The 115,343-nt window shown below is 39.4% G+C and carries 81 protein-coding genes and 1 tRNA gene (2 of these 82 only partly in view); 16 read left to right on the top strand and 66 right to left on the bottom strand.

The genetic code is table 11. The annotated features are described in order from the left end of the window. The 21 genes from HT99x_RS03790 to HT99x_RS03690 form a co-directional block, all read right to left on the bottom strand. Positions 1-6,514, bottom strand: partial view of an ankyrin repeat domain-containing protein gene (locus HT99x_RS03790; protein WP_139016569.1) — the 5' portion only. 1,847 nt of this gene lie to the left of the window's left edge; the window shows 6,514 of its 8,361 coding nt (coding positions 1-6,514); its start codon is at positions 6,512-6,514; its stop codon lies off the left edge, out of view. Between the two features lie 161 nt (positions 6,515-6,675). Then, positions 6,676-8,616, bottom strand: coding sequence for a leucine-rich repeat domain-containing protein (locus HT99x_RS03785; protein ID WP_075065599.1), 1,941 nt, complete (start codon positions 8,614-8,616; stop codon positions 6,676-6,678). Positions 8,617-8,652: 36 nt separating this feature from the next. Continuing rightward, entirely contained in the window at positions 8,653-9,822 is a 1,170-nt protein-coding gene (locus HT99x_RS03780) for a J domain-containing protein (protein WP_075065600.1), read from the bottom strand. Between the two features lie 658 nt (positions 9,823-10,480). Then, the gene (locus HT99x_RS03775; protein WP_075065601.1) at positions 10,481-11,266 is read right to left on the bottom strand and encodes an SDR family oxidoreductase; all 786 of its coding nucleotides are present in this window, start codon (positions 11,264-11,266) and stop codon (positions 10,481-10,483) included. Between the two features lie 136 nt (positions 11,267-11,402). Continuing rightward, positions 11,403-14,345, bottom strand: coding sequence for a Dot/Icm T4SS effector Wip (wip, locus tag HT99x_RS03770; RefSeq protein ID WP_075065602.1), 2,943 nt, complete (start codon positions 14,343-14,345; stop codon positions 11,403-11,405). 318 nt (positions 14,346-14,663) lie between these two features. Beyond that, entirely contained in the window at positions 14,664-15,755 is a 1,092-nt protein-coding gene (locus tag HT99x_RS03765) for a RhoGAP domain-containing protein (protein WP_075065603.1), read from the bottom strand. Between the two features lie 254 nt (positions 15,756-16,009). Next, positions 16,010-16,759, bottom strand: a complete 750-nt coding sequence (locus tag HT99x_RS03760) for an endonuclease (protein WP_083482816.1) — start codon at positions 16,757-16,759, stop codon at positions 16,010-16,012. A 138-nt stretch (positions 16,760-16,897) separates the two neighbouring features. Continuing rightward, positions 16,898-17,845 carry a phosphotransferase gene (locus HT99x_RS03755; RefSeq protein ID WP_075065605.1) on the bottom strand — a complete coding sequence of 316 codons (948 nt, stop codon included), beginning with the start codon at positions 17,843-17,845 and terminating at the stop codon, positions 16,898-16,900. Position 17,846: 1 nt separating this feature from the next. Next, positions 17,847-18,662, bottom strand: a complete 816-nt coding sequence (locus HT99x_RS03750; RefSeq protein WP_075065606.1) for a methyltransferase domain-containing protein — start codon at positions 18,660-18,662, stop codon at positions 17,847-17,849. A gap of 40 nt (positions 18,663-18,702) precedes the next feature. Beyond that, entirely contained in the window at positions 18,703-19,224 is a 522-nt protein-coding gene (locus HT99x_RS03745) for a hypothetical protein (RefSeq protein WP_075065607.1), read from the bottom strand. Between the two features lie 80 nt (positions 19,225-19,304). After that, positions 19,305-21,152: a hypothetical protein gene (locus HT99x_RS03740; protein WP_075065608.1), complete on the bottom strand. Its 1,848-nt coding sequence runs from the start codon at positions 21,150-21,152 to the stop codon at positions 19,305-19,307. 198 nt (positions 21,153-21,350) lie between these two features. After that, positions 21,351-21,935 (bottom strand): outer membrane protein, encoded by a 585-nt coding sequence (locus tag HT99x_RS03735; protein WP_075065609.1) that lies wholly within the window; start codon positions 21,933-21,935, stop codon positions 21,351-21,353. A gap of 427 nt (positions 21,936-22,362) precedes the next feature. Further along, positions 22,363-22,647, bottom strand: coding sequence for a hypothetical protein (locus HT99x_RS03730; RefSeq protein WP_075065611.1), 285 nt, complete (start codon positions 22,645-22,647; stop codon positions 22,363-22,365). Positions 22,648-22,664: 17 nt separating this feature from the next. Next, on the bottom strand, positions 22,665-22,913 hold the full coding sequence (locus HT99x_RS03725; RefSeq protein ID WP_075065612.1) for a hypothetical protein: 249 nt from the start codon (positions 22,911-22,913) through the stop codon (positions 22,665-22,667). A gap of 48 nt (positions 22,914-22,961) precedes the next feature. Then, positions 22,962-23,657, bottom strand: a complete 696-nt coding sequence (locus HT99x_RS03720) for a hypothetical protein (protein WP_075065613.1) — start codon at positions 23,655-23,657, stop codon at positions 22,962-22,964. A 25-nt stretch (positions 23,658-23,682) separates the two neighbouring features. Beyond that, positions 23,683-29,373 (bottom strand): ankyrin repeat domain-containing protein, encoded by a 5,691-nt coding sequence (locus tag HT99x_RS03715; RefSeq protein ID WP_075065614.1) that lies wholly within the window; start codon positions 29,371-29,373, stop codon positions 23,683-23,685. Positions 29,374-29,680: 307 nt separating this feature from the next. Continuing rightward, positions 29,681-33,535: an ankyrin repeat domain-containing protein gene (locus HT99x_RS03710; RefSeq protein ID WP_139016570.1), complete on the bottom strand. Its 3,855-nt coding sequence runs from the start codon at positions 33,533-33,535 to the stop codon at positions 29,681-29,683. A gap of 204 nt (positions 33,536-33,739) precedes the next feature. Next, entirely contained in the window at positions 33,740-34,504 is a 765-nt protein-coding gene (locus HT99x_RS03705; protein ID WP_075065616.1) for an amino acid ABC transporter ATP-binding protein, read from the bottom strand. Beyond that, on the bottom strand, positions 34,491-35,495 hold the full coding sequence (locus tag HT99x_RS03700; protein WP_200957101.1) for an ABC transporter permease subunit: 1,005 nt from the start codon (positions 35,493-35,495) through the stop codon (positions 34,491-34,493). Before HT99x_RS03700 ends, HT99x_RS03705 begins: the two co-directional genes overlap by 14 nt. After that, positions 35,480-36,607 (bottom strand): ABC transporter permease subunit, encoded by a 1,128-nt coding sequence (locus tag HT99x_RS03695; protein WP_075065617.1) that lies wholly within the window; start codon positions 36,605-36,607, stop codon positions 35,480-35,482. The genes HT99x_RS03700 and HT99x_RS03695 overlap by 16 nt, the downstream gene beginning before the upstream one ends. Beyond that, the gene (locus HT99x_RS03690; protein ID WP_102134631.1) at positions 36,588-37,583 is read right to left on the bottom strand and encodes a transporter substrate-binding domain-containing protein; all 996 of its coding nucleotides are present in this window, start codon (positions 37,581-37,583) and stop codon (positions 36,588-36,590) included. Before HT99x_RS03690 ends, HT99x_RS03695 begins: the two co-directional genes overlap by 20 nt. A 222-nt stretch (positions 37,584-37,805) precedes the next feature. On the opposite strand from HT99x_RS03690, the gene HT99x_RS03685 reads away from it, so the two are divergent. Genes HT99x_RS03685 through HT99x_RS03675 form a run of 3 tightly spaced genes read left to right on the top strand, consistent with a single transcriptional unit; the run spans position 37,806 to position 39,100 of the window. Continuing rightward, positions 37,806-38,060 (top strand): AbrB/MazE/SpoVT family DNA-binding domain-containing protein, encoded by a 255-nt coding sequence (locus HT99x_RS03685; protein WP_075065618.1) that lies wholly within the window; start codon positions 37,806-37,808, stop codon positions 38,058-38,060. 16 nt (positions 38,061-38,076) lie between these two features. After that, positions 38,077-38,418, top strand: a complete 342-nt coding sequence (locus tag HT99x_RS03680; RefSeq protein WP_075065619.1) for a type II toxin-antitoxin system PemK/MazF family toxin — start codon at positions 38,077-38,079, stop codon at positions 38,416-38,418. A 16-nt stretch (positions 38,419-38,434) separates the two neighbouring features. After that, the gene (locus HT99x_RS03675; RefSeq protein ID WP_075065620.1) at positions 38,435-39,100 is read left to right on the top strand and encodes a M15 family metallopeptidase; all 666 of its coding nucleotides are present in this window, start codon (positions 38,435-38,437) and stop codon (positions 39,098-39,100) included. Here HT99x_RS03675 and HT99x_RS03670 read toward each other — a convergent pair. Next, positions 39,097-41,850 (bottom strand): ankyrin repeat domain-containing protein, encoded by a 2,754-nt coding sequence (locus tag HT99x_RS03670; protein WP_075065621.1) that lies wholly within the window; start codon positions 41,848-41,850, stop codon positions 39,097-39,099. The two genes, HT99x_RS03675 and HT99x_RS03670, sit on opposite strands and share 4 nt — an antisense overlap. Before the next feature lie 390 nt (positions 41,851-42,240). On the opposite strand from HT99x_RS03670, the gene HT99x_RS03665 reads away from it, so the two are divergent. Beyond that, positions 42,241-47,094 (top strand): DUF5801 repeats-in-toxin domain-containing protein, encoded by a 4,854-nt coding sequence (locus HT99x_RS03665; protein WP_259565415.1) that lies wholly within the window; start codon positions 42,241-42,243, stop codon positions 47,092-47,094. Positions 47,095-47,101: 7 nt separating this feature from the next. Here the strand turns inward: HT99x_RS03665 and HT99x_RS03660 are convergent, their stop codons facing one another. Continuing rightward, positions 47,102-48,295, bottom strand: coding sequence for a protein kinase domain-containing protein (locus tag HT99x_RS03660; RefSeq protein WP_075065623.1), 1,194 nt, complete (start codon positions 48,293-48,295; stop codon positions 47,102-47,104). A gap of 149 nt (positions 48,296-48,444) precedes the next feature. Here HT99x_RS03660 and HT99x_RS03655 point away from each other — a divergent pair, with 149 nt between their 5' ends. Further along, positions 48,445-49,014, top strand: a complete 570-nt coding sequence (locus HT99x_RS03655; protein ID WP_075065624.1) for a TetR family transcriptional regulator — start codon at positions 48,445-48,447, stop codon at positions 49,012-49,014. A 38-nt stretch (positions 49,015-49,052) separates the two neighbouring features. Here the strand turns inward: HT99x_RS03655 and HT99x_RS03650 are convergent, their stop codons facing one another. Then, positions 49,053-50,573, bottom strand: a complete 1,521-nt coding sequence (locus tag HT99x_RS03650; RefSeq protein WP_075065625.1) for an Npt1/Npt2 family nucleotide transporter — start codon at positions 50,571-50,573, stop codon at positions 49,053-49,055. A gap of 161 nt (positions 50,574-50,734) precedes the next feature. On the opposite strand from HT99x_RS03650, the gene HT99x_RS03645 reads away from it, so the two are divergent. Together HT99x_RS03645 and HT99x_RS03640 are read left to right on the top strand one after the other, a co-directional pair. Then, positions 50,735-51,001, top strand: a complete 267-nt coding sequence (locus tag HT99x_RS03645; protein WP_075065626.1) for a hypothetical protein — start codon at positions 50,735-50,737, stop codon at positions 50,999-51,001. 16 nt (positions 51,002-51,017) lie between these two features. Next, complete coding sequence (locus HT99x_RS03640) at positions 51,018-51,296, top strand: hypothetical protein (protein WP_075065627.1); 279 nt, start codon at positions 51,018-51,020, stop codon at positions 51,294-51,296. A 41-nt stretch (positions 51,297-51,337) separates the two neighbouring features. On the opposite strand, the gene HT99x_RS03635 is transcribed toward HT99x_RS03640, so the two are convergent. After that, a complete protein-coding gene (locus HT99x_RS03635; RefSeq protein WP_158003360.1) occupies positions 51,338-52,633 on the bottom strand; it encodes an OprO/OprP family phosphate-selective porin in 1,296 nt (431 codons plus the stop codon). Between the two features lie 175 nt (positions 52,634-52,808). Beyond that, positions 52,809-53,888, bottom strand: coding sequence for a calcium/proton exchanger (gene cax, locus HT99x_RS03630; protein WP_075065629.1), 1,080 nt, complete (start codon positions 53,886-53,888; stop codon positions 52,809-52,811). Positions 53,889-53,965: 77 nt separating this feature from the next. Between cax and HT99x_RS15945 the strand changes: the two genes are divergently transcribed. Together HT99x_RS15945 and HT99x_RS03620 are read left to right on the top strand one after the other, a co-directional pair. Beyond that, complete coding sequence (locus HT99x_RS15945) at positions 53,966-54,379, top strand: DUF3302 domain-containing protein (protein WP_075065826.1); 414 nt, start codon at positions 53,966-53,968, stop codon at positions 54,377-54,379. Further along, positions 54,379-55,338, top strand: a complete 960-nt coding sequence (locus HT99x_RS03620) for an HlyD family secretion protein (RefSeq protein ID WP_075065630.1) — start codon at positions 54,379-54,381, stop codon at positions 55,336-55,338. The genes HT99x_RS15945 and HT99x_RS03620 overlap by 1 nt, the downstream gene beginning before the upstream one ends. A gap of 252 nt (positions 55,339-55,590) precedes the next feature. Here the strand turns inward: HT99x_RS03620 and HT99x_RS03615 are convergent, their stop codons facing one another. The 18 genes from HT99x_RS03615 to tpiA all read right to left on the bottom strand — a co-directional run bounded on the left by HT99x_RS03615 (position 55,591) and on the right by tpiA (position 72,476). Then, positions 55,591-56,598, bottom strand: coding sequence for a hypothetical protein (locus HT99x_RS03615; RefSeq protein ID WP_075065631.1), 1,008 nt, complete (start codon positions 56,596-56,598; stop codon positions 55,591-55,593). A 123-nt stretch (positions 56,599-56,721) separates the two neighbouring features. Beyond that, a complete protein-coding gene (nuoN, locus tag HT99x_RS03610) occupies positions 56,722-58,158 on the bottom strand; it encodes an NADH-quinone oxidoreductase subunit NuoN (RefSeq protein WP_200957103.1) in 1,437 nt (478 codons plus the stop codon). 32 nt (positions 58,159-58,190) lie between these two features. Then, on the bottom strand, positions 58,191-59,753 hold the full coding sequence (locus tag HT99x_RS03605) for an NADH-quinone oxidoreductase subunit M (protein ID WP_075065632.1): 1,563 nt from the start codon (positions 59,751-59,753) through the stop codon (positions 58,191-58,193). Between the two features lie 9 nt (positions 59,754-59,762). After that, positions 59,763-61,739 (bottom strand): NADH-quinone oxidoreductase subunit L, encoded by a 1,977-nt coding sequence (nuoL, locus tag HT99x_RS03600; protein WP_235528420.1) that lies wholly within the window; start codon positions 61,737-61,739, stop codon positions 59,763-59,765. Positions 61,740-61,742: 3 nt separating this feature from the next. After that, complete coding sequence (gene nuoK / locus HT99x_RS03595) at positions 61,743-62,048, bottom strand: NADH-quinone oxidoreductase subunit NuoK (RefSeq protein WP_075065633.1); 306 nt, start codon at positions 62,046-62,048, stop codon at positions 61,743-61,745. Next, positions 62,045-62,662 carry an NADH-quinone oxidoreductase subunit J gene (locus tag HT99x_RS03590; protein ID WP_075065634.1) on the bottom strand — a complete coding sequence of 206 codons (618 nt, stop codon included), beginning with the start codon at positions 62,660-62,662 and terminating at the stop codon, positions 62,045-62,047. The genes nuoK and HT99x_RS03590 overlap by 4 nt, the downstream gene beginning before the upstream one ends. 15 nt (positions 62,663-62,677) lie before the next feature. After that, complete coding sequence (nuoI, locus tag HT99x_RS03585; RefSeq protein WP_075065635.1) at positions 62,678-63,169, bottom strand: NADH-quinone oxidoreductase subunit NuoI; 492 nt, start codon at positions 63,167-63,169, stop codon at positions 62,678-62,680. A 10-nt stretch (positions 63,170-63,179) separates the two neighbouring features. Further along, positions 63,180-64,205 carry an NADH-quinone oxidoreductase subunit NuoH gene (gene nuoH, locus HT99x_RS03580; protein ID WP_075065829.1) on the bottom strand — a complete coding sequence of 342 codons (1,026 nt, stop codon included), beginning with the start codon at positions 64,203-64,205 and terminating at the stop codon, positions 63,180-63,182. Positions 64,206-64,209: 4 nt separating this feature from the next. Continuing rightward, positions 64,210-66,600 carry an NADH-quinone oxidoreductase subunit NuoG gene (nuoG, locus tag HT99x_RS03575; protein ID WP_075065636.1) on the bottom strand — a complete coding sequence of 797 codons (2,391 nt, stop codon included), beginning with the start codon at positions 66,598-66,600 and terminating at the stop codon, positions 64,210-64,212. Positions 66,601-66,609: 9 nt separating this feature from the next. Next, positions 66,610-67,887, bottom strand: a complete 1,278-nt coding sequence (nuoF, locus tag HT99x_RS03570; RefSeq protein ID WP_075065637.1) for an NADH-quinone oxidoreductase subunit NuoF — start codon at positions 67,885-67,887, stop codon at positions 66,610-66,612. A 3-nt stretch (positions 67,888-67,890) separates the two neighbouring features. After that, positions 67,891-68,400 (bottom strand): NADH-quinone oxidoreductase subunit NuoE, encoded by a 510-nt coding sequence (nuoE, locus tag HT99x_RS03565; protein ID WP_075065638.1) that lies wholly within the window; start codon positions 68,398-68,400, stop codon positions 67,891-67,893. Continuing rightward, positions 68,400-69,653: an NADH-quinone oxidoreductase subunit D gene (locus HT99x_RS03560; protein WP_075065639.1), complete on the bottom strand. Its 1,254-nt coding sequence runs from the start codon at positions 69,651-69,653 to the stop codon at positions 68,400-68,402. The genes nuoE and HT99x_RS03560 overlap by 1 nt, the downstream gene beginning before the upstream one ends. Then, positions 69,646-70,338, bottom strand: a complete 693-nt coding sequence (locus HT99x_RS03555; protein ID WP_075065640.1) for an NADH-quinone oxidoreductase subunit C — start codon at positions 70,336-70,338, stop codon at positions 69,646-69,648. Before HT99x_RS03555 ends, HT99x_RS03560 begins: the two co-directional genes overlap by 8 nt. Continuing rightward, on the bottom strand, positions 70,335-70,820 hold the full coding sequence (locus tag HT99x_RS03550; RefSeq protein ID WP_075065641.1) for an NADH-quinone oxidoreductase subunit NuoB: 486 nt from the start codon (positions 70,818-70,820) through the stop codon (positions 70,335-70,337). The genes HT99x_RS03555 and HT99x_RS03550 overlap by 4 nt, the downstream gene beginning before the upstream one ends. Next, entirely contained in the window at positions 70,811-71,167 is a 357-nt protein-coding gene (locus tag HT99x_RS03545; protein ID WP_075065642.1) for an NADH-quinone oxidoreductase subunit A, read from the bottom strand. Before HT99x_RS03545 ends, HT99x_RS03550 begins: the two co-directional genes overlap by 10 nt. 118 nt (positions 71,168-71,285) lie before the next feature. Further along, positions 71,286-71,370 (bottom strand) — tRNA-Leu (locus HT99x_RS03540). 33 nt (positions 71,371-71,403) lie between these two features. Next, a complete protein-coding gene (secG, locus tag HT99x_RS03535; protein ID WP_445971430.1) occupies positions 71,404-71,652 on the bottom strand; it encodes a preprotein translocase subunit SecG in 249 nt (82 codons plus the stop codon). Between the two features lie 65 nt (positions 71,653-71,717). Then, the gene (tpiA, locus tag HT99x_RS03530) at positions 71,718-72,476 is read right to left on the bottom strand and encodes a triose-phosphate isomerase (RefSeq protein ID WP_075065644.1); all 759 of its coding nucleotides are present in this window, start codon (positions 72,474-72,476) and stop codon (positions 71,718-71,720) included. Positions 72,477-72,757: 281 nt separating this feature from the next. On the opposite strand from tpiA, the gene HT99x_RS03525 reads away from it, so the two are divergent. From HT99x_RS03525 to HT99x_RS03515, 3 genes are all read left to right on the top strand, one after another. After that, a complete protein-coding gene (locus tag HT99x_RS03525; RefSeq protein ID WP_075065645.1) occupies positions 72,758-76,417 on the top strand; it encodes a hypothetical protein in 3,660 nt (1,219 codons plus the stop codon). A gap of 89 nt (positions 76,418-76,506) precedes the next feature. Next, positions 76,507-78,555 (top strand): fused MFS/spermidine synthase, encoded by a 2,049-nt coding sequence (locus tag HT99x_RS03520; RefSeq protein ID WP_075065646.1) that lies wholly within the window; start codon positions 76,507-76,509, stop codon positions 78,553-78,555. Positions 78,556-79,095: 540 nt separating this feature from the next. Then, the gene (locus HT99x_RS03515) at positions 79,096-79,416 is read left to right on the top strand and encodes a hypothetical protein (protein ID WP_075065647.1); all 321 of its coding nucleotides are present in this window, start codon (positions 79,096-79,098) and stop codon (positions 79,414-79,416) included. 11 nt (positions 79,417-79,427) lie between these two features. On the opposite strand, the gene HT99x_RS03510 is transcribed toward HT99x_RS03515, so the two are convergent. The 5 genes from HT99x_RS03510 to HT99x_RS03490 form a co-directional block, all read right to left on the bottom strand. Continuing rightward, positions 79,428-79,718: a hypothetical protein gene (locus HT99x_RS03510; RefSeq protein WP_075065648.1), complete on the bottom strand. Its 291-nt coding sequence runs from the start codon at positions 79,716-79,718 to the stop codon at positions 79,428-79,430. Next, entirely contained in the window at positions 79,718-81,070 is a 1,353-nt protein-coding gene (gene glmM, locus HT99x_RS03505; protein ID WP_075065649.1) for a phosphoglucosamine mutase, read from the bottom strand. The genes HT99x_RS03510 and glmM overlap by 1 nt, the downstream gene beginning before the upstream one ends. After that, on the bottom strand, positions 81,054-81,860 hold the full coding sequence (gene folP / locus HT99x_RS03500) for a dihydropteroate synthase (RefSeq protein WP_075065650.1): 807 nt from the start codon (positions 81,858-81,860) through the stop codon (positions 81,054-81,056). Before folP ends, glmM begins: the two co-directional genes overlap by 17 nt. Positions 81,861-81,912: 52 nt before the next feature. Beyond that, complete coding sequence (gene ftsH, locus HT99x_RS03495; RefSeq protein WP_075065651.1) at positions 81,913-83,856, bottom strand: ATP-dependent zinc metalloprotease FtsH; 1,944 nt, start codon at positions 83,854-83,856, stop codon at positions 81,913-81,915. A gap of 151 nt (positions 83,857-84,007) precedes the next feature. Further along, complete coding sequence (locus tag HT99x_RS03490; RefSeq protein WP_075065652.1) at positions 84,008-84,637, bottom strand: SAM-dependent methyltransferase; 630 nt, start codon at positions 84,635-84,637, stop codon at positions 84,008-84,010. A gap of 74 nt (positions 84,638-84,711) precedes the next feature. Here HT99x_RS03490 and HT99x_RS03485 point away from each other — a divergent pair, with 74 nt between their 5' ends. The 3 genes from HT99x_RS03485 (at position 84,712) to HT99x_RS03475 (ending at position 89,390) form a co-directional block, all read left to right on the top strand. Beyond that, entirely contained in the window at positions 84,712-84,981 is a 270-nt protein-coding gene (locus tag HT99x_RS03485; RefSeq protein WP_075065653.1) for a YhbY family RNA-binding protein, read from the top strand. Between the two features lie 89 nt (positions 84,982-85,070). Further along, on the top strand, positions 85,071-86,234 hold the full coding sequence (locus HT99x_RS03480) for an efflux RND transporter periplasmic adaptor subunit (protein ID WP_075065654.1): 1,164 nt from the start codon (positions 85,071-85,073) through the stop codon (positions 86,232-86,234). A 6-nt stretch (positions 86,235-86,240) separates the two neighbouring features. Further along, positions 86,241-89,390, top strand: coding sequence for a multidrug efflux RND transporter permease subunit (locus HT99x_RS03475; protein ID WP_075065655.1), 3,150 nt, complete (start codon positions 86,241-86,243; stop codon positions 89,388-89,390). Positions 89,391-89,432: 42 nt separating this feature from the next. Here the strand turns inward: HT99x_RS03475 and HT99x_RS03470 are convergent, their stop codons facing one another. The 8 genes from HT99x_RS03470 to HT99x_RS03435 form a co-directional block, all read right to left on the bottom strand. Next, positions 89,433-90,506, bottom strand: coding sequence for a leucine-rich repeat domain-containing protein (locus HT99x_RS03470; protein ID WP_075065656.1), 1,074 nt, complete (start codon positions 90,504-90,506; stop codon positions 89,433-89,435). Between the two features lie 166 nt (positions 90,507-90,672). Further along, positions 90,673-91,737: a leucine-rich repeat domain-containing protein gene (locus HT99x_RS03465; RefSeq protein WP_075065657.1), complete on the bottom strand. Its 1,065-nt coding sequence runs from the start codon at positions 91,735-91,737 to the stop codon at positions 90,673-90,675. Between the two features lie 34 nt (positions 91,738-91,771). Continuing rightward, a complete protein-coding gene (locus HT99x_RS03460; protein WP_075065658.1) occupies positions 91,772-92,698 on the bottom strand; it encodes a leucine-rich repeat domain-containing protein in 927 nt (308 codons plus the stop codon). 181 nt (positions 92,699-92,879) lie between these two features. Then, positions 92,880-93,359 carry a transcription elongation factor GreA gene (gene greA / locus HT99x_RS03455; protein ID WP_075065659.1) on the bottom strand — a complete coding sequence of 160 codons (480 nt, stop codon included), beginning with the start codon at positions 93,357-93,359 and terminating at the stop codon, positions 92,880-92,882. Continuing rightward, entirely contained in the window at positions 93,356-96,580 is a 3,225-nt protein-coding gene (gene carB, locus HT99x_RS03450) for a carbamoyl-phosphate synthase large subunit (RefSeq protein ID WP_075065660.1), read from the bottom strand. The genes greA and carB overlap by 4 nt, the downstream gene beginning before the upstream one ends. A gap of 3 nt (positions 96,581-96,583) precedes the next feature. After that, positions 96,584-97,762, bottom strand: coding sequence for a glutamine-hydrolyzing carbamoyl-phosphate synthase small subunit (gene carA / locus HT99x_RS03445; protein WP_075065661.1), 1,179 nt, complete (start codon positions 97,760-97,762; stop codon positions 96,584-96,586). A gap of 164 nt (positions 97,763-97,926) precedes the next feature. Beyond that, entirely contained in the window at positions 97,927-99,522 is a 1,596-nt protein-coding gene (locus HT99x_RS03440; RefSeq protein WP_075065662.1) for a hypothetical protein, read from the bottom strand. Positions 99,523-99,611: 89 nt separating this feature from the next. Next, positions 99,612-100,253 (bottom strand): hypothetical protein, encoded by a 642-nt coding sequence (locus HT99x_RS03435; RefSeq protein WP_075065663.1) that lies wholly within the window; start codon positions 100,251-100,253, stop codon positions 99,612-99,614. A gap of 272 nt (positions 100,254-100,525) precedes the next feature. On the opposite strand from HT99x_RS03435, the gene HT99x_RS03430 reads away from it, so the two are divergent. Next, on the top strand, positions 100,526-101,587 hold the full coding sequence (locus HT99x_RS03430; RefSeq protein WP_075065830.1) for a patatin-like phospholipase family protein: 1,062 nt from the start codon (positions 100,526-100,528) through the stop codon (positions 101,585-101,587). 62 nt (positions 101,588-101,649) lie between these two features. Here the strand turns inward: HT99x_RS03430 and HT99x_RS03425 are convergent, their stop codons facing one another. From HT99x_RS03425 to grpE, 9 genes are all read right to left on the bottom strand, one after another. Further along, on the bottom strand, positions 101,650-101,913 hold the full coding sequence (locus HT99x_RS03425; RefSeq protein ID WP_075065665.1) for a hypothetical protein: 264 nt from the start codon (positions 101,911-101,913) through the stop codon (positions 101,650-101,652). A gap of 187 nt (positions 101,914-102,100) precedes the next feature. Beyond that, complete coding sequence (locus HT99x_RS03420; RefSeq protein ID WP_075065666.1) at positions 102,101-106,912, bottom strand: tRNA nucleotidyltransferase/poly(A) polymerase family protein; 4,812 nt, start codon at positions 106,910-106,912, stop codon at positions 102,101-102,103. A 289-nt stretch (positions 106,913-107,201) separates the two neighbouring features. Continuing rightward, positions 107,202-107,468, bottom strand: a complete 267-nt coding sequence (locus HT99x_RS03415) for a hypothetical protein (RefSeq protein ID WP_075065667.1) — start codon at positions 107,466-107,468, stop codon at positions 107,202-107,204. Positions 107,469-107,600: 132 nt separating this feature from the next. Beyond that, positions 107,601-109,970 carry a DUF6600 domain-containing protein gene (locus HT99x_RS03410; RefSeq protein ID WP_075065668.1) on the bottom strand — a complete coding sequence of 790 codons (2,370 nt, stop codon included), beginning with the start codon at positions 109,968-109,970 and terminating at the stop codon, positions 107,601-107,603. A gap of 96 nt (positions 109,971-110,066) precedes the next feature. Next, the gene (locus tag HT99x_RS03405) at positions 110,067-110,486 is read right to left on the bottom strand and encodes a secondary thiamine-phosphate synthase enzyme YjbQ (RefSeq protein WP_075065669.1); all 420 of its coding nucleotides are present in this window, start codon (positions 110,484-110,486) and stop codon (positions 110,067-110,069) included. Next, complete coding sequence (gene dapB / locus HT99x_RS03400; RefSeq protein WP_075065670.1) at positions 110,483-111,292, bottom strand: 4-hydroxy-tetrahydrodipicolinate reductase; 810 nt, start codon at positions 111,290-111,292, stop codon at positions 110,483-110,485. Before dapB ends, HT99x_RS03405 begins: the two co-directional genes overlap by 4 nt. A 250-nt stretch (positions 111,293-111,542) precedes the next feature. Then, on the bottom strand, positions 111,543-112,658 hold the full coding sequence (gene dnaJ, locus HT99x_RS03395; protein ID WP_075065671.1) for a molecular chaperone DnaJ: 1,116 nt from the start codon (positions 112,656-112,658) through the stop codon (positions 111,543-111,545). Between the two features lie 102 nt (positions 112,659-112,760). After that, positions 112,761-114,719 carry a molecular chaperone DnaK gene (dnaK, locus tag HT99x_RS03390; protein WP_075065672.1) on the bottom strand — a complete coding sequence of 653 codons (1,959 nt, stop codon included), beginning with the start codon at positions 114,717-114,719 and terminating at the stop codon, positions 112,761-112,763. An 83-nt stretch (positions 114,720-114,802) separates the two neighbouring features. Continuing rightward, positions 114,803-115,343, bottom strand: partial view of a nucleotide exchange factor GrpE gene (gene grpE, locus HT99x_RS03385; protein ID WP_075065673.1) — the 3' portion only. 62 nt of this gene lie beyond the right edge of the window; only the last 541 of its 603 coding nucleotides appear in the window; its start codon lies off the right edge, out of view; the stop codon is at positions 114,803-114,805.

Here is a 115,343-nt window from a genome sequence, read left to right as displayed (position 1 = left end):
CCGTTGTTCTTTCACTCTCCCTATCGCTTCGATAATGACCACTCACCGTAACCGCAGTGCTAACCGTTCCACCTTTGGAATGGCTCGTTAGCGTTTTGGTATGCTGTGACGTTGAAAAGCTCATCTCTTCTGCTACAACCTTTCCGCCTTTTTCCCCCTCGATTAATAAATCTCCTTTTATATGATCACCCGCATCAATTTCAGCCGTATTTCGCGCATGCAATTTAGCCAAGGAAGTTTCAGTAACATGCTCTACCCGGGTCCCTTTGCTTGCGCTGACACTGAGATCTTTAGGGTTAGCTAAATTAATTCCTATACTATGTTTGGTTGTTTTACTCGCACTAGAAGAGGTATTGGTCGCTTTTGTTGCATTGATTCCTTCAAGGAGAAAAATACGTAAATCTTCAGCGTCAACCATCGCACCATCCAATAAATGCAGCTCATTACCAGATAGCCTAAAAGTTCCGCCAACAAAGAGTTCGGTTGAAATCGTTTGTGTTTTCTGAGTTTCTTGTATTGTCTTCGAAGAGTGTATGCTAAATCTAGGGTTAAAGTGACGTTTAGCATCACCATCAACATACGTTAAACCCATCTGATCGGTGAAAGTCCCGACAAAATCAGCCGGGGAATCACCATATTCCGCACAAGCATAAGCAACCAGCGCAGAAATATTCCATGCATTACGAGCCGTATTTAACAATGGCTTAGGTATTTCGGTAATACTTTTTGCATGGAGCAAATTCTCTAGTTCTTGCTGATCCCATCCGCAAGCACCCATAATCCCAGCAAATATTGCCTTGGCATTATGGCTTTTCAGAACTGAAACCAAATCACTTCCCGGGGATGTTATTGAGAATTCTCGGGTAATTGTCGTATTATCATACGTTTGTTGTAAGCCACTCAACGTGGTTTTATAGGCGACAATATCTGCACTACCAATAGCACCTTGCACTGCACCCAGGGAGAAATCTTGGCACCGTATAATGAGCTCGCCACCGGTAAAAATAAAACTGCTATAAACAATCTTTTCTTCAGTAGAAGATTTTACCGATTTTGTGCGAAAGAGTGAGCTATTTTTATAGGCATAAGCGCTATGTTTATCGAGCGTTATACCATCAATTGATACTTCATCTTTTGCTGCTAACGTTGTACTACCCGCTGAACTTATCACGACATTGGCTAAATGAATGCTACCTTCAGGCGCAGCAACAACTAAGTTTCCGCTATTAGAAGAAAGATCGTTTTGAACAGGAACATATCCGATTTCATGTTCATGCATCACACCGTTAACTTTACCATGCTTTTTCAAGCTAAAGATTTGATCAATTTCGTATCGCTGTGATTTTTCTGACCAAAGCAATCCCCCTTGCGGTACTAAGTAACCAAATTCATCGCCCCAAAATGATAATCCGCCAACATGCATGGTGCCAGAACCAATAAAGATGTTTTGCCCTGTGCTACTGACTTCAGCATTACGCCATACAGGTTTGATGTACCAATTCTGTCCTGCATCATGCAAAATGCCTGTTGGATTTTCACCATGTTGGGTTAAGATTGCCTCTTGGACGCTATTAGCAAAATAAACGTGGTTCCCCTCTAAACCCGATTTGAATGTTCCACCAAGCTGCGTAAAATTACCCACATATCCTTGATGCCCTAAAGCAGACACAGTACCAGAATTCTCTACGACACTGATTGTTGGGCAGGCTTGCAATTCAGGATTATGCTTAGAGTAAGTGAAATATTCCGTTGTATACGCAAGCTGGGCGTCGTTTTGTAGAGAATCGACATTCCATGAAAGAATGCCATCTGAATGGATATATCCTTGATTCACCATACTGTCAGCTTGCAATAACCCATCCGTTTTTAAATCCAAAACACTCGTTGCACCCAGTCCTTGAATTTGTCGAACATCAAAAAGTGCTAAACTGGAAAAAGTGGTTAGATCGGCTGAAAATTCAAATTTATCGCCGATAAAATAAAGTGCACTATCATAAGCATTGTGCGTACCCACCGAGGACAATTTTGCCCCAGGCGCATCTAATATGAGGGTGGCACTACTTTGCATTTTGGGCAGTTGCCAAATGGGAATTAGCTTGTCGCTATGCTCTAAATGGAGTTGTAAAATGTTAGAGAAATCCGGGCTAATCTCAAATAAAGACTCTTGCAATAACTGGTGTTCTTTTAAGGTTACGTCTAAGACTTGAGTTTTATTAAAAGCATCCTTATCGATGGCATAACTCTCAGCCCTTAAAGCAACCACCCCAAGGCTATCTTCTTCATCTTTGCGCCATGAAACTTTATCAGCACTAGAACCGTCAACATTCTGGGTTTTAACCATTTCTGCTTGAACAGTCCCTTCTTTACTGATTTCAGAGGCTTCAAAATTCACCCGCTTAGAAACAAGCTTTCCGCCTTTTGTGTTGGTGACCAACTTCTCAGAAATCAGCCGTATTTTTTCAACACCAAGAATCGTTCCGGCATTCAGTACTTGCTTGCCTTTACCTTCAAAATGGACTTCTTCACCAACAATAATCCCTTCATTTTTTGCTAGCAAATCGCAAAGTAACTTAACGTCTTTTTTAGAAATAATGCGTCCGCTTTGATGATTTTTGATTATACGACTTGCAGTGGTATTGATCCTTCTCAAAGCTTTTATTTCACCAAAATTTTCAATTAACCCGATGCAAGTAAGATAAATTGCTTCTCCCGCATCAATGGTACCGGATTCAAAATTAGTAAAATGCGTATTAATGGTTGCTGCAATTTTTTGGCTTAAGATCGCTCCTTCTTGAGTGCGATTAGGAATATCGCTGCCATACAGCCCTATTGATCGTGTTGCTTTTATCGATCCATTATTTGTACCATTATTGCTAACATTCAGGCCGATATCACCAGTGACTTCTATAATGCCTTCATTATGAAGAGCACCGGCAAATATACCAAGATAACCGTTCGCAGCGTATTCACCATTTAACGCTTTTTGAACCTCAAATAATGACTTTAAAAGCGTGATCGAGACATCATCCTTAGACGCAGTTGATGGAAGTGATTCTACATTTTTTTCTGTGATTTCATCGATATCAAGTGTAAGCACTTGTTTTGGATGTTCAGGGATTACGTGCTTATATTGTTCAACATCAGCATTAATTTTTTCAATGGTATCTTCACTTGTTAGCTGCCGCGCTGGTTCAACGACAGAAGCCTCTGTCACGATTGGCGTCATATCAGTAAGAGGTTCTTCAACCAGTAATATTGCAACTTCCTGCTCAACCTCTGAGCCCATTTGAAGAACATCTTTTGGTTCATCAGCTTTGTTTAAGAATGCACGAGTTCTGTCTGAGCTTAAAATAACCATTAAGCTATTTAATGCCTCATTAACGACGGCATGCGTGCTTAATCTATCTTCTTGAAAATCCTTAAACAACGTTTGCCAATGCTTCATCCTGAACAAGAATCTTGCACCTACTTGCAAATCATTTTGAAATTCAGGCTCAATGACACCTGCTCGTTGTGCAGCATGTAATGCACCATACACAATAGATTGCAGATACTGATCGGAGTTATGCCCTTGATTTAAGATAAAATGAATGATATCGATCGGCTTTACCGCTAAATTAGAACCTAATAGCTCTGAAGGTGCCAACTTATAAAGCGCTTCACGAAAAATGGCTTCGCTGACTGCACCCAGATGCGCTTGTGCTCTTTCGAGTGCATCTTCGTCTTCCTCATACCATGCCTGATACGCAGCAATGGATGCATCAGCAATTCTGAGGGCATAACGAGAGCCATTAATGATTTTCGCAGCAGTTTGTAACCATTCTGCACTTTCAGCAGAGAGGAGGCCGCCAGAATAAACACTAACGGCTCTTGTTAAGGTCTCAATAAGCTCTAAACTTTTATAAATGAATTCTTCTTCAGAATATAAAGCGCCATAAAATTGATATGAAAGATTAACCAGTAATGTGGCCTTTTCGTCACTAGAACTCATAAATCCTATAGAAGGTACGATATTATCTAAAATAAGGCTTACCAGCTCTATATTTTGGATCTCTTCTCCGTTTATACCTCTATTGAGTAATTCGCCACCTCGATACAGTGTTTTGCCTAACAATAAATAACCACGCAAAGCAATCGCATTAGGCGCAGGGATGTAAGAGCACAATTCTAATAAATTCACCCCAGCATGCAAACCGTTTAAAACCCAATCAACAGGAGAGAGTGTTGTTTTTTGCCCGGTTAATAAAAATCCCGCTTGATTTACTTGTGGTGCATGAAAGCGACAATGTAAGCCTTTTACCATTGCACCAATATTATTAGTAATAATCACATTCGATTTTAAACTGACTTGATCACCAATAAGCGCACCTAAATTATTAATTCGTGCTTCGCCATACAGTTTCAATGATCCTTGCTGAATAACAATAACACTGTTGCGCGCCAACTGAATGCTTAGTGCTTTAACGTTGCCCTGATGCCCAGCAATCAATTGTCCAAAATGATTAAATGTTCCTTTGGCTTCAAACGAAAACATTTTTGAAGCCACAGTTTGACCATGTAAGTTCAATGTTTTTGATTGAACTTCAAGCTTTTCAGTCACGAAATTCGCTGATTGCTTAAATTCATTTTTAGCATCGACTTCAACCTCTTTAAAAGAGAGCATCCCCTCTAAAACGACATCTTCAGCCGCAAGTTTTAAAGAAGCCCCATTTAAAAATTTACACTGCTTTGCTGTAATAATTTTTTTTGCGTTAACACGGCATTGCTTAATACATGCCAACGATTCAGCAGCAAAATTAGCATAGGTTGAGAAATTGACACGGGCATTAGGCAAATTTGCAAAGGTTAAATTAATATCTCCATTGACTGACAGCACACACACCATATCAGGTTGCTGTGGATTATTAGGATTCATTAAAATAACATGGCAAGAATCACTTTGACGAATAATCTTCCATTTACCCAAATCGTGAATAGAAGCTGTATTTGCCCAAGGAGAAATAATGTCTTGATGGTTCTGATGGCAAAGAGCATTCAACTCGCTGATGACTAACTCTATCCCTTTACGTGTTTTTTTAAGGTTTAGATCGTAATTGAATTCTATAGCGTGTGGAGAGGCATTCAATCCTTGGCGAATGTGTTTGATTTTAGTTTCAGTAAGATTCTTTTTAACACCCAGCTTTTTAAGTTTCGCTGCTATCTCTTTGCGCTGATAAATAAGGGCAACATCTAGCCCGCTTCGCTTTAGGTTGTTGTTGAGATGAGGATTAACGCCTTGGGACAGCAAAGATTGTAAGGCTTTTATGTCACCTTTAGTAATAGCGTTAAAAAAATCGATTTCTTCTGCTCGTTTTGCGCCAGGGAATTTCTTCAAAAATTGATATAATTCTTTATCTTCTTTCAAACAAGCATAGTACAGTGGTGTGTAACCATTCAGATCAACAACATCAATTGCTGTAGCACAGTCATAGCAACGATTAAGCAGCTCATCATCACCCGAGACAACCGCACTATGAAGCACGGTTTGGCCTTGTTCGTTGATAAATAAAGCCGTATTTGCACCTTTATCTTTTAAAAGCGTTGCCATTTCACTATTGTCAAGCATAATCGCCAATCCCCACGGCGATAAATTATTGGCATTTAAGCAATCTATATTATTTTTTTGCGTTTCAAGTAAAAATGTTAGTAATTGATTTAAATTATTTCTAACAGCAATATGCCAAATGCTCTCTAAATGTGCATTATATTTTGGTTCTTTAGTTTTCTCGCGTGAAAGTAATTTGATGCACTCTTTTTCATAACCCGCTTCCGCTAGTTCATGAAGAACCGTATTACCTTTTTCGTTGTAGACATGGGTATAATGTGGTTTATCAAGAAGCTTTTGCACCTGCGTTCGAGCATGCATACTCTCAAACAAATTTGCTGTTGTGAGTATTTTCGTTTTAAGTGTTCTATTAGGAAACGAATTGATATAGCTTTTGAATTGACTGATGCTTAAAATTTGTGACCCTATCCAAACGCGCCCTTTTTCCAAAACAACATCAATATCAGCAAGTGGGGCATTAGTGACAATAAGATCGGGTACTAAACGCAATTCATCGAGATCATCAATCTTCAGCTCATCAATATTATCAACTAAATATTGCCAAAATTGAGAATGATAACGTTGTTGATAATAATCGTAGAAACTCAGTGCTTTGGGGCATCCAGGAACCGGTGAGCGTAACGTTAAGTTGATCTTTGATAAAACCTTGAAGGATTCAATGCCTTGCTCAAGCAAATAAGAGAGTATGCAATTTTCAACGAGGTTATTTTTTTTATCAAATTGAGCAAAATGTTCTTGCTTTAATGCAGACTCAAGCACCATCTGCTTTTTTTGCAAACAATCTTGTTGCTCTTGGGCATTATCTAAAGCAGAGAGGATTTTTTTCTTAAACGCGGCATCGGCATAGTCAAGAAAATGCTTCTGCCGCCTATCTTTTTCAAGAAAGGCATCCTTGCCAACTTTGGGCAAGGATTTTAAAATTTTCTGCCATTTCTTCTCTTTCGCCAACTCAAGTAAAGAAACTTTCTTCTCTTTTACTTCTTTTTTTTTTGCAATGGGTTTTTTTCTTTAGCTCTACTCATTACGACTTCTTCCCTGCTTTATATTCAATTTTATTACTAATTATGCTGCTATACTCTAAATCGAGTGGTTTTTTGATTAGGTGGCGTTTTCTTATTCAATTGAGGATTCCTAGATAATGAATAAGCAGACAAGTTTTTTTCTATTTCAGCTCGTAAACTTGCATTTTTTGCAGCATTAAATTGGGGCAATACCTTAGGCTGCGATGGTGTTACCACAACAGGAACTTTTGTATCTTGTGTGTCTACTTTTTTGAGAGCAGGAAGTGCTAATATTTTTGCTTTAGGACTTCTTGACTCTGGTTTACGTGGCGCACTTCGCTTTGTTTTTTCAGACGTTTTAATTTCATTTTTTTCTTTTCTTGATGAAACACGACGCTGCTGCTTCGGTTTTTTCACTTCTCTGATATTATCAATAAGCTCACTCTCAACGTCATCATTTGCATCCCCTGCTCGTACTTTTCTATATAGTGCATGAAGATTCTTTGAATAATAAGCAATCAACTCTCTCTGTGTGATAGCAATAGACATTCCTTCCTTTATGCCTAAATGCTGTGTTCTTGCATCTTGGATAGTTTCAATAATTTGTTGAATGGTATTTACGCTAAAAGCAGTTTTACTCAAATATTTTGCTGCTGTCGAGGGTAATTTTTTATGCTCCATTTTGTAGTTAATAAGATGAAGAGCCCATGGCGTCTCATCTAATTTATCATCAGTACAGCCTTTAAAAGCAGCGTCACGCTTTCTCAATATCCTTGCGGCATTTAACACTGTGTCATGGTCACTATGCATTTCTTCTAAAGAAACCGCTTTTTCTAAGCCTTGCCCTTTGACAGAATCAGCGATGCTTCTATAGGTAACACCTTTGTTACGTTGTATATCTAACGATTGAAGCAAAGCAGATTTTCGCAATACATTTCCAATGGCTTGAGCATGTGCTGCCTGCAATCCGGTATTACTAAGCTTCAGCTTTCTTAAGCTAGACATTTTAGAAGGTGTTTGTCTTAAAAATTCAGCCATTGGCGCTTCAGTGCCTGGGATGGGTTTTTCTCTTTCATTTAAATGACTAGCCAATGATGGGTTATTTGATAAAACTAATTTTTGCAGATTTAAATGCTGAACTATCGCCAAAAGATGCGGCAAGCAAGCATGCGTTAACTTATTTCCTTGCAAACTTAATTTTTTTAAATTTTGAAAAGAGTCATTTTCATCAACTATACATTTCTTGAGAAATTCAACGCCCTCATCGGTCAAAGCATTGCTTCCTAAAATTAAGCTTTCAGTATTAAACGCCCCTAACCCTGCTGCCAATAATTCGTCAAGTTTTCTGTCAGTTAAAGAAGCATCACTGATATCAATTTTTCTTAGAGTAAAATTTGCACCTCTAGAAACCTTTCTCTGTAACACAGCCATTAATGAAGAGAGCTTCTTTCTATCCATTTTCACTGGAATAATGGCTTCATCATCTTTTAATGTTTTTTTGTTTTCTTGAACTAGATCGTTTGTGCCTCGTTCTTTTTTTCTTTCTTTGGAGTCCTTTGTCTTCAATTCAGACGAATGCTTATAATTGAACACGAAATCACAAATATCGCCATTTTTTGCTTTATCTATAACATCAATTTTTGCTTCCACTAATTCTTTTGTATGAGTATTAATTTTTTCAAAAGTAATTCTATTCTCGTCAATTAAGCTCAACCCCCCGTTAAAATAACGTACAAGCGCCATTGCACCAAACGCACCAATTGCAGAGACACCCAACACAGGTATGAGTGTGGTAGAGAAAAAAAACATACCCGTAGCAGTTCCAGCGCTAGCTCCTATGGCGGTGCCACCAATTATTTTAGACAATCTTCGAGCTTTTCCTTCAAAAGGTTTTTTAAGATCAATCTTAGCTTCAAGTGCTTTTATTTGCTTTTCGATTGATGCTACTTCTTGCTTAGGTGTTAATGTAACCGCTTTTTTGGACCAAAAACCTGTAATCATACTTAACATTGAAAAAGTTCTCTCTATGATTTGTTATATTGTCTATCAACGACCTAAATACTTCTTGCGTGTTGCTGGTTTACTATAAAATTCGTAAGCGGCAATGGTTCTTTGTGTTTTATTTTTAGCATTTTCTTTTTTATTACGATCAGGGTGATATTTAAACATTTTGAGATGATAAGCCCTTTTGATCTCTTTCTCTGGGCAAACTTTATCTTCCAAGCTCAATGCAACTAAAGGATAGACGCCATGCATTTCTTTAAATTTTTCTTTAGCTTCCCATTCTTCAAATAATTGTTTAGATGAACGCTTAGCACTAGTCTCCAATTTGGGCATTTCAATACCCTCTTTTCTCAAGAGGGCTTTAACCCCTGTTCTTCCATCTGCATCAGCAAGCAACATCAGCTTTTCGCCTTGATGATGAGAAGCTAAAAACGCTTTCCTTCTTTCTTTAGGAATTAAATTTAAAACATAGGCAAAAGAATCATCTACCCTTACTTTAGGAGAAATAGCCAATAAACACATTAAAGCCGTTTGTCCTTTTTTGTTAATTTTTGTTAAATATGAAAAGGCTTTCTCTTGCGGACAATGTTTCATAAAAGCTCGCATCTCTGAATAGCTTGCAGCAGAACTTAACTGCACCATTGCAGGTGTATCACCATCTCTATCTAAATTGTTCATCAATTTAAATCTATCCTGCCCAGGTAATGTGAGCATCACATTCTCAATTGTTTTACTATTTTTAAGCACAAGACTAAAAACAAAATCGTCTCCTAAATGTTTAACTTGTTGTATCAACCATAATCTTTTTTCAGGCCTTACAGCTTCTAACAAAATTTTCAAATAACCAGGCTGATTTCGACTAACGATAAGTGCTCGACTGATAGGCGACTGATTAATGACATTTTCTGATAATAAATATTTGTGAACAGCTTCTTCAGATGCAGATGCTGTTCTTAAAATTGTTCGTAATTTCTCTTTATTTTTTTCTCTTATCGCTGTATGCACTGAATTTGTTCCAAATTCATCTGGCTTTTCATGCACCAACCACCCACCGATAGGCAGGTATTTAGCGATTACCAAAAAGGTATCAATTGACATGCTATTCACAAAAAGGGATTTAAAACCATTATTAATCGTGGTAATGCCTCTTGAAACAGCAGAGGCAAGCCAGTTTATGGGTCTTCTGATAGCGCTAAATAACTGATTCAGCATTTTTTTCTACCTAAATGATGGATACAATGAATATGATTGAAAAGATTAAATTGGGAGATTAGTTGAGAGATGGAAAGCAAACTAGAAACTTCCTTATTAAGCTTATTCAACCTTGAAAAAAGTGAAGGCGGATTATATAACCTTAAAAGGAGAATTCAAAGAAATTACATTTTTATGGACCAGAAAAATGGGTGTGCATACAACTATTTTGAGAATGATGTATTTTCGAACATTCTTCTTTTTTAAGCGAATATTCTAGAATTGCAAATAGCTGAGCGTAGCGAATCATCTCATTACACACGATTTGTATCAACGATTTACAGAACCTTTACAATAGCCTCGCGGCAGCGAGGAAATTCGCTAGCCCCGGCTGGAAAGCATTTTGCGATAGCAAAATTGCTTGGAATCCGGGGTATAGAATTTTCTTTCCATTCCAACCGGGGCACCGGTGACACAATCATTGTTTCACTGCTTCCGCAGTTCAAATGATAGAGACTACATTACCCCGGGTTCCACTCACTTGCCTTACGGCTCGTTCGTTTTACCCGGGGCTATTAAATACCGCAGCTTCCGCTGCTTATCTTTTTAACTTCTGGCATTTATGTAACAGAGCCCGATGAGTCGCAGGCAGTAGAAGTTAAATAAGACCAAATTAAATTTAATAATACGGCCGTATTGTTCCCCCATCGACATGAATATTATTTGCTGTAATTTCATTTGCCCCGGTCGATTTTAGGAAAAAATAAATGGTTTTAACCACACCTTGAATGCTGGCTAATTTCCTCAAGGGAGTACTAGCTGCTTTTTCTCGTAACACTTCCTCATATTGCTTGGTCATAGTGTCCGCTTCACGTTCAAGTTTTTTAACATAGGTCGGCGTCAATACTTGCCCAGGCGAAACCGTATTAAATCGGAACCCATTTGGCCCTTGCGTATCAGCGAGTGATTTCACACAACCAACCCATGCCATTCTCACTTCATTAAACGCTTCCCAATCAGGATTGGAAATAGCTTGTTTACTCGATGTACCAGAAACCACAATAACTGATTTTAAATCACTTTTTTCCATACAAGGAAATAACTGTTGCAGTAAATAACGTGGGCCCGATACACAATCCTGCATCGCTTTATTGAGCGTATTAAATTGCTCCATGGGCTCAAATGGCATCATCGGCGGTCTGGGTGGCATCAACACCACGCCATCGATACCAAGGCTTTTGGCTTGGGCAATAATTTCTACCATCGTCTCTGGTTTGCCTAAATCGGCAGAAAAATAATCGACTTTGCATTGCGGAAACTGTCTTACGATATTGTCATGTAAGGCTTTTATTTTTTCATTATCACGCGCAGTGATAATCAGATCATGGCCTTTTGTTGCGAGATGAAGGCACAGCTCTTTGCCAATATCTCCAGTTGCGCAAGTCACTAAAAATCGATACGACATCCCTATTCCTTATTATTATCGGTTATTTTAAGTCAATGCCCATATTAAACGCTAGATCAAAGCAAGAATGCAAGATAAGTAAAAGAAAAAGCCCCATGTATGAACAGTGTTACCGTCAATGCATGGGGTGTAAATACTAAATCTTTGGACGCAAAATGCGAGTTGTAGTGCCTTCAGAAACGATAGGTACATTCTTAATGCCTAACCCATATGCACTCCCGGCTGTATTTTCCATTAAACTCACGGTATTGCGCGCAGGATCTGCTGCAAGAACAACCCCAACATGCCCATTAATACCACGGTGACCTCGACCATCTACTGTCGACTTATTCCTCCAAATGATTAAGTCTCCTGCTTTGATATTTTTCATATCACTTACAGTTTGCAAACGACTATCTAAATAATCAAATTCACGTGCATGATTTGAACGCCAATGATCAGAATTGTCGATTTCTTGTCTCGTTAAAGCTGAATGCTCTCCGTCACCTGAAATAATAGGTCCTTGGTTTTGGGTAGATAAGCTTTGCCTTCTTCTCATTTTGAAATCATGGAAGCATGCCAAATCATAGGTGAATAATCGGGGATATTCTTTACCAAATAATTCTTTAAGAACATTGGTAACATAGCCACTACAATCACCCATCATGACTTTATCGCCAGAGTTTAATTTTTCAATTTGAGTTGCTCTTAAAACATAACTGTTTAAAGGGGCATAAAGGTACAGAGTATCCATTCCACGCACAATGTGCATATTTTTAACCGCTTCTTTTTGCGCACTATTTAGCTCTAAGCGATAAGCACCTTTCACATTCCTCATTAAAAAATTTTTCTCATCTCTCGCTAAAGAACAATAGATCAGCGCAGTTTTTAACACTGAAACTTCGCGACTTTTATATTCTTTTAAAGGCTTTGGTAGTCGCCCATCTAATAACTCTGGATGATTTTGGATCATCCTTTTTGCCTTTGTTAAGATTTCATCATCCAATAATCTTTGAACACACCATGTTTTAGGATTTTGACCACTACCAAATAAGCTTCGGTTGCTACATAAAATGGAGACGTCTTCATCAATCATTTTAACCACATCGGTTTCACTTATCCGAGTTGAATCTCTTTTACTATGAATAAAGTCGGTTAGGTAGCGAATATCACTTTGAAAGCCTTTGTCTGCCTCTTCAATCACCTTAAACGCATTTTGAATAATAACGTTCGATGCTTGTTCTCTTCGCAATTGTGCAATTTTTACATGAGACAAACCAAGATCGCGAAATAAACCATCTCCCAAGGGAATATCTAGGCTATTTTGAGCACTTGATGTTTGCGCAACACTTACAGGCAGTGTAGGTTGTGAGGTAGCCGCATGAACACTCTGTTGCGAACTTGATGATTGTCGCTTTGCTTGTAGATAAGCTTTTAACGCCGCAATGGTTTTGGGATTATTTTGGTGGTATGCCTGATTCGATAATAATTGGTACATTTTAGTCGTAAAATGTGCGCCTCGAGTTAAAGCGATTATTGCTCCTTTTTGTAAACCATTTTGAAGACAATGATCCAAATAGGCTTGTGTCAATATTTTATGCGCTTCCGGGAAAGTGGCTTTATAGATCGGGTCACTTACTTTCGCAAACATCACTTTTGTGAAAACAGCCCCTTTTCTCAACGCATTCTGGATTTGTTTATCTTGACCGTTAATAACAGCTTGTAACAGTGTATCTTGCGGGTTGAGGCTTGAACTTGCAACAGGTTTTCTTTTTGATCGTAAATAAGTCCTAAGCGCTTTAATCATTTTAGGGTTATTTTGACGATATGCTTCATTGGATAATAGTTGATACATTTTAACGGTAAAATGGGCACCTTGAGCTAAAGCTTTAATTGCCCCTTTTTGCAAGCCATGTTCAAAGCAATAATCTAGATAAGTTTGGGCCAATCTTGCATGTTCTTCAGGGTAAGTTGCTTTATAATGAGCATCTCCAATTTTATTAAACAGCGTTGATACATCGCTAGTCGCCTTAATGGCAGGCTCTACTTCTATTACAGGCAGGTTGTCTTGGCACAATACGTTATAAATATTCTCATGATGATAGGTTGATTTTCCAAGCATATTATCTACATTGATTATGTTATCATGACTTGGTTCGCTACTATCATGACCATGTATAAAATTAATTTTGTATCCATTGTGTTCAGCTGGCCTATCTAGGCCAACATAATTTCGATTCCAAATCATATGTTCTATGGGAAATTTTTCTTGCTGTTCAAGATCAAAATTCATACCATAGAAACCGTGAGCTAACATAGCTTGCTCAATTAATTCACCCATTCTATTCGTCATAACATAATCATTTGAAAATTTCTGATTAATGCGGTCAATCGTTTCCGCTAATGCATTTGCAGAAGTATCATCGTAAGCAATGCCTAATTTATTGGCAACGAATCGAATATTTTTCAAGCCCACACCAGCATGGGTTGAAATAGAAATTTCGTTATCACTTAAGGCATAATCTATTAATTTCAAATGAGGTTTATAGGCCGAATCAGTCATTTCAAGTACTTCTTCACGGCTGATTAAACCCTTTTCAATTAGCCTTTGCATATTAGACATCGAGACCCCAAAATGCATTAACATTCCGGGATAAAATTGTTCTTGACTTTCATAGGCTGTGACAAAATCAGCATCGTGATTTGAATAATTTATCTCAAAAGGAACATGACTGTCATGCAGCTTTTTAAGTATCTTTAGTGTAAAATAATCATTTTCTCCTCTGTCGCAAACGACATCTCCTACCAAGTTGATAGCTGATTCAGCATTTACTTTCGTTGAAGATAATATTTCATTAAATTTATTTAATTGCGCTTTTGTCAGCTCTTCAGGAGCAGTGTAATAAATTTCAACAAATGCCTCATAATCTGTCTTGGAGATTTTTATCACGCCATGACGCACTAACATATACATCAATTTTAAAGCATTACCATGAAGATCGCCCATGGTGAATTTAGTTCCTCTTTTAGCGACATGAGCACTATCTCTGTCAGGAAATGAATTAATATCAACTTGCGTGTTGTACTGTATATTCGACATCAAAAACCTCTAAAATTTCAAATTATTTCTATTTATTTATTCAACAATAAGTGGCATGTTAGTGACAATGTTGAAAAATAAAAATACATTTGAATTTTATTCAGATAAGCGTGATAAAAAAATGGACAGGTTATTAGCAAAATTGTTTAATCTAAGAACATTTCTTAGTATTTAAAATATAAAGCTGAGAATTATTCTGTCAGCAGAATGATAGCGTGTTGTATTTTTTTCAAATGTTATTGCACTTTTCAATGACGAAAAAAAAGAGGTTTAAAGCATTCTACTCTAAACCTCTTCAAGGGGAATGTTATTCTTCTTTTAGAGTCGTGCTCTTTCTGCCGATGCTGGCTCTTGCATCTTTGCTTGCTCTTCTTGTTCATGTGTTTGCTCAGCATCCTGCTGGTCAAATTGAACTGTAAACACAGGGGCTGCGTTCATCAAAGCTTCATCAGCGCTTCTATCACCCAACATCCCTACTAAGCGATCACAAGATCCCGTAATCAATTTAAAAAGTTCTTCAAATCCAGTCATAATCTTTAAATGACGTTTAGCTTCTACCTTCCAGTTATCAAGTTGTTTTTGAAGTGTTTCAATAGCTTTTTTATACTCTGGTATAATCTCATTTTTTAATTTTTTCTTTTCAGCGCGTGATAATTTTCCTTTCTCTAACATTGATTCATGAACGGCTAAAGCCTTTTGCAACTCCATTTCTTGCATACGTAACGCTTCCATTTTTGGCGCCGCAATTTTCAACATTGCAGTAGCACCTTGATAAGCAGCTTCAGCATCGGCAAGTGTTCTTTGTCTTAATTCTAATACTTCTGGTACGACTTTTGCTAAACCAGCTTCAATCGCTTCTTCAACGGCGGGATTGACTAAATTCATGGTGAAAAAAACGTTCGCATGTAAATCCTTGCCTGCTGGTTCCATGCTAAGACTGTCTTGTATTGCTGGTCCCCAAACAACCGCTAAATTCAAAGGTGTCATACGGTTATATTTTTGCTGGATGGCTGTACGGCGACTAATATCAAGCGCGATATTTAAAATTTGTGCGATTTCTCTATCATTATTGTTTGTGTCTAAACTGTTAATAAAATCTAAAAAAGCACCTTGGCTATTGCCACTTTCTAACTTTTCCACCAATGATTTTACACGCACATCGGTTGCTGGCAATAATTTGACTTGTAATAAAGTATACTTTAGTGCATTCGCAAGATCATAAGCTGAATATTGAGTCCAATCAATTTTTTTATGATTTTGAATATTTTCTACTAAATCGATATGCGTGCGGCCACCTGATGAAATTCTGAAAATACCATCGGTATTTAATAATTCTGGATGTGCTAAGAAATGCGCGTTGATTGATTCAAATACACGTAATGTTTGTTGAATTGGACCTTCAGCTGCCATGATGTTTCCCCGTTGTTAAAATATATTGTCTAATAGTAAGTGAGTTAAATTTATCAATAATCTAAGGGGTTTCACATCGGAAATAGTCTTAGAAAGAGCACTATTAATGATTAGTAGCCTGATAAATAAGGGATTATTTAACATACCGGTATAAAAGAAGAGATGAATAGCAGGTAAAATAGGATGATTGGTTGTCGAATATAAGATTTCCGCAGTCCCCTGCTTCGCTTAAGAAGCTACGCAGGGCAAGCATGCTAAACATACTTCCGTTTAGCGTGATATTGCGAAATATATTCATTATCATTGCCTTGAACCGCCTTTACTTTTTTATTCCACTCAACTTCCCATTGCGAAGGGGGATATTTTTTATTCCAACGTTGATACATTTTTTCTTGAGTATCACTCAGCTTAAAAGCATAAGTATCGGCCATATATAAATGCGCACGCGCAATTAAGCCTTTCGCTTCATCGCGTGGCTCAACAACCCGATATCGGGTATCAATAATAATTTTACAACCATGAAAATTATATTTTTGTTCTTTAGATTCTGGATAAAATTCACCAAAGCGATAATCATTTCTTGCTTGATTGACTTCACCGACTGATGGTACCAAATTGTGAAGATCGGTATACATTTTACGAAATTCTTTGTCACTTTTTTCGCAGCATTTTCGTCCTTTATATTTTTTACCTTCTTTCACTTCACAAATAGGTTCTCGCCAACACTCCCTTTGTTTTCCGAACCATGATGCTGGCACCAAATGTTCCCATTCCACGCGATGTGCTCTTCGTGAATCGCCAGGCGTATAAGAACAGCTTCCATGATCGACATTTAACTGCGAATCAAATTTACAACCACAATAAAGGGTTTCAGGGTAATCTAGCCAGATTAATTTAGCCTGCTTTTTGGCCTCTTGAAAACTTTTAGGATGTTCAGCGGCTAATGGAAAAATCATTAAGAATAGATTAAGAAATAAAAAGATCCTCAAGTGCTTTTTTATCATAGGATGCTCTGCTTATTATTATTGTTATAGGAGATAGCATTGATAATGCTAAAGCATATTAGCAGCTCTGTATAAGCTTGTAACGAGCATCTCTATGTTGCATTAAATACTTCAATATGCAGGATTCACTCTGCCATTTTAAGGTGTTACCTCAACTTTATGCAAGTTCCACCCTGCCATTTTGCCTTGTGCTAATCGTTCAATGCGTTTTAATCTAAAATCGTCACTCGCAGAAGTATTTAAAATATCAGAAAAGTATAAATTCATTCTTTCAAAATAGTATTGCAGAATACAAAATCGACGATAGGTTTTGTCTACTTGAAAGTCAGGTCGCACCGATTGATAGCCCTCAAGGAAACCAGCGACTTCTTCTTTCATCCATAAATCACGCTCTGCCGGTGCCAGTCGCATTTCATCCCAATCAATAATGTAAATATCATCGGGGGTTTTTACTAAAATATTGGTGGCAATATCCCCATGCGTAATGACTAAAGCTTCATGTTTTTTTTGACATTGTTCACCTAATGTTTCAAGCTCAGCGATATAACGTTGATTTTGTGCCTCATGCATTTGTAAAAGTGATTTTAATGCTTGAATAACAGGATCGGTACTTTGTGAATTGAGGGTATTTTCCATTCGCTGCATGAATAAAGCTTTATTAGGAAAGGTAAAGGATTCTATCGGTGCTTTTGCATTGATGCGCGGTGATATTGCATGCACTTTTGCAATATTTTTCCCTAAAGCAAAAGGGCTATAATCAAAGCTTTGTTTCACTTCAATATAATCATAAAGGACAATCAGGGTATCGTCTTGTAATAGATATAAGCAATTCCCACCCCGAATAGGGTAACTTATATTTTCAATACCTTTTTGATACATCTCTTCAACAACAGGCAGGGTAGCCATAATCCCGGGGGCAAGCAATTCATTGTTAATCACTTTACAAAAATAAAGCGACTTATTCTCATCTGTTAATATATAGGTTTTTGCAACGAATTGTTGAGGACCATTGATGCATGCTTTAATACGAATATCATAGAATGCTTCAATATTCGTTAAATAGGTTGGATTGATATCAGCTTGCATTTTAATTCCCTTTCTTTCCAACCACTAAGCAACTTTGATAAAATCCAATACAACCTGCTGGATCAGCAATTAATTTATCGAGTTCTTTTTCTTGTTTTTCCCATTCGCTCAAGGTCATACCATGTGCTAAAGAATACTCTTTAAATCCTTCACGCGAAGCGCCTCCTAAAAGCTGTTTATGCTGTGAAGTATAAAGTAGAGGTTGATATAAGCTGGCATGCGTTACTTCAAATCCTACCGTTTTCATTTGATGAAATAGTTTCATACCAAAGTTGCCATCTCGATCTTCACCTTCTTTATCTAATGGCAGTGGATTTTCTAATCTTTCTCTTCCCCAAGCACTAATTTTAGGATAAGTAAATGCAGCACTGACCACACCCTCTTCTGCAATAAAGATGCCACCGGGTGACAAAAGATTAAAGACTTTTTCAATGATAAGAGTAGGATTGTTCACATGATGCAAAATAAATCGACAATAAACCATATCAAAATTCAAATTCAGTTTATCAATATCATAAGCAGAATGGACTTTAAACGTTAACCATGTTGGCGCAATGTTTTTGGTTAATTCAGTGGTAGCATTAATTTGATTTTCGCTATTATCAATGGCAACGACTTTCCCGTTTTTACCAACCTGGCTTGCAAACCAAACACTCATCGCACCTCGGCCACATCCTATATCTAATACGCGAAAACCTGGTTTTAATCCCGCTGATAGAATATGCTGTTGAGTATTATCATTAAACATAACATCTAATATATCGAGTCCTTCTTGGCCTTTTTTACCAACTTCAAACTCATATTTGTCTTCTCTCATGATTAAAGCTCCTATTCAAAGTAGGATTCAGTCCTTTATTTTATTTAACATCTCTGAATTTTCGCATTGGTTTTATATCATCTAGTTCAGCTTTTAATTGATCTTCGGCTGAAAAATGGGCAGCCTTAACGAAGCTCTGTTTTACTTCTTTATATGGCAACAAGGTGGTTTCTATGTCAAATTCTGATCGAGAAAGAAGTTTGTTTAAATGGGTTAATAATAGGTTGTTAAAAAGTGATTTTAAATCTTGTTCGGTCACTTGTTCTTGCCCTTCTTCTGGCTCAAAGAATAATGGGAGCATAAATCTTAATTCATTGTGATAATAAGGTTTAATAATATCAAGAACAGCATCAGGTACTTTAGCTAAAAACAGTTCTTTATTATTTAATTGATTGATATGATTTAATATGTTTTCTAAATTGGTGTTAGGGGATAAGAGCGCCTCTGTAAATATTTTTTCGATGGCTTGGAGCATTTCTTTATTGAACATCAATGCTTTGTCAGCAGGAATTCTCTGAATACCTTCTCGTATTTTTGCTTTTAACATTATCATGTCAATCATGGGCATCCCTTCATCTGATTATTTAATCAACTTCATTATAACAATTGCACAGCAAGATGCGAAGGGTATTAATAGACAGGTTATAATGTTTTAGAACGTTGCCTTGGCGCTGTTACTTCTATCACAGGTTCAGTGGTTGAGGTTTTTGGCTTCGCTTCAGATGCTCTTCTTGCCTCAGTATGTTGAGTTAAAACATTAGGGTTAGAGAGCGTTAGATGCTCATGGCTTGTAGGTTGTTGCGGTTGACCGCTACTGGTAATTGCTTCCATTCTGGAATGTAAATGTGACGATAATTCCGTTTTCATTTCATTTTCCTTTTCTTTTTTATCTTTCATATGATCATCAATTTTTGTTAGTAATTTAATCGCCTCTGCCCCTTTTTCTTTTTTCATTGCCTTTTCAGTTTTACTCTTTTGATACTTATCCCATAAGGATGAAACCCCATAAACAACGCCAACAGCGGCTGCTGTTAAGGTTAGGATGCCTGCGACAGGCCATAATGCAGGAACACAAATACTAACGGCCAAAGCGAATCCTGCTGCCGCAAATCCAATACTTTTGGCCTTTTTATTTCTGTCCATTTTGGCAAGTTTAACTTCATTTCTTTTGTCAATGGCTTCTAAACTTTTGTTATATAAAGCTTTAGCATCACCAATCATGCTTTGTTTAGGATCTTTGGTAAATAAAGAAGCAAATTTTTCTTTATCCTCTAAATTCTTTTTGCCACCTTCTATTTTTCCCTCAATATCTTTTTTTTGCTTTTCTAGATTTTCAGTTAGGGCCGCCCGTAATTCTGTTATGCCTTGGTTAGGATTTAATGCCTGTGCATCACTTTGATAAGACCGAGATTTTGCCAAATGCGTTGCTGGTTCTTTCTTTTTTTCAAGCTCTGCTTTAATTTCCGCTTCTCTTAAATTTAAATAGGTTTGTTCAGTCTCTTGAGATACGGTGCCACCTTTATAAGGTTCACTGTTATATTTGGTAGGAATATTTTTTTTCTGTTCTCGCACTTCATCGAGCATAGTTTCTAAATTTTGTATTTTTTCATAATGCGATTTTAACGTGGTGTATTTATTGATTTTATCATCAATCAGTTTCATCTTTTCTTCGATGACGGGCTTGTCGCTACTTTTCGCTGTTTTCAATTGTTCAACAAGCTCATTTTTGCTTACTTGATAAAGATCAGCTTTTTCTTGGGTACGTTTGATATTGCCTTCTATCGTCGTGGTAAGATATCTGTCTTTGCTTTGTTCCTTTGCAAGTATATTATGCTTAGCAGATTTTTGGGTTAATTCACTTTGTAATTCTCGTGCCTCTTCTGCCAAGAATGCCAGTACTTGAGGATCTTCTGCCGTTGTTTCTTTGGGTGCTATTTGCGCAAGCATTTTAGCGACATTTTCTTTTTGTGCCTCTAATGATTTAATATTAGCTTTGGTGTTTTCAAGATCATGATAAAGAGCCGTATTCGCTTCAAACGACACATTAGCCTTTTTTAGTTCATCTTCAAGTTGCGCAGATTCTTTTTTCAATTTTCGAACATAAAGCGATTCTTTCAAGAAATCGACAGTGCTTTTCACTAAGCTAGTACCACTCACAATCGCCGCTGCAACCGGTGCTGCGACTACTGACGCACCCAATACCACCGCAGCCGCAATACTCGATGCGGCAATATTGCCAGCGTAAACTATCGATAAGCCAATTCTGCCTAATAAACCATGCTTTTTCTTTTCTTCTTTATCTCGCCAGAGTTTTCGCAGATCATTCGCATTTTCAGCAATGGCAAAAAACTTGAATGCGGTTGTACCAAATGAAACAACCTCTTTCGCTACGCCCATAATTAGGGAGGGATCTTTCACCGCAACACTGGCACCCGCTGAAACATTGGCCCAAGCATCTTTGACAACCTGCGGATCAAATTTATCTGGCATAGTGACCTCACTTAAGTAACTACACGAAAGTAAAGGGTAATTCTTATCCTTTCAATCATATGCCTAATTTAATTTTGGGTAACTATGTCTAAGGTGGGTGTTAGGTGTGAGGTCAAAGAAATATTTTGGATAGTTTATTTGATATTTTGACTGTTTAGAAGATTTTTTGAGTAAACGGGGACATTGTCCCCATTTTGATTAACAGAATTGATATCGTAACCCTAGCATAAATGAACTCGAAGGTATTAATTGGTTAATGACATAATTAACCTTTTGAGCACTATGGGGAATATCAATCATGAGATTGAGGTTAACTTTATTAGTAAGGTTATATCCAAAGCCTAAAGCGACTTTGGCTGTAAATCCCTCATAATCATTTTTAACATTATTGTAAATGGGATTAATGAACGGCGAATCCTGCCAAACATAGGCAGCACCGAATTTGGCAACCAAATCGAAGCGCTGTGTGACAAAGTAATCAATGACAAACAAAGCATCAAGATAAGTGCTCTTATATTTTCGCTCTCGTGGTGAATCATAAAAATATTGACAGGTATAATTAAGGTTTTGAAATAAGTTAAGCCCTGTTTCTAAACCTAAATGTAATCGCTCGGTTGTGTGCCATAAATACCCAGCTGCTAACCTACCAGCAACACCATTATGGTGATCATAGATATCGATACCATATCGACCTATTTGTGCACTCACATAAGGACTAGCATTGAGAGTGAACGTGGAAAACAATGCACTCATAGTGAGTGCTAACTTTGCAACGTGATTCATAGCGATATACTTCCCTTGCTACATAAATTAAGCAGCGGGGATTTTACGCGATATTAGTAACATTGCAAATAATTCGCTCCAATACGTCATTTTGTTTTTAGCAGTTTCGCCGCTGCCGCGGCTCTGGGTGGAGAGCGGATATCATTTCCCCCCATTACGGCTTCGCCTTCATGGGGGGCTAGCGAATTTCCTCGCTGCCGCAGGAAGAAATTATATTCTCCAAAATATACAATAAATACGATATAACCATTTTTGTATATAAGTAGTGTAATAATGAGGAAAGATCTTGAGCAGCGGAAGCTGCGACATTCGCTAGCCCCCCATGCAAGCGCGAGCTGCAAAGCAGCAAGAGCTGGAATGGGGGGTAAATTCACACACCTACCGAAACCGCGGCAGCGGTGACACTCTTATTAATAATTCAAATGAACTAATACCCCGCCTGTGCTCTAATATCATCGAGTGCCGGATCAAGACAAGGGTTGGTGCTAATTACGGCATTTGCAAGACCACCACAATTGGCTGCAACCTGTTGGATTGTCGCAGAAGGTATATTCAAATCAGGATGAGCTCTTCCTAAAAAACCCATATAGCTGTTTAAACATTCCTGTGAAACATTGGGACATTCAAAAGCACTTGAGTAACCTTCATAATAATAAATGCTCTGGCTCGCACCAGCAACCATCGCAATTTCTTTATGATTCATTATTTTCATAATACACCCTTACAATTTTATAAATATGGTTCTAACGCTACCGCAAAAGCATCTACAAAACATTTTCTTACATTAGATATGTCATTTGTTCTACAATTCTGAAAAAGAGCCCTGTCCACTGAGCCCGTAGACATAACTTGAATATAACTGTCTAAGCATGCCTGAGAAACAGAGCATTCGACAGGAAATGTAATGCCAGAGATTTCAGCGGTGGCAGTGCTACCAGCAGAAATCGTTTTCAATTCAAAATTTTCTATTAACTTCATAACTTCCTCGTTAATTTTCTTATTTATATTAATTTCATATTTAATTATCTAAACTTCAAAATCAATCGCCTTTTGTAAATTAGCTCGATCGCGTTTTGCCACATCAGGGTATAGATCTTCGTATCTATTAATAAGATGTAAACAAAAGTCTACAATAACTTTTTTAAAAAGTGTTATATCAATATATTCTACACCTTTTTTATACTCAAAATATAATTCGCCATTAGGAACATCATATGGAAATTCATTATGCCATGAGATCTCTATTTGATTATTTATACATCGCATAAATAAATCAGGTAAAAATGAACCATCTCGATGTCTTAAAATTCCATGATTCTCTATCCATTGATCTCTAGCATCTCGTTCTTCCATATCAACTTGGTTCCAATCTATATTGGCATATCCTGATATATCATCATTAGGTCCCTCAACAAGCTTCGTTTCTTCAATTATATCAATCGAAGTATTTGACTTAGACTTTATCGGAAATGAATCTTCTTTTATATAACAAATTAAGTATTGACAAAATATTTCTACTATTGTTGTAAGATCAGCCGTATAAGTTGCTTCTTGGCCCCATCCCTTAAACTGAAATAAATTCTTTCCATTGACCCAAAAATACATACTTCCATAGGTTAGATAAACTTTAGGATTACCTACAATTTCTGGATCATCTGGATAAGCTTCAAGATATGTTTCATATCCAATTCCAAAAATATTTTTATCACCAAATATATTCATTGCTTTCTCTTTTAAACTATTAATTCTACATTTTTAGCAATTGCCTGCGCCTCTTAGCATCGATTAACTTATCTCTTTCGAATTGCTTAAGAATATTGTCACCAACTTCTGAAATAATACTCTTCGAAATTTCATAGGAATGCCACTTTCCATCATTACTGGTTCTGAATTTAATTATTTTATCATCATAATAATTAAATCTTACATTTTCATTTTTGGGTGAAACATAAGAAGTATCTAATAAAAATTGACCTACCTCTGCATTAGGAATCGGATTGACACTCGCATTATTCCAAAAGGCACCCGGCCCTTTTGCACAAGGTTTATGTTTAGGATAATCATGATCATAGATACCAACCTTACCCTTAATATCATCACGTCGATATATATAATCAAAAATTCGAGTGATCAATAAGGGTGAGGTATATGAGGTGATTTTTTCACCTGGTTGAGTAACTAATGTCTCCGTTTTACTCCCACGTGAGGATACTACTGGGAATGTTGTGGAATCAAGTTCAGATACTGTTTCATTGGGATTTTGCCCTGAATAGGGCTGCAATAATTTATTTAATATAAATAACCTTAAGGCCCAATCTCCTGCAAAACCACTCGGTGTTGGTTTTACCCCTTCATCACTCGCAGTATATTCTGCCATTAATTCATTTAACTGCACTTCAATATTTCTATGAGCTTCTCTAATAACACCTGCCTCTGCAATTGGTGCACTCATTATTCCTGTAGCAAGAGGCGCTGCAGCTTGGGCATCACCTATTCCTAGCAATTTGAGAAGGTTTTTGATTTTGCTATTTTTAGGTGTACTGACTTTTACAGTAGATTGACTCGTTGATTGTTTAGCTAGTAATTGGTCACCAAGCCCGCCTAATGCCGCCAGATTGGGTTTCAAAGGTGATTTTGATAACAAATCTTGGATAACTTCCCTTCTATCCTGACTTTGTTTGCGCGTCTCAGCAGGCTGTCCTTTTTTCTTTGTTTTGACTTTTGCTTCATCTGTTTCTTTGGTTGAATCAAGCAACTTTTCCAATTGCTCTAATAACACCCCTTGAACAAACGGATTATCTAAATCAAGAACCGTTTCACCTTGACTGGTACACGAACTAATAACCGGCACCGCCGTGTTACAACCTTGTGACTTGGATATCGTTTGCGACTGTTGTTTAAGTTCAGGTAATTTGAATTCGGGTCGTAAAACCTTTTCAGCGCCACGTAAGTTATAGACGTTATAGCCTGCAACATTGACACTCACTTGGGTTGCTTGACCTGTTTGTTTGTTTAATTGCAAGCCAACAGAACCCGGTGTTCCTCTTCCACCTTTAAAATCTTTAAAAGGGACCCAGCCAATGGTTTTACCGAAAATTTCATTGATAAACGGTTTTAAAATCCGTTTATAACGGGGAACATGTTTTTTCTTTTGCGAGTCAGTTAGTTTTGCAAGGATGTACTCATACAAGCGACCTTTGGCACGCTTTGAATTTGCTAATTCGTTATAGTAGATTTGATCATAATAGGTTTGTCGTTCAGACTCAATTTGTGCTTTATTACCAAATTTGGGATAAAACGAATATCGATATCGAATAATTTCATCTGCACAATATTTCGCAATCTGCTCTTCATTACCTGCACCATTAATATAAGCATTATCAATGATATTCCGAATAACATTGGCAAGGTTGGTAACATCTAAAAAATTGCCCTTGCATTCTTCAAATAAATTATCCGTCTCATCAGACCAATATTGTGCTCGCTGATTAGCAATGTCGCTATTATAAAATCGAGATTTTTCCCATGCTGCATCGACTTCTTGCTTTAAAGCTGCTCTTGCCTGTGCAGATTTAGAAACATCATATTCAGCAAATTTCAGCTCCATATATTTTTCCTGCCACTGCTCATGATAGGTATACCCTTCAGTTAATTTAAAAAGTTCCTGCTCTTTTTCATAAGCCGTATCAACTAAAGTTTTTTGCTTATCAACCGCATGTTGCCTTTTATCAATAATCGATGCAGACTTCCCCTCATTTTTTGCTTGCTCTAAACTTTCAGTCAATTCTTCTAGTCGCTCTCCAGCCTCACTCCATTCAATGACTTGCAACGCATGTAATCGCTCATTTTTAAAGACCGAATCTTCCATTTGGTTCAATATCCCTTTTTCAAGTACACTGATACCCTGGTGTTGTAACTCATTTAGCTTTAATGGCAGATAGCTAATGACATTGTGTGCGGTTCGTAAAGTAGAAAAAATGGGATTCTCTTTAATGGCAGATAAAACCGAAGGGCTAATATAGGACGTAAGCCGCTCAATAGGATAATTGGCAAGCTTATTTCCCTTCATTGAAATAGAATCAACAGTTGCAACAACCGGAGTTAACCATGAAGCCGCTGATTCTCCGACAACAGCTTGCAAATTATTATGAACGTGATGGCAATAGCGTTCATCTATCTCATAATTGCTCTCTGTTCCTGTTACCCATGACTGAGCTAGTGCATCCGATACTAAATGCAAAAGCGCTCGATCATTTTCATGTGGAATATAATCGGATATCCCATATATACCAGCACTCATTGCACCTGACAGTAAATAATATTCCGGCATTAAACCAATGGAAATGATTTCATTTACTGCAGAAGGCAAAAATTCTTTGCCGGTTTTTGCATCAACGCCTATCATCGGCGCAGTAGAGGCGCCTATTTTGCCAAGCAAAGAAAATAAGGGTCTTTTGATATAATCTTGTCCAAAATACCAACCCACATTTAAAGCACATAATGGCACTGAAACATAAACCAACCCTGCCATTCTTCCAAGTGCAAAACTAACATGCCCCCAACTATAAATTCGATTCTGCTGCACCTGATGAGTATACATTTGCTTCTGATGAAAACGATCGACGCAATAAATTCGCGCACTATTGGCTTTATGAGCGCCTATAGCGGTATAGATCTGCATCGTATCTAACCATGAGTCAGAACGACTTAAACGTATATCTAATGAATCACGATAATGCATTCTGTCTAGATGATATTCAAAGGTTCTGCCAAATTTATCGTGTACAAAGCCGCATTCAGTTAAAAAAGCCATGGCATGCGCTTGAATACGTGTACGCTGTGTGTGCGATAGTGGCTTGTCGCATTTTTGTTGAAGGGCATCAACAGCAAAATCTTCAAATGTTGACTCTAAAAAATGATATTTATCGTTTGCTAAAGCATAATGCAAGGGACTTGTTTCACCGCTCACCTGTAAACAATACTGGCTTGCGATAAAACAGTTTTCTAATTGCTGATCATCTTCATTTTCTATTGCAATACAAGCTTTTTGTGCAAGCAGCATAATCAATTGCCGGATATTTTCTTGACTTACTTTCTTTAAATCGATTGAAGTCTTAAATAAGGTCGGTAGTTGTTCATAATAAGAGATCAGATTGTTAATCAGCGCAGGTTTATTCTGCTCTAAGCATCGCGCTATCACGTTCATTTCCGCTTCACTGAGCTGAAAACTTTCAGCTTTTTCATAGCGCTTTACTTTCGATTGAAAAACGCAATGGAGCAACATTCGCTGTACCGCTAAAACATAATCTGAATTGCTACCAGCACTCATCGATAATGTCAGCGCTTTGGATAAAGCACTGGTTTCTTGATTGTTCAAACCATCTTGCGACAGGATGGCTTGCAACAAAACCATATCTTTGTGTGCTATCGCTACCTGCAATGCATCTTCTGAAAAGGTTAACGGTTGGTAGCAAAGAAACGAATACAGCGATTGCGCAAAATTAAAACAGATGGCGGTATCATATGCTTGTTGCACCAAGTCGATATCACGCCTATCTGCATATTGCAAAATAAGTGACAACATCGCCCTATTATCTTGATAAGCTGCCACTTGTAACACAGTCATCTCTGTCATGAAGGCTGTGAGACCTGTTTTAATGGTTATTTCACGATTAGCTTTAATTCGCCAATCTTTGCCTTGTTTTAACAGTTCTGCAGCACGCTCAATATTATTTTCATAAACCGCTTTATGCAGTGCTGTCCATTGCTTTGGCAAACCATCTACAATGGGGGGTAAATATTTCGATGTGACCTTTGAACTAACCATGTTAACAAATGGAATCCCATTGATTAAGAACTCGCTTAATCCTTGCTGTAAAACTTGGCTAGACGATTCTGTTTTAAACGCACTAAAAGGGGAATATTGTCTTAATGCCGATTTATGTAAATAAATAAGCTCGTCTTTTTCAACTTGATGCCATTGTTCATTTTCAAAGGTCATCGATAAAGTGAATATAGGATTTCTATGTTGATTCTCAACCGCCTTGCCAAACCCTGCGACTAGTTTATCGCTGTCCATGACATAAAATTCTAAGCCAATATTGAGTCGATGACAGAGTGTTTTTAAACTTTGCGCTTGAATATCTTCAAGACCTGCCCCATTCTCTGTGAGCACTTTTCGCAACACGGGACTTAGGATCATAAATTGATCTTGCACCGTGCGATAATGTCTTAATAACATTTTTAACTTAGCCAATAGTTGTTCTTTAGAAAGCGACACATCAAGTTGATAATAGTCTCTAAAGTGATTTAAAAATGCTCGAAACCCTACCGTTTTTAAAAAAGCAGGTTTAGTATTATTTATTACCTCTTCACCAATAATATCGACAACACCGGAAAAGGCACTATTATTTGCCCAATTATTGGCATGTAACACACGATAGTAATCTTCTTGATAGGGTTTGCCATGATTAACAAAGTCGGCTATTTTATCGCGAAAGGCATTTTGTAATAGAATCGTTACTTGATTAGCAATCTCAGGCTGAGCACGCAACCCAATACTCATTTGATGATAATGAGCAAATACTGCCCCTTCTTTTTCTCTGGCTAATTGCCAAGAACTTTCTAGCGAAGCCACCAACTCCCAATGGTTCCCTGTTGCATTTTTAGCAATCACTCTCCCAATTGGCAAAGTCAAGGGAACTGACTTTTCACTTAATTGTTCGTTGGTTAATAAATACCGAAAATCGAAAAGCATACTCGCGCAGAGCAAAGATAATTGAGACTCACTGATATAAACGCACTGAGTCGGATCGCCTTGATATTCACAGTAATGCTGATAGGCCTCATCCCAGTAAGTATTCATTTTGTTTGTTTTATTGAAATGAATGATGTTGGCAATCAATTGCTTGTTAGGAACAAACAGCTCTTCGTGTTCATTTGCTGGATCCCACTCTAATTGCGCTATCCATGATTCCAAATGCTGTTTACTTTTCATCCGGGGATATTCAGATCGATATTCTTGTGCACATCGATTCACAATAACTTGAAAGGATGGTTTTAGATTGTCTTTGTGTTCTTTACTGTTTAATAGCACCCTTTTCAGCGTTAAACGCAACACTGGCCCCAACAAGACTTCCAAATCTACCGGATGCGCATATTTTTCAATTAAATCCGACAGGCAAGCATAAGGGGATTTACCTGGCGTTAATTTGTAGTACTCCGCAAAGGCTTCTTCCAGGTATTGATATCCTTTTGAGCCCTTAAAACGTTTTATTTGCCCCGGCGTTGGTTCATGATTAAATCGAATGGCTTTCATTTTTTCTTCATTGTCACTCAGAAAATCAAGCAAATGAGGAACAAGGAGGTGGACGCCGCAATTGTTATATTGAGTGGAGGTGGAGACGATAATGTGGTTAACTTTCTTACCAGATGCCATAAAATACCCTGCAATCGCTTATGGAAAACCATAAACGTTCCTTGAAAATGAAAAGTGCTAAAAATCTTTGAAAAGTTTTAAAGCTTGGATGTTCTGCTAAATGAACTCATAGCAGTTGATTTTGTAAAGACATGTTGGTTGGGATGCATCGACTACTCCTTCATTCCCTGATGCAAATTGAAGGAACGCATTATAAAAACATGTCTGAAAAATGCAAGTAATTTTCAAGGTATTTTGAGAAAAAAATAGGTGTAGTTCAAAGTTTTATCTGCTTTGAATTATGTCTTCATGGGTGGGCTTTTCATGTTTATTTATGCTCTCTTCGTGTAGAAGGAGCTACAGGTTCGAAGAAGAGAGTTCCTTCCTCCTTTTGCTGTGTTTTTATAGGTTGCTCTAATACTCGTGAAAGCTGTAATGGTTTTTGTCGTTTTGCGGTTCTTCGCAAGCCTCGCAATTCATTAAAAACTTTATCTATCGAAACAGATAATTTTTCTGAATTTTCAAAAACACCTGCAATTTTTTCTTGCAAAATATCAGCTTGTTTTTTGTTTAATCCATTCATTGAGCTTTTAGCACATAGCTGCTTTTTGATGAACTCTTCTTCCTCTTCCGTTATTTTTAAAGCGCTAAACTCATCAAAATTTTGCAGTCGCATTTTTTCAAAGCTTTCTTGCACAATATCAGAAACAGATAAGGCACTCGAAGAAACAATCTCATCTACCAGTGTTAGCGCCATTAAAGCAACTCGTTCAGAATTATTCACCTTAGCCTCTTGAGAAAATATTTGATTAATAATTTCAAACTCTATATATTTTTTTAATTTACTTCCCAATTGTTGCTGTAACATTGGGGGAGGTAAAGCGCTTCCTAATAGGGATTTTATTTGTATTTCGTAAGGATTCTCAATCTCCCGTACTTTCTCTTTTTCTTTCCCTTTCTCACGCTCTTTTACAGGCTTGCTGTCGCTGACCTCTTCAGGTACTTCATTTTCTTTACGCTTGCTTTGTAATCTGTCATAAAATTCTTTGCTACGTCCCTGACCACTTAAATCAGTAAATGCATACTCGATTTCCAGTTTGATTTCTTCGTCAGAAATTTCCTTTTCATCAATCGCTGCTAATTCCTCATCGATAGATTTTAGCATTTGAGAATTTTCAAGCAACAAGGATTTTAAATATGTATTAAATTGATTTCGAATATCCAGTAATGATTGATCAAATTCATTTTTATCAGCTAATACATCTTTAGCATTAGCTTCAGTTAACATAGCTAATGCATAAAATGATTTTTCGTAATTATTTGGAGGAATTGTTTCTAAAAAATGAGTATACCCTCTTATTATAAATGCATTAACATGCTTCAAGATCACGTCACGTCGTGTAGGAGGTAACTGCAGTATAGGATGTCCATCACCCATTCTTGCTATTCTGCCAATTGCTCCTGGAAAGCAGGTTGGACTATCTATTGGGAAATCTTCATGTGCTCTACGCATATCCGCCAGTTGTGAAAGAAAAATATTTTTATCCGGCTCTGCTATAAAGTAATAGGCAACTCGTTTTCTAACAATATCAGATGCATTTGCAATGCTTAAAGCATCTGGCGAAGCTGATTGTGTTGTGAAAATTTGTTGCGTATTCGTGTTGGGAGTTAACAAATTTGGAAAGCGTAAATCATGTGGAGCATCTTGATCATAACCACGCCAGGCAATTTGTGCGCTATTTTCATTAGACACAACAAGTTTGCGCATCTTCGTACTTATTGCTTCATCACCATTTAATAACTGACTTCTGTTTTTATTTATAAATTCAAATAATTTTTGATTATCTTCATTTTTATCAGCGTTACAACTTTCACAAATTGCATCAAGAATATATGCTTTGATCTCTCGCTCAATCGCTTCTACTCGTTGCATGTCATTGTGACCTGGGTATTTTAAAAATGCGTCTTTAAAGGATGGTTCTACCTTGTGTTCAAAATGCCTATTGGCTTGCCTGGTTAATGAATCCTCCATTGACGATTCAGCTTCTTTTCTCCTTGACAAAGAATGGTGAAGTAAAATATCAAATGCGGCCTGGTGTTCAGGTCGTAAAGTTCTCATCAGTTCTTGGTACATTTTTAATTTTAATTCATCAACGTCAGCATCTTCATTTTCTGAAGTGAATCTTTCTAGCTCTTCAACGTCATTATCTAAAATTTTTGTAACTAATTTAAAGCTAATTTCAGCATATTCTGTAATGCCAGTCGTTGTATACATGTCTAATGCAGAAAATGGTGCTAAAATTTGCGGTTTAAGATCTGCTTCTGCCATATCTAAAAGAGCATCAACAATGGCAGGATCTGGCACTTTTGCCGTAGCAGCTTTCATAAAGATTTCAGACTGATTCTGTTTTGGATCTACCCCATTAGTTAATAACCATTCTACAAGATCTCTTTGCCCTTCATCTACCGCAAACAATAATGCAGCATAACCAACACCCCGAGAGAGCTCAAAATGAACGCCTTCAGAAATCAGTGTTTCGATAGCGTTCATTTTTTTCAAATTAACTGCATGCTCAAATATTTTTTGTGGCGACACACCTGCGTTTAATAAATTTTTTATCATTTGTGAAGTTTGATTGTTTTTTTGCCCTTGAATTAAAACATTACGAATAATGGAATCTTCAGAAATTCCATAATCATGCATATAAGTAATAATGTATCTCAATATATTATTATTATAGGATTGTTCTTTAAATGACCTGACTCGACTTGCGCCAATGGCTTCTTTAAATATCTCCCATGTCTCATCATTTGAAAGTCGAATACCATGTTGATGAAGCAATGAAGCTATTTCAAAATTTTTACTCAGTGCAAGACTGATGAATCGATAGGAATTATTTTCACTAATCTGGATGTCTGCTTGCTCAAGCAATATTTTAACACCATTCATATTATTTTTATTTATTAGATCTAATAGCAAGCTAGTACGTTTATCATTGTTCATGTTTGATGCTAATGCTGTGATAAGACGCAATATTGCAGGATTGGGATCGTTTAATTTTTCAAACATACCGATGATTAAAGATGAACTGTCTGATGAGTATCCTTTTAAAATATCTAGAACCTTTTCCAACAAAGCACTTTCATTAGGCATCATTGACAAAAGTAATATCACGCCAGATATATCTTTTTTTGATAATCTGTGTTTTAGTAAATTTTCATATTGTATTGAATCTAAATGACCTCCATGTTGATATAATAAAGTTAGTATAGAGCTGTCATGCGTATTGATGGCCATATCAAGTGCTTGCTTCATAAGTAATGCATCAGGAACCACATCTCCTTTTAGTAGAAAGGAAGCCAGTATATGTTTTCTTTGCACAATACTTTTTTGCAGCAATGTTCTCATCATTGTGCTTGTTAATTTTTCACCTCTTTCGATTAATTGGGTAGCGATATCAAATCGATTCGACGTCAACGCATAGATAAGCGGTTTATGATCAGGTTGTGAAATATCGATTCCTTCGGTGCTTAATAATTTTTGTGTAATGCTGTCTTTACCTTTTAGAATCGCCAATGATAATGCACTTTCTGAGGCTTCAGTAGATTTAGGGTCGACATAATTAACGTTTAAATCTTTTCCGCAATTTAGCAGCAGCATAGTCATGTCATCTTCATCTAGCTGAATGGCAACTTGCAATGGTGTTTTTGCTCGTAAATCCACGGCTGCATTATTTGCAAACGGTAGATCTAACCTTGTCTCCCCCTGAACTAAATCATCGAATGCTGCATAATCACGATCCATGATAGCTTTAGCTAACAAATTCTCTTCGATATAACTATTTACATCTTGTTTTTCAAGCGCATCTACTCGATCGGTTAAAGACATATACCGTTCTAAATAACTAGGTTCTTTTTTACCAAATGAATATTGGAAAAATTGTGACTGATAATCTTCTCGTAATTTTGCAGGTAAAACCAGGCTAAAATTGACAAAAAATTGCTCTACATACAGATCATTCTGGTTAATAGCTAAATTGGCTATTATGCCATAAAGTTTTTTTAACTCTTCATCATCACCATTATTAATATACTTATCGATGTAATTATTAATGATAAGATCAATCAGAATTTTTGATTCATTCTCTTGATTAAAGCGGATGTGTCTTAATAAATCTATCACTTCTTTATAATTTAATTTATTTCTTCGAAGTGACAGTTTTCTAGCAATTTCAGGACTGCCTATTTTGCGATATTGACCTAAAAGTTTTAATAGTTCGGTCATAGGTCACCTTTGAATAAGACCATATGTCCATTATGATATCACAAGGAAAGACAGATAATACGGTGTGTATGCCACCTTCATGGGAGAAATGCTCGTATTAATTTATTCTATATTAGAGTGATGTAAAATTTGCTTTAAAAATTGTCGACTACGCTCTGTTTTAGGATGAGAAAAAAAGTTTTCGGGTGTATTCATTTCAACAATCTCACCTCCCTCCATAAATATGATTTTATCAGCCACTTTTTGTGCAAACCCCATTTCATGAGTAACGCAAAGCATAGTCATGCCTTGTTCGGCTAAATTAATCATTACATCTAGCACTTCTTTGATCATTTCTGGATCTAAAGCACTGGTTGGCTCATCAAATAACATAATTTCAGGCTCCATGCATAAACTTCTGGCAATGGCAGCCCGTTGTTGTTGCCCCCCCGAGAGATCAGCAGGATATTTATTCGCTTGCTCCGGTATTTTAACCAATTCAAGAAAGTGCATGGCTAATGTCGATGCTTGCTTGGGTGAGACTTTTTTGACCCAAATCGGTGCTAATGTTAAATTTTCTAAAATGGTTAAATGATTAAAAAGGTTATAGTTTTGAAAAACCATTCCGACTTTTTTTCTGATTTTAGCTAAGGTTTTTGCATTTTCATCAATTCGAATGCCATCGACTTCGATGCTACCTGCTTGATACGTTTCTAAACCATTGATACAACGAATCAAGGTTGATTTACCGGAACCGGATGGGCCACAAATGACCACTTTTTCTTGGCGCAGCACGGCTAAATCTAGTTTCTTGAGCACTTGAAATTCGCCAAACCATTTTGATAATTGCTGAATATTGACTATATTCGTTTGTTTATCTTCTGCCACGGTTGCTCCCTTCTAAACGATTGCTATACGTTGACATGCCAAAGCAAAAGATCCAATAAACCAGTGCACAAAATAAATAAGCTTCCAACGAAGTACCAAGCCAACGTGGATCCGTGGTTGCGGTTTGTACAATCCCTAAAAAATCATAAATCCCGATAATCAGTACTAACGTAGTATCTTTAAAAAGGGAAATAAAACTATTCATAATCCCAGGGATAGCGGTTCTCAAGGCTTGCGGCAATACGACCAATGTCATGCTTAAACGATAATTCATGCCAAGTGCTACTGCAGCCTCAACTTGCCCATTGGGTACGCTATTTAATCCTGCACGAATCACCTCAGACAAATAAGCAGCTTCAAATAAGGTAATGCCTATAAAGATACAAAATAAATTATCAATCACCACATCTGTCGTGAAAAACAAAGGGAACATTACAGCGGCTAAAAACAAAATGGATACCAACGGCACCCCCCGTATCACTTCAATAAAAGTGACACACAATGGTTTGATAATCACCCATTTTGAATTGCGTCCCAAAGCAAGCAATATGGCCAGTGGAAATGAACAAATCATACTTCCCACGGAAAGAACTATCGTCAAAAATAATCCACCCCACAGTTCAGTGGGCACAACCTTTAATAATCCACCACCATAGAGAAGGTATACGATAAATAAATTGATGAATAAAAATAGGGTAAGACGATAACGTAGCGGTGCTTTGATTTGTGTTAACAGATAAAGTGCGATGGGGATCAAGACTAAAGCGAAGTTCACTCGCCAGCGTTCTGCTTTAGGATAAAATCCATAAATGATTTGATCCCATCTAGCAGAAATTACCGCCCAACACGCTCCACCTGGACGGCAATCAGCTTTTGAGCTCCCCACCCAGGTTGCATTCCATACGGCCCAATCAAAAATGACATAACCCACCACAATAGCCAATGTCATCACAACCAGTCTGGTTGCCCATTTCGTTAAGGAGAATGCCATGCGCTTCTCCTTTCATAGAGTATCATGATCAAGGATAAACAGAGACTAATGAACAGATAAACACCCATGGTCATGGCAATTATTTCAATCGCATGCCCCGTTTGATTCAAAACCGTGCCAGCAAAAACGGAAACCAGATCGGGAAAGGCAATCGCGGCGGCAAGGGATGAGTTTTTAGTGAGATTTAAATATTGATTGGTTAACGGTGGCACAATCACCTTCATCGCTTGCGGTAACATAATTAAACGAAGTGATTGATAGTGCGCAAATCCTAAGGAGCGAGCTGCCTCGTATTGCCCTTTGGAAACAGATTGTATTCCCATACGCACAATTTCCGCAATGTAAGCTGCGGTATAAGTGCTTAATGCCAATACTAATGCCAAAAACTCAGGGATGAGATTCATCCCACCGACAAAATTAAACTTGCCAAGTGTCGGGTATTCCCAAGTCAGTTCAGTGTGGGCGATAGCAAAAAATATGACGGCCAAAGCAAGCCATATCGCTATCGAATAAGACCGCCAAGTTCTTTTGCTGTGTCTTAAGTACAGCGAAATGAGTATGCAAACAACAGAAAGCGTAAAGAGAACGGCGGCATATAAGGTAATAATGGGCCAAGGTAAATAAAGTCCACGATTATTAATATAAATAGATTCAACGATGGTAATGCTATCTTGCGGGAATGGAGCACCTCTTAATACCACAAAATACCAAAAGAATAGCTGCAACAATAAGGGGATATTTCTAATGGTTTCAACAAAACCTTTGCTACAAAGTGCAATGATCTTATTCCTTGAAACACGACCAAACCCCACTATAAAACCAAACAAAGATGCAAAGAAAATCCCTAAAGCAGCGACCAGTAACGTATTTAAAATCCCGACCCAAAATACCTGCCAATAATTATTAATCGTTGCATAGTCAATCAAATGAAAAATAATATCAAAGCCTGCGGTATCGTTTAAAAAAGCAAAACCAATTTTAACCCCACGAGCTGCTAAATTGGCATGAACATTCTGTGCAATATGATTGAAAACCCACACAATTAATGCCACCAATATGAGCTGTGGGATCAATGTTTTGAGATGAGATAGCTTATCTAAAAGGTGGCGCATAAAGTATCCCACCTCGATCCCATAGGGCATTTAAACCTCGTTCAATTTTTAAAGGACTATTCTGACCAATATTCCTTTCAAAAATTTCCCCGTAGTTACCCACTTGAAGAATGACTTGATAAACCCAATCTTCTTTTAAACCAATTTTATTGGCAAAATTGGGCTGCTTTCCTAATATTCGTTCAACTTGAATATTTTTATCATTGAGATATTTTTCTTTAACATTGTTTTGATTAATATTCATTTCTTCAGCATCGATTAGCGCATATAATGTCCAACGCACGATTTCATTCCAATGATCATCACCTTGGCGTACCATGGGGCTAAAAGGCTCTTTTGAAATTTTTTCAGGTAAAATAATGTGCGCCGATGCATCAGAGAGTTTTAATTGTTCCGCTGCTAACCCAGACATATCGGTAGAATAAGCATCACATCGTCCCATCTCATAAGCTGCTAATGTTTCATCCGATTTTTCAAAGGTTAAGACCTGAAACTTTAAACCTTTTGATTTAAAGTAATCGGTTATATTCAGCTCAGTGGTGGTCCCCGCATTGGTACAAATAATGGCACCATCCAGTTCCGCGGCACTATTGATTTTTGAAGATTTTCTGACGATGAATCCTTGGCTATCGTAATAAATAATACCAATAAAATTTAGCCCTAAAGAGGTATCACGCAGATAAGTCCAGGTTGTATTGCGTGAGAGTAAATCGATATCGCCTGATTGTAATGCGGTGAATCGCTGTTTTGCAGAAAGGGGAACAAACTTAACTTTATTGGCATCACCTAAGGTTGCAGCAGCGACTGCTCTGCAAAAATCTACATCTAACCCTTGCCAATGCCCTTGATCATCAACCGTTGAAAATCCCGCCAAGCCTTGGCTGACGCCACAAGTTAAATAGCCCCGCTGCTGGACATGCTGGAGTGTACCACCCTGTACCGTCTTGGGTTGGGCCTGTACCTCAAAAATCAGCATTAAGCACAGCAAGCAGGCTTGTTTTATGATTCCCTTCAATCGATCCTCTCTACAACGTGGCTGGTAATAGATAGTTTGCTAATTTACATGCAAAATGAGAAAAGACCTCTATCAAAGACTATTGTATATAAGCGCTTTTATCTAGCCTTTTGTCTTAAATAGGGTGCATTTAATAAATCCGATGTTATAATAATGTTATAACTTTACTAAGAGAGAAAAGTGATGTCCAGATTACGAATACGTGATATAGGTAACTCCTTAGGAATTATTATTCCTAAGGCTTATTCTGATTCACTGGGCTTAAAATCAGGCAGAGAAGTCACGATTGAAATGAAAGAAGGTGCGCTCATTATAAAGCCTCACAAATATACGCTTGAACAGCTCGTGGCACAAATGAGCCCAGAAAATGAGCATCCAGAAATTTCAACAGGTGAGGAAATGGGCGCTGAAATCGTAGAATATAATACCCGTAAATAAACCAAGGATGTAGTTCATGCCTCCCAAAATGACTCTCAATAGAGGTGATTTAATTATTATCGATTTTGATCCTCAAGCTGGAACCGAAATAACGAAGCGACGACCAGCATTAGTCATCTCTCCTAAAATATATAATGAAAAAGGCTCTAAAATTATTTGTTGCCCAATAACCTCAACGATTAAGCTATCTGATCCTTGGTTAGTTATTCTTCCTAAAGGATTAAAAATTGAAGGTGCTGTTGTTAGTGACCAAATTAAATCTATGGATTGGAAAGTACGAAAAGCAAAAAAAATTGGTATAGCACCTGATGAAATTTTAGATGAAGTTTTAGCAAGAATTGTTACCCTTGTAACTTAATCAATAAGGTAATCTCTTGAGAACAACAATTTCAATCATTTTATTCACTTGCTTCATACCTCTGGTCCAGGCTTATGACGATATTGGCCAGCTTCCCGCTGACAGCATTACCCCTTTATTTTCTATTGAGAAATTAAAACAAGCGATGCTTGCAAGTGAACCTTCATCTTGCCAGCCTCATCTGAAAGATTTAACTGTCGTGAAAGTGAAATATATCGGTTTTGATGAAAAGGAACATTTAGGTTGTATTATTATTCATAAAGAGCTGGCAAACGATATTTTAGATATTTTTAAAACGCTCTATCACAATCGTTTCCCCATTGCCGATATTCATCCCGCCGGGCGTAAACCCAATACAACCATTGCTTATAATTGTCGCGCCGTCAGCAATCAACCTGGCATTTTATCTCAACATAGTTTTGGCCGAGCCATTGATATCAACCCGCTTATTAATCCTTATGTGAATGGTGAACAAGTCCTCCCTAAAGAAGGGAAACCCTATGTTGATAGGCACTGCCACCATAAAGGGTTGATTAATAAAGAAGGACTTGTCTATAAACTCTTTGAAGCGCACGGTTGGGATTGGGGCGGCCATTGGTTAGATGTACAAGATTACCAACATTTTGAAAAACGCGCCAATGGTGAGAAACGAAATCCATTAGGCTATGGTAATCACCATTAAATGCTTCTACGTCTACGTTTTAATTCAATTTCATCGAGCGCAAAACTCGGCATCTCATTTTCGTTTCTTTGTTGATTAAGCCGCAAAGACTGAGCCTCTTGCTCGCATTTTCTTGTAAAGAGTTTCATTATTTCAGGGTTATATTCTGCTAAATCAATCGGCGTTTTATCATGTACATTTTTAAGATTGAGTGATGCTCCATATTTTAACAATGTTTTAACAAGCAACACGTTATCCATTTCAACGGCATAATGTAATACGGTAGTCCCTGGCGCTAATATCCTATTAGGGTTTGCACCTTTTTCTAAAAGTCGTTGAATGATACGAATATCTTTTTGCCAGAATATCGCATACTCCAATGAAGTCGCCTTGTCCAGTTCACTTGGCGTATGAATATCAGCTCCCCATTCAATCCATTGCAAAACACTTTCAGTTGGTACTAATACTTGATTTTTAAGGGCCCAATGAAATAATGTTTCACCCAATATTTTGGTGTTAATATTCATATTCTTTATCATCAACATGTTATGAATCATCGGTTCATTCATTAAATGAGCATGACACATCATATAACCGATAAGAGGTATATCATTCACAGATTCGTTAATGTTAGGTGAATGCGCAATTAAAACTAACAATAAAGCTATTTGTTCTTCAGAAGGGAGCATTGTCTCACAAACTTTTATAATTAACTGATTGACATCAACTGCCCACGAATCCAAGTGATTATTGCAAGCCTCTAACACCGTCTTATTCATATAGGGTGAATGCGCTTTGCCATAGATTTGCAGCAGATCGATGCTGACTCCCGGTGTTGAAAAAATAATATCGATAAAATGTGTTTTATGATACTTGCGTGCCATATCCAATACGGTATCACCATTAACATCACAAGCATTCAAATCAACATATCCATTTGTTATTAATTTTCTAAAATCTTGTACACTATCTACCATCAAAGCAATGTGACACTGCGTTAGTTTATTGGGAGATGATGATTGATAGGCAGCGGCTTCTTCAAGGCTTTGGGGAAACTCGCTTTCGTCAAAGAAAGTATAGGTGTTAAAATTATGTTGCCTTGCGCCAAATACACGAATGTTCATTTCCATTTGATTCGCATTGATAAACAAACTGATATATTTACAGTTTTGAATCAGATCCACAACACGTTCAATGGAATCCGTTGAACTGATTTCATATAGCATATTGGGATCATAATAAGTCATTTCTTTCGCTTTCAGGTAAAACGCCGTTGCGTGTTTTCCTCCACCCAACTCAATTTTTGCTTCAGGCAATCTTGCGATAATCTCAATATATTCTCGCAGTTGCTCTCTCGTAAACATGCGTGTTCTAGCATAAAAATGTTCACTAAATGAAATAGGAGCTTGCCCTATCAATGCATATTGTCTTTTTCTTGAATCTTGCCATGGACATAATCTTCTTACTGAAGAATCTAACCCAGTCGTTTGCATCAAAATAATATGATCAACAAAATAACGAAACATTGCACCCAGTGAAGGATAGTCATCGGCTAATTGAGTAATATTGTCTTTATTATGTAATTCTTCATAACACCCCGACCATGTCGAGATAGCATTTAACATTAAAAAGAAATCTTTGCCTTTACCTTTTTCCTGTAATAACAAAAACAGAAACACCAAGCCATTACATTGCCCTTCTTCATGCAATGTATTGGGATCTTGATTGGTGAGTTTTAAATAATAGCGTAGTTGCTTTATGATATGAAATTGTGAAATTTTAGTCTGCTTGTTGCCTGAAACATTCGCATTAACCCCTAATTCTGATAAAAATGCTTCGTTTTGACAGCCATTTGCAATTTGAACTGGGCTACGCCCCATGTAATCTAATGTTGTTATAAAAGCGTAAAAATCTGGGGCATGAATAATCAACTTCGCTATCTCAGAATTATTCATTTCAGCAGCCGCATGCAATACTGTTCGACCATAATAATCACTATTGACAAAACTTAAGGGTTGTAACAGTAACAACTTTGCAATCTCAGCATAACCCTTTGCAACAGCCACATTTAAAAGACTCTTTCCTTCATGATCTACCAAACTGAGGTTAGCACCTTTTTCAATTAATAGTTTGGCCATTTCAATTCGGCCTAATCCAACCGCATAGGCCATGGGTGTAAAGGTTGTCGTGCCTAAAAAGGCCGATTCAATGTTGCAACCTTTTTCAATTAGATAATAAAAAAAAGGATAATTATTCTCGTGGATGGCAATTAAAAGTGGCGTTTCACCTTTAGCATCGTAACTATCTAAATAAGGTAACCAATCTATATCATGCATAGGCTCTGATTGGATTTTTTCTAACAATAATTCAAAAGGAACCTTGGCACCCACTAACAAAAAATGCTTTTTTGTTTCATCCGTTTTGAATGCAAGATAATCTTGATAAACCTCTTCAAACGCTTGAATAGGATCATCATTAAACTCATAAGAAGATGTCGCATTAATAATTAAACGAATAATTTCTTCATTTTGTGTTTTTTTTGCTAATGACAGAGCTTGGCGTGAATAAGCGCCATCTAGAAGCAATTGTCGAACCAAGGTAATTTCTTCTAATTCTATTGCATATTCTAATAACGTTTTTCCATGGATGTCGGGAAAATTAACATCCGTTTTTTGCAGAATTGTTTCATTCTTAGCTTGCCAAATCGACTCTAATTTTTTTCGATAGGCGATAATAGCCTGTAATTGACCGAATCCGCTTGCAAGGCTCATTGCTCTATACCTCTTTACTCAGAAACTATTGTAAGCCAAGTTGGTTTTGGAGCTAATAGGGAAAAAGCTTAATTTAGATAAACAGAAGCGACTTAGAAAACGTTTCTCTTTGTTTTAACAAACAATATTTGCTCATTATGTTGGCACAATGATAGATAAATGCCCAGATGAATAACATGTTTGTAATTACAACATTTGAAGTTATATTCTATATATAGGATTATTAAAGAATACAAACAGCATTAAATCGGTTTCTGATACTTTACCCCCCTCATTAACCTGACCTATTCAGATTATTGGACCATGGTCCAATTGCACTTTCGTGCAGACATTGCAAACCTATATATAGTTTGCAAAATACAATTATAAAAAATATGAATGGCAGTTATTATGAGCACACAAATAAAAAACCCAACGACAACGCACGATGAAACCAGCAAAAACACGCTACCCACCGCAGCAGAGTCAAACTCAGCAAATACGTGTGACAAATGCAAGGTGATTGCGATTGAACTTACAAAAGACGCGAATAATATTGTGACAGAAAGACAATTATCGTTAGATAACATTCCTCCGTTACCCGCCCAAGTCATCACGATTAATGTTGCTCAGGATTCGCTCAACAAACCCATCACGCTTGAAAATGGTGCTGTGATACAAGTCAATGAGGATGGCTCAGTCATTTTTCATGACAAAGGGGCATATGATTCCTTACAGGTTGGCGAGTCTACTATTGCTCAATTTCAAATTAACGTAATCGATTTTAATGAAAATCTGATTGCTATCAATCTAGAATTAGAACAAATGCCACCTGCCGTTGAAATGATACAAGATGAAGGTTCAATAACAGTCGTTGAGGTACAATACCCCGGTTTAGAAGGTAATGTAGAGTCTCTGCCTCGCGATCTGGGTATTAATTATTCGTTTGAACCATTCACTTCCTATACACCTACTTTAGTTCAACCCGTAAAATTAGATTCGCAACCCATTGCACCTCTTATTATTTTAGATCCGGTATTTGAAAGCAATTTGGGCAACTCTTCGTCAAGCTCTGAGCAATTTACCTCATTTATTCTGGTTGATAGTGATAATTGCCAATCTTGCATAGCAAATTCTCCAAATACTATTACTACCAATATTTTTGCAGAAGGCGCCTCTTTTGGCTTAGATGGTGCAGGTTCCTTCGGTTTGTTACCTTTTATTAGACAAGGGGTAACAATTGATGACATTACTGCTAACCAAGCGGCGATTGGTTTTACGGATCCGGGTGGCATTAGTCATTTTTATCCTGCCCCCTTCCAACAACAAAGCACTTTCTTCCAAGATCCCAATGGTGCATTTCAAACCATCACCACGCCTGAAGGAAATACCTTAACCCTGTATCTAACCAATTACATGGGTCATAGCATGGGGGATTTGGTGTATGAGTTTTCACACAATGTACCCCATATCCCTAACCTACCGGGTTTAAATGTTATTGATACAGTCATCGAATTACAAAACTGTGGCTGCTATTCTGCCAATTGTACACTTGATGCCCAAGTATTTTTCGATCCCTTTATGTATTACATCCAAGATGCCGATGGTGATCTAGCCACTAATTTTATCTTAGCCAGAATTGTCGATGATGTCCCAATGGCTGCTCAACAATTTGCGAACATTAGTGAAGCCGATATTATGGATATTGGCAGCAATGATCAAAACGTCCCTGCAACAATTACGGGATTCTTGATTGATAATTTCACCACCCGATTTGGTGCAGATGGTGGCATTGTCTCGAATGTGACCATTGAAAACGGCACAACGGTTATTTCTCCAGAAAACAACTTGATCACAGTGACAACTCAAGAAGGCAATGTACTTGAAGTTGTACAAACCACAGGACAATATACCTATTATTTAAATCATCCTATCGATAATGACTCTAGTGATAATGCGAGCGATTTTTTTGGCTATGACAATTTTCACTTTGAATTAACTGATTTTGATTTTGATCAAGCCTCGAATGTTTTAACAATCAATATTGCCGATGATACGCCCGTTGTTATCGCAGGTGATATAGTCGATATTACTCTGTCTGTGGATGAATCTAATTTTGCGGTAAATGATAGTGCTAATTTTTCAGGCGCATTTGATATTATCCCTGGTGCCGATCAGGCGGCCAGCATTGTCTATAGCTTAGAATTACCTGGTAGCGATACAGACAGCGGTCTAGTTGATTCAATCACGAATGAAGCCGTGATCATGAATGTCGTCAATGGTATCATTATCGGAAGCTCTGCAACCGGAGGCGAAGTATTCAGAGTCTCGGTGAACGATGCTTCAGGCCTCGTCACGCTCGACCAAAGTCGCGCGGTGATGCATGGTAATCCCAATGATCCTAATGACGTCGTCTCAATACAGAATGATTTAATCTCATTACGCGTGACTGTTACTGACAATGATCAAGATGCCGCAAGTGCCTCTATCTTGCTGGGCGGTGTCATCCAATTTCGTGATGATGCGCCCACTGCCGTTGCTGATGCACAACTCATTGTGAAAGACCCATTACCCGAATATAACCTGACTTTTGTCATCGATAATTCTAATAGTATGAGCGTTGATCTAGGACAAGGATTAACTCGACTGCAGGTTTTACAACAAACCTTAGCGGGAGCAGGCGGTATTTTAGATGCCTATGCCGGAGCAAGTTCTAAGCTCACTATTAGCATCGTTAATTTTTCTGATACGGCCGGTATCTCGAATGAATTTAACAATATTCAAGACGCTAAAGATTACATTAATAATCTTGCTATTCCAGGTAATGGTCATGTTGGCACGGTTTTAGGTTCAGGGGTAGAGGTCGCATTAGCGGATATCATTGCTGATGGCAATAATGCCGCCTTAGCCAATGCGCATGATGTGCTCTATCTCTTAACGGATGGTGCCCCTGCACCGGCCGAATGGGAGCAGGGTACTACCCAAGGAGAAGATCATGCTTTAGTTGATGCAGATGAACTGGCAGATTGGCAAGCGGCATTATTAGCACAAAATGTTGATGCAATCATGGTTAATATCGGTGGCACCAACCAAGCTATTACCAATAATATCGCTCCTTTAGCCAATCCTACTGATAATCCTGCGGTACTTGAAGCAGATGCGAGTTTATCTAATCTCCAAGCTTTGCTTCAAGATCAGCTTACCCTGAGTGTGACTGGTAATCTTTTAACGAATGATTCGCTAAGCGCCGATGCGCCTACCGTTGTGACCCACGTTAGTTTTTCATTGAACAGCGAGGCAGAAGCGCAAGACTATTTAAATAATCATCCTGAATTAATCGGCGCAAGCGTATCTGGATCGGTTGTCACCATTCCCATTTCGGATGGTGCATTTACCACTTCTTTAGGCAATACTCTGTTAGTAGAAGCCAACGGAAATTATACCTATAGCTACATTAATAACGCTTATCCTGAATCTGAGGATTTTACGTATACCATCAAAGATCAAGATCTTGACCCTTCAAGTGCCACTTTCTCTGTCAGTTTAATTTCAGAAGGGCCGACGGCTGTCGCCGATGTTAGAAATATCGAAAAATCAGGATTGCCCGCCTACAATCTCACCTTTATTATCGATGTCTCCGGCAGTATGGGAACGCCTATTGGCAACCTAACTCGACTCGATCTGGTGATAGCAGCTTTGGCAGGGGATGGTGCCCTGTTAGATTCTTACGCGACACATAGTTCTAGTCTGTCGATTACGATCATTCCTTTTGAAACACAAGTCTTACCTAGTATGGACTTTAATAATGTGGCAGATGCGAAAACCTATCTCGAAGGGCTTACAGCCGGTGGTGGTACCAATTTAAGTGGCGCTATTTCAGCGGGATTAGCTGATATTAATAACGATAGTCTATTAAATAGTGCCATTCTTGATCGTGTTTATCTGTTATCAGATGGTGCGCCAAGTCCTGGAGATGAGGTCACAGTGGGTCAACAAACCGATTGGCAATCTGCTCTGTTATCCCAAAATGTCGATGCTATCATGCTCAATATCGGTGGGTTAGATCAAGATGTTACCAACAATTTAGCACCTTTAGCCAATCCCAGTGACAGCCCAGCTGTGATTGAAGTCGCAGCCGATCTGTCAAATCTGCAAGTATTACTTCAAGAAACCGTGTCGGATCCCGTTAGCGTTACCGGTAATATTCTTGTTAATGATATTGTAAGCGCCGACCCACCCAATGTAGTTACGCAAATTAGCTTTGATTTAGCAAGTGCATTAGATGCACAAAATTACATCGCGGCTCACCCTGAATTAGCCGGTGCCAGTGCATCGGGAAGCACTATCCATATTCCTATACCTAATGGAGAATTTATAACCCCCTTAGGTAATACACTGCAAATAGAATCTGACGGAGACTATACTTACAGTTATATTAACAATGTGAATACTGAATCTGAAGTCTTTACCTATACCATTCAAGATAGCGATTTTGACATGTCTAGTACTAATTTTACTATCAATTTAATTCCGCCCGATTCTTTTGCGGCTCCCATTGTATTAGATTTAAATAATGATGGACAAATTGAATTAGTTTCAGCAGCTCAATCACAAATTGAATGGAATATTTCATCTGAAAATGGCACACAAACTATTAAAACCGGCTGGGTTGGTCCGAATGATGGTATCTTAGTTTACGATCAAAACACCAATGGCAAAGTAGATGGTTTAAATGAAATTGAACTCTCAAAATATCATGCTGATGCAGTCACTGATATTGAAGGTCTAAAATTAGCGTTTGATAGTAATCATGATGATAAATTTAATAAACAAGATGATAAATTTAATGACTTTTTAGTGTGGAATGATATCAATCAAGATGGTTCTAGCCAAGGCAATGAACTAAAATCATTAAACGATTATGGTATTATCTCTATTGATTTAACTCAACTGGGTCATTCTGAGATGGTTAATGGGAACATTGTTTTCAGTACACTATCTTATGAAAATGCCTCTGGTAGTGTTTCACTTGCAGGTGATGTTGGTTTACAAATTGCCTCTGTTAGTAGCGTCATTAGTAGCGATGAAGTCGTTGAACCACCCAATCAACTTGAAAATGTATTATCTAACTCTTTAACACAGGCAAGCAGTAACTCAGCTAATCCAACATTAGATTACAATTCCAGCTTTAATGCATCTGAGCATCAGGAAACACTCCAAATGCAACAGGTGCAACAACAGCAACATGAAGCTGCTGGCATATAGTCTAGGATTAAACTCTCATCATTGGCATACTGTTGCATTCAACACTATTTAAAATGTTAATTGCAGCAGGAATAGCTATTCTCATTTTGGGTTCAGCTACCATTAAGCCATCTACTGTTTTTGAAAGCCTTTGAAAAGCATCTTCATAAAACTGAGAATGTTTCCGCAATTTTTTAAACTGCGGAAAACGCAGAAGCTCTAGCATTTTATGTAGAGACACACCTGTTGCATAGGCATCCGTCACAAAGCTATGTTTTGCTTGCGGCAACTCTGGTGCAATATATTTGGTGGTGCCATAATCATCATCTTCATCATCAAAGACATCTTCTACCTTGATCATGCCACTAAAATCAACCAATTTTAAGGCAATGTTTTCATCTTGCTGCACAACCATCATATTTTCAGGTTTTATATCACGATGAATGAAATTGCCATCATGATATTGTTGGATCTCATGACAGAACTGCAAAGCGATATTAAAAATTTGTTCAAAATGTTTTTTTAATTCATTTATATTTCTATTCTTTCGTATTGCATCTTCAAGTTTCATCAAATACTTCGAAAGATCTTCGCCTTGAACTAATTCTGAAGCAATATAGTGTCGATGCAAACCTTGTTCGTCAGTCACCATGCCATACCCGCGCAATCGACCAAATTGCTTAAGCGCTGCAATTTCACGTTGCTGATTACGCATACTTTCCACTTTTAGTACTTCATCCATAGCCTCTTGCGCATAGTGATCGATTTTAAAAGCAACTGTTTCACTATTAAAAGTATCAATGGCATAATTTAGTGTTGCCGTTCCGCCAATAGCGATGGTTTTACCGATAAGGAATTTTTTATCTACAAATTCAATTTCTGGCGTGATATCGACAATGTCTTCAGAGGGAATATCGTCAAGCGCTTCATCATATTGTAACCAAGATTGCAGATAATTTTTCACCCCGCTATAACACTCATTCATCCATTGGAAGAGCGCAATCGGGTTATTCGTTGGACGATCATCAGCATCTCTTGTGCCAATCAATCTACCAATAAAAACCCCTAATCCATAACCCAAATTGGTCCGACGTTGATCCATTTCTGCCATTGCTTGTGCTGCAAGATCGTGAACATGAGTGGATCTTTGATCGTATGCATAATGAATCGCTGGGGTGGTTGGATGCTCAATTGCTATGTAATGTTGATAAGCAGTCAACATGAAAATGATTCTCACTCATAATATTTGAGAGTAAGATACATCTATTAATATAAGACACTCTAGCAAAAATGGATGCCTGGATGTCGATAACCGATATCTGGTCTAGGGAAGTGGACAGAATCGTCCGCTTAATGATAAAATCCCGGCCCATGGAAAATATAACGAAAACAAAGCTTCCCAATCGGGAAGACGCGCTTCGCAACCGCGAAGATATTCTAATTGCGGCTAAAAAAGTATTTTGTATGCAAGGTATCGATGTCCCTCTTGCCACCATCGCTTCAACCGCTGATGTTGGCCGAGCAACACTTTACCGCAACTTCCCTGATCGACATGCTTTACTCACCGCACTGTTAGATAGATATATTGATAAAGTTGAAGAAAAAGCAAAAGCCTTTTCAGAATTTCCTGATGGGTTATTTAAATTATTTAATTCCCATACCGAAACGCTTTGTGAATATGCGCCCCTAGTCGAATATTGGCGAATGATTGATAGAAAAGATCCCGCCATTGTTTTACTTTATATTCGTCTGCGAGAAATCTATAAACCTTTGTTAGAAATGGCTCAAAAGCATCAATTATGTCGTGCAACACTGACGGTTGAAGATATGCTGTTAATCTGCCCAATGCTGGCTGTTTCTTTGTATCAAAGTGATGCTGTTTTACAGGTTAAAATGGCAAAGCATATTTTAAAGATTTTAATGGAAGGTTTAACGCCTTAAAAGGGGCAAGCGAAGCTCACCCCTTTTCCTGAAACACATTATTCATTCCAAGCCTTTTCTCCGCCGGCTTGCACGAATAAAGTATGTAACTTAAATACCGCAACTATCCATATCAGTACAAAAATAATCATCGCAATTGCAGAATACGGCGCAATCACGGCCATAGGACCTATGAATATTAACATCGCTTGTTGTAAGAATGCGCCACCTGCTTTACCCAGACGTCCGCCCACAACATCCACCGCTGCTTTACCTTTCACTTTGGACTCTTCGTCTAACGGTATGTATGTCATTTCTTTGGTTGGGTCAAACAAAGCATATTTTGTGCTCTTGCTCAAAATCACTTGCAACGCACCCATGTAAACAGCAAAGGCCAACGCAGTTGTACCTAAACCGGTTACTAATGCTGCCGCGCTTTTATCAAATATCATAAAATAAAAGAACAAACTACCTGTAACACCTATCACAATCGGTGTCAGCAAAGCAGCAACTTTCCATCCTAACCAGCGCATTAAACCACCACCAATCAAAATGACGGCAACGGTTGATAAACCGGCAATTGTACTGTACATCCCAAAAAATGCTTGTTTATCACTAGGATTTGGCAAGAACAATCCAACTTGGTTTTTCCAAGCAACTTCTACCAAATTAATTGAAATGCCATAGCAAATGACTAACAATGCAATCCAACCTAGATATTTATTATGTAATATAAAATTAATACTGTCCTTCATCCCCATTTTAAGTTTCTTCTTCGTGGGAAGAGACTCACTCGGATCAACTAAAGTAGGATCGGGTATGACATATTTATCTAAATAATAATATAAGAACATCACTACCAGTCCACAGCCCACAACGGTCCAGACCAAATAATTGACCGTTACACCATAACTTGCGATAGGATCTTCTATATTCATTCCTTTTTTCGAGAAATGTGCAGAAACAATACCTGAAAATGCGGTTGCCAAATTAGCTAATAAATAGAAGTGTGCATAAAATCGCTTAGCTTCAGACACTTTTACAATACTATTTGCTAGCTGCCAAAAGAGTAAAGCAGAGACAACACTGCCCCATAATTCAGCGAGAATATAAAAAATAGAGAATGACCAATATTTATACATATTCACAAAGCTTTTAAGCCCCGCAGGGAGGTGAGTAATTAACCAGTCTGCAGATTGATGTGGGTGTAACAGTGTTTGATGAGGATAAAGAACTAAGGCAAACACGGCAAAATAGAGCAGAAAGAAACTGACTGTCACATAGAATAGCGTTTGTCTTTTCAAAAGATTACTCAATTTTGAGTAAATGAAGAAAAAGAGTATCGCTGAAGGTAATACGCCCCATGATTTTAGAAAAACAATCACCTCTGATCCTTCAGTCGCCGTGATGACCAATGTGTCTTTCATGTTTCTTAAAACTGTATAGTTAAACAAGATCAATGAAATCATTAAAGTCATTGGCAGAAATTTCAAATGTTCTCTGCCATAAATGGGCCATAGAAACATTCTTATCTTTGCTAAAGCTGATTTAGGAGGATCTACATGCATATTTTTATTCATCTAATTTGAAGCACCTATAGTTATATCTCGTACCTCAAGAGAATTAATTAAATAAAATTTATATAAACCTATAAGCTATAATCAAAAGCGATTAGCATGAAATCGTTTTACCTGTATATGATGACAATCAAGAAAACACATACAGCTAAGGATATGCATTGATGAACAAGCAAATTATCTTTTTAGCCCTGTTTAGTTTCACTACCTGTTGTTTTGGCGCAGTGTATGAAGTGGACAAGGTATTGGATAACGGTTACTACATTATTAATGGCGTTAGTTGGAAACCGCATACTTCCTGTAGGACTCTGGCACAGGGCGATAAGGTTGATTTTGTTAATGGCAATCCTAATGGTGAATGCGTTACAGCAACCATTATTGATCTCAACTCGAATACAAAGTGTTTGCTTTGGTGTGAAACAAATGATTAATTGAAGAGGCGCGCAGATGAGAGTATTTTACGCTGTTTTGATTTTATTCGGATTAAATATGACCTGTTATGCCAATCAGGAATATAAAATAGAAAAGGTTTTGCATAATGGTGATTATATTATTAATGGCTTACACTGGAAGCCTCAATCCAATTGTGCCGTTTTACGCAAGGGCGATAAAATAAAATTTTTCAACAATAAAGCAAACGGTAAATGCGTTAGCACTACCGTCATGCTTGATAATTCAAAATCAACTTGCAACCTATGGTGCGAAGATCCTCGAAGTGACGGCTAGAACTTGTCGCAAAATGGCCTTTTTGCAACAAGTTCTGGTTTTTACCACACTATTTGAGTTCTCAAGCCGAAAATATCTAAATGGCGATGATTAGGGGCGGGATTGCGGGCATCACCCAACGCTTGTGTGGGATCGATGCTAGCATTGATGTAGTTTGCCATTATCAAAAGATTTTGATTCACATACCAGCTAAGAGATAAAGTCACGTTATTCTCTTTACCGCCATGGATATCTTCATCATTTAAGTTAGCCATACTATATCTTGCAGCAATTTCAAATGCACCATAAGGACATCTAGGTATAATTTGGCCATAAGAGCCATTTTTAATTTTGTATATTCTGCTTTCACCTGTCAGTACATAAGCCGCTTGAGCGTGCCAGCCGTAGAAATGTAAGCCTGGATGAAACCAGCGATGGATATAAGCTTGTAAATATTCAGCACCTACAACTAATGGACCTCGTTGCCCGCTTAATTCAAAAGCAAATTCATCATAATGATCAACCAGCAAACTATTGCCAGAATCAATGGTATTGGGGGTATTGCGTGCTTTTATTTCAGGTCGGCTTGCAAAACGACGTCCGTCGATATTAGGGCCATTATCTCTGAATGATGCATTGGTATTCCCATAAACCCCTGATGCCCCAATCTGAATGACTTTATTGTCTTCATTTATGGGGACATAGAATGCTCTTGCGGTATGAGTCAGTTTATCTGAACGGTGATGAATCAGCGCCGTATCTCTGTTTTGCCCATGCGGAACCGTTGAGGAAGCAAATATAAAGCCATAATGTTTACCCCAGGTCGTGAAATTAAAGCCAATCCCCATACAAGGCCTAAAGGCAATCACGGGCAAGCTTCTTTCCATAAAGGGGATCCATTTGGAACTATTCGCATTTTCTAAGCAAAAGGGAGAAATAATTTGGCCAAAACTCATTTCAATGTCTTTAAACCCAGAGTAGGTAAAAAAGGCATCGTTAATGGTAACTGTACCCGTTTCAAAGCCTAGAACAATGGAATAGGACAAATCTTCGCCAATACCACCATTAAAACTGGTTTCTAATGCACGAATATTGGTTCCACTGGGAAATTCTTGATGTTCATCTTCAAAATCGTCTACGAAAAAAGCGGCATCAATTTTGGCAATTCCATGCAATTTAAACCAATAACGATCATCCTGCGAACGATAAATTTCAAATCCACCGTCTGTTTTTGCCTCGGTTTTGATTTCAGCTTCTGCTTTGGCCTGTGCTTTAGCCTCAGCTTTGGCTTCGGTTTGGACCTCTGCTGTTACTTTTTGATCTGAATCTTTTGTTTCTTTTTTTGCCTCTTCAGCCATTACGCATGAAGAAAACAATAGAATAAAGCCCAAAGAGGAAATTTTTTTCATTTGCATACGGGTATTTGTGATTCTTAGAATAAAGTTGTTGCAGCCTACTAAGTCTTTACTTTAAAGACAACTTTTTTTAGATCACATAGCTAATTGACTACCTTTTGATTGGCGCCTTAGGTCACTATTTGAATAAGTAAAATGCAACCGCCATTATCGAATACACAGTAAGTAACTGTATTCCCTTATACCAAGTCGACTCTCCGATCTCGGTAATTTGGTTTAAAATATAGGAGGCAAGCACCACAACCAATATTTCACCCTTACCAAAAATAAGGTCCATTTTTCCTAGCGGTAACAAAAAGCTTAATATAACCAATAAAGGGGTCACAAAAAGCGCGATTTGTATCCCACTACCAATCGCAATGACTAAGCTTAAATCTAGGCGGTTCTTTAATGCCATCACAATGGCCGTGCTATGCTCTGCCGCATTCCCAACCACAGCCACAATAATAACCCCAACAAAGACTTGAGACATTCCCATCGCCGTTGCCGCCTGCGTGACGGAACCGACGAGAATTTCACTCATCCAAGCAATCAAAGCAGCAGATAAGATTAAAAAGAATATCGAAAGCTTTAAGCTCCATACCGCATGTTTTTCTTCTGTATTTTCGTGATGCACACTTGAAAAGAATGAACGGTGCGTATAAAGCGTAAAAAACATCGATAAAAAATAAACCGTAATCAAAATGACTGAAATAACGACACTCAGTTGATTAACCGTCTCTGCTGTCATCCATTCTTTACCCAAACCAAAAAAAGCAGCCGGAATAATTAAGGCTATGGCTGCAATACTAAAATCAATCGACTGTGATTTAGCCCCTTGTAGATTAAATTTCTGTATCGGATATTTTAAACCACCGGCTAAAAATGAAGCGCCCAATACGAGTAAAACATTACCAATTAAGGAGCCAATCAATGATGCTTTCACAATTTGGATTTGACCTGCATGCAAGGCAACAATACTGATAATTAATTCTGCCGCATTACCAAAGGTTGCATTCAATATGCCCCCCCAAGCCTCTCCAATCCGTGCTGCCAGCCCTTCGGTTGCGCGGCCTAATAACGCTGCAAGTGGAATAATGGCAACACAAGCTGACAAAAAAATAAACGTATGTTTTTCAGGGTAGCCATGCTCTAACAGCACGGCGATAGGAATAAAGGGTAATAACCAATTCAACGTTGGTTTGAGTAAAGATTTCATTTACTTCCCCTTTAGATTGGCAATCTCGAATGAAGATATCGGCTACAATCATTAATATAGCCATGGAAGGCAGAGAAATGCTGGATTATTTTGCACTCATACTGCTTATATTTGTAGCCATCGTGATATTCTACGGAATCATCGCTATTCATGATATTCCTTATGAAATCGCTAAGTCTCGTCAACATCCACAACAAGATGCTATTCATGTGGCAGGTTGGATTAGTTTATTTACGTTACATGTGATATGGCCATTTTTATGGATTTGGGCCACTTTATATCGACCCGATAGAGGGTGGGGATTTGTACAAGAATCGGAAGAAAAAGCGGATATTGAAAAACTACAAGCCCTGATTATTCAAATGCAAACTGAACTCAAAACCATGGCCTCTGAAGATAAGAACCACAAGGCTTCTTTATCCTCTCTTATTGAAACTTTACGTGCCAGAATTGAAGCCATCGAAGCAAAAGGCAATAAGGAAGTGCCCTAATGGATCTCTTATTGATACTCACCTACACCGCCATCTGTATTTTTATTTTTAAAATTTTTCGGATCCCACTCAATAAATGGACCGTTCCTACCGCGGTATTAGGTGGTGTCGTCATTGTCGGTGCGTTGATTTTTGGCATGAATTATAATCATCCTTATTCTGAAATGAGCCTTGAATACTTTGTCACAACGCCTATCATTCCCAATGTAAATGGTCAAGTCATCGAAGTGCCCGTTAAAATCAATGCACCATTAAAAGCGGGTGAAACATTACTTAAAATCGATCCTGAACCTTTTAAACATAAATGTGATTCACTCAAAGCGCAGCTAAAAATGGCTCAATCTGATCTTGATCGCGCGGTTGAATTAGTCGCTAAAAAAGCATTGCCTGAACGAGAACTTGAAGTTGCTCATTCTCGTAAAGATCAACTCACAGCCGATCTTGCTATCGCAAATTATGAATTATCACAAACCACGATTAAAGCACCCAGTGTGGGTTTTGTGACGCAAGTTGCAGTGCGTCCCGGCATGCGCGCTGTCGCGATGCCCCTTCGTCCTTTGATGATTTTTGTTCCGATAGAATCAAAACATTTTATTGGTTGGTTTAGGCAAAATAGCCTGTTGCGCTTAAAACCTGGCGATAAAGCAGAAGTGATTTTTGATGGTATTCCAGGAACCATTTTCACAGGTAATGTCAAATATGTCTTTAATGTATTAGCAGAGGGTCAAATTTCTCCTAATGGCGAGTTGATTGATTCCAAAAAAGCCAAAGATCCGGGGCGTGTTGCTGTGCGAATTGAAATCACCGATCCCGCGTTTGAAAAATATCGTAATGCCTTACCGGGCGGTTCTTACGGGCAAGCTGCAATTTATACGCAACATGCTAAACACTTATCTATCATACGAAAGGTGTTAATCAGAATGGCGGCATGGATGAATTATTTATTTCCGATTCATTAATCAATTTACTCGTAGGCCCGCCCTATTTGCTGCAACCCCACGCTTCGATTGCTTCGCTGTGCAAATCAATCTTACGTGGGGCTATTCTCCTGCGCCCCGATGGAGCTGTTGATGTTTATTTGTTAGCGGCGTAGCCGCGTAGAATATTAGCCCATCCCCCCTCTCTCAAGCCCCGTAGGGGCGCAGGAAAAATTCAAAATGTTTCTGGAGATATCTCAGGGCTTGACCGAGGAAAGTAGGCAGCGGTTCCCTTTAAAACGTCGATTTTTTCCTAGCGAATCGAGATTCTCGCTCACCTTCAAGAATACTATCCCGAGAGAGATCTCGACTTTCCTGTGGATATTCTTCTTGAATGCTAACCTGCATTACACCCCTGGAAAGCTCGCTTAGACTATCCTCTTCAGAAATCGCTCGAGAGCCTGATACCGTCGGTTGATCAGGTTGTAAAAATAAAGGCTTTTGTTTTTTAGTTTGTCTAAATAACAGGGGTACTGATTTACATTTTATAATCTGAATTTCTGGCAATGACTCTTCATGGGCCAGAGATTCTTCGTTCGGTAATATTGAGACTTTGACTGGCAACACTGGCATAGATTGCGTCAATCGAGAAAGTTTTTTCTTATATTCATTTCGTCGGGTTAAGCGTTCTCTGTCAATCGCAGTCAATTGTGCATCGTGATAGTTAAAGTGCTTTTTAGGAATATGTGATAATACTTGGCTTACACTTTCATGCCAATCTGCAACTCCAACGCGTTTATGAAAAAGCACCCAATTTCTTAATTCTATATTAGATAACAAATTAGATTTTACAATTTCATCGAGCAATGTTGCGAATGTATTAGCATAAATATGCGATTGAAAATCCTTGCCAAAAATAGTGGCGAGCAATTCAATCATATTAGGGTGAAATGGTTGAATTTGATACGCCGGGTATTGCACATACAAGATGTAGTTTAAAACTTGATGTGAAAGTTCTTTACGCATTTGTGTGTGTTTATCACAAAACCTGACTAGTTCATCATAAGCAATTCTGGATAGCTTGGCATTGTTAGGAAAAGGAACGCACTTGTACTGAACATCAATAAGATCGCTATAAGCTATTTGCCAATCATCATTCTTATCTTTAATAGCTTTTTTTAAATGCAGTAGAATATCTTCTAATAATGCTAAATCTATTTCATTTTGTTTTAATTTATCATTATTCTGGAAATTTTCTAATTTTTTAATGTAACTTTCAAATGTGGTAACAATCTCGCTCATCGCACACTCCTTTTACGCATTGAAAGAGAGGCTATGACATTGAAGCAGTCATTTGCTGATGTCAATTATGAACATTTTTACAGGAAGTTTTAAAAGGGGCCAGGTATTGACCCCTTTGCAAATTTAAAGACCGGAGGAAAAGATGTTTTGGCAGATCATAAATAAAGGTGCAGGGAATAACCCAAAACCTAAAATGGCTAAACCATTGACTGATAATATGATTCGCATATCAACGCTTGCAACAGGGGCAATCGCATTTTCAGGCTGCTCAAAGTACATGACACGGACAATTTTTAAGTAGTAGTAAGCGCCAATGACCGAGAAAACCACAGCCAGTGCAGCAAGCCAAGTCATTCCTGCATCTACCAAGGCATTTAAGACCATAAATTTGGCATAAAAACCAACCGTTGGTGGAACGCCGGCCAATGAGAAAGCCACCAATAACATCATGAATGCTAACCAAGGATTTTTGCTGGCCAACCCTTTCAAATCTTCTAAGCGCTCAGCTTCATAGCCTTGGCTTAACATAAGCAATATACCAAAGCCGGCAGCCGCCACTAGCGCATAGGTCACAATGTAGTACATTGCTGGACCATAACCAACGATGGGAGCAACCAATAAACCTAAAAATAAAAACCCAACATGCGCAATGGTTGAATAAGCAAAAAGACGCTTAATATTGCTTTGAGCAATTGCAAGGATATTACCAATCGCCAGCGATAATACCGCTAACACCATCAAAATTTGGGTCCACTCTGCTGATAAACCAGGCAATGCATCGTGTAATAATCGATAAGCCATACCAAAAGCGGCAACTTTCGGTGCAGAGCCAACCATTAAGGTCACACTCGTCGGAGCACCTTGATAAACATCGGGAACCCACATATGGAAAGGAACAGCACCTAACTTAAATGCCACACCCACAATGATAAAGATAAGTGCAAATAAGCTAACCTGTAATTGACCACCTTGTGCGCCATGCACCCAGGTCGCAATGTCATTCAGTTGAATGCTTCCCGATAAGCCAAACAACAGTGACATCCCGTAGAGCATTAAACCCGAAGCTAAGGCACCTAAGATGAAATATTTCATCCCGGCTTCAACTGCGTTACGTGAATCCTTTTGCATTGCCACTAAGGCATACAAAGGAAGAGACAGCAATTCCAACCCTAAATAAATCATTAACAAGCTGTTAGCAGAGACTAAAAACATCATGCCTAGCGTACAAAACAATGATAATGAGTGAAATTCACCAAAAGCAATGTTGCGATCACGCGTATAAGCGCGTGAATAAGTGAAAATCAAAAACATCATTATCAAAATGACTAGTTTGCTAATCTGCGCAAAGGGATCAGCAACAAACTGCCCCGAAAATGCCGTTGTGGTTGAGCCGTACACGGTAAAGTGCCAACAAGCCACTGCCGTCACAACAAGTGTCAATTGACTATATAAATAGGTGATAACCCGGTTTTTCTTCGATAAGAATAGATCCAGAATTAATCCAATACACGCCATGCTTGCTAACACAATCTCTGGCATGATGACCCATAAATCTTCCACTTTTAACCTCTTCGTTCAAAGCGTTTATATATTTAATTAAATGCGGTATTTAAATCCGCATAGAGCGCATATTTCGGTTGGCTTATCTGCGCCAATAGCGCTTTCGTCGTTGTTTGCGTTACTTCCACTAAAGGCTCTGGCCAAATACCAAATAACAAAACTAAAAACGCTAACACGGTTAAAACCGTCGCTTCACGTCCGTTTAGATCGGTAAGCTGCGCCACATGTTGATTAGAAACTTCACCAAAAACGACTCTTTTGATCATCCACAACGTGTAAGCTGCGCCCAGTATTAAAGTTAAAGCAGCAAGAAACGCATATAAGGGCTCTGCGTGGAATGCCGCTAAGATAACAAAGAATTCACCCACAAAACCTGAAGTACCCGGTAGCCCTGAATTTGCCATTGCAAACAAAACAAAGAAGCTGGCAAAGAGTGGCATGGTATTGACCACGCCGCCGTAATCGGCGATCTGGCGAGAATGCACACGGTCATATAACACCCCAACGCATAAGAACAACGCGCCAGAAATAAAGCCATGTGAAATCATCTGTACATAAGCGCCATTAATACCCATCGCTGCGGTCGATAAGGCATCTTGATTAAGCAGCGCAAACGAAATGAATATACCGAGTGTTACAAAGCCCATATGTGCAATCGATGAATAAGCAATGAGCTTTTTCATATCTTTTTGCACGATGGCAACTAAACCAATGTAAACCACAGCAACCAATGAAGCGCCAATAATCAACCACTGCCACTCACGGCTAGCATCGGGCACGATGGGTAACATGAAACGTAAGAAGCCATATCCACCCATTTTCAACATGATGGCAGCCAGCACCACCGAACCGCCGGTAGGTGCTTCTACGTGAGCATCCGGTAACCAAGTATGTACAGGCACCATGGGGATTTTCACGGCAAAGGCTAATAAGAAGGCAACTAAGATCCATTTTTGTGATAACAATGGCAGCGATAAATCAGCAAACGCTGAAATCGCAAAGCCAGGCGTTCCGGTGGTTTTGGTTTGCCAGTACAGATAAATCAAAGCAACCAGGAGAAACACCGATCCTAAAAAGGTATATAAGAAGAATTTAATGGTCGCATAAATTCGATTTGGACCACCCCAGATCCCAATGATTAAAAACATCGGTACCAGCATCGCTTCCCAGAACACATAAAATAAAATAGCATCCATAGCAGCAAATACACCGCACATGAGTCCTTGCATCATTAAAAAGGACACCATATAGAGTGCGACTTTTTGTTCAATCACTTCCCATGCAGAAATGATCACCAATGGGGTAAACAAACAGGTCAAGATGATTAAAGGCATGGCAAAGCCATCAACCCCTAAATCGTAGTTGATGTTTAACCAGGGGAACCAAGCTTTATGCTCAACAAATTGAAAACCAACCGCTTGCGCATCAAACCCTTGCCATAAAGGCACACAAAGCCCTAGGCAAACCAGAGAAATCAGTAATGCCATCCAACGAGCCAGTCTTGGATTTTTTTGACCGCCTAAGGCAAATATCAGCAGGCCACCAACAATGGGTAACCAAACTAACGTGCTAAGTAATGGTAAAGCGAATTGCACAGAAGCCCCTTATCCTCTAACCATAAGCCATAAAGTAAGCGCGAGTAATCCGGTAATCATTGCAAATGCATAATGATAAACATAACCGGATTGCAGATGGCGCAATACTTTGGCAGAAAAACCAACTGTCTTAGCTGAACCATTGACGATGAGCCCATCAATCAATTTTTCATCTCCCACATGCCAGAAAAGCCGTCCGATACCACGAGTTCCACCCGCAATGACGGTTTGATTGAAAGCATCAAAACCATATTTGTTAACCAATACGGTATAAAGCGGTGAAAATATCTTGCGGACAGTCTCTGCTAATGATGGCTTCAAAACATAAAACACATAAGCAACCACAACCCCAGCGATAGCAAGATAAAATGGCGTTGCTGTAAAACCATGTAATGCCATGGCAACGGGTCCATGAAATTCTTCTGCTAAGGTTTTCATGACACCATGCTCAGGCAAGACATAAATAACGCCATTGAAGAAATCGCCGAACACGGGGCCCATAAACCAAGCACCAATAACAACCGAAGGAATGGCTAACAAGACCAATGGCAACCAGACCACCATGGGTGATTCATGTAAGTGTGAACGGGTGTGCTCATCCATGCGTTCTTTGGTGTGGAACACTAAGAAAAACATTCTGAAAGAGTACAAAGCCGTCACAAAGACACTGCCTAATATTAACCAGTAAGCAATATTAGCTCCTGGCAAGTTACTCAAATGAACCGCTTCGATAATCGTATCTTTGGAGTAAAAACCCGAAAAGAAGGGGAAGCCAATGAGTGCCAAAGAACCGAGTAACATGGTGATATAAGTAATGGGCATGTATTTACGTAAACCACCCATCTGACGAATATCTTGCTCATGATGCATCGCAATGATGACAGATCCTGCTCCTAAGAACAGCAATGCTTTAAAGAATGCGTGGGTCATTAAGTGGAAAATACCTGCGGCATAAGCGGAAACCCCTAATGCTGTCACCATGTAACCTAATTGTGACAACGTGGAATAAGCAACCACACGTTTAATATCGTTTTGCACAATGCCAACTAAGCCCATTAAGAAGCAAGTTGCAGCACCAATGGTCATGATGAATGCGAGTGCTGTATCGGAGTATTCAAATAGCGGTGACATGCGAGCCACCATAAATACCCCTGCTGTTACCATGGTTGCAGCATGGATGAGTGCAGAAATGGGTGTTGGGCCTTCCATGGAATCTGGCAACCAAACATGAAGCGGCACTTGAGCCGATTTACCCATGGCGCCAATGAATAATAAGATGCCAATCACCGTGAAGGCAGACCATTCATGGCCCGCAATGATTTCAATCATGGGGTTAGCGGCAGCTACGCCGGGCGCTTTTTGGAAGACGGGCAGATAATCCAAGGTACCAAATACCATCAACACTGCCGAAATGCCTAATAAGAAACCAAAGTCACCCACGCGGTTGACTAAGAAAGCTTTCAGGTTCGCGAAAATCGCGGACTCACGTTTAAACCAAAAACCAATCAACAGATAAGACACAAGCCCTACCGCTTCCCAACCAAAAAAGAGCTGAAGGAAATTGTTGGACATGACCAGCATTAACATCGCAAACGTAAAGAGTGAAATGTAGCTAAAGAATCGTTGGTAGCCTGGATCTTCATGCATATAACCAATGGTATAGATATGCACCATCCATGAAACAAACGTGACCACACACATCATTAAAACCGTGAGTGAATCCAGCAAGAAACCGACTTGAAAACGAAGCGGTTCAATCGCTGCCCACGTGTAAAGGGTCATATCCAATTGCATTGGCAGACTTTTGTCTAAGAGCATTTGCTTGGCAATCAGCAGTGAGGTGAAAAAGCTGACCGCTACCGCAATGATGGTGATCGAGTGGGCGCCAGCGCGACCAACAAGTTTTTTACCTAACCCTGCTATGATGGCAGCAAGCAGCGGCGAAAAAACCACAATTAAACATTCAGTTAAAATATGGTGTTGCACAACTTACCCCTTCAGTAGATCCAGCTCTTCAACATTAATTGTTTTGCGACTGCGAAATAGGACAACCAATATCGCCAGCCCAATGGCAGCCTCTGCAGCAGCTACGGTTAAAATAAAGAATACAAAAACTTCCCCTACTTGGTTTCGTAAGAAACTCGAAAAGGCAACAAAGTTGGTATTCACTGCCAACAAAATTAATTCAACACACATCAACAGTAAGATCACATTCTTACGGTTGATGTAAATGCCTGCTACGCCAATGCTAAATAAGATGGCTGCAAAAGTAAGGTATATATTCAAACCAATCATGCTTGAGGTTCTCCCTTAACTACCGGCATTTTAACGATGGTTAAACGCTGTTGTTTGGTAACCTGCGTTTGTAAATTTACTTTTTGCGTTTTGGAATCGCGTGGGCCACGGAAAGTCAGACCAATAGCGGCAATCATGGCAACTAATAAGATGATACCGGCAATTTCAAAGGGCAATAAATAATTGGAATAAAGCAGAGAAGCTAATGCTTTAACGTGGCTATAATCTTTGGCAAATGCTTCTGGCATGGGTATTTGTTCTAAGCCAAAATGTTGCGCGCCCACCACCATGCTCATGACACCTATCATAATCGCGGCAATCAAGAGCCCAATAGGCCAATGTTTCACAAACGGTTGTTTATTATCTGTTTCAACATCAAGCATCATGACAACGAATAGGAATAACACCATCACGGCCCCAACATAAACAAGGACCAACACAATGCTTAAAAATTCTGATTCCAGCAACATCCAAAGACCTGCGGTACAGAAAAAGGTAAACACTAAGAACAACACGGCTTTCACCGGGTTTTTCGAAGCAACAACCATGATAGCGCTAACAATGGCCATCACAGAGAACGCTAAAAATACCAACTGCTGAATTGTAATTGTCATGGTTATAATTTGCCTCTACCGATACGGTGCATCTTCAGCACGATAAGCTGCAATGCGTTCTTCATATTGATCACCAATAGCGAGCAATTTTTGTTTATCTAAAATATTTTCGCCACGTTCTAAAAAGGCGTAATTAGAGAAGTCGGTTTCGACAATCGAATCGACAGGGCAAGATTCTTCACAGAATCCACAATAGATACATTTGAATAAATCAATTTCGTAACGGGTTGTACGACGGGTGCCATCTTCTCGCTCAGCGGAGTCAATGGTAATCGCTAACGCAGGACAGACTGCCTCACATAACTTACAAGCAATGCAGCGCTCTTCTCCATTGGGATAACGCCGCAGAGCATGGATCCCGCGGAATCGAACAGAACGAGGGGTTTCTTCTTCAGGGTATTGAACGGTAATTTTCCGAGCAAATAAATATTTACCCGTGAGCCTTAACCCTGCAAGAAGCTCCCATAGCATAAAACTTTTAAATGTGTGTATCACTTTTCGAAACATACTATGCTCTCTATGTAAACCAAGGACCAACGTGGCCCTTGATGGCCAATGCTTCTACCACAATCCAGAAAAAGGTAACGGGAATGAATATCTTCCAGCCTAAGCGCATGATTTGATCATACCGATACCTTGGGAATGTCGCTCGGAACCACAAATATAAGAAAAGGAAGAATGAGACTTTTAGCCCTAACCAAACAATCCCAGGTACCCACATCAATTTGTCTTGAATGAAAGGTATTCCTTCAAAGGGTGATAACCAGCCCCCCATAAACATCAAAGCAGCAACCACCGAAAGTAAAATCATGTTGGCATACTCTGCTAAGAAGAAAATGGCAAAAGTCATACCGGCATATTCTACGTGGAATCCTGCAACGATTTCTGATTCCCCTTCTGCGACGTCAAATGGGGCACGATTGGTTTCTGCCACAGCAGAGATCCAATAAACAACAAATAGAGGTAGCAAGGGTAACCAATACCAGCTAAGCAATCCGCCTTTTTGTGCATTGACGATATCGCTCAAATTCATACTACCTGCTGCCATCAAGACGCCAACTAAGGCAAATCCCATCGCAATTTCATATGAAACCACTTGTGCAGCAGAGCGAAGTGCACCTAAAAAAGCATATTTTGAATTGGAGGCCCAACCCGCAATGATCACGCCATAAACGCCAAGTGAGGTCATGGCCAATAAAAACAATAGGCCTGCATTAATATTGGCAAGTGACCAACCTTCTGCAAATGGCACAATGGACCAAGCAGCAAGTGAAGGAGCAAAAGCCAAAATTGGCGCAACGATATACAAAAACTTGTTTGATTTCGTTGGCATAATGATTTCTTTGAGCAACAACTTGCCCACATCGGCAAATGGCTGGAATAAGCCAAATGGCCCAACCCGATTAGGTCCAATTCGTACTTGAATATAGCCAATCACCTTACGCTCAAAATAAGTCAGATAGGCCACCGCAAGAATCAATGGCACTATAATCACGACACTTTTCAGCAAAATGGTGATTAAAATGGTTAACCACTCAATGATCATGCTACTGGCCCTCGCACGGCAAGATCTCAATGTTGCCAAGTGTTGTTCCCAAGACGTGTGTTTCAGGAATACCACTTGCAACCCAAGCTGCGCCTAATGGAATTCCTTCATCTAGCTGCAGTGTTAATGGCTGTGAACGTTGGTTATTTTCACTGACGATAATACGTTGACCTTCTCGCAAGTTACGTTGCTTAGCATCACTTGGATGTAATCGAACAAAACGAGAAGATTTTGCATCTTGCGTTTCTTGCAATGCATTGGCTCGACGCGCAACACCATCAACTGCATAAAGCGACGTAAATGCTAATCGCACCAAACCATTAACGGCTTGAGATTGCACAGCTGGATAAGGCATTGCTAATACATTCTCTTCTGGCAATTTTGCCTGGCTGGCTAAGGTATGTAGCTCTTGGCCAATTTCTTCTATGGTTTCATAATTGAAATCAGGCACATGCATTAAGTTACCTAAAACGCGTAAGACCTTCCATGCTGGACGACTTTGCCCCAACGGGGTTGTCGCAGCTTTAAAAGATTGCCACTCTCCCAATGCGTTTATATAGGTACCTGCCATTTCTGATATTGGCGTGACAGGTAAGATAACATCCGCATATTCTCGATAAAGTGGATTATCAAAAGCGCTTAGCACCACAACGGTTTGCGCTTGTTTTAATGCTTTGACAGCAAGGTGCGGCATCGCTAAATCGTATTCAGGTTCACAATTTAACAGGAAGTAGGTTTTACGTGGTTGTTGCAACATTTGCACGGCATCTAAACCTTCACTTACCGCTTTAATGCCAAACGGCAAACGATGAGGCAATGCACCTGCAAGCCAACCACCAGCACTATTGGCACCATTGCTCATTTCACCCCAAGTGCCTTGCACGAGTTGGGCCATTAAACGCGATAACCAGTGAATAGTCGCTGCTTGTGGATGATTGAGTGCAAACTGTCCAAGCAACACACTGACTTTTTGTGTTTCAATTATTGCTTTGGCAGCACGCATAGAAGCTTCATTTGGCGAAATGCGTTCAATTAACGCTTTGACTTCGCTTGGTACCAGCGCTTGCTTATCACTTGCTGCATTGTCATAAACTGCTTTTAATACTTGAAGCAGCGGCTGAATCAGATCGCCTTTCTCACCCTGCCATGCATAGCTAACGGTAAAATGATGATCTGCTTGCCACGCACTGATGGTATAAACCTGGCCGCCATGTAACGTGGCTTTTCGCACACGATGCCCAACGATTGGCTGTTCTTTATGAATATCGCAACCAATTAAAATAATAGATTGTTGCGACTCTAAATCGGCTAATGAAATGCCTAATTGAGGATAACTACCTACCATCGATTGATGACGAAAATCCGTTTGACGTAAACGGTGATCAATATTTTGACACCCTTTGCCACGGAATAATTTTTGTAATAAATAGAATTCTTCAACCGTGCTATTAGGTGAAGCCAATACGCCGATTTGTTCCGCTTCGGTCTTCTGACATTTTTCGGACACAAAACCTAAAGCACTAAGCCAATCGGTTTCTTCCCACTGACCATTTCTTTTGATCAGAGGATTCTCTAAACGATCGGCATGGTTAAGGCCTTCATAGCTGAAACGATCACGATCGGAAAGCCATACTTCATTTAAGGCTTCCTGCTCTCGCGGCAATGTTCTGATGACTTTACTACGCAAGGTATGAAAGAAAAGATTAGAGCCGACACAATCATGCATCGAAATGCTTGGATTCGCTTTTAATTCCCAAGCCCTTGCTTCAAAACGAAATGGTTTTGACGTTAATGCACCAACGGGACATAAATCGATAACGTTTCCTGAGAGTTCAGAATTAACGGTGCTTTGCACGTAGGTGCCAATTTCCATAAATTCGCCACGGCCCGTTGCACCAAGTTCGCGCACACCGGCAACTTCCTCGCCAAATCGCACACAACGTGTGCATTGAATGCAGCGAGTCATCTCCGTGCTAATCAAGGGACCGATATCTTTATCTTTAACCACACGCTTACCTTCTTCATAGCGTGAGGTATCTTTACCGTATTCTAAAGCCACATCTTGCAATTCACATTGACCACCTTGATCGCAAATAGGGCAATCTAAGGGGTGATTAATCAGCAAGAATTCCATCACAGCTTTTTGTGCATCAACCGCACGTGGTGATTTGGTCAACACTTTCATGCCATCAGCAACAGGCGTTGCGCAAGCTGGCAACGGCTTGGGAGCATTGGCAACATCAACCAAACACATACGGCAGTTAGCAGCAATCGATAATTTCTTATGGTAGCAAAAACGCGGAATCGCGATACCAAGCTCATCGGCCGCTTCGATGATCATCTGACCGGGCCGTACCTCAATTTTTTTGCCATCAATTTCGATGAATGCCATCGATCTCTCCTATGCTACCATCGACTTTTTATGTTCGATCATATATTCAAATTCATTGCGATAATGCTTTAAGAAGCTACGAACAGGCATTGCTGCTGCATCCCCTAATGCACAAATGGTGCGTCCCATAATTTTGTCGGCAACATCATCTAACACTGCCAGATCACGCGACGTGCCTTCGCCGTGCATAATGCGATGCAAAATACGCGCTAACCAACCTGTGCCTTCGCGGCAAGGCGTGCATTGGCCACAAGATTCTTCAAAGTAAAATTCAGAAATTCTGGCTAACATTTTTACCATGCAAGTGGTTTCATCCATCACAATGACAGCGCCACTGCCTAACATGGAACCTGCTTTGGAAATGGAGTCATAATCCATATTCACTTGCATCATGATATCGCCAGGTAAAACCGGGACGGAAGAACCACCTGGGATAACGGCTTTTAACTTACGGTTATCTTTCATGCCACCTGCCATCGCTAATAATTCGCTAAATGGCGTCCCTAATGGAATTTCATAATTGCCGGGTTTATTGACATGGCCCGAGACACAAAAGATTTTGCAACCACCGTTATTGGGCAAGCCTAATTCTAAAAACCATTGGCCGCCGTTTTGTAAAATAACCGGTACAGAAGCAAAACTCTCTGTATTATTAATCGTGGTTGGTTTACCAAAAACACCAAAATTGGCTGGGAATGGTGGTTTAAAGCGGGGTTGTCCTTTTTTACCTTCTAAAGACTCCATCAATGCGGTTTCTTCACCACAGATATACGCGCCAGCACCTAAGACGTTGTGTAACTCAAAATCAACGCCAGAGCCTAAGATGTTTTTACCTAAAAAGCCTTGTTCATGGGCTTCTTTGAGTGCTTGTTCAACGCGATCAAAAGGCTCATGGAATTCACCACGAATATAGTTGTACCCGACGGTAGCTCCCATAACGTAGCCTGCAATCGCCATACCTTCGATTAATTGATGTGGATTAAAGCGTAAAATGTCACGATCTTTAAACGTACCGGGTTCACCTTCATCGGAATTACAAACCACATATTTTTGACCGGGCTTACTATGGGGTACAAAGCTCCATTTCAAGCCTGTTGGGAAGCCTGCGCCTCCGCGTCCCCGTAAGACAGAGGTTTTAAGCTCTGCAATAATATTTTCAGGTGGTGTCTTTTCTTTTAAAATTTTCTGCCAGACTTGGTAGCCACCCACACTTAAATACGCTTCTAAAGACCAAGGTTTAGCATGCGATAAAGTACGAAAACAGATTTGGTTCGTTTTGGCTGTCATTGGTTACTCCAACGATGCTAAGATTTTGTCAATTTTTTCAGGCGTTAAATTCTCATGATATTCACGCCCAATCTGCATCATAGGGGCTCCCCCACAAGCGGCTAAGCATTCAACATACTTCAATGTGAATTTACCATCTTGCGTGGTTTCGCCTAATTTAATGCCCAGTTTTGCTTGCAGATATTCCACAATGTCATCGGAACCTTTTAACATGCAAGAAATGTTGGTGCACACGCAAATTTTATGTTTTCCAACCGGTTTGAGTTCAAACATGCTGTAAAAAGTAGCAACTTCATACACGGCAATTTTTGGCATACCTAAGTAAGCAGCAACTGCATCCATTAATTCAACGGTCAGATAACCACCGTTCTCATCTTGCACCATCGTCAAAGCAGCAATCACGCCAGCTTGACGTTGCTCAGGTGGATATTTTTTTAACCACTCATCAATTTGATTGCGGGTTTTTTGTGACAAAGTCGCAGGCGATGCCACTGTTTGCATTATTTCACTCATTAACGATCAATCTCCCCAAATACGATATCTTGGGTTCCGATAATAGCAACGACGTCAGCAATCATGTGTCCTTTTGCCATTTCTTCAATGGAAGCCAAGTGTGGGAATCCTGCAGCACGGACTTTAACTCGGTAAGGTTTGTTCGCACCATCCGAGACTAAATAAACACCAAATTCACCTTTAGGATGCTCAATCGCTGCATAAGCTTCACCAGCAGGAACACAGTAGCCTTCTGTGAATAATTTAAAATGGTGAATAAGCGATTCCATCCCTTCTTTCATTTCTTCACGGCTAGGTGGGATGATTTTATGATCATCAATAATCACCGGGCCCGGATTCGCTCTTAACCATTCAATGCATTGGCGGATAATACGATTTGACTGGCGCATTTCTTCAATACGCACACAGTAACGATCGTAACAATCGCCTTCTTTACCAATGGGAATATCAAAATCAACATTGGCATAAGCCGCGTAAGGTTGTTTTTTGCGAAGATCCCAGGCAATACCGGAACCTCTTAACATGGCTCCACTAAAACCAAGCTGCATAGCACGTTCAGGGGAGACAACGCCGATGCCAACCGTACGCTGTTTCCAAATACGGTTATCGGTTAATAAGGTTTCATAATCATCGACACACTTTGGAAATCTTTCAGTAAAGGCCCAAATGAAATCCAGTAAAGAGCCTTCGCGGTCTTCATTTAATTTCTTAACCGCTTTTTCGGAATGCCACATAGAAGGTTTGTATTTGGGCATTTGATTAGGCAAATCACGATAAACGCCGCCAGGTCGATAATAGGTTGCATGCATTCTGGCGCCACTCACGGCTTCATAGCAATCCATGAGATCTTCACGTTCACGAAACGCATATAAGAATACGGTCATTGCGCCAATATCTAGCGCATGCGCCCCTAACCACATCAGATGGTTTAAAATGCGAGTAATTTCGTCAAACATCGTGCGAATATAAAGCGCACGTGCTGGTGGGGTGACACCTAATAATTTTTCAATAGCAAGAACATAACCATGTTCATTACACATCATTGATACATAATCTAAACGATCCATATAACCGATGCTTTGGTTATAGGGTTTATTTTCTGCCAGCTTCTCGGTGGCACGATGTAACAAACCAACATGCGGATCCGCACGCTGGATCACTTCACCATCTAGTTCCAAAATAAGTCGCAATACACCATGCGCTGCAGGATGCTGCGGACCAAAATTCATTGTGTAGTTTTTAATTTCAGACATGCGCACCCCCTTGTGGGTCTTCACTCTCATCGAAGCTCTTACGAATCACTTTAGGGACCAAGGTGCGTGGAACAATATCAACGGGTTCATAAATAACGCGCTGTTCTTTGGCGTCATAGCGAACTTCAACGTTACCTGATAAAGGAAAATCTTTTCTGAACGGATGACCAATAAAACCATAATCGGTTAACAGACGTCTTAAATCCGGATGACGATTAAACAAAATGCCATACAAATCGAACGCTTCTCGTTCATACCAATTTGCGCCTGCCCAAATACCGACCACAGAATCAATCAGGGGTTTGTCATCGGGCACAAAGGCTTTGACTCGCAAACGATGATTAAGGGCAATAGATAATAAATGATAAACAACGGCAAAACGTGGTTTTTTCCACTGGCTATTGGGTACACTTTGCGAAATAGGACGCACTGCACGTTCAAACCCTTTTGCGGTCGCGCTGGTGGTTTCCCATTCACTCACGCCATAATAAAGGTAATCAACGCCACACAAATCCATTAACATTTCAAAACGGCATTCTGCATGCGTGCGCAGAATCTCACAGACTTTTAAAATATCGGCTGGTTTGACTTCAATGGTCAGTTCGCCGCGATCAAGTGTGATGCTTTCTAATAAGGAACCTAAAACACCAGGGAGTGTTTCTGCTAAGTGGGAAAGGTTGCTCATACTTTTTCCCTTGCAATCGTATTGGTACGACGGATTTTATTTTGCAGCTGTAAAATACCATACAGCAACGCTTCTGCCGTGGGCGGACAGCCTGGGACATAAACATCTACTGGGACAATTCGGTCACAACCGCGTACAACAGAGAACGAATAATGATAATACCCGCCGCCATTCGCACAAGAACCCATGGAAATAACCCAACGGGGTTCAGGCATTTGATCGTAAACTTTTCGTAAAGCGGGAGCCATTTTGTTACAAAGCGTGCCTGCTACAATCATCACATCGCTTTGTCTAGGAGAAGGTCTAAAAACAATGCCGAAACGATCGAGATCGTAACGGGATGCGCCTGCATGCATCATCTCTACGGCACAGCAAGCAAGGCCAAATGTCATTGGCCACATAGAGCCAGTTCTTGCCCAATTAATTAATTTATCTAGCGATGTCGTCACAAAGCCTTGTTTCAGAGCGCCTGCTATTCCCATTCCAGTGCTCCTTTTTTCCATTCGTAGATAAAACCAACTAATAGAAGACCTAAGAAGATCCCCATCGCAATAATCGGTGTCCAGGTGAGATCTTTGAAAATAACAGCCCAGGGAAACAAGAAAGCCACTTCAAGATCAAAAATAATAAAAAGGATAGCAATAAGATAAAAACGCACATCGAATTTTAATCGTGCATTTTCAAATGGCTCAAATCCGCATTCATATTGCGAGAGCTTTTCGTCATTTGGTTTCCTAGGTGAAATGAGTGCCCCAAGAGCAATCAATACTGTGCCTAGACCTAGCGCCAACCCCATAAAGATGAGAACTGGAAGGTAATTTTCTAACACTTTTTAGAATCCTTACCCATGAATAAATTGAGTCCAATGGTAGATGCTACAAGCCTCTGTGAAGAACTACAACAGAGATTTGCCTAAATTCAAACTGTTTCGAGTGTAATCAAAATGATGGTGCCGAAGGCCGGACTCGAACCGGCATGGCTTGCGCCGCTACCCCCTCAAGATAGTGTGTCTACCAATTTCACCACTTCGGCATAGTCTCTCTCCATAAATGGAGAGAGTCTTTATTACTCTGGAATATCTCCTTCTGTGCTGGGCACAGCAGGTGCCGCCTTTTCAGACGGTGCAACAACCGTTGTTGGTCGATGTGTTTTATTAATCCAGAAAGCTAAAAATAAATTTAACACGAAAAAGATCGCTGCTAAGGTGCCTGTTGCACGGCTTAAAAAACCGCCCGAGCCTTGGCTACCAAAAACGGTTTGAGAAGCACCACTGCCAAAAGCAGCTCCCGCTTGTGCCCCTTTGCCTTGTTGCATCAGGATTAACCCAATCAACAGTAGAGCGACGATAACGTGGAATACTAGAACTATCTCATACATAATTATTTATTCGACTCACAAATTGCCAAAAATTCTTCTGCTTGCAACGATGCGCCACCAACTAATGCGCCATCGATATCAGGCATACTAAATAAAGCTGCAGCATTAGATGCTTTAACGCTGCCACCATACAAAATGGGCAATCGTGCTGCAACCGACGAATCATACCCGCCGATAGTCTCTCGAAGCAAGTGATGAACCGCTTGGGCTTGCTCTGGAGTTGCCGTTAAGCCTGTTCCAATAGCCCAAATAGGCTCATAAGCAAGTAAGGCACCTTCAAAAACATCTGCACCATGGTGCGACAGTATAGAATTTAATTGACTAACAACAACCTTGTCTGTTTGCTCTGCAAGTCGTTGTGCATGCGTTTCACCAACGCATAAAATCGGGGTAAGCCCAGCAAGCTTCGCTGCTAGAAATTTTGCAGCGACGTCAGCATCAGTTTCTTTGTTATATTCACGACGCTCAGAATGCCCCACAATCGCATAACGGCACCCTTGCTCTATTAACATGCTGGCAGAAATCTGGCCTGTATATGCACCTGGGGGGTGAGCGCTCACATCTTGGGCGCCTAATTTTATCTGAGACGAAGGCTTTAATATCTGTGCTGCTTGAGATAAATAAATGCTGGGTGGGCACACGACCATTTCAGTAGCAGGTAACTCAACTTGTGATAAGCGATCAAAGAAGGCAGCAACGTGTTGTTGCGAACCGTTCATTTTCCAGTTACCAATGACATATCGTGCGCGATTTGCTTGCATGCTGCTCTGCTATTTTTTTTTGTTAACCCAAAAGCGGGTGAATATTAACTGAGTTACTTAAGCACGTGCAAGTAATTTGATTTTAGGTATTTGGCTATATTCCAAAACGCGTATACCCAAGCGCGCAATAAAAACCCCCTTTCTATTTCCATGGGAATATCACCGTAAATAATCCTCAAGAACCTAGCAACTTTTTTCATTGGAAGCTAACTAATTTATATATGTATTCATATTGCGTGTGGAATACCGAGTACTAGCACATAAAGACAATGGGGTGGGTTATGTCAAAGCTCGATGATAAAATTGAATTAGAAGCCTACTTGGATGATTTACTCTTACACCCTGAAGATCATTTAGAGGATCCCCCCTTAGAAATTGTGGGCGCTTTTATCTATGGGATTCAAACGAGAAATCCTTTTAATGTTAACTTTTCTGATTATTTGCATAACATCTCTCATTCAGAAAAAAAACAAATCCAAGCGATTATTAAATATGCGCATAAAAATTCTACCCTACCCACTACCCCACAACAAAAAGCCAATTTTGCCAAATTAATTAGCGAATTACCTAAAGATAAAGTGGCAAAAGAAAATGAAACAAAGCGACAACAAGAAGATCGTGCTAAGCAAGAGGATGATACCGCATTTCTTGACGGTGCTTTAGATAGATTAGCCGAACTTAAAAAACAAATAGGGGAACAATTACGCAAAAAGAGTCCCAATACCATGACGGTTCAACAACTTGAAAATGATATTCACTCATTGCAAGAACGGGTAGCGAAATTAATTAGCGATCCTAACATTGCTACTAGAAAAAAAGCGTCGCAGCTTGTTAATGATGTTATTGATTCTGTGAACGATACCCAAGCAAAACTCGATATCATTGACCAAAATCGTCAACACTTGCTCACCACCGAAAATATTACAGCGGATGAACTCAATAAAATCAAGTTTAAATTATCAACCAATGTCTATTCCTATAGTCATCTTCCTCAAGTAAGAGCAAAAACAGAAGAAGTCTTGCAACTTATTCGTGATATTCGAAAAGACAAATTAGATCCGAGTAAAATGCAAGATATGCCTATTTATGAAGCACTTAAAATGCATAAACAATGGGATAGTAATGCTGAGTTTGATAGTCCTAAATTTGGCCGTATGTTACCAGAGCACAATACTCAGGGTTTTTATGTAATGCATTTCAAACAAGAATCTGAACAAAAAGAAGAAAAAAATGATATTAAAATGCATATCAGCGTCAACCCACAGCAAACTGTACAAGCGATGGAGATTATAAATAATCTCATTCAATCCGAAAAATATGCAAACTTACTTAGTGAATATAAAGTTGCTGATATTGATCATGTCAATAATACGATGCAAAAAAGTCGTGAAGCTGCGGTTAAAAAATTAACGCAAATTTTAAGTAATGATCCTCATATCGATATCCAAAAAACCATCGATGACCTAAAAGCCGCTTATCCCAATACTGAGAACGTCATCAACCAAGTGCTAAGCCAGATACCAGATGAGAGAAAAGCCGCCATTGAAAATGGGCTTAAAGTCGTTGCTAGCACTGAAATTGGCACAATTATCTCGGGTGAGCGGATTTTAAATGATGCCCTTTTTACGGTTTATTTTAAAAACGATTTTCCACCAGAAGATTTACAAGCATTTTGCAATGATCTAAACATCAAACTTCAAGAACAAAACATACTGGCAGGTAACCTTGCACAAACCGATGTCTGCGTTAACCCTTACTGTGGGGTTACAATTGATCACGTTTTAGATAACACCGGTAAAAAAGTATATCTTGATAGCAATAAACCGGAAGATGTAGAAAAACGTCGAAAAGCCTTAAGCGAAAATCCACTCACGAAAGATTTCATCGAACAACCAGAAATAACAGCGGAACAACAACTATCACTGATGGCAGAACATGTTGATCAAAAAGATGAAAATGGGATGAGTGCTTTGACAGCAAAAGGTTTTTCCGAAATACCCATGAATGAGCGTGTTGCCTTTGCCAGCAAATTACTCGTTGAACGCTTCAATCAAACCAAAAATGTCAACTTGGTTTATCGCAATCCAGATATGTTTACCAAATGGGTCGTGAAAGAAATTTTTAATAACTTAAAATTCCCCATTGATCCTGACATGAAAAAAGAATTTTTTATTCTCGTGGAAAAAGCTGTCGGTTCTCCTGAAAATAACATGGCACCGAACCCGCAAGCAAAAGAACAATTAAGGCAATTTTTTGCCGAACCTCGTTCTGAGATTGTGCAAACGCTTGCACCGTTTTATCATGCTTATATTGATCATGTCAAAAAAGAGTTCTTCGAAAATTACAAGCCTACTAATCTCGATTTACCTAAAGATGAACAAAAACATGAATACGACACATTGCTCAGTCAAAGAATCAATGAAGCAAAAAAACAATTTTTAGGCCATGTTTCGTTTCCTTTTGTCGAATCATTAGTTTTTGAGTTACAAGAAAAAGATGATTTTTCTCCTGCACGCAAAGGACGCTTAGCCACTGGTTTTCGCAACTTACGTTTAGAAGATGGGATGATGGATGAACTACTTGTCGCATTAGAAAAGTCAAGTCAAAATGCCCCTTCTGTCAAATCTGAAACTATTGAAAAAGCTTTCAGCCTTTACGAACAGGGTAAAAAAGCCTTTGTTGACGTAAAAACACATCACCGTGAAATGATGGCACCGATTGAACAAAGAGCGACCGAACTTTATAGGACAGTCAATCGTTTAGCTTCAAGTTATCCTAAAGACAGTGAATTTAAAGCCATATTTGAACGCATTGCGGGCTCAATTGAAAATATTAAAACTGAACTTGATCATAAACTCTTAAGAGGTGAGCATATTACCGACAAAGATGTCGCACAGGTCAATACCCTATTCGATAATATGATGAAATCGGTTAAAGACTCGTTAAATAACACCCATTTAGGTGGCAATTCTTTATTGCATGAAGCGGTAAAAAATAACAACAAAGACTTAGTCGAAACGGCATTAAAAGCAGGAAGCGATCCACGCTTAAAATCAACTCACTATAAACGGGGTATATTCGGTGCGTTAAAAGATGCCTTGAAAGGTAAACCGGGTGACTTTTTTAAAAATCTATTCAATGCACCTCCCCGCTCTGCCATCGAAGTCGCTAAATTATTAGGCCATCATGAATTATTAGAGCCCTTACAAACCAAAGCCCAAGAATTAAAGCAAGCTGAACTTGCCCCCGTTGAACAATCTATCTCCCAATTAGATACGGCTTTGGGCAATCAAACCGAGGTTAAGGTAGAACCAGAAGTTGATCCTTCGCTCTCAAATGCTAATGTCTTTCAATTGCAAAAAACAAAAAGTCATTTTGTTGCAGGCTGGGAAAAACGTTTATCCGACGAAATTACTGCTCTGAATGATAGACTCGTTCCTAGTGATCAAAATAAAATAGCGATGTATGCTTTAAATCAGGTAAAAGATTATATGCTAGCTCACATTGATATGAATCCTACTCAAATTGAAACATTACAAAAAGTGATTCAACGCGTCACCGAACAGGCCAGTATTACGTTTCCTCTTAGTGTCCAACTATTATTAAAAGATTTAGGCGAAGGTAAGATACTTGAAAATAAACCACCTTTACCTACCCAACAAGATAAGAATTTTAATCAAAAATGGGGAGAATATTTAGATAGCCTTATCAAAGAACTCAAATCTGATCCCATAAACCAATATATATTAAAGCAAATTAAAGAACACTTATCTAACCCTACCCCCACTTCTCGTACACCCGATGGATTTAACAAGATGTTAGATAGAGTTGAGAATGAAGGTCGCAATAATTTAAATCAAGACGTTAAAAAAGCGATCGACGGCATGCGAAAGGGTTCTTTACCTGAAGAAGCCCCAAAAGCTCAGCTGAGAAAGTTATAGCGTTTAAACTGCGCTTATGATCACCTCTGGTGACTTAAATAAAGTCTTATAATTAAATAATTCATTCTTGATAAGCAACGGCGATATCAATGCTGCAATGGCTATTTAGTGTCGCCATCTTCCTCAGTGCTTTTCTTTTATTTTTTGTACAACCAGTGCTTGCTAAATATATAGTCCCGCAATTTGGTGGCTCATCATTTGTATGGATAACCAGTTTGCTATTTTTCCAAGTAGCATTATTATTGGGTTATTTTTATGCCTATTTATTAACTAAATTCTTTACAGAAAAAAATCAAGCCATCATCCATTTTATTGTCATATTGATCTCTTTTTATTTTATTCCTATCCATTTAGAACCTCACCTATCTGTTGAGTCTATTTGGCCACCTTTGAGCGTATTAAGCATTTTAACCTCCAGTATTTTACTTCCCTTTATGGTTTTATCTGCTTCAAGCCCTTTATTGCAACATTGGTATTGCACACTCAAACAAACACCTTATCCTTATTTTTATTATTCCATTTCCAATGCAGGCTCCTTGCTCGGATTATTAGGATACCCACTCCTTTTAGAGCCTTTTATTGGTACTCAAAAGCAATCCTTGTTATGTTCGGTTATTTATATATTTTATGCCATTTTATGTGCATTGTGTTTATACCAATTACGTTCCTCTAACACGAAGCCACGTCTGGAAACAGAACAACCTATTTCAACTTCTTTTACGCTATTGGCAAAGTGGCTTATATTGGCTTTTTTAACCAGCGCGCTTTTACTATCGACAACGCAATTTTTAACACAAAATGTAATCAATGTACCTTTAATATGGATTTTACCGCTCGCTGTTTATTTAATCTCATTTATCACGACCTTTGCTACCCCTAAAGGCTATGAACGAGAATTTTGGGTCCCCATTTTTGCGGTATTTATTCTACTCATTTTAAAAAATATTTATCTTTTAACTTTAAATGGCATACAAATTGTTATTTTTTTACTGGGTTTATTCTATAGCGCTTGTATCATTTGTCATGGTGAACTCGTTAGAGCCAAACCTGCACAAAAAAATCTCACCTTGTTTTATCTTTACATTGCCTTAGGAAGTGTCTTGGGCGGGTTGTTCGCAAATGGTCTTTCTTTGTTATTAGATAATTGGTGGAACTTATATCTGCCACTCATCATTATTAACTTGATTATCATTGTTATTAGCTGCCATTTGTATCAACAAAACAAAAAAATCAAAGTTCTAGTGATTAGCATTTTTTGCTTAATCACACTGATTGTATTCTTGCTGGTTATTTGGGCTGATACTTTCCCCAAAGATAAAAAACTGATTCTGCAACATCGCAATTTATATGGATTATTACGCGTCTATGATATGCAAACCGAATCGGGTTTTCCTTATCGAATGTTACTGCATGGCACGGTAATGCATGGCTTAGAATATTTAGAACCTGAAAAACAATTATGGCCAACCACCTATTATGGCCCTAATTCCGGTGCGGGATTAGCAATTCAATATTTGAGTCAAACGCTTGATGAACCATTACAAATAGCGGTTGTCGGGTTAGGAACCGGGGCGATTGCCTCACTGACCAATCCCAAAGATGAAATCACTTTTTATGAAATCGACCCAGACATTGCAAAGATTGCTCGTCAGCATTTTCATTTTTTAAGCAAATCACCTGCTAAGAGCGCTGTAGTATTAGGCGATGCTAGAATTCAAATGGCTAAAGCTTCTCAAGCTGTGCCTCGCCCGCAATACGACATTATTATCATTGATGCTTTCAATGGTGATGCAATCCCCTTTCATCTCATCACAAAAGAAGCCATGATACTTTATTCTGAATTACTTAAACCACAAGGTATTATCGTTTTTCATACTTCGAATAGTTTTATCAATTTGATGCCAATTACTTCTGCATTAGCTCACCATTTGAACTGTAGACATTTTTGGATTGAGAGCCAAGCCAACTTTTTACCCAATATTGTTTATTCAACTTGGGCTATGATTTCATGCAATCCAGGCTTTGCCGATTGGTTACATCGACAACGAGGGTTTACCATCAGCCCACACAACACGGTTAAACCGCTGTTATGGACTGATGATGAGAATAGTATTTTGCCAATATTGCGAATAAAATAATACTAGAAATAAATGACATGTTTTAAAAATCCCTCTGCGCTACGCGCGTCTCCCTTTTACAAAGGGAGATTTTTGGTTGCTTCGCAACCTCCTTGCAAGATGAATACACCGTATTCGGCTCAAAGTATATAATTTAACGTGTTACCTATGCACCGGGTTTGCACCAACAGTTAATCTCCCTTTGTAAAAGGGAGACGCGCGTAGCGCAGAGGGATTTTATCTTAATTTACAAACTATATAATTGTATCTTTCTTCAAGAACTCTAATGAACAGCACTTGCGAAGCAACAACTAATCTCCCTTTGTAAAAGGGAGATTAGCAACTTCCCTATACACCGTAATTGGCTCAAGATCAAAGCAAAACATGAGCCGATTAAGCGCTATAATCGGCCCAAAAAATATCTAGTTTATTAACTAATAAGTTTGCAGCATCCCCTTCTTGCTTGCCCTTTCTACAATTGACCCACACAATTTTTTAAACGGAATGATTGATTACGATAAAGCGTGACTTATACTGAGTTCCAAAATAAGGAGACACCTCATGCTAGCTTGTTTTAGAAGACATAAGCAAAATGATAAAAAGCAATCAACTGACACACTCTGCACGATAATTCACTACAAAAAAGACGAGATACCTCACGCACTTATGATATATGGCGGCCCAGGCGACTCTATTACGCTAACGAATGAAGAATATCTAGCAATCGTAAAGGAAGTCGATGTACCAATGTATGTCGGAGCAAGTTTTGAAGAATTAACAGAAAAAAAAATTTTGACGTCTCCAACTTTTCAAAAAATATTGGAAGAACTTAAAGAAAGAACTCCCCTGCAATCCCCAAGAGCCACTAAACGCAAACCATAATCGTTGCGAATTCAGGAGGAAGGTTTTGGCTTTCTAGGGAGTGGCTTTTTAAAGGCCGGTTCTTTTGATTTTTGAGCTTGAGCTTGCTCAATGGCACGCACAAGCTCTGGTGGTGGTGGCATTGCTTTAGTCGCATAGGTACCTGCCCATAAATAGGCTGGGCAACACATCGGTGCAGCATTGATGTTAACGGCTAAACGTTCTCTTGCTGCCTGCTGCTTTTCTTCATCCGTCATAAAAACTTCTGGATCCAGATCTTGAATCAAAACATCAATTCGTTTTAACAAATCTGCGTCTAACATTAGGTGGTTTCTTTGGCAACTTCAGAAACAATAGCCGCTATTTCTTGAGCAACTCGTTCAATACGTTCCCGGTCTTCACCTTCCACCATCACTCGCACCAATGGCTCTGTACCGGAAGGGCGTAATAAAATACGGCCTTCTGATGCCAGGGCTTTTTGGGCTTTATTGCATGCTTCTTGAACACGTTCATTTTGCACTACTTGCTGACCACTTTGTACAGGGACATTCAATAGGACTTGAGCACATTTAACCATGCCCTTTTTCAATTCATGCAAAGATTGTTCACTTTGACAAATTTGCCCCAACACTTGTAAAGCAGAAATAATGCCATCACCGGTTGTGGTTTTATTTAAGCAAATAATGTGACCTGAACCCTCACCGCCTAAACACCAACCTTGTTGCATTAAAGCGTCCATCACATAGCGATCACCTACTTTCGTTCGGATAAAAGGAATGCTCAGTTCAGCCAAGGCATTTTCTAGCCCCAGATTACTCATCTGAGTTCCAACAACGCCCCCATTTAATTCGCCTCTCACTGCATAGCCACGGGCAATGATATATAAGAGTTCATCGCCATCGACCACTTCGCCTTTATGATCGACAAAAATCACGCGGTCGCCATCACCATCAAAGGCAATCCCTAATTCTGCTTTATTCTCAATAACAGCTTTTTGTAACGATTCGGGTGCGGTTGAACCACATTCTTCATTGATATTAAAACCATCAGGTTGATGATTAATAGTAATGACCTTTGCCCCTAACTCGGTAAAAATATGCGGAGCAATGTGATAGGTTGCACCATTAGCGCAATCCAGAACTAATTTGATACCTTTTAAATCATATTTCTTTAAAAAAGTACTTTTACAAAATTCGATATAACGCGCAGCTGCATCGCTGCGAATTTTCGCTCGACCAATTTGTTGCGCAGACACAGTGGTCATTTCTTTTTCTAAAAAGCTTTCGATTTTACTTTCAATGGAATCAGGTAACTTTTTTCCTTCCGCACTGAAAAATTTAATGCCGTTATCATAATAAGGATTATGCGAAGCACTCACGACGACGCCCACTTGTGCGCCCAAGGAACGCGTTAGATAAGCAATCCCTGGCGTTGGCATCGGTCCCAATAAATACACATCAAGACCTGAGGCAATTAATCCTGCTTCTAATGCAGCAGCCAACATATAACCTGAAATGCGTGTGTCTTTACCAATTAAGACAGTCCCTTTACCATCTTGCGCTAATACTTGACCAACCGCCCAACCCAATTTTAAAGCAAATTCTGCGGTGATGGGGGGAACACCGGTACGGCCACGAATGCCATCGGTACCAAAATATTTACGCTGTTCTGACACTTAAAGTCTCCTTGCAATGGGGTTGGACTGCTTTCATCACCGAAAGTGCATCACGCGTTGCTGCAACATCATGCGTACGAATACAAGCAACACCTTGTAATGAAGCAATGAGCGCAGCACTTAAGCTTGCAGGTAATCGTTGTTCTGGCGCTCTATTTAATAGGGCTCCAAACATACTTTTTCGTGAAAGACCAACCAATAATGGGCAACCTAAGGTCTGAAAAAAAGACAAATTGCCCAGTAACATTAAATTGTGTTCTAAGGTTTTACCAAAACCAAAACCGGGATCAAGCCAAATACGTTGACGCGATAAGCCAGCTTGTTCACAAGCTTGGAGTCGCTCGACAAAAAAAGCGTTGATCTCTTCTAAGATATTTTCATAATGAGGTTTTTGCTGCATCGTTTCTGGCAAACCCTGCATGTGCATTAAGCACACCTTAACCGGATGTTTGCTCACCACTTCTAATGCATTCTCTTGCGTTAATGCTGCGACATCGTTAATGATTGATGCACCTAAGCGAATAGCTTCTTGCATCACAACGGCATGACGGGTATCAACTGAAATTGGCATCGCCGTTTCTTGAATCAGTTTTTCTAACAACGGCAAGACACGATCGCATTCTTCTTGGATACTGACTGGCAAGGCTCCTGGTCTGGTTGACTCGCCGCCGATATCGATAATATCCGCGCCTTCTCGAATGAGTTGTAGTGCATGTTCAAAAGCAGTGGACTGCGCACGATAACGACCCCCATCATAAAATGAATCGGGGGTCACATTGACGATGCCCATGATTTGCGGAAAAGAAAACAATCTAACAGCTCCTTACAACAACAACATCAACCTAGTGTGACTTCGCGGTGTCACTATCATCTAGATTGCGCTTTTCCGTTGTCGAAGATTCATCTTTAGAAGCCGCTGTATCATTCGTCACGGGTGTCGCTGACGGTGGTTCAGAAGAAGAACCACTGGTGGTCCAATCTCGTGGTTCACGAGGTGGGCGCCCAGCCATTAAATCTTCCAGTTGTCCTACATCAATCGTTTCATATTTGATCAAAGCTTCTGCCATGCTATGCAAAATAGCTTGTTTCTCAACCAAGATTTCTTTTGCACGTTCATAGTTTCTATCAATGATTTTACGAATTTCTTCATCAATCACGCTGGCGGTTGTGCTCGCCACTTCTTTACGCGTGTTCATGCTATGACCTAAGAAAACTTCGCCTTCATCTTCATTATAAGTTAAAGGCCCTAAACGCTCTGATAATCCCCACTTGGTGACCATGTTACGCGCAATTTCGGTTGCACGCTTAATATCATTAGAAGCCCCTGTGGTAACGCTATCTGCACCAAAAATAAGTTCTTCGGCAATTCGACCACCAAAGAGACTGGTGATTTGACCTTCTAAACGCTTTTTGGAATAGCTATAGCGATCTTCTTCCGGTAAAAACATGGTAACGCCAAGCGCTTGAGCGCGAGGAATAATGGTCACTTTGTAAACAGGATCATGCTCTGGCACGGTTAAACCAACAATCGCGTGACCTGCTTCATGATAAGCGGTTAAGCGACGTTCTTGCGCATTCATCACCATGCTATGACGTTCAACGCCCATGATAATTTTATCTTTAGCACGTTCCATTTCTTCCATATCAACTAGACGCTTGTTGAATCTAGCTGCAGATAATGCCGCTTCATTGACTAAGTTTGCCAAATCAGCACCTGAAAAGCCGGGCGTACCTCTGGCAATCACTCTAGGCTCAACGTTATCTGAAATAGGTACTTTACGCATATGTACTTTCAAAATTTGTTCACGGCCTCGAACATCAGGTAATCCAACCACCACTTGGCGATCAAAACGACCTGGGCGTAATAATGCTTTATCGAGTACGTCTGGACGGTTGGTTGCAGCAATGACAATCACACCTTCATTGCCTTCAAATCCATCCATCTCAACCAGTAATTGGTTTAATGTTTGTTCACGCTCATCATGACCGCCACCTAAGCCTGCACCACGATGACGACCTACCGCATCAATTTCATCGATGAAGATAATGCAAGGCGCATGCTTCTTCGCTTGATCGAACATATCGCGCACACGGGAAGCGCCCACACCGACAAACATTTCAACGAAATCAGAACCTGAGATAGTGAAAAAGGGTGCTTTTGCTTCACCGGCAATCGCTTTAGCCAGTAATGTTTTACCGGTACCAGGTTGTCCTACCATTAAAACACCTCGAGGAATACGTCCACCTAGGCGTTGGAATTTTTCAGGATCTTTTAAGAATTCAACGAGTTCTTTAACTTCTTCTTTGGCTTCATCAACCCCTGCCACATCGGCAAAAGTGACTTTAACCTGATCTTCACCCAGCAATCTGGCTCGGCTTTTACCGAAGGTCATTGCGCCGCGGCCACCGCCACCTTGCATTTGACGCATAAAGTACATCCAGACCCCGATAAATAAAATGATCGGGAACCAGCTGATGAAAATGCTCATTAATAAACTTTGTTGTTCAGGTGCTTTACCATTCACAACCACTTTGTTTTTAATCAGTTCAGGCAGGATATAATCGTCTTGCAGAGGCATATAGGTAACAAAATTATCATCGTTACGCGTTGCCCCACGAACCGTGCGATTATCGATAGTGACAGACTTCACATCGCCTTGCTTCACTTGGTCAACAAATTGTGAATAAGGGATTTTTGTGACCTGTGCATGTCGTGGCCCAAAGTTGCTGAATACTGACATCAAGATGACAGCAATAATCAGCCACAGTACTAAGTTTTTTACCATGTCATTCAAGCAGAAACCCCTTCCATTATCGGTGGAATGCGTGACGCATCACGAATTTGCCAACGTTTCTCATTTTTTGATTTTAATGCACAGATTAGCACGAATCCAGTTAAGTTAAATATACAACAAAAAATTGTTATGAGAAAACTTGTTACATACTATTATTATAGTAGCCTCGTGCCAAGACATACAGCTCTCGAGATGCAGATCGTGATGCCGCGGGTTTTCGAATGTTAACTTGCTTAAAATGCTTACGAATGATTCGAATGAATTGATCAAAACCTTCGCCTTGAAAGATTTTAAATAGGAGGCCGCCATCGGGCTTGAGATGGTCACGAGCAAATTCCCAAGCAAGCTCGGCTAATTCCATGACACGAGGCTGATCGACGTCAATAATGCCGCTGATATTGGGTGACATATCCGATACAACCCAATCTATCGTTTGCTTTTCAACCAACGCCTCTAAAGCTTCCAGCGTGCTTTGTTCGGTGAAATCCCCTTGTAAAATGGTGACGCCATTGATGGGTTCCATTTCCAGGATATCTAAGGCCACCAGCTTCCCTTTGGCTCCTACCATTTTGGTGAGTACTTGAGACCAACCGCCCGGTGCTGCTCCCAAATCGACAATTTTCATCCCAGGACGAAATAATTTATCGTTTTCTTGTAGTTCTAATAGCTTAAAAGTGGCACGCGAACGATAGCCCATTTGTTGCGCTTTTTTGACATAAGGATCGCTCAGATGTCTATCTATCCAGGATTTGCCGTGTTTAGTACGTGCCATTTTACAAAGACCATTGACTCGGTTAGAATGCTTTAAGTTGTTCTGCATTCTAAAGTAAAAGAAAGATTAAATAAATGTTAAGTCGCCCCTTTCTCAAAACACTTGCCACCAAAGCGCACAGTTTACGTCCTATCGTTATTATTGGCGGTAAAGGATTAACAGAAAAAGTGCATCACGAAATTCACGCTGCCTTGTTAGCTCATGAACTTGTCAAAATTCGTGTGAATGCAACAACTCGTGAAGAACGCCAAGCGATGATTGATGAAATCGTTAGCCAGCATGAAAGTGCCTTGGTTCAACAAATTGGTCATATTTTGGTTATTTATCGCAAGAACACTGATTAAAGTTAACCAACTGCTTTTATATCCAACTTCATTAGCATCTATAATTTAATGGAATAACTTTATTCCATAAATCATAGGGCTACTATCCAATGACAACCCCTTATCGCGGTCGTGCGATTTTTATAACGATAGCTATTGTCTTTTTGCTAGCCATCGGTGGTTTCATTTACTTTAAAAGCAAAACCAGTGCCCCACCCGCCCCTCCTTTACCTGTTGTTACCGTTTCACCTCCCGTTGTAAAAGAAATCACGGAATGGGATGAATACATCGGACGCTTCCAAGCCGTTGATTTAATCGATCTACGCGCAAGAGTCGGCGGTTACTTAGAATCCGTACATTTTACCGATGGCGCCATTGTTCAAAAGGATGATTTGCTTTTTGTGATCGATCCTCGCCCCTATCAAGCGGCATTAAATGAAGCGGAAGCGGCCATTGTTGCAGCCCAAACCAAAGCAGATTATGCCGCCAATGAATTTAAACGCAGTTCTAATCTCGTCAAATCCGGTAGCGTTTCACAAGGGAACTTTGATGAAAAAAGACAACAACAAGAACAAACCATTGCCGATGTGAATGCCGCTAAAGCTGCCGCAGAGCGCGCTCGTCTTGATTTAGAATTTACGCAAGTTAGAGCACCTATCACGGGCAAAATAAGCAACAAGCAAATCAGCGAAGGAAACCTTATCACCGGTGGTAATGCCAATGGCACCCTTTTAGCATCGCTAGTCAGTCTCGACCCGATTTATTTTTATTTCGATGTGGATGAACAAAATTATCTGAAATACGTTAAGTTACAAAATCTGGGTATTAAGGCAAACGATCCTGAACGCAAAACGCCTGTCTATGTCGCCTTAATGGATGAAAAAGAATTTACGCGTAAGGGCTATATGGATTTTTCAGATAATCGTATCGATCAAAACACAGGCACCTTACGTGGACGCGCTGTCTTTGAGAATAAAAATTATATTTTATTACCCGGTTTATTTGGTCGTATACGCATTCCTGGCAGCCGTTCTTATGAAGCGGTGCTATTAAATGATGAAGCGATTATGACCGATCAGGCCATTAAATTTGTTTATATCGTTGATAAAGAAGGAACCGTCAGTAAACGCTCTGTGGTTCTTGGTCCTATTGTTGATGGCATGCGGGTCATTCGTGAAGGACTCAAAGGAGATGAATCTGTCATTATCAAGGGATTACAACGCGTGAGAGATGGTGCGAAAGTTCAAGTAAAATCACCCACGGATAAGGGATAATTTACCATGAAGTTTCCACACTTCTTTATTGACAGACCTATATTTGCAACCGTTGTTTCGATTATCACGATTTTAATTGGTATTGTTTCATTTTATGTATTACCAGTGGCGCAATATCCTGATATTGTTCCACCCACGATTGTGGTACGTGCTTCTTATCCCGGTGCCAATGCTGAAACCATTTCTGCCACTGTCGCAACACCGCTTGAACAAGAAATTAACGGCGTTGAAGACATGCTTTATATGTCATCTCAATCAACCAGTGATGGCAACATGTCACTCACCATTACCTTCAAATTAGGAACCGATTTGAATGTGGCACAAGTTTTGGTGCAAAATCGCGTTGCGATTGCTACAGCCAAACTGCCTGAAGAAGTCAGAAGATTGGGTGTCACCACGCGTAAAAGCTCACCCGACTTAATGATGGTAGTGCATTTATTATCACCCGATAATACTTACGATCAACTCTATATTAGTAACTATGCCATTTTGAAAATCAAAGATGTGCTTGCAAGATTGGACGGGGTTGGTGACATTACCATTTTTGGTGCCAGAGAATATAGCTTACGCGCCTGGTTTGATCCCGATAAACTGGCGACTTATTCTTTAACCGCTAATGAAGTCGTCGATTCTTTAAGAGAGCAAAATGTGCAAGTTTCAGGTGGCACGCTCGGCAACCCACCGACTGACGGTAGCAATGCCTTTCAATACGTGGTGAGCACGCAAGGTCGTTTTGAAAATGTTGAACAATTCGAAAATATCATTGTTAAATCGACCACCGATGGCAAAATCGCTCGTTTAAAAGATGTCGCCAGAGTTGAATTAGGTGCTAAAGAATATGGCACCAATAGTTATATGGATAATAAGCCTGCGGTGGCAATCGCGATTTTCCAACGTCCAGGCACCAATGCACTACAAGCCGCTAAAGATATTCAAACGGCGATGGATGAGCTTAAAAAAGATTTTCCTAAAGGCATAGATTATACCGTTGTGTATAATCCGACTGAATTTATTTCCGAATCGGTTACTGCGGTTATTCATACTTTGCTTGAAGCAACCGCGTTGGTGGTACTGGTTGTATTAATCTTTTTACAATCGTGGCGTACTGCCATTATTCCAATTGCTGCTATCCCTGTATCCTTAATTGGTACGTTTGCCGTGATGTCAGCCTTTGGCTTTTCGATCAATACTTTAACCTTATTTGGCTTAGTGCTTGCAATTGGTATTGTGGTCGATGATGCGATTGTGGTGGTAGAAAACATTGAACGGCATATCGCCAATGGTGAAACACCTAAAGAAGCCGCTCATAAGACCATGGATGAGGTGGGTACGGCATTGGTAGCCATCGCCTTGGTCTTAAGTGCCGTTTTTATTCCCACCGCCTTTATCCCTGGGATCTCAGGACAATTTTATAAACAATTTGCCTTGACCATTGCAACCGCAACGATTTTATCTGCATTTAATTCATTAACCCTAAGCCCTGCCTTAGGTGCCTTATTATTAAAACCGCATGACAAAGAAGCGGTTCATCAACGAAATTTATTTCATCGGGTAACCGATAAATTTGCCGAAAAATTTAATTATTATTTCGACAACATGAGTGAAGGTTACGCAAAAGTCGTACGCGGTGTGGTGAGACGTTCATCATTAGTATTAGTCGTGTATGCCGGTTTAATTGCATTGACCCTTTTTATGGCAAAACATGTTCCTACCGGATTTATCCCCTCCTTAGATCAAGGCTATGCGATTACTGTTATCCAGTTACCCGATGGTGCTGCATTGGGGCGCACTGATCAAGTGGTGAAAAAAGCAAGCCAAATTATTATGGAAACACCTGGCATCATTCACGCGATTGCCTTTGCCGGCTTCTCAGGTGCGACTTTTACTAATGCTTCGAATCAAGCAGCCATTTTTACCCGTTTTGATTCTTACCGTGAGCGTGCCAAACACAATCTGCAAGCACCCAATCTCATTGCGAGCTTACAACAAAGACTCAGTGTCATTGATGATGCCTTTATTATGGTTGTTCCTCCACCTTCTGTTCGGGGTCTTGGTAACTCGGGGGGTTTTCGGATGCAAATCCAAGATACCTCAGGCAATGGGTTTCGCAGTTTATTAAGTTCTACCAATTTACTGGTTGATGAAGCCAGAAAAGACAAAGAGTTAACCGGTATTTACACAACCTTCACGGCCAACACCCCACAAGTGTTTTTAGATATTGACCGAGCCAAAGCTCGGATGCTCAATGTGCCGATTAGTAATATTTTTCAAACCTTGCAGGTATACTTAGGCTCGTCGTATGTTAATGACTTTAATATTTTTGGCCGTGCTTACCAAGTCACCGCCCAAGCCGACATGCCCTTTCGTTTGCAGCCTGAGCACATTACTCGCTTAAAGACGCGTAGCGCTAATGGGGCATTGGTTCCACTGGGTAATCTGATTAAAATAAGAGATATCACCAGCGCCGATTTGGTGCAACGTTACAATATGTATATTTCCATCCCGATTAACGGTAATGCTGCCCCGGGTTACAGCTCTGGTCAAGCATTAGATGAAATGGAAAAGCTAGCAAGAGAAAATTTACCACAAGGAACAGGATTTGCATGGACAGAACTTGCGTATCAACAAAAAATTGCCAGTGGTAATGCGGTTATATTCTTTGTGTTGTCGGTGGTATTTGTTTTTCTTTTACTCGCTGCACAATACGAAAGTTGGAGTTTACCGCTAGCAATTATTTTGATTGTACCCATGTGCGTATTATGTGCTTTAACGGGGATCAATTTGCGTGGCATGGATAATAATATTCTGACCCAAATTGGTTTAGTCGTACTCGTCGGTCTTTCGGCTAAAAATGCGATTTTAATTGTGGAATTTGCTAGACAACAAGAGGTCCAGGGTAAAGGGATTATCGATGCGGTAGTGGAAGCTTGCCGCTTACGTATCCGCCCCATTCTGATGACATCATTCGCCTTTATCTTTGGAGTACTCCCTTTAACACTCGCCGTTGGGGCTGGCGCGGAAATGCGCCAAGCTTTAGGAACGGCCGTTTTTAGCGGTATGTTAGGCGTCACTTTCTTTGGTCTGTTTTTAACACCCGTGTTTTATGTGATGGTGCGATACGCGGTATGTAAATGTACTAAAAAAACCAAACCATGAGATAGAGGTCGAGTCTTGTCTCTTTAACTAATACTTCAGTTTCTATTTATGGCGTTTCATCACAGAAAAGTATTGCCGACCGCTCTTTGATGGCACTGTAGCTATATCTTGATGTGAATCCCTTTCTTTCATTAACCACGGTACTATGGTAGCCTCGAACTTTTCAAGTTCTTCAATAGAAGCAGAAGAAACAAACTCCCTCATTTTATCTTTGTCACACAAGACGCTGTGTATACAAGGACATTTAGATAAATCAAGCTTAACTAAATTGTTATTAGCACAACGCAGTGAAAAAAGAAGAGGGCAATCAAGCTCCAAGGAACTTAGCTCATTATTCTCACAATATAAATGTGCAAGATTTTTACCATTTATTGCTAAAGCTGTTAATTTATTATTAGAACAATTCACTTGGCTAAGGGCTCGACAATTTTCGACATTTAGAGAAGGGAGTGAATTAGATTGGCACTTAAGATATCTCAATTTTGTGCACTGATTTATATTTAATAATTCCAATCTGTTATTATCGCATTCTAAATATTGCAATGACTCGCATTGATTAAGTTCTAATGAACGTACTTTGTTATGGCTTAAATAGAGGCGTTCAAGACGTTTCCAGTAGTCCTGTAAAGCAATTACCTCGAATAATTGTCTTGGAAAACGTGTAATAGAATGCGGATTAATTTCTAAAGTATTTCGAAGCGGCTTGATACAAGATTGAATAATTAACATATTTATATCATCAAGAAGTTTTTCTTTTAATAAATAGCCCGTTTCTGTTGAATCCGACTCTATTTGAGATAATTCTTCGAATAATTCAGCAAGTTCCGTATCACCATCTCTTAAAGGCTCTTCAAAAAGACCGCTTACTAAACTAGGATTGGTGGAATTATATTCATATTCGTCAATCAATTTTGATTTTGATTTTAAAAGAAATTTAATCTCTTCATCTTGCTTTTCTGATTTAATTTGCCAATATCTTCTTATGATGCCTGACCTATTCGTAGTTCGACCTGCTAATCTAAAATTAACCATGTCTCTTGGAGGAAGATAAGCTAGAGCCTCTGCCCAGAGTTCATCATCAATAGACGTTTTTTCATTTAAAGGACCTTGTTGCATTGTGAATTTCTCGCAAAAAATTGAAGAATACATTTTTGACAGGCAACTTACAATACTTTATTAGAACTTAAAAATAAAAATAATGTCGAAATGTTCTAATTATTAATTTTAAAAATTATATTTCAGATATATCTGCCTCTTAAATTCAGCCACCATTGAAAAATGCTTAGCCACCTAATCGGAGATTTTTGCATGCTTTTCCTATTTTTAGTTCTGCCTTAGAAGGCGTTCTTTCAACTTTTAACGGTGTATTCTCATATTGAAAGGATAACATTGCGCTTGTATGTTGAGATTTTTTTATACACTGACTTGCTTTAAATGCTTCTAATATTTTTTCATCATCTATCGTTAGCGAATCAGGACAATTACCAAAATCAAAGGATATAATTTCATTATCGATACATTTTAATGATGAAAAATTAGGAGCATCAAGTTTCAATGTTCGTAAATGATTATGAACACATGAAAGAAATAGTAAATTTCTACACTGACTTGCATCTAATTCTTCTAACAAGTTATTAGAACAATTAAAACTTGCGAGTAATCTTAAGTTAAAAATATCTAAGAAACTGAGAAAATTATTATAGCAAAAAAGAAATTTTAATCTTTCGCAACGACTCACATTTAATTTTTCTAATTGATTATGACTACAATCTAAGTATTTCAATGCTGTGCAACGACTTAGATCTAAGTCACGCACCTGGTTCTGGCATAAATTTATACTATCAAGATTCTGCCAATATTCTTGCAATGCCGGTGTATCAAGCAACTTTTTAGGAACGCGAGTTATTCTATTTTTTGGGATCCCTAAACAATTCAATGATAAATCAATATAAGATTCAATAATTAATATATTGATGTCATTAAGCAGCTTTTCTCTTCTGCCATATTCAGCTTCTGTTGTCGCAGGACCATCTTCAGGTAATGAAGAAAGCAAATTAGCAAATGGTACATTCCTATTATGGAAAACTTCTTCTTTAACACCTTTTGAAGCTTTAGAGGCATATTCAGAAATCAAACCCTCTCTTTGTTTTCTGAAAAATTCAATTTCTTCATATTGTTTTTGCGCTATGCTTGGAAATTTTTTTATATTCCAAAAAATATCTATGATAGTTTGATGATGAGCTGCTTTACATGTTGCTCTAAAATTGGCCATATCCCTTATCGAAAGCTCGGATAAAATATACCCCCATAGTTCATATTGAATCGCTGCGCCAGGACCTTGTTGCATTTAAACTCCTTGTAATGCTACGTTTTAGTTACTTTTAAGGCTTTCTTCTTTGTTTTTCTTTTTCACTAAAACGACGACACGAATCAATAGAGAAAGGCCATTTTCTAGAAGATTTAACAGTTTCTTTCTCTGTCACTGACAAATGCTCTTTCATTTTCAATATCATCGCAGGCGGAATACGAGCCATTCCTTTTAATGATGTTTTAGCATAATCATAAGTAAGATCTTTCAACATGGGATTAAATGTCACATTCAGAGAATCTAACAAATTGCCATTGCACACGAGTTCAACCAGTTCTTTACAAGATTCAAGGACCAACATGTTTAATTGATTATGAGAGCATATGAGTATTTTAAGACGGGTTAAATCTGTGAAATCGATGTTTCTTAAGGAATTATTTTGACAATCAATATGACGAAGATCATGACAGTCATTAATATCTAAAACACTCAATTGATTATTGCTGCATAACAATATTTGCAATGCATCACAATTTCTAAACGTTAAATTGCTTAGATTATTGTCACTGCAATTTATCATGATCAGTTTAGTCCAATAATTTTTGAGCGTTTCTTCTTCGAATATGCTCCATGGGAATCGTGTTAAATTTTGTCTGGAAACAATCAATACTGAACAATTGATATCAATACAGGATTTAATAAGCGCTATGTTAATTGCATCAAGCAAGGCATCTCTTTCCCAAAATTGCTTCGAATTAGAAGCAATAGAATCGATCTCCTTTAATTTCTCTAACAGTTCTGAATATTGAGTCCCAATTTTAGCATTTAATTCTTCTTTGATTGCTTGAAAATGTTGAATTTCAAAATATTGTGATACTGATAAAATCAACATGGTTTCTTTTAAATAATCGTCCATCTTTTTTGCATTTAGACGAGTTAAAATATCTTCCATCAATGGATCTGAAACAATGCTTATATTATCTGCAGGGCCTTGTTGCATGGTTGATACTCCATTCAAAAGTAAAATCGAATGGTATCATCTTGAGATAAGTGGCAAAACAATATTGTTGTTTTATTTGGCTAAGTTCGAATGTTTTTATTGGAATTTCAATCGATGATATTTAAGGAGAGAAAACGCTGCTGTATTCAATCATTTTCAATAAAGCAGCGTTATAATTTTGTTAGGCTAGATAGTGAACCTTGCTGACTTCATACTCTACTTCACCGTTTGGTGTTTGTACCACAACGATGTCTCCTTCACTCTTGCCAATCATGGCACGTGCGATAGGAGAGTTAACCGAGATCATAGCCTGTTTCAGATCCGCTTCATCATCACCAACAATCCTATAGGTAACTTGTTCATCGGTTGTAACGTTAATTAAATCAACCGTTGTACCAAATACCACACGACCATTTTTAGGCAATTTCGTCACATCAATGATTTGAGAATTGGCTAATTTGCTTTCTACCTCAGAGATCCGCCCCTCTAAAAAGGATTGTTGCTCTTTTGCTGCATGGTATTCTGCATTTTCTTTCAAATCACCATGACCCCGAGCTTCACTGATAGCTTCAATAATTCTTGGGCGCTCAACCGTTTTTAATCGGATTAATTCTTCACGTAATTTCTGCGCACCAGCCACAGTCATCGGAATTTTGTTCATCTTTCTTTCACTCTTAAATGTAAATCCTGTATTGGCGCAATGCTATGATTCTTTTGATACGCTAACGCCAACACTTGAGCTTTCGCCCCAGACAAGGTTGTTGAATAACATACTTTGCGTTGAACCGCAGTACGACGGATTGCATTAGAATCGGCCGTTGCTTGCCGACCTTCCGTGGTATTTATAATGAAGTCGATTTTATCATTTTTGATGCTATCTACAATATGAGGCCTACCTTCATTTACCTTACTAATAACTTCACAAGGTAATCCAGCTGCCTTAAGCGCATTAGCGGTTCCTACCGTAGCAAGCAAATTGAATCCCAGATCATGCAACTTTTTAGCAATGTCGACTGCACCGGGTTTATCAGCATCTTTGACGCTAATCAATGCCACACCAGAGTCGGTAATTTGGGGCGCAGCGGTTGCCAATTCGCTTTTAGCATAAGCTTCCGCAAAAGTGTCACCCACTCCCATCACTTCACCAGTTGAGCGCATTTCAGGTCCAAGAATGGGATCAACACCTGGAAACTTTTCAAATGGAAATACACTTTTCTTAACTGCAAAAAAGTCTGCTTGATATTCATTCAATTGCTGCTGCGTGGTTAATGAGATCCCCACCATGCAACGTGCTGCAATTTTAGCGAGCGAACGACCTATCACTTTTGAAACAAAGGGCACGGTACGAGCAGCTCTTGGATTCACTTCTAAGACATAGATCTTTTCATCTTTAATCGCAAATTGCGCATTAATCAAACCAACAACACCTAATTCACGTGCCATTTTTCGCATTTGATCTCGCAGTTGATTTTGGATTGCTTCGCTTAAGCTAAAGGGGGGTAATGAGCAAGCAGAATCGCCCGAATGGACACCGGCTTGTTCAATGTGTTCCATAATGCCACCGATAAGCACTTGTTCGCCATCGCTGATGGCATCTACATCCACCTCGGTCGCATCATCTAAAAAGCGATCTAATAAAATAGGCGATTCTTTGGTGACATAGGTTGCACGCTGCATGTAATCACGCAACTCATCATCGTTATAAACAATTTCCATCGCGCGCCCACCTAACACATAGGAAGGACGAACGATTAATGGATAACCAATGTCACTCGCAATTTTACTCGCTTCTTCATAGGTCGCAGCCATGCCATTGGGCGGCTGTAAAATACCTAAGCGGTTAACCATTTGCTGAAAACGGCCTCTATCTTCCGCTCTATCAATCGCATCTGGCGTAGTGCCAATAATAGGCACACCATTGGCTTCTAATTCTTTCGCTAATTTCAAAGGTGTTTGACCACCAAACTGGACAATGACGCCATATGGCTTTTCTAATTGAACAATTTCTAAGACATCTTCTAAGGTCAGTGGTTCAAAATATAATCTATCGGAAGTATCATAGTCCGTTGAAACCGTTTCAGGGTTACAATTGACCATAATGGTTTCAAAACCTTCTTCCTGCATCGCTTGTGAGGCATGCACACAACAATAGTCAAACTCAATACCTTGACCAATACGGTTAGGACCACCACCTAACACCATAATTTTGCGTTTATCAGTAGGGATTGCTTCACATTCTTCTTCATAAGTGGAATAAAGATAAGCCGTAGAAACTGCAAATTCTGCCGCACAACTATCAACACGCTTGTAAACAGGTCGCACGCCCAGCTCCCAACGTTTTTTACGTAAGGTCTGTTCACTGACGCCAAGCAAAGTGGCTAAACGAATGTCTGAAAATCCTTGACGTTTTAATTGTCTTAAGGTTCTTTTATCTAATTCGCCAAAATTGGTATTGCGAAGCTTATTTTCAGCGGTGATTAAATCTTCAATTTGAGCTAAAAACCAAGGGTCGATCCGCGTGTGTTCTTGTACTTGTGCAAGCGTTAAACCTAAACGAAAAGCATCGCCAATTGCCCACAATCTCTGCCAAGTAGGACGCTGCAAATATTGTCTTACATCTTTAGCATCGGCTTTGGTTAAATCAAAAATTGACTCTAAACCATAAAAACCAATTTCTAACCCACGAATGGCTTTTTGTAATGATTCTTGGAATGTGCGACCAATGGCCATCACTTCGCCAACCGATTTCATTTGGGTTGTCAATAAAGTATCGGCTTGCGGGAATTTCTCAAAATTAAAGCGAGGGATCTTGGTAACAACATAGTCAATCGCAGGCTCAAATGAAGCCGGTGTTAATTTACCGGTCATTTCATTCGCTAATTCATCTAATGTGTAGCCAACCGCTAATTTAGCTGCGATTTTTGCAATCGGAAAACCCGTTGCTTTGGATGCTAGCGCTGATGAGCGCGAAACACGTGGATTCATTTCAATGACATGCAATTCGCCATTCTCGGGATTAACGGCAAATTGAACGTTTGAACCACCTGTTTCAACACCAATCTTACGCAATACCGCAATGGATGCATCTCGCATAAGTTGATATTCTTTATCGGTGAGCGTTTGCGCGGGCGCAACGGTAATCGAGTCGCCTGTGTGAACGCCCATGGGATCAATATTTTCAATGGAACACACAATGATGCAATTGTCTTTTTTATCTCGCACCACTTCCATTTCGTATTCTTTCCAACCAATAATCGATTGCTCAATCAATAATTCATTGGTTGGCGATAAGCTTAAGCCACGCTTACAGATCTCTTCAAACTCTTCCATGTTGTAAGCAATACCACCACCACTTCCTCCTAAGGTGAAGGAAGGACGGATAATGGTAGGAAAGCCAACCTGTGCCTGGGCAGCTTTGGCGCTATCTAAACAGTGGGCAATAGCGGATTTTGGCATTTTCAAGCCAATTTCTTTCATTGCTTCACGAAACCGTTCACGATCTTCTGCTTTGTCAATCGCATCACGGCTCGCGCCAATTAATTCGACATTCCATTTTTTCAGTACATCAAAACGCACTAAATCCAACGCACAATTTAATGCGGTTTGCCCACCCATAGTCGGCAACAACGCATCAGGACGTTCTTTTTCAATAATCTTTGCCACAATTTCCCAACGAATGGGTTCAATGTATATGGCATCTGCCATTTGTGGATCGGTCATGATCGTTGCAGGATTCGAATTCACTAAAATGACCCGATATCCATCATCACGAAGTGCTTTACAGGCTTGCGCACCGGAATAATCAAATTCACAACCCTGACCAATGATAATAGGGCCGGCGCCGATGACTAAAATGCTTTTAATGTCTGTTCTTTTTGGCATATCTCACACTGTTTCTAATTCATTTGCTGTGACTATTGCGTGATGGTTTTGCATCATTGTGACAAATTCTGCAAATAATCCTCTTACATCATTAGGACCCGGTCCCGCTTCTGGATGTCCTTGAAATCCAAATGCTGGCTTCGAACGATGTTTGATGCCCTGAATGGTGCCATCAAATAAAGAACGATGCGTCACTTCAATGCATTCAGGTAACGCATTATCATCGACCGTAAATCCATGATTTTGGCTGGTAATCATCACTTGATTCAGCATTAATGCTTTCACAGGATGATTGCCGCCATGATGGCCAAATTTCATTTTGTGCGTTTTAGCCTGTAATGCCAGCGCCAGTAATTGATGTCCTAAGCAAATACCAAAAATCGGAATATTCTTTTCCAACAAGTGTTGAATGGCAGTAATGGCATAATCACAAGCTTGTGGATCGCCTGGGCCATTGGATAGGAAAACACCGTGTGGCTGTAATGCAAGCACTTCTTGCGCAGGCGTTTTTGCTGGCACGACCGTCACTTTACATCCTGCATCGGTTAAACAACGCAAAATGGTTTTTTTAATCCCAAAATCATAGGCAACCACATGAAATTGTGATTGTTCTGGTGCTTTAGGTTGTAATGCCCATAAACCGCCTTCTTGCCAAACATAAGGCGCTTTGGTTGTCACCTCAATGGCTAAATCAAGGCCGGCTAGCCCAGAAAAGGCACGCGCTTTTTCAATCGCTAAGGTAATACCTTCTTGTGTGATCTTTTCTGCCGTATAAATACAACCCTTTAACGCACCTTGTGTACGCAATACGCGTGTTAAACGACGAGTATCGATATCTGTGATGCCAACAATTTTTTGCTCTTTCATAAAAGCATCAAGGGTCATTTGTTGTCGCCAATTACTTGCCAATAAGGGCAGTTGACGAATAATAAGACCTTTAGCGTGAATAGTATTGGATTCGCAATCATCGGTGTTAATACCAACGTTGCCAATATGGGGATAGGTTAGGGTAATTAATTGACCAGCATAAGAAGGATCGGTAATAATTTCTTGGTATCCAGTCATTGCGGTGTTAAAGACAACTTCACCCACTGCAAATACTTCTGATTGACCTAGATAACCAAAGGCGATTCCTTCAAATAATGAGCCATCTTCAAGTGCAAGAAGCGCGAACTGTGGCACTTCACCTCCCAATGGATTTACCGTTTCATCGACACAAAATAGCGGAATTATAGTGATAATTTCGCGTAATATCAATAGTTAATCGAGAAGATGATTTATAATGGTAACTAAATGGGACCTGAGGCAGGTTTTTATTGATGGGTGATGAAAACAGTGCAGATACATTAAGGTTCAAAATCAACCCTAAATCCTACTCGTGTTTTTGCTTTATAAGGAGGCTCAAGTCCAGCTATGGCATAAGCTTTCTCCATAATTTGTTCTCGTTTTGCTTTTTGTTCAGGCGTATCCAATGGATATTCCCTTTCATCTAAATCAGGTATCATATCTGCAACCAATGCTGCAGCCATTAAACGAATAGCAAAATCATCATCCTTGTCTGCAATAATTTTTAGATGTTTATTACCTGTTGATTCATAAAGCGCCCTTGCTTGTGCCACTAATACAGCAGATACGGCTTCTTTATTTTCTTCATCTAATTGTGTTTTATCAACCATCACTTCTGCTGAATAATGATTAGGACTAATTTTCACTTCTCGGAATAAAATATCAGGCAAATCAGGTTTGTTATGTCGTTTAATATGATATTGATAGTAACTATGATTCATAGATTCAGGACGATGGTGTTCTTCTTCTACTTCTTTGATCCCAAGATTTGCTTTACGTAAATTATCAACAAAGCGTTTATTGAGTTGCGCTCTTGGCTCTTTCTTAAGAGGTTCTTGGACAACCGATAGTCTCTTCACTGTTTTTTCAGGTTCTGGCTCATCCTGCACCATTCTTGCAGAGGGAAGTTCTTTTTTCTTCGATATTTCATTTAAGGTTTGTTGTATTTTTTCTCTTGTTTTGGCAGGAATACCTTCTGCTTTGACAAGATGGCGCATGATATATAAAACGGCTTTTTTATCTTCTTGTAGCGCTTCATTATCTGGATCAGCATCAAGTTCTAATGCCAAAAGCTTCAATTCATGGTTAAAATAATGTGCCATTTTTTCAATGGCGACATTATCCCCTTTTTGAATACCATTTTTGCGTAACATTCTATAATAGCGTTGACATAAAGGACTTTTTACATTGTGTTGACGGTTATAAAGATAATCATTCATCATTAACAATGTTTTTCCAGAAATACCATAGCGTTTCTTTATTTTTGAAGTGAGTTTTTTAGACAGTTCATAATGCTTTTCTTCTTTAAATAATTTACTTGAGATTTTTTTACCAAGCCAACTACCCGCAACTCCTCCTAAAATCCCAAGCCCAATACCCCCACCTAATGCTGCTGTCGTTCCGACAATCGCACCACCAATCGCTCCACCAATGGCTGAGCCAATTCCAGGAAACACAATAGTGCCTAAGACCACACCAATCGCAACACCTGCACCAATACCCGCTACGGTCGTTAAGGTGGTTTTGACACGCTGTTTAGAAAGTAAATCTCTTGCCCCATAATAAAGATCATAAAACAGCTTACTCACACCACGTCTAACATGGCCATGAGACGTCGCATTCTGCATTGTTGAGATGGCAGACACTTTATTGAGTTGTGATAATGCAACCCCAGCATCAACCATTTCCATCACATCTTTTCTTTTTTTTCCATTATCAATGGCATCAGCCACCGGCTCATTCATCCATTCTAAAACATCCGCTATCACTTCTTTATCTTCTTCCTTGTCACTATCTTCTGAAAGCACATCATAGCGACGTGGATATTTGCCCAGTTTTTTATAGTTAAATTTTGGTGGTTTCTTAGTTTTAGCCATGGCAGATCCCTTCTATTTTGTACTTTTTAGACAAAATAGAAGTTGGGAAGATTCCCTGGTTTTAAATATAATTTCAAGATAATTAGTGATTACTCACGTTTAGGTCTGGCATCAGGTGCACCACGAGGCACGTCCCAAGGCTTAGCGCGTCTGGGTTCTTCTTGACTGGAGTTTTTCATGTCATTATCAGGTTCACCAATCATTAATTTATTATTGATATATAACTTAATGCCTTTTTCCTGAAATTTAGCCGCAAATTCAGCACATTTTTCTTGTTCCACTTCGCGAGTAATTGCGTCCCATTTAGGATTGCCAGTTGCATATAATCTTAATTCTTGGCCTGCTGGATGAAAACGTAGTTTTGTTTCTAAGGTTACATCCAATAATTTGGAAAGCACTTCTTTAGCCTCGTCAGGATCCGTGATTTTAGACATATCAACAGAAAAACCAGAACTGTTACTACCATCAGGCTCTTTAGTTGTTGTGACATTGGCTTGAATGGTTGTACCATCTTTTAAAATAAGTAAATCAAATTGAATAACCTCTTTTTCGCCTCCATAGGAAGCTTTGACTTCCTTTTTAGGAATAGTAATCACATTACTCAAATTCATTTTATCTTGATTTTGCTTTAAAAAATCTTCGATCTGCCAAGACTCGGCCCCATTTTTAACACCTTTGTCAGCAAACTCGACTGACCGATTAAGTTCATCTTTCTCAGCTGAAACGGGCATATCATCCTCACATATTTGAGCTTATTTTTTTATTTTTAGCCTTAGCACATTTCAAATGCAATACTTTAATGCGTGTAGCTTCAAATTGTAAGGTAGCTTGGTTATATTGACAGGAAATAATAAGCAAAAGCCTCATCAATACAGTGTTTAAAACCGATAACTTATAAAGCGCTTTTGTTGAGAACCCAATCGACATGTCAAATAAACAAACGAATTCTAAAAAGCCTAAGGCTGGTACCGAGCATAAAAATAATCGCTATTTCAGCCAATATATGGCAAACCCTGAAAAATATAAACGGATTAATTTAGCGATACAAGGCGGTGGGGCACATGGTGCTTTTGCTTGGGGAGTTATTGATCGTCTTTTAGAAGATGGTAATATCCATTTTGAAGGGATCAGTGGAACCAGTGCTGGCTCGATGATGGCAGTTGTTCTTGCCCATGGGTTATTAGTGGGAGGAAGAGAAGGAGCCAGAGAGAGTCTGTATCATTTTTGGCAAGATATTGCTAAATCAGGTGCATTGAATAATCCCTGCAAGCAGTTACCCTGGGAAAAATTTTGGTTTGGTATGAAAATGGATCAATCTGTTTTGTATCATGCCTTTAACAGCTTTACCAATTGGTTCTCGCCATACCAATGGAATGTCAATGATTACAATCCACTCAAAGAAGTGCTTTTAGCTAACGTTGATTTTGCACTCTTACAGCAATGCCCTTTTACCAAATTATTTCTTTCTGCGACCAATGTGCGTACCGGCCAAGTCAAAATATTTAAAACGAATGAAATTACGCCTGAAGCAACTTTAGCATCGGCGTGTTTGCCCAATTTATTTAAAGCAGTCGAAATTGATGGAGAGTATTATTGGGATGGTGGCTATTCGGGAAATCCCTCTCTTTTCCCATTTTTCTATCACGTTGAGAGTAATGATATTGTTATTATCCATGTTAATCCGCTAGAACGTCCTCCACCACCTGAGACACCTGCTGAAATATTTAATCGGATTAATGAGATTTCTTTTAATTCAGCATTACTGCGAGAATTCCGCTCGATTGATTTTATTCATAACTTGATTGATAAAGGATGGATAAAAGACGAATTCAAAGATAGATTCAAATATATCTTGCTGCATTCTATTAGTGCAGACAAAGCGTTAAATGATCTTTCAGTAGCGTCAAAATATTCCAGCGATTGGGATTTTCTGTATTTACTCTATAATCGCGGAAGGGCCAAAACGGATGAATGGCTCAATCGGCATTATGATAAAATCGGCAAGCAATCTTCTCTCAATTTGAATGAAAAACTAGTCAAAAATCATCACACAAAGACAGATTAATCACTCTTTATGGGCTTAGTGAGTCGTTGCATAGATATCCATTCTATGCAACGATGCTTTTATTATTTAAGCCGCGGAGGAGTCGTCTCAGCAGCAACGTTTGGCCCATCTAACTCTGCCATGTCTTGAGCCTGTGCCAACGCTCTTAAGCGCTCTTCCTCGCTTGGAGAGGAAGTAACATAATTGTAGAGCCATCTCAAGCCTTTAAAGGCTTCTGATATAAAAACGGTTCCTACACCGACTGCAACACCACTGGCAACCTCGCCTGCCATTGTACCCTGATTCAATGTTGCTTGCTGAGCGCTTTCATCCGCATCATGTGTCATATCACCACTCTCTTCTATTTATACAAAATTTAAAAGGATGTATTTTACAATTCATTCTTAACATCTTCAAGAAATATAGGTTCAACATACTACTAAAGTAATTTAAATTTCCGTTGAAAACACTCATATTTCCTTAATATATAAAAGGCTGATTTTTAAAATCAACCTTTTTATCTACCTTCTAGGTTTATCTTCTAACAGAACGACCACGAGGTGCCGGTTTAATTACCGGTTTAATTACCGTTTTACTATGACTACTGCTACTCGTCGCCGTTTGATGATGACTACTTGTAGAACAACTGCTGCTACTTGCAAGGACTATCTGTTGTTCATCACAACCGGTAGTCGGTCCCAAAGAGCGAGCTGCTTCTTTTAATTTAGAATAATTTATTAATACGCCACGCGGTGGCGCATTAAATGTCCGATGAAGATTGGAAACGGCTTTTAAGATGGCTTCCCGATTTTTTTGCTCAGGATAGATATTCATAATCAAAGCTTCTGTGTTGGCTAATGCTGAGTCAACATGAGCAAAGGATCCTTCGATACGACTTAACTCATCTGTAAAATGAGGTTGCCCTTCCTTTCTTTGTTGATGCGCACAATAACCAAGTAACCGAAGAAACAGAATTAAAGCGATGACTTGATCAAATCGAGACAATGTCGTTGTCCCACCTTTGGTCTCGTCCGCATAAATCTGAGACAATGTATCACACCAAAACCGATTTACCCCATAATCAAAATTTGCTGTCGTATGATAATAAGCTCTCTCACTTGGATTGGATGAAAACAAACATGGCATAATTTGATGACTGATAAGAATATCATAATTTTCTTTTGCTTGTTCATAGTCTCTCAAAAATAATGCCTTGATGTTATTTGCTCTAATTTCCCAAGGGGCACTAGCAATACCCGAAGACAGCGTCTTCATGAATTTTACATCAAAAGGCGTCAGTATCATATTTAATGAATTAAAACGACGTATCGCCGTCAAAATTTGCATCGGATCTTCTATAAAGCTGACTCGAATATCATCCTTTATCAGATTCAAATGTCTGTCATGAAGTGACGAATAGGCATTCAATGGATCATATAACCGCCGCGTTCTCGGACAATAAAAAATAGCATCCCATTTAAAGGTACGTGTTAACGCTTCTTCTTTAAGGCTTTTTGCATCACTGCAGACGATATCAATCCCAGAATATAAGAGATAAAGATCATTACGCGCAGAGCTCAATTTTCCGTTATAGTTGAATAATTGATACGCTATTTCTCGAGGGCAATTTGTCAGAATTTCAACGTCTTTTGGCATAACTCCCAAAATAGTCGCATGCAGCGCACAGCCATTGATGAAGGCTTTAAATCCAGCAGAATGTAATTGAGAACATATCGCCAAAAGATCTAAAGGAATATTGAAAGCACCAGCACTAACAACCGTGCAACCGTCTGTCTTTAAATAATCTTGAGGATTTTCTTTTGCAATACCATCACGCGCTTTTTTTATAGGCTTCCAACAAGTCGCACCTTCAGAAGCACCTTCTAAATCTACTTCTTGTAAAGGCAGATTTAAAATGCGTTTCAGTGAATTCTCTAGATTCAATGACTCCATTTTCTTAGCAAGTGCTTCTACCGCTGCGTCATTATCTTGCCTACTAAAAATATTACCCGGATCTTGTAGGCCCAAATAAATATCACCTGATAAAACAGGAGCTGCAGATTGCGTACGCATAGACGATGCTCGTAATACTGGCTTCCACTTCTTTGGCTTTACCTTTTTCTCATTCCCTTTAGAACCACTGCTTGCTGCTAAGTGGCTTGAGCTCGATGTTGATGCTTGCTTTTCACCCTGCAGTGTTTTGCGAGCGTGGCTGCCATTTTGTGAAGGCTGGCTTGGTTTGATACTTGAAGCCTGAGCTACTGATGATGATGTCATGGTCTGCCAACTAAAACTAGCGATCTTTTCTAAGCGTTTACCTTTTTTCACACTAGAGCTAGACACTGTTGATGCGGCTAGCTCCTGTGAAGGAGTACTACCACTACTCTTTTGAGATTTCCACTCTCCATCGATTGCGCTTATTTCATCCATTGGCGCGCGGCTAACGTAGCCTTTGGGCATAATGAATGGAGCGTTAAATTGAGCTTTTCTGGTTTGATCTTCCTTGATTTTGCCTTTTTGGGGTTGAGCTCTCTTGGATTGAGTTCCCTTGGGTTGATCTTTTTGGGTTTGCCCTTTTCTGGCTTGGCCTCTTTTTCCTCTGAATGACATTGCATCCAGTTCTCGTTCATCAAAAGGTAAAATCTCTTTGAACGCTTCTTTGAATGCCTTAATCTCTGGGGCATATTTTTGATTTTTTAATTTTTCAACTTTGGGTATCAGATCTTTAACATAAGATTTATACCGTTCAATTGGGTTCAATAATTTTGTTGCCCGATGTTCTGGATGCGTCACTTTCTTCGATAAATTTTCTGCATTACGATAAAGCTGGGTGCATACTTCCCAAAGTGCTGCCAAGGTCATGGTATAATGTGGTGACGTTTCTTTTACGAAATGCGTCAAGACGTAATAGTAAACAGTCGCTCTTGATTCAAGAATAACATTATGCATAAGGGGATTTTGTATTTCCAACGCTTGTAACGTTAGCGGCTGAGTAATATAGGCACCGTATGCTTGCCAAAAGCCCGCCTGATCGGCCTGTAAAGAAATATCATCAGGAAGATGGCTTTGACTTGCTTGTCGTACAAATGCTTCAAACGCTGAACCTAATTGCGGCGTGTAGAGAGAACAAATTAACTGTTGAAGATCGCTAATATAATTAGCAAGTTTTGCTTCATTTTCTGCTGAAAGTGTTACTGAATCATTAAGCAATGATTTTAAAGCATCGTAACAAAATGGGAGTGCTTCTGATGCTTTCGATAAATCGCCATGATGCAATTCACAAAAAACATAATCAGCACAGGCTGTCATTAATTGATAAATAGCATCAAATAATTTGGGTCTAATTTCACGAATACAAGCAGGAGAGACAGCTAACGCTTTATGATCACGCACAGCATTTAACATTTTCTGATAAATCTTAAAGTACTCTTTTATGTGCACGTAATGTTGGCGTGCCATTTCTAGTAAATCATCGCCTTGCTGCGCTTTATTTTCATTTAGCAAAGTAGCAATGCCTCTATTCGCTAACGCTATATTTTTCCACAATTGGTGAATAAAATTTCCGGTATAAAAATGATGCAAGCTAGGGTTCGAGATGACAGACAACACAAAATGAAAAATATTGATGTTTTCTCTACACTTGGTTAAATGTTGAGCGTTTTCTTCTAATTTAAAACGAGCGTGCTGGTACATAAATCGTTGAAATTTATTGTTAAAGTTAGACGGAACAACATCCGGGCAGCTTGGTAATAATGCCAAATTCATATTCTCGTCAATTACGTCTTGCTGAGCCATCTCAGTTAATAATGCTTCATAATAACCTGGCATATAGGCTTCTTCTGCATCTTTACACTGAATCAGCGTTTTAATGATTTCATTCCACTCATTTGTGATGGGTTTAGCCTCCTCAGTATAATCAACCGCAAATAATTTTGCCCATTCTTCGCACATAATGATTGCAGCTTGAATATTTTCTGACGCAAAATCACGATTTTCGTTCAATGTTAGTTCATGTAAGTAGGCAAATGTTTGCTCAATCGCATCCGTTGTGTTTTCATCTGTTCGTTTAACTAACAGTGCATTACAGGCAGAAATTGCTTTAAGACTTTTCGTCATCATTTCTATTTTATTTAATAGAGTACCAGAGGATGGAGCTGACGAAGCAGAAGACGACGAAGATGAAGAAGAGGAAGAAGACGCAAATGGCACAATCCTTGTTTCTTCATCACTAAAGAACGTTGCTGGTTGCGTGATTTTAAATGAAACGGCTAATTCTTTTACTTTGATTTCACATTCGCGCAAATGTTCACTAGATATTAAAGTACTTGTCAATGTCACCTTCGCTTCTACAAGATCATTATCTTCTAGCTTGTTCAAGTCTTCTTCTAAAAACCTATCACCATTTGTTGCAAAGCGCTCTTTAATACTGACAATTTGTTGATTAAACATCTCTATATAAAGGTTAGCTTTTTCTACATTTCCCATCTTGGCATAGATATACCCAAGGGTAATTAAAATCTGTGGATACAAAGCAATTAACTGAGGAAAATTAGATTTGACATTACGAACAAAATCTAATTCAAGATCGTCAACTTGATTGTCTTTGACTTTTTTTAGCAATGCATCAAATTCAGCATGACAGACATCCAATATTGGCAAGAGAAAAGAGCACCACATTAATGTGGTAGAAGGTGCATCCTCAACAACAGGCCTTGTATGACTTGCAATTTGAGAGATGGTTGTCCAAAGATTGATAATCACTCTTTGTTGATGCTTAAATAGCACTTGGTGTTTTTTAATAAGGTAAAAGTGAAAAAAATATCCTATATTGAACTGCTTATTTAAATTATCGAGACAATTTTTTGAGGCTTCACTTGTTATCGCTTTTGCGGCATTATTCAACGCATTTAAGTTATTATAGGTATCTGCATTCGATTGCATCGACAGATTCATTAAAGAACTCAAAAATGAATCCTGTTGCGATAAAACACTTAAGACACTATTTGGTTCATTGCTATCGGTAATAGCGCCTTTGCTTACCCCATTCAATAAAGAAATGAATTGCGAATCAATCTCATCTTGTATTTTTAAGTGATCGTTTCCTATACTTTTCATGCTATCAAGCAAAGATTTTAGATATAACTCATATCGATTATAAAAAACCTCGATGAAATTAGGTTTTTTTTTAAAATAGCTGGCAAGTTTGGCTGCCACTTCTTCTGCGTATTCATTTTCAATGTTTAATTCGTTACATGGTTTCGCCAGAATTTGTGCAATCTCTTCTATTCGAGGAATGTCAGCAGGCCATGAAGAGGATGACGAAGAGGAAGTTCTAGATGAAGGCATGCAGCTACTCCAAAGTTTCAGTTTTTTTTATATCAAAAAATGCTTTCACAAATAAAAATACAAAGATTTTATTGTTTATTAATCGAGTTTTCTAAAGATCCATTTACTGGTTGGCAATACACTCAAGGTATATCGCCCATACATGAAGATGCGATTTATTTAGCAGCAATATAGTTAGACGGCAACCATATCAGATACCTATGGGGCCGTAAAGAAAAAAATGTGAAAAGTGGGTCTAAGATGTTTTTTATATATGATATCTAAGAATTTTTCTTAGATATATTCGCTTTTACTTGAGATTAAGTTGCGTTTTTCTCACGCCATCGGTGAAATCATCTTCTTCACTGGCTGTTTGTGCTGAAGGAGAAGAATGATTTGCCAGACTCGGCAAATAACTGTTCGGAGAACTTCCGTAGAATTCATCATTATCAATCTGAATATCGGGAAATTGCGATATCACGGTATCGCAGATAAAAGCAAAAGCAATCATTTGATCTGCCGATGATTGTCCAACAAACAATTCTTTTAACGCATGTTGATCATCTGATTCAAGCATATTGAAATAAGACTCAAATTTATTGATATTCGACTTGTATAATGATTTTTTTATATTGATTGGCAATATTTGATAAAACTCTCTGAATGAAAGCCTTCATGACCATTGGCGATAATAAGCCGCTAAATGTGCCTATTGAACGCTTGGCACATTACCCGGATTAGGGGCTCCATCTGGACTTGGCATCACAGGAGGCTCCGGTGCTGGCGTTGGTGGTGCCTGTGGCGCTTCAGGCACAGGCACAGGCGGCGGTGCTGGCATCGGTGGTGGTTCAGGTGCCGGTTTAGGAGGTTCAGGTGTCGGCATAATCGGTTTAGGTTCAGGCATCGGTGCGGGCGTTGGGGTAGGCGCAGGTGCCGGTTTAGGCTCTGGCATTGGCGCAGGTTTAGGTGTTGGCATCGGAGCGGGTTCTGGCTTATGCACCGGTGGTTCTGGAATATCGATGGGCTCTGCCGCACGAGGTGGTGGCTCTGCAGCCTCTGGTTTAGAAGGCGCTATATCACGCTTAAATCCTTCATTGGGATTGGGTTCGGGTGGCCCCGGTATCGTTCTTTCAACAGGCACTTCCCCTGCTTCTGGCTCAGAAGGTGTCATCTTATTTTCTGGGCGTTGCTTGAATCCTTCGGATTCTGGCTGCGTTTCAGGCTCACCTGGAATAGCTCTTTGATCTACCGCCGGAGGCTCTTTAAATCTTTCTTCTGCAGCATTGCCTTTAGGTGCTTCAATCACTGAAGGTTCCTGTGTTTCAGGTTTAGGTGCCTTCGGTAATTCTTCTGGTACTTTGGGTACCTCAGGCTGAGGCTCTTGTGGCTTAGGAACCTCGGGTTTAGGTTCTTCTGGTTTAGGCATTTCAGGCTGTGGTTTTTCAGGAGCTGGCATTTCAGGTGTAGGCGCTTGGGGCGCAGGTTCTTCTGGTTTTGGTGCTTTTTTGGGCTCTTCTGCCTTAGGTTCTTCTGTTTTTGGCGCCTCTGTCACGGATGGAATCTCAACCGGCTTAACTTCAGGCTCTACTTTCACTGTTTCTACAACAGCTGGTTTTTCAGGTTGTAATGCGGTTAATTGTTTTTCATCCAGTGGAATACCAGGATCTTTGGCGAGCATTGGTTCTTTCTTTTCAAAAGAAATCGGCTCTTGCGCAGGTGGATTTTGTACAACAACCGGCTCTTCTGCTTTAACCGGCGGTTTTTCAACCGTTTTTTCCGAGCCAGCAACACTAACTGCCGTTGGGGCAACAGGCGCTGCCGCACTTACTTGTGTTTGGGTAATGCTGGTTGGTGGAACAGCAACAGCAGCTGCCGCAACCGGTTGCGCTTGAACAAATACTTTTGAGGGTACTGCGGTCACTGAATTTGCGATTTGTTGATTCGCATAAGTTAAAGGCAGCGTAGGTTGTGAATAAACCTGCGTCAGTATCGTTTTTTGCTTCACAATCGTATTGCTGGAATTCACTCGCATAAAATAATCTCGACTCACAGAATAGGCAGGTCGATAAACATCGCCAGGCCCTAATGGGAACCACGCAATGCCAATGCCACCCGTTGATAGTGTTAATTGTGCTCTGGAAGTGCCAACAAAAGCGACTAAGGCAGGTGCATAAACCGGATTAGCTCGCCTAGGACCTGGCACCCAATACCAACGATTGGTTACATAAGTCCAGCGACCATAATGAAATGGCGCAAAGCCCCAAGGTTGATTATCGACCCATGTCCAACCCCAAGGTTCAATCCATGCCCAATGACCATCACGATAGGGAACCCAGTTAGCAGCGACTTTGGGCTGCCATATATAACCATAACGCTTGTTATTCACCCACACACCGTGATCTTCTAAATCTTCATAACCAATCACTTCTGGCGAAACATAACGCACGGTTGTCAATTTGCGGGATGTGCGTTCTTGATACCATCTGTCAAAATTATCATCGACTCGTTTAATACTTTGGGAACGTAAATCAACCCCTGTAAATCGATAGCTTCGTTTATCATTAATACGATAAGCAGCTTTTTTACCATAAACGACTGCTTTACCTTTGAAGACACTCACCGCTGTTGAATTGGTTCTAGGATCGACTGAAATACTGTAACTTCCTGGTGTATTCACGACTAAAGCTAAATTAGGAGTGTCGACTTCAATGGGACGCGAGGTGACACCACGTACCACAAAATTAATCCTACCTTGCGTGAGTTTAAATTGACTGATTTTTTCATTGAGATTTAAAATGCTAATACTGGATTGACCATCAACAAAAAAACTAGCACTGCCTAGCTGCAATTGCGTGCGCGCACCTTCATAGGTCCATAATCTATCACCCACGATCAAAGGACGATTTAGGTTGGCTTTCACCCATTGTTTCTCGCCTGCTGGTGAAAAAATCACATCACCATTGATAAAGCTGAGCCTTGCAACACGCGCAGGGGGATCGGCAAAAACCGTCTGCGATAAAAAGAGTATTGAAACCAATAGATTAAGCAACAGTTTGAGTGTGTTTTTAACGTACGTCATAACATTATCCTGTGCTTTTACACGAATGAATTTTTAGAATACTTTAAATGTTATCGGTAAAAAAACAGCACGCTGGCAGACAATATAGTTACAGTATCAACCCTGAATAGTGATGATAATTTCTCTTTGATGGGGAGCATAACGATGCTCATATAAATAAATGCCTTGCCAAGTCCCCAAAGCCAATCGCCCTTCCTGAATGGGAATAGTTAAACTGGTTTGCGTTAAAATAGTACGAATGTGAGCGGGCATATCATCTGGGCCTTCATCATTATGTAAAAATAATGAATCACCATCTGGCACTAAACTGGCAAAATAATGATCAAGATCTTGCCGAACTTGCGGATCGGCATTTTCACAAATGATTAATGAAGCACTGGTGTGTTTAACAAACAAATGACACAAGCCAATAGCGTATTGGCTTTTTTTTACCCATGCTTGAATTTCGCGGGTGAGTTCAAGCGTACCACGGCCTTTGGTTTGTATGCTTAAATTTTGCTGAAAAAAAGCGCTCATGGCTGGGTAAGGCCTAATACATCACTCATGCTATAAAGCCCGGATTGCTTATCTTCTAGCCACTTGGCAGCATGCACGGCCCCTGTTGCAAAGGCTTGACGACTTGAAGCGCGATGGGTAATTTCAATACGTTCGCCGCTGCTTGCAAACAGCACGGTATGATCACCCGCAATATCCCCGCCTCGGATGGTAGAAAAACCTATCGTTTGCCGTTCACGTTCTCCGGTAATACCATGACGATCAAAAACCGCCACTTCATTGAAATCACGTCCTAAAGTTTGGGCAATCACTTCACCCATTTTAAGCGCTGTTCCTGAAGGGGCATCTATTTTATGACGATGATGTGCTTCGATAATTTCAATATCAACGGTATCACCCAGCACCGCTGCGGCTTGTTTTAAAAGTTCATAACAAAGATTCACGCCAATACTCATATTCGGCGCAAACACAATGGGAATATGGTTGCTGGCATCTTGAATGCGATGTTTTTGCTCATCACTAAAACCGGTCGTCCCTATCACCATTTTTTTATGGGCCTTTTGACAAATAGATAAATGTAATAAGGTAGAGGCAGGGATCGTAAAATCAATTAAGACATCGAATTGGTCAAGCACCTTATGGAGATCATCAACGGGCTTAATGTGAAGTGCTTCAATACCAGCAATCGAACCCACATCGGTATTTTTCAGTGGATTACCATGGGTTACGGTTGCGACGGTTAATTTGACCTCAGGCTGCAGTACTGCCGCTTGGACTAATGCTTTACCCATTCGCCCAGCACAACCTGCAATTGCAATTCTTAACATGACCAATCCTTAGCATTTTTATTGATGGATAAAGCATACTAAAGATTCGTTATTTTGACAAAATCGACAGATTTAGATGAGTTATTACTCGTACTAGGAGGGTAAGGTTTTGAATCGCAACAACTGCTACTTGTCATTGCGAGGAGCGTAGAGACGAAGCAATTTTGGAATAGCATCATGTTATCAGTGTAGATTGCTTCGTCGCTACGCTCCTCGAAATGACGAAAATATTGCCAAATAGCGTTATTTTCTAAAACTTCATTTTATCAAAAAAATCTTTTACTTTTCCGAACCACTTATTCACTCTCGGGCTATTTTTTCCCGCTTCATAATGGGTTTCGAATTCACGTAATAATTCTTTTTGTTTTTTATTTAAATCAACGGGTGTTTCAACAACGACACGGCATAATAAATCACCCTGACTTCGGCCTCGAATAGGACGCACACCTTTACCGGAAATTTTAAACACTTTACCTGTTTGTGTTTCTGAAGGGATATGTAATTTAACGCGCCCATCGAGTGTTGGCACTTCTAAGTCACCACCCAATGCTGCGGTGATAAAACTAATTGGCACTTCGCAGTAAAGATTCTCGCCGTCACGTTGGAAAATAGCATGTTCTTTAACGTGAACTTCTACGTATAAATCGCCTGCAATACCACCTTGGGGAGCCGCTTCTCCTTCGCCAGTTAAACGAATTCTGTCGCCTTCATCAACGCCTGCAGGTATTTTAACTTGTAATTTCTTTTCATCTTGTACCCGACCTTGTCCACGGCAAGGACGGCATGGATCAGAAATAATCTGTCCTGATCCTCGGCAAGTTGGGCAAGTTTGTTGTAGTGAAAAGAAACCTTGTTGCATACGAATTTGGCCATGACCATGGCAGCTATGACAAGTGGCTGGTTTGCTTCCTTTATTTGCACCACTGCCATGACAGCTTTGGCAAGAGACCCAGGTTGGCACTTGAATAGTGACATTCGCGCCACGTACCGCTTCTTCTAAAGACATTTCTAGCGCATAACGCAAATCAGCGCCTCGTGGTTGGCCACGGGAACGACCCTGTGCACCACCAAAAATATCCGCAAAAATATCGTTGAAAATATCGCCAAAACCGCCCTGGCCACCGCCCATACCATGTGAACCATCAACACCGGCATGGCCAAATTGATCGTAAGCTTGACGTTTTTGGTTGTCCATCAAGATTTCATAAGCCTCGGTGGCTTTTTTAAATTTTTCCTCATCGTCTTTATTGCCTTTAGTACGATCAGGATGATATTTCATTGCCAAACGACGATAAGCTTTTTTAATTTCAGCTTGATCGGCACCGCGTGAAACACCGAGCACTTCATAATAATCTTGTTTAGACATTCTTCAACCTATTCAACCATTCTTTTTTAATTTCCCATTGTGACAAAGCGAAACAACCATTTCTGGATTGCTTCGCTTCGCTCGCAATGACGGACAAGGGTCTTACTTTTTGTTATCCTTCACTTCTTCAAACTCAGCATCAACAACATCATCGTTGTGCTGCGCACCTGCACCTTGGTTGCCACCTTGCTGATGAGCGCCTTGTGCACCTGCTTGTCCAGCTTGACCTTCTGCACCACCATAAAGACGTTGTGCCATTTTAGCGGAAGCTTCACTGAGTCGTTGGGTCTTCGTTTCAATGGATTTTTTATCTTTATTGTCTTTATTTTTCAGCATATCTTTCAAATCGCTCATTGCGGATTCAATATCTGCACGTTCTTTAGGTTCTACTTTATCACCTAATTCTTTTAGCGATTTTTCAGTAGCATGAATTAAGCTATCTGCGCTGTTGCGAGCACTAACCAGTTCTGCAAATTCTTTATCTTCTGCTTCATGTTCATGCGCTTCATTAACCATTTTGTTAATTTCTTCATCGCTTAAACCGCTAGAAGGTTTAACAACCATTGATTGCTCTTTTGAGGTAGCTTTATCTTTAGCAGATACGTGCAAAATACCATTGGCGTCAATATCGAATGTCACTTCAATTTGTGGCATGCCACGTGGTGAGGGTGGGATATTGGTCAAATCGAATTGCCCTAAGAATTTATTCGCAGCCGCTTGTTCGCGTTCACCTTGGAAAATTCTCACGGTTACTGCCGTTTGGTTATCATCCGCTGTTGAGAACACTTGGCTTTTCTTAGTAGGAACAGTGGTATTTTTTTCGATTAACTTGGTCATCACACCACCCATGGTTTCAATACCTAAGGAAAGTGGTGTTACGTCAAGTAATAAAATGTCTTTTACGTCGCCAGATAATACGGCACCTTGAATCGCAGCACCAACCGCAACGGCTTCGTCAGGGTTCACGTCTTTACGAGGTGCTTGTCCAAAGAAAGATTCAACTTGTGCTTGTACTTTAGGCATACGGGTTTGACCGCCGACCAAGATAACCGCATTAATATCTTTGGTTGATTTACCTGCGTCTTTGAGCGCCGTTTTGCATGGCTCTAAAGTACGCTGAATTAAATCTTCTACTAATGATTCGAATTTAGCGCGTGTTAAACGGATATTCATATGCTTAGGACCAGAAGCATCTGCTGTGATGTAAGGCAGATTGATATCGGTTTGTTCACGTGAAGATAATTCGATTTTCGCTTTTTCAGCCGCTTCTTTTAAGCGCTGTAATGCTAATGGATCTTTACGTAAATCAACGCCGGTATCTTTGTTAAATTCTTCAACTAAATATTGAATAATGCGATCGTCAAAGTCTTCACCACCTAAGTGGGTATCACCGTTGGTTGCTAATACTTCAAATTGCTGCTCGCCATCAATATCGGCAATTTCAATAATAGAGACGTCAAAAGTACCGCCCCCTAAGTCGTAAACAGCAATAATGGTATCGCCAGACTTTTTATCCATACCAAATGCTAAAGCAGCAGCGGTAGGTTCGTTGATGATACGTTTAACATCAAGACCTGCAATTTTACCCGCATCTTTGGTTGCTTGACGTTGTGAATCATTAAAATAGGCAGGAACGGTAATAACCGCTTCGGTCACTTCATGCCCCAAATAATCTTCAGCGGTCTTTTTCATTTTTGCTAAAACAAGTGCTGAAATTTGTGGTGGTGCTATTTTTTCATTATTGCGACCTTCAACCCATGCATCGCCGTTATCAGCACGAACAATACTGTAGGCAATATGCGTATCACGTAAATTGGCATCGTCATATTTACGACCAATTAAACGTTTAACAGCATTGTAGGTATATTTAGGATTGGTAACTGCTTGGCGCTTTGCTGTTTGCCCAACAAGACGTTCACCATCTTCTGTAAATGCAACAATAGAGGGTGTTGTTCTATCACCTTCGCTATTTTCAATAACGCGAGGTTTACCATTTTCCATGATGGCTACGCAGGAATTTGTTGTTCCTAAGTCGATACCAATTACTACATTCTTTGCCATTGTTTCGTTTCTCCAGGCTTTTTAATAAAATTCAAATATGCTTACATCAATATATGGGCAAAATTTGCCAATTCAAGGATTGACTACTGTTCTTGTTTACTCGTCACAACCACCCGGGCTGGACGCAGTAAGCGATTTTGGAGCATATACCCTTTTTGTACCACCGCTAAAATACGATTCGGCTCTAAATCAGCACTTGGTTGAATCGAAATAGCTTCATGAAACGCGGGATTAAACACTTCGCCCACCGCGGGATCGATAGGTTTAATACCATGCTTATCCATTGCATTCATAAACACTGAATGTGTTAGTTTAATGCCTTCCACCAAATGATCAACCGTTATATTCTCTGTTTGGCTATAAGCGAGACCCTGATCAAGACTATCGAGTACTTGCAACATTTCACCTGCAAAGCGCTCAACTGCAAATTTACGTGCATTATCAACCTCTTGTTCAGCACGTCTTATCGCATTTTGTAATTCCGCTTCTTTACGAACGAGACGTTCCCAGTTTTCATCTGCTTTTGCCTGGGTTTCTTTCAAGGTTTTGTTTAATACATCGATTTGATCGTGTAATTCGGTTCTATCATCAGGCGCAAGCAAATGATCGTCGTTAACTACTGGA

The organism is Candidatus Berkiella aquae, assembly GCF_001431295.2.
In the GTDB taxonomy this organism is placed as follows: domain Bacteria; phylum Pseudomonadota; class Gammaproteobacteria; order Berkiellales; family Berkiellaceae; genus Berkiella; species Berkiella aquae.
The sequence above is the reverse complement of the archived record's forward strand: the minus strand, read 5'-3'. Positions and strand labels throughout refer to the sequence as shown.

Coding starts and splice junctions, on each gene's coding strand:
- HT99x_RS03755 (WP_075065605.1), bottom strand. CDS start 17,845: ATGCAAGCTGATATCAATCCAACCTATTTAACGAATATTGAAGCATTC.
- nuoG (WP_075065636.1), bottom strand. CDS start 66,600: ATGGCATTCATCGAAATTGATGGCAAAAAAATTGAGGTACGGCCCGGT.
- HT99x_RS03440 (WP_075065662.1), bottom strand. CDS start 99,522: ATGGCTAAAACTAAGAAACCACCAAAATTTAACTATAAAAAACTGGGC.
- folP (WP_075065650.1), bottom strand. CDS start 81,860: ATGGGCATCGTCAATGTGACCCCCGATTCATTTTATGATGGGGGTCGT.
- HT99x_RS03660 (WP_075065623.1), bottom strand. CDS start 48,295: ATGTTGACTGCTTATCAACATTACATAGCAATTGAGCATCCAACCACC.
- HT99x_RS03700 (WP_200957101.1), bottom strand. CDS start 35,495: ATGGCATTCTCCTTAACGAAATGGGCAACCAGACTGGTTGTGATGACA.
- HT99x_RS03435 (WP_075065663.1), bottom strand. CDS start 100,253: ATGCCCGTTTCAGCTGAGAAAGATGAACTTAATCGGTCAGTCGAGTTT.
- HT99x_RS03780 (WP_075065600.1), bottom strand. CDS start 9,822: ATGCTGAATCAGTTATTTAGCGCTATCAGAAGACCCATAAACTGGCTT.
- greA (WP_075065659.1), bottom strand. CDS start 93,359: ATGAACAAAATTCCGATGACTGTGGCTGGTGCGCAGAAATTACGTGAA.
- HT99x_RS03465 (WP_075065657.1), bottom strand. CDS start 91,737: ATGCAACAAGGTCCTGGCGCAGCGATTCAATATGAACTATGGGGGTAT.
- HT99x_RS03765 (WP_075065603.1), bottom strand. CDS start 15,755: ATGGCAGCTGAAGGTCCAATTCAACAAACATTACGTGTATTTGAATCA.
- dnaK (WP_075065672.1), bottom strand. CDS start 114,719: ATGGCAAAGAATGTAGTAATTGGTATCGACTTAGGAACAACAAATTCC.
- HT99x_RS03590 (WP_075065634.1), bottom strand. CDS start 62,662: ATGACAATTACAATTCAGCAGTTGGTATTTTTAGCGTTCTCTGTGATG.
- HT99x_RS03525 (WP_075065645.1), top strand. CDS start 72,758: ATGTCAAAGCTCGATGATAAAATTGAATTAGAAGCCTACTTGGATGAT.
- secG (WP_445971430.1), bottom strand. CDS start 71,652: ATGCAACAAGGCAAAGGGGCACAAGCGGGAGCTGCTTTTGGCAGTGGT.
- cax (WP_075065629.1), bottom strand. CDS start 53,888: ATGAAATCTTTACTCAAACCAACGTTGAATTGGTTATTACCCTTTATT.
- dapB (WP_075065670.1), bottom strand. CDS start 111,292: ATGTTAAGAATTGCAATTGCAGGTTGTGCTGGGCGAATGGGTAAAGCA.
- HT99x_RS03735 (WP_075065609.1), bottom strand. CDS start 21,935: ATGAATCACGTTGCAAAGTTAGCACTCACTATGAGTGCATTGTTTTCC.
- HT99x_RS03665 (WP_259565415.1), top strand. CDS start 42,241: ATGAGCACACAAATAAAAAACCCAACGACAACGCACGATGAAACCAGC.
- HT99x_RS03620 (WP_075065630.1), top strand. CDS start 54,379: ATGGATCTCTTATTGATACTCACCTACACCGCCATCTGTATTTTTATT.
- HT99x_RS03555 (WP_075065640.1), bottom strand. CDS start 70,338: ATGAGCAACCTTTCCCACTTAGCAGAAACACTCCCTGGTGTTTTAGGT.
- HT99x_RS03670 (WP_075065621.1), bottom strand. CDS start 41,850: ATGAGCCTTGCAAGCGGATTCGGTCAATTACAGGCTATTATCGCCTAT.
- HT99x_RS03680 (WP_075065619.1), top strand. CDS start 38,077: ATGCCTCCCAAAATGACTCTCAATAGAGGTGATTTAATTATTATCGAT.
- HT99x_RS03715 (WP_075065614.1), bottom strand. CDS start 29,373: ATGGCATCTGGTAAGAAAGTTAACCACATTATCGTCTCCACCTCCACT.
- HT99x_RS03760 (WP_083482816.1), bottom strand. CDS start 16,759: ATGATAAAAAAGCACTTGAGGATCTTTTTATTTCTTAATCTATTCTTA.
- HT99x_RS03640 (WP_075065627.1), top strand. CDS start 51,018: ATGAGAGTATTTTACGCTGTTTTGATTTTATTCGGATTAAATATGACC.
- HT99x_RS03460 (WP_075065658.1), bottom strand. CDS start 92,698: ATGCAACAAGGCCCTGCAGATAATATAAGCATTGTTTCAGATCCATTG.
- nuoK (WP_075065633.1), bottom strand. CDS start 62,048: ATGATTGGTTTGAATATATACCTTACTTTTGCAGCCATCTTATTTAGC.
- HT99x_RS03480 (WP_075065654.1), top strand. CDS start 85,071: ATGACAACCCCTTATCGCGGTCGTGCGATTTTTATAACGATAGCTATT.
- HT99x_RS03410 (WP_075065668.1), bottom strand. CDS start 109,970: ATGACGTACGTTAAAAACACACTCAAACTGTTGCTTAATCTATTGGTT.
- HT99x_RS15945 (WP_075065826.1), top strand. CDS start 53,966: ATGCTGGATTATTTTGCACTCATACTGCTTATATTTGTAGCCATCGTG.
- HT99x_RS03720 (WP_075065613.1), bottom strand. CDS start 23,657: ATGAATATATTTGGTGATAAAAATATTTTTGGAATTGGATATGAAACA.
- HT99x_RS03635 (WP_158003360.1), bottom strand. CDS start 52,633: ATGGCTGAAGAGGCAAAAAAAGAAACAAAAGATTCAGATCAAAAAGTA.
- HT99x_RS03475 (WP_075065655.1), top strand. CDS start 86,241: ATGAAGTTTCCACACTTCTTTATTGACAGACCTATATTTGCAACCGTT.
- HT99x_RS03430 (WP_075065830.1), top strand. CDS start 100,526: ATGGCAAACCCTGAAAAATATAAACGGATTAATTTAGCGATACAAGGC.
- HT99x_RS03420 (WP_075065666.1), bottom strand. CDS start 106,912: ATGCCTTCATCTAGAACTTCCTCTTCGTCATCCTCTTCATGGCCTGCT.
- nuoI (WP_075065635.1), bottom strand. CDS start 63,169: ATGTTTCGAAAAGTGATACACACATTTAAAAGTTTTATGCTATGGGAG.
- HT99x_RS03510 (WP_075065648.1), bottom strand. CDS start 79,718: ATGTTAGACGCAGATTTGTTAAAACGAATTGATGTTTTGATTCAAGAT.
- HT99x_RS03750 (WP_075065606.1), bottom strand. CDS start 18,662: ATGAGAGAAGACAAATATGAGTTTGAAGTTGGTAAAAAAGGCCAAGAA.
- dnaJ (WP_075065671.1), bottom strand. CDS start 112,658: ATGTCTAAACAAGATTATTATGAAGTGCTCGGTGTTTCACGCGGTGCC.
- HT99x_RS03415 (WP_075065667.1), bottom strand. CDS start 107,468: ATGCTTGAATCAGATGATCAACATGCGTTAAAAGAATTGTTTGTTGGA.
- HT99x_RS03775 (WP_075065601.1), bottom strand. CDS start 11,266: ATGTCGTATCGATTTTTAGTGACTTGCGCAACTGGAGATATTGGCAAA.
- HT99x_RS03490 (WP_075065652.1), bottom strand. CDS start 84,637: ATGGCACGTACTAAACACGGCAAATCCTGGATAGATAGACATCTGAGC.
- HT99x_RS03615 (WP_075065631.1), bottom strand. CDS start 56,598: ATGAGCGAGATTGTTACCACATTTGAAAGTTACATTAAAAAATTAGAA.
- HT99x_RS03560 (WP_075065639.1), bottom strand. CDS start 69,653: ATGTCTGAAATTAAAAACTACACAATGAATTTTGGTCCGCAGCATCCT.
- HT99x_RS03405 (WP_075065669.1), bottom strand. CDS start 110,486: ATGAGCGCTTTTTTTCAGCAAAATTTAAGCATACAAACCAAAGGCCGT.
- HT99x_RS03515 (WP_075065647.1), top strand. CDS start 79,096: ATGCTAGCTTGTTTTAGAAGACATAAGCAAAATGATAAAAAGCAATCA.
- nuoE (WP_075065638.1), bottom strand. CDS start 68,400: ATGAGTGAAATAATGCAAACAGTGGCATCGCCTGCGACTTTGTCACAA.
- HT99x_RS03740 (WP_075065608.1), bottom strand. CDS start 21,152: ATGCCAGATAAATTTGATCCGCAGGTTGTCAAAGATGCTTGGGCCAAT.
- wip (WP_075065602.1), bottom strand. CDS start 14,345: ATGTCGAATATACAGTACAACACGCAAGTTGATATTAATTCATTTCCT.
- nuoF (WP_075065637.1), bottom strand. CDS start 67,887: ATGACAGCCAAAACGAACCAAATCTGTTTTCGTACTTTATCGCATGCT.
- HT99x_RS03785 (WP_075065599.1), bottom strand. CDS start 8,616: ATGTTAAGTATGATTACAGGTTTTTGGTCCAAAAAAGCGGTTACATTA.
- HT99x_RS03685 (WP_075065618.1), top strand. CDS start 37,806: ATGTCCAGATTACGAATACGTGATATAGGTAACTCCTTAGGAATTATT.
- HT99x_RS03690 (WP_102134631.1), bottom strand. CDS start 37,583: ATGCTGATTTTTGAGGTACAGGCCCAACCCAAGACGGTACAGGGTGGT.
- carB (WP_075065660.1), bottom strand. CDS start 96,580: ATGCCAAAAAGAACAGACATTAAAAGCATTTTAGTCATCGGCGCCGGC.
- HT99x_RS03470 (WP_075065656.1), bottom strand. CDS start 90,506: ATGCAACAAGGTCCTTTAAATGAAAAAACGTCTATTGATGATGAACTC.
- HT99x_RS03650 (WP_075065625.1), bottom strand. CDS start 50,573: ATGAATAAAAATATGCATGTAGATCCTCCTAAATCAGCTTTAGCAAAG.
- HT99x_RS03520 (WP_075065646.1), top strand. CDS start 76,507: ATGCTGCAATGGCTATTTAGTGTCGCCATCTTCCTCAGTGCTTTTCTT.
- HT99x_RS03655 (WP_075065624.1), top strand. CDS start 48,445: ATGGAAAATATAACGAAAACAAAGCTTCCCAATCGGGAAGACGCGCTT.
- ftsH (WP_075065651.1), bottom strand. CDS start 83,856: ATGGTAAAAAACTTAGTACTGTGGCTGATTATTGCTGTCATCTTGATG.
- HT99x_RS03725 (WP_075065612.1), bottom strand. CDS start 22,913: ATGAAGTTAATAGAAAATTTTGAATTGAAAACGATTTCTGCTGGTAGC.
- HT99x_RS03645 (WP_075065626.1), top strand. CDS start 50,735: ATGAACAAGCAAATTATCTTTTTAGCCCTGTTTAGTTTCACTACCTGT.
- HT99x_RS03485 (WP_075065653.1), top strand. CDS start 84,712: ATGTTAAGTCGCCCCTTTCTCAAAACACTTGCCACCAAAGCGCACAGT.
- HT99x_RS03730 (WP_075065611.1), bottom strand. CDS start 22,647: ATGAAAATAATGAATCATAAAGAAATTGCGATGGTTGCTGGTGCGAGC.
- tpiA (WP_075065644.1), bottom strand. CDS start 72,476: ATGCAAGCAAATCGCGCACGATATGTCATTGGTAACTGGAAAATGAAC.
- HT99x_RS03695 (WP_075065617.1), bottom strand. CDS start 36,607: ATGCGCCACCTTTTAGATAAGCTATCTCATCTCAAAACATTGATCCCA.
- HT99x_RS03550 (WP_075065641.1), bottom strand. CDS start 70,820: ATGGGAATAGCAGGCGCTCTGAAACAAGGCTTTGTGACGACATCGCTA.
- HT99x_RS03745 (WP_075065607.1), bottom strand. CDS start 19,224: ATGATTGACATGATAATGTTAAAAGCAAAAATACGAGAAGGTATTCAG.
- HT99x_RS03425 (WP_075065665.1), bottom strand. CDS start 101,913: ATGACACATGATGCGGATGAAAGCGCTCAGCAAGCAACATTGAATCAG.